The following is a 111,650-nucleotide window of genomic DNA, read 5'->3' as shown; positions in this document are numbered from 1 at the left end:
TGTGCCGGCAGGTCGGGAAACACATGGTGTTCCACCTGGTAACTCAGATGCCCGCTCAAAATATGCAGCCAGCGGCCCCCGGTAAAGTTTGAGGAGCCGGTTAGCTGGCGAAGGTACCAGTGACCCTTGCTCTCGCCTTCGCATTCCTCCTCGCTGAAGGTCTCGGCGTCCCGGGTAAAGTGGCCGCAGAAAATGACCGTTGATGACCAGAGATTGCGTATCAGGTTGGCGCCAACGTTTCCGGCCAGAACAATGGGGGCCACCGGGAAGGTGACCAACGGAAAGAACACATAGTCCTTGAACGCCTGCCGGCCACCTTTGCGGGCGAATTCTTTCAGGAACGGCAGCTTCTCGCGCCAGCTGATCTCCCTGCGCCGAAGCTTCTCGGTTTCGAGTTCGTGCAGGCCCACACCCCACTGGAAAAACACGCTGAGCAGAACGTAGTTGATGAACTGCAGGGCATGCCAGGGCTTCCAGGGCTCATCATTGCTCAGGCGAAGAACCGCGTACCCGTAGTCCCGGTCCTTGCCGATGATGTTGGTGTAGGTGTGGTGCTCATAGTTGTGGGTGCGGCGCCAGGAATCACCGGTACAGACGGTGTCCCATTCGTAGGTCTGGGAGTGCAGGCTCGGGTCGTTCATCCAGTCGTACTGGCCATGCATCACATTGTGGCCAATCTCCATATTTTCCAGAATCTTACCAGCCCCAAGAGTTGCGGTTGCTGCAACGAAGACCGGTGGGATGAAGCCGAGGGGCATCATCACCCGGCCTCCGACTTCCAGCATCCGGTGGAGGCGCACCATACGACGGATGTGTTGGGCGTCCCGCTCGCCGAGATCGGCAATCACCTCATCCCGGATGACGTTGAGATCCTGTTCGAGTTCCGAGAGCTGTGCTTCGGTCATGTGTTTCATGGTGTTACTCCTTGCGGAGCTTCAAGGCTCCGCGATGAAATCGGGTGTTGGTCATTAAATGTCGATGGAAACCGGACCCTTGGGCACCGAAATGCAAAGCTGGACGTTTTCTTCGCCGTGACCGGAGGCCTGACCGGTCAGACGATTGATTACGGTGCCGGCGGTTTTGCGGCAGCTGCATTGGTGGCAAATGCCCATCCGGCAGCCGTAGCGGGGTGACAGGCCGGCCGCCTCGGCTATTTCCAGCAGGGTGGCATCGCCCTCGGAGCCAACCCCCAGTTTGCTTTCGGAAAACCGGACCTGCCCTCCCAGTGGCTCGTTACCCGGATCGGCCTGTGGCACCGAAAAGAACGTGCTGTGGATGTCTGTGTCGGCAATGCCACGCTGGTGGAGTAGCTCCCGGGCCAGGTCCATCAGCCCTTTCGGGCCGCAAAGGTAAACCTGCCGTGCATTGATCCCGGGTATTGAGCCAAGATCCGCGTCGCACAGGTAGCGGGGTGTGTCTGTCTCGTGGGTTGTGATGATGTGCAGGGTCAGCGCGCCGTAGCGTGCTGCCAGGGCCTGAAGTTTTTCCCGGGCGATTACGTCGTCCTCTATGCGCACAAAATACAGCAACGTCACCGGCGCCCGGTAATTGGTGGCGGCCATGGTTTCAAGCTGGCTCAGCACCGGCGTGATCCCGCTGCCTCCCGCGATGAACAGCACCGGTCGAGCCGGTTCGGGAATCTGAAAGTCACCAAAGGCCTCCCCCATTCCGATCACCGTGCCGGTCTGGAGGTCATCGTGTATCCAGTTGGTCACCCGTCCGCCCGGCAGGCGTTTGATGGTCAGGGTTGCCCGCCCCTGTTCCTGCCAGAGAATCGGGGAGCTGGAGAGACTGAAGCTGCGATTACGGCGAATGCCACCCACATCAATACAGATGTTCACATGCTGACCGGCCCTGAATCCGGACCATCTTCGGGACGGCTGCAGTACCAGGGTTTTGGTGTCCGGGGTTTCCTGGATGATCTGTTCCACCCGTGCCGGTGTGTACTCTTGTACCCACATCGGATTGATGGGCTCAAGCAGCGGGTCGAAAAATGCAGCCGGGTCATTCCGGTTAAATAGCTGCCTGCCAAGCCAGTTCAGCGTTCGGCTCTGGGTCTGTTTGGCTAACATGGTGCTTGTCTCCCGTAAATATTCTGTTCCGATGTGCACACTTGTACACTAATGTGTACGAATGTACACAGGGTTGTGGAGGGAGGCAATGGGTGCCTGGGCATTGGCGCAAAATGACACGCTTTCTGTACTTTTATTTTTCGGGATGTGTACACTTGTCAGCCATTGATCAACGGCAGTCAGTACGGGCAGGCGATGGCGGAAAAACAACGAAGAAAGCCCGGTGAAACCCGCGAGAAACTGATGAATGCGGCGTTAACACTGGTGGGGAAGGGGCGGCATTTCGCCAGTCTGGGTATCCGGGAGGTAACGCGGCAGGCCGGGGTGGTTCCAACCTCGTTCTATCGCCACTTCCGCAATATGGATGACCTGGGCTTGCAGCTGGTGGATGAGCTGGGGCTGGTATTGCGCCGGATGATGCGTGAGGCCCGGGCTAATGTGTTACAGGCGGACAAGCTGATTGAAGAATCCGTGGCTATCTTCATCAGCCATGCCCAGGCCAACCGGAGCTTTTTTATGTTCATGGCCCAAGGGCTTGCCGGCGAGAGCCGGGCAGTGCAGGAGGGCATTCGCAGCGAAATGCGGTTCTTCGCCAGCGAGCTGGCCAACGACCTGCGCAGGTTGAGGCTGGTGGATCACCTTACCGACCAGGATCTGGATATGACCGCTGATCTGGTGGTGCGAAGCGTCGCCTTCAGCCTGACCGACCTGTTGGGTGTTTCACCGGATGATGATTACCAGATTGAGCAGATCCGGAAGCGGACTACCCGCTTCCTTCAGCTGATCTTCGTGGGCGCTGCTAACTGGAAAAGCCCGGGCTGAGTCAGGGCCCGGCCGGGGACACCTTCACTCTTTCGGTGCGGCCTTCTTTCGCGATGCCCGGGGTTTTGCTGCAGTTCCCGTTTTTTTTGTTGCGGCTTCAGGCTTCGACGGCGGCGGCAAAATCAGACTTTCCAGCTCATCCAGTGCCTCTCCGGTATACACCGCCAGTTTTTGCATGCTTGGCAGGGTATCCCGGCAACCGGTATAGCCGAAGTTCAGGGACCCCGCATAACTCAGGCAGGTAATGTTCAGTGCGCCGCCGTGGGTAATCAATGACACCGGGTACATGGCCTCCAGCCTGGCGCCCTCATAGTAGAGCGTTCTCTGGGGGCCGGGTACATTGGAGATGGTGACGTTGAACACCGGGCGCATTCGCCCGCCCAGCCCGGACATCAATTGGAGAATGTAGGGCGACATCAGCAACATGGTGTACTGGGTCAGTGCGCTCTTGGGCAGCTTCTGCAGGTGTTCTTTCGCGCGCCGGCTTGATGTCTTGATATTTTGCAGTCGCGTTAGCGGGTCCGGTTCGTCGGTCGCCAGGGAGGCGATTATAAAGCTGATCTGGGTGCCTGTGCCCTGGTCACCGGCTGGCCGGATATTAACCGGTATACCGGCCGTGAGGGGGGTGTCGGGTAACTCATCCTGCTCAAGCAGAAAGCGCCGGAGGGCGGTCCCGCAGAGGTACAGCACGATATCGTTCAGGGAGCCGCCCGATACCTGGGAGAGCGCTTTGATGCGTTCCAGCTGGTAATGCTGGGTGGCGAACCGGCGCTGGCCGGTTACCCGGTGATTGATCTTCGACACCGGCCCGGTGAAAGGCGCGGTGAGGCCATCCTCCGGGTGGCGGACCGAATGGACCAGCCGGTTCCCCGCCTGCCACAGCCGTGGTGCCATATCGGCCTGCAACTTCAGGGCATCCATGGCCTGTGAAAATGCAGCCGGTACGCTGGCTTCGGAATCGGTTTTGCTGCCCCGGCGGCGCTCTGGCCGAACCGACCAGGGGGGAGGCATGTCCTTTTTGTCCGGGTCTGTGGTCAGCACCCGTTGCATCAGGCGAACACCACTGATGCCATCAATCATTGAATGATGCATCTTGGTGTACAGGGCAAAGCGGTTGTTCTCCAGCCCTTCGATGACATGGCACTCCCAGAGCGGGCGGGCGAAATCGAGGGGGTTGGAGTGCAGCCGCGAAACCAGAATGCCCAGTTCACGTTCACCGCCAGGTCGGGGCAGGGCAGAGTGGCGGACATGGTAATCCAGGTCGATGTCCTTATCGGTTTTCCAGGCCGGTGCCAGTACCCGGCCCAGAAAGCCGGACCAGGCAAGCTTGTAGCACCACGGAGGCGCTACGTCGCCGGTTTCTTTCATGCGGGTGATCATGTCCCGAAGAAAGGTTTCAGGGGCGCCTTCGGGTAGCGAAAAGATCTGCAGATTGCCCACGTGCATCGGGGTGTCTTCGGATTCTACTGCCAGCCAAGAGGCATCCAGGGTTCCCAGGCGTTTCATTCCTTGAGTGTCTCCACGAGTGTCCAGGTATTTTAGTTATCTGTTGCAAGTATACTGATAACTGCTTCAGGACACGATCCTCCCGGCCAGAAAGTTCTCTGGTTTTCGTGGTTTCCCGGTTACAAGCGGTTGCTGTTGAATGCTCCCGCAAGTGAACAGTCTGTGCTACTTTTCACCGGTTGGCTGCGGTAAAAACAAAAACATCCGGAGGCACTGTGGAATCCAGTGCCATGTCCATACCGGCGGCGGTTTATGGGGTGCTGATGTTTCTGATCGGGGTGATTCTGGCCATGTATGGCTGGAGCATCATTCTCAAGGCGTCCATAACTTCGCCGTCGGCCCGACGACGTGTTTTGGGCGTGCCCTACCTGTAAAAGACGGTTACGCATCTTTGCAAGATTTGACTGGTCAGCCTCTCAATAAGCATTACTCTTTATGAATCAATTTTGGGCAAGGCTTAATGAAAGCCTTGTTCCCTGGATTGTAATAAAAAATAAAAACACATCCACCATGCGGCAATACCGGGCAAGCCACCCTGACAGATTCCGTTCGCTAGCCCGGGGTCTGGGGTTACGGTGCGCCTCCGCGGCTGGTGCGACCCGAGAGGCCACAACATGAAAGTCTTATTGCGACCCGGTACGGCACTGTTGAATAACCTGCGGTACCCCCAGAAGTTTCTCCTCATCTCACTCGTTTTCCTGATCCCCCTGTTCGGTCTTGGCTACCTTCTGCAAGCGGAGATGGCCTCTCAGATCCATTTTGTTGACAAAGAGCGGCAGGGGCTGTCGGATATTGACCTGGTCCGCAGGCCTCTGGCCCTCATTCAGCAACACCGTGGGCTTTCCGCTGGCTTTCATGGTGGAAACCGTGACTTTCTTAACGATATCAGAAGCAAAGCTGCAGAAGTGGATCAGACCCTGGAAAATCTGGATCGGCTGGCAAGCGCAGATGCCAGCTCAAAGGAAATTGCCGGGAAAGTGAAGATGATTCAGCGGGACTGGCAACGACTTTCAGGATCGGTCACCGGGATGACTGCTGCGCAGAGCTTTGAATCGCATACTGCCCTGATTGATAAACTGTTTGAGCTCACGGGGTTGCTGGCGGAGGCCTCAAATCTGATCCTGGATCCGGAGGTGGATACCTTCTATCTGATTGATCTTGTAGTCAATAAGTTTCCCTCTTTGACCGAGTCGATGGGGCAGGCCCGTGGGATCGGAGCAGGTGTGGCTGCAGCTGGCACACATCAGGGCCGTTCATGGGCGGATCTTGCAGTTCGTCAGGACAGGATTGTCCAGCAACTCAATGCATTTGAATACAATCTGGAGCGTGTATTTTCCTACAAGCCGGAGTTGGGTGCCAAACTTAAGGAGTTGGGGGATCAGACTAAAAGAAGTATTCGTAACCTCTCTGATTTGGTTCAGACCCAACTGCTTGATCCGGAGACACTGTCCGTGTCCGCAGGAGATGTTGTACGCGTAGGCACTCAGGCCATCAATCAGGTGTTCGATGTCTTTGATCAGACCCTGCCTGTGCTGGATGGGTTGATGGCGGCCAGGAAGGGCCGATTTGCACAGGTCAGAACCATCACTCTGGCGGTCATGGCCCTGGCTCTGCTGGTCGTGCTTTACCTGTTCCTGTCGTTCTATCGCGGTGTGATCGACAGCATTGAAGAGTTTCAGGAAACAACAGGCAAGCTTGGTGAAGGTGATCTGACTGCACGGTTTAACATCCGTGGAAAAGATGAACTGGCGGGTGTGGCCCAATCTCTGAATGTCATGGTCTCAGGTTTTGAGAAAGTGGTTAAGCACGTGATCCAATCGACGGAGCAAGTGGCCCAGGCTGCGGAAGAGCTGTCCGCCGTCACTGAGCAAACGGCCGCAGGCGTTTCTCAGCAGCGGGCTGAAACCCAACAGGTAGCCTCTGCCATGAGTGAACTCAGCGCTACCGTTCGTGAGGTGGCCTGCAATACGGTAGCGGCGGCAGAAGCTGCCAATCAGGCCAATAGCGAAGCCGGTGAAGGCCGGGGGGTGCTTCAGGAAATGGTCGCCAAAGTTAATGTGCTTGCGGAGGCTATGGAAGATGCCGGGCAAGTGATGACTCAGCTGCAGTCACAGAGCAGTGAAATCGGTACGGTACTTGAGGTGATTAACGGAATCGCGGAACAAACCAACCTGCTTGCCCTGAACGCTGCCATTGAAGCGGCCCGGGCGGGAGAAGGTGGCCGTGGATTTGCAGTTGTTGCGGATGAGGTTCGATCGCTAGCGGCCCGAACTCAGAGTTCCACCGAAGAGATCGACGCCACGATCGAAAAGTTGAGATGCGGTGCCGCTGACGCCGTCAAGGTAATCGAGTTAAGCAGGAAAAATACCGGAGAAAGCGTCGAGCTGGCCAAAGTAACCGGTCGCTCACTGGAGTCGATACTTGAACGGGTCGCGGTGATCAACGACATGAACACGCAGATCGCCAGTGCTGCCGAGCAGCAAACAACGGTTGCAGATGAAATGAATCTGAATGTCGAAAATATTGCGGGCGTGGCCGAGCAGGCTGCAACAGCATCCGGGCAAACGGCGGAGTCAAGCCAGAATCTTTCGCTCCTCTCTCAGGAACTGCTGCAGTCTGTGGTTCATTTCAAGGTTGCCTGATTAAGCTGGCGTGCATACCGGAGAAGTGGGGGAGGAGCGCTTCCCCTGCCGATTTGGGGCTTTCCTGGCAGGTCCTTCCTGCGTATGCTCAGATCATTGACGCCTTCAGTACTTAACGCGGCGCCAGTGCGGGTTGACGATGACCTGAGCGGAGTAAGAAATGACTTTTCTGAATGGTATTACCCTCCTTCTGGTGTATCAGTTAGTGGGCGAAATCACGGTTCGTCTGCTAGGCCTGCCCATTCCCGGGCCGGTGCTTGGCATGGTGATGCTATTCATAACCCTGATGATCCGGGGAAAGGCGCCAGAGTCAGTTGATCAGGCGTCTACCGCGTTGCTCAGCCACCTCTCGCTGCTGTTCGTGCCTGCTGGTGTGGGCATGATGGCGCATTTTGGCCGCATCGCCGACGAGTGGGTGCCGATCACTCTGGCTCTGCTTTTGAGTACCGTGATCACCATGGTGGCCACAGCCCTGATCATGCAGGTGACCACTCGCTGGTTTACCCGGCCCCTCGCCGGGAAAGGTGAGCATGATGAATGAGCCGGGTCTGAAAGATATCTGGGTTTACCTGTCGGCCTCTCCGCTGCTGGGGCTTACCATTACCCTGGTGGCGTATGGCCTGGCCTACCGGCTATACCTGAAAACCAACTCCAATCCGCTGGCTAATCCGGTCGTCACGTCGGTTGCGATGCTTATCATTCTGTTGCTGGCTACCGGCACTTCCTACAATGACTACTTTGAAGGTGGCCAGTTTGTTCATTTCCTGCTGGGGCCGGCCACAGTTGCCCTGGCTGTTCCCCTGTACCAACAATTTTCCAGACTGCGCCAACTCTGGTTGCCGGTAACGATCTCACTGTTCTGTGGCGTGGTGATTGCTGCCGGCAGCTCCATTGGTTTGGCCCGGCTGCTTGGCGGCTCCATGGAAATCCAGATGTCCCTGGCACCAAAATCGGCGACTGCGCCTGTGGCTATGGGCATCTCCGAGAAGATAGGCGGGCTTCCCTCGCTGACCGCCGTGCTGGTGGTGATCACCGGGATCACCGGCGCCGTGCTAGGCACCAAGCTGTTTGAGTGGATCCGGGTACGGGATGACACCGCCAAGGGCATTGCCATGGGCGTCGCGGCGCACGGCATCGGAACCGCCCGGGCCTTTCAGGTGAGCTCCCAGATGGGGGCCTTTTCCGGGCTGGCGATGGCGCTCTCGGCTTTTGCCACCGCCTTGCTGGTGCCGTGGCTGGTGGATATGCTTGCGTCCTGGCTGCCGGTCTAGTCAGAGACTTTGAGCCCGCAACCAACGTTCAATAATGAGCAAATCGAACATCAGGGAATTCAGAATCATGCAAACCAAGTTTCTTCTCCAAGAGAGCCAGATGCCGAAGTACTGGTACAACCTGCAGGCGGACTTTCCGGAACCGCTGCCGGCGGTGCTGCACCCGGGGACTCAGCAGCCAGTAGGACCGTCGGACCTTGAACCGCTGTTCCCGATGGCGCTGATCGAACAGGAAGTGACCACAGAGCGGGAAATCGAGATTCCCGAGCCGGTGCGTGACGTCTACAAACTCTGGCGCCCGGCCCCGTTATACCGGGCTCATCGGCTCGAGAAAGCGCTTGGTACACCGGCGAAGATTTTCTACAAATACGAAGGCGTGAGCCCGGCGGGCAGCCACAAGCCCAATACCGCCATTCCCCAGGCCTTTTACAACCGTGAAGCGGGCATTCGTACCCTCACCACGGAAACCGGCGCGGGTCAGTGGGGCACATCCCTGTCCTTCGCGGGTTCGCTGTTTGATATTGACGTTACCGTGTTTCAGGTGCGGGTCTCCTACAACCAGAAACCCTATCGCCGGGCGGTGATGGAAACCTACGGTGCCAGGTGTGTGGCCTCGCCCTCGGAGCTGACCGAATTCGGGCGCAAGGTGCTGGCGGACAACCCGGACCACACCGGCAGTCTGGGGATTGCCATTTCAGAGGCGGTGGAACTGGCGGTGCAGGATCCGAACACCAAGTACGCCCTGGGCTCGGTACTGAACCATGTGTTATTGCACCAGAGCATCATTGGTCTGGAAGCCATGCAGCAGATGGAAATGGCGGACTGCTGGCCGGATGTCATCGTGGGCTGCACCGGTGGTGGTTCCAACTTTGCCGGCATTGCCTTCCCGTTTATGGGCCATGCGCTACGGGGTGGTGAAAAATCCCGGATCGTTGCGGTGGAGCCCTCGGCCTGTCCGACCCTCACCCGCGGCAGGTACGCCTATGATTACGGCGATACTGCCCAGATGACGCCGCTGACCAAGATGCACACGCTGGGTTCTGGGTTTACGCCGCCGGGCTTCCATGCCGGTGGCCTGCGTTATCATGGCATGGCGCCGATGGTGTCCCACGCCAAGGAACTGGGCCTGTTTGATGCGGTGGCCTACACGCAACGTGAATGCTTCGAGGCTGGCGTGCTGTTTGCCCGTAACGAGGGCATCGTGCCCGCCCCGGAAGCCAACCACGCAGTCAAGGGCGCCATCGACGAAGCCCTGCGCTGCAAGCGAGAAGGCAAGGAAGAGGTGATTCTGTTCAACCTCTGTGGCCACGGTCACTTCGATATGGCGGCCTATACCTCCTATTTCGCCGGCGACCTGAGTGACCACGAATACGACGAGCAGGAACTGGCCATGGCCCTGTCCGGGCTCCCGTCCGTCAATGCCTGATCAGTCGTCTTTACGCTGCTGAAAGATGGTACCCCCGCCGCCAGCGTTCGGTTGCCGGATGGCGGTGGGTGCCAGATCAATCCTCCTCGAATTCCTGGGGTGGGCAATGGTATTGCTGGACGGTGGCGCCGTCGTCCACGCTCTCCAGGTGTACATCAAAGCCCCATAACCGGTGCGCGTGGCGCAGCACTTCTTCGGTCTCGTTGCCCAGGGGCACGCGATCTACCGGTACGTGCCGCAGGGTTAGCGAGCGGTCACCTCGCACATCCACGTTCCACACCTGAATGTTCGGCTCACGGTAACTGAGGTTGTACTGGCGGGCCAGTTTTTCTCGCAGTTCCCGGTAGCCGGGGTCGTCGTGAATGGCGGTTACCCGGTACACATCTTCCTGGTCGTCGTTCTGGATTGCGAACAGCTTCAGATCCCGCATCACCTTGGGCGAGAGGAACTGCTGGATAAAGCTCTCGTCCTTGAAGTTTTTCATCGCGAAATGCAGGGTTTCCAGCCAGTCACTGCCGGCGATGTCCGGGAACCAGTGGCGGTCTTCATCCGTCGGCTTCTCACAGATCCGGCGAAGGTCCGTGAAAATGGAAAAACCCAGGGTGTAGGGGTTGATGCCCGAGTACCAGGGGCTGTTAAACGGCGGCTGATAAACCACGGCCGAATGGCTCTGGAGGAATTCGAGCATGAAGCCGTCGTTCACCAGGCCCTTGTCGTACATGCGGTGCAACAGGGTATAGTGCCAGAAGGTGGCCCAGCCCTCGTTCATCACCTGGGTCTGGCGCTGCGGGTAGAAATACTGGGCCAGCTTGCGCACGATGCGGATGATTTCCCGCTGCCAGGTTTCCAGCAGCGGGGCGTTTTTCTCGATGAAATAGAGAATGTTCTCCTGCGGTTCCTCGGGGTAGCGCTGGCGCCGCTTCACCGGGTCGTCGTCCTCGTCCATCTTCGGGATGGTGCGCCACAGGTCGTTGATGCGCCGTTGCTGGTATTCCTCCCGCTCCTTCTGCCGCCGCATTTCCTCCGAGGCCGAGATGGGGGCCGGCCGCTTGTATCGGTCTACGCCATAGTTCATCATGGCATGGCAGGAATCCAGAATCTCCTCTACCGCGTCCACGCCGTAACGCTCCTCGCATTCCGCCACGTAATTCCGGGCGAACACCAGGTAGTCAATAATCGCGCTGGCGTCGGTCCAGGTGCGGAACAGGTAATTGCCCTTGAAGAAGGAATTGTGGCCATAGGAGGCGTGGGCAATCACCAGCGCCTGCATTGGCAGGGTATTCTCCTCCATCAGGTAAGCGATGCAGGGATTGGAGTTTATGACGATCTCGTAGGCCAGCCCCATCTGGCCGCGCTGGTATCCCTTTGAGGTACTGAGGAACTGTTTGCCGAAGGACCAGTGATGGTAGCCAACGGGCATGCCCACGGAGCTGTAGGCGTCCATCATCTGTTCAGCACTGATCACCTCAATCTGGTTGGGGTAGGTGTCCAGACCGAACTCAGCGGCGCATTTGGCGATCTCGTCGTCGTATTTCTGGACCAGCTCGAAGGTCCATTCAGAACCCGTTGAGATTGGCTCCCGGGCTCTGGGCTGGTTACTTCCCGGCGGGTTCGGGCGGCCCATGAGGTTGGTCATGCGGCTTTCCTCTCAAACAACTGGCGGAACACCGGATAGATCTCGCCGGGGTCGGCGATCTGCTGTAACGCAAAGCTCTGGGGGAAGCGTTCGTGGATCTTCTCGTATTCATACCAGAGCATCTGGTGATCCTGCGGCGTGATTTCCACATAGGCGAAGTACTGGACCAGCGGCAAAATACTGTCGGCCAGAATCTTGCTGCACACCGGGGAATCGTCATTCCAGTTATCGCCATCTGATGCCTGTGCCGCGTAGATATTCCACTCAGACGGAGAATAGCGGGATTCAACGATCTTGCGCATCAGTTTCAGGGCGCTGGAGACGATGGTGCCGCCGGTTTCCCGGGAATAGAAGAACTCCTCCTCGTCCACTTCCTTGGCGCTGGTGTGGTGGCGAATGAAGACCACTTCGATCTTCTTGTAGTTTTTCTTCAGGAACAGGTACAGCAGGATGAAAAAGCGCTTGGCGATGTCCTTGTGCATCTGGGTCATGGACCCGGACACATCCATCAGGCAGAACATCACAGCGCTGGTGGTCGGTTGCGGCTGCTTCAGGTGCTGGCGGTAGCGCAGGTCGATTTCATCAATGAACGGGATTCGCTTTACATTCGCTTTCAGCCGGGCAATTTCTTCCTCCAGAACCTGAATCTGGTCTTCATGGCTGAACGCCGGGTCCAGGTCGTCCGGCGCGGATTTCAGGGCTTCCAGTTGTTTTTCCAGATCCCGGATCTTTTTCTTGCGGGCACCGCCAAGGCCCAGGCGCCGGGCGTGGGCACCGCGCAGGGAGCGCACGACATCCAGCTTGGCCGGCACCCCCTGGGTGCTGAAACCGGAGCGGACGTATTTGAAGGCTTCGGTGTCTTTCAGTTTCTTGCGGGCCAGGTTGGGCAGTTCCAGATCGTCGAACAGGAAATCCAGGAACTCTTCCTGGGTGATCTGGAAGGCGAATTCGTCCATACCCTCTCCATCCGGGCTGGCCTGCCCCTGTCCGGAACCCTGGCCACCACCGCCTTCGGGCTTCGGGATGGTGTCCCCGGCCACAAACTCCTGGTTACCGGGGTGAACCACCTCCCGCCGGCCGCCCTGGCCGTGGTGGAAGATGGGTTCTTCAATGTCCCGGGACGGAATGCTGACTTTCTCGCCCCGCTCTATGTCTGTAATCGAGCGCTTCTGCACCGCATCCGCCACTGCACGTTTGATGTGGTGGCGGTAGCGGCGCAGGAACCGTTCCCGGTTCACCGCGCTCTTGTTCTTGCCGTTCAGTCGCCGGTCGACTATGTGGGTCATTCCCATGGCGTAACTCCAGTTCAGTGAGTGGTCACTGACTTAGTGAGACTTGCGAACCCGCAGGTACCATTCGGCCAGGAGCCGTACCTGCTTCTCCGTGTAGCCTCGATCGACCATACGCTCGACGAACTGCTTGTGCTTGTTCTGATCTTCCTGACTGGCTTTCGGGTTGAAGGAGATCACCGGCAACAGGTCTTCTGTGTTCGAGAACATCTTCTTCTCGATCACACTGCGCAGCTTTTCATAGCTGAGCCAGGACGGGTTGCGGCCCTGATTGTTGGCCCGTGCCCGCAGCACAAAATTGACCACCTCGTTCCGGAAATCCTTCGGGTTGCTGATGCCAGCCGGCTTCTCGATCTTCTCCAGCTCATCGTTGATGGACGAGCGGTCGAGGATCTCGCCGGTCTCCGGATCCCGGTATTCCTGGTCCTGAATCCAGAAATCGGCATAGGTGACATAGCGGTCGAACAGGTTCTGGCCATACTCGCTGTAGCTTTCCAGATACGCGGTCTGGATTTCCTTGCCGATGAACCGGACATAGTGCGGTGCCAGGAATTCCTTGATAAACCTGAGGTATTTCTCATGGGTTTCAGACTGGAACTGCTCCTGTTCAATCTGCTTTTCCAGAACATAGAGCAGGTGCACCGGGTTGGCGGCCACTTCGGTGGTGTCGAAGTTGAACACCTTGGACAGGATCTTGAAGGCGAACCGGGTCGAGAGGCCGTCCATGCCTTCCATCACGCCGGCGGCATCCCGGTACTCCTGGATGGATTTGGCTTTCGGGTCGGTATCCTTGATGTTCTGGCCGTCGTATACCCGCATCTTCGAGAAAATGCTGGAGTTTTCAGGCTCTTTAATTCGTGAGAGCACGGAGAACTGCGCGAGCATGTCCAGAGTGTCAGGTGCGCAGGGCGCGCCTTCCAGAGAGCTGTTGCTCAGCAGCTTCTTGTAGATTTCGATTTCTTCGGTCACCCGCACACAGTAAGGCACCTTGACGATGTAGACCCGGTCAAGGAAGGCTTCGTTGTGTTTGTTGTTGCGGAAGGTCTGCCATTCGGATTCGTTGGAGTGGGCCAGGATCACGCCGTCAAAGGGCACGGAACCCATACCTTCGGTGGTGTTGTAGTTGCCTTCCTGGGTGGCGGTCAGCAGTGGATGCAGCACCTTGATCGGTGCCTTGAACATCTCCACAAACTCCATCAGGCCCTGGTTGGCCTTACACAGGCCGCCGCTGAAGCTGTAGGCATCCGGATCATCCTGGGAAAAATCTTCCAGCATGCGGATGTTGACCTTGCCTACGAGGGCGGAAATGTCCTGGTTGTTGTCATCGCCGGGCTCGGTCTTGGACACGCCGATCTGGTCGAGTACTGAAGGGTATTTCTTGACCACCCGGAACTGGCTGATGTCGCCGCCATATTCGTGCAGGCGTTTGACGGCCCAGGGGGACATGATGGTTTTCAGGTAGCGGGCCGGGATGCCGTATTCCTCTTCCAGAATCTGGGCATCTTCAGCCGGGTCGAACAGGCCAAGCGGCGATTCGTTCACCGGCGAACCCTTTATGGCGTAGAAAGGCACCTTCTGCATCAGTGACTTGAGTTTTTCCGCCAGGGAGGATTTACCGCCGCCGACCGGGCCGAGCAGGTAAAGAATCTGTTTCTTCTCTTCCAGGCCCTGGGCCGCGTGGCGGAAGAAAGACACGATGTTTTCGACGGCATCTTCCATGCCGTAAAACTCGGAAAATTCCGGGTAACGCTTGATGACCTTGTTGGAAAAGATGCGTGACAGCCTCTGATCACGGGAGGTATCGACGAGTTCTGGTTCGCCGATGGCAATTAACATGCGCTCAGCGGCCGCGGCATAGGCCGTTGGGTCCTTTTTGCAGATCTCCAGGTATTCCTCCAGGCTGTATTCTTCTTCCTGGGTACTCTCATACCGGTCTTTGAAGTGCTGCAGTATGCTCATAGATCGCCCCTCGCTCGCTGTTCTTCAGCTTTCAGTTCACGCAATTTCCCCGTTGCAGTTGGCTCCGCCCGTCCGGGCGGTCTGTCTAGTTATGGGTGGAAGGAATGGATACTTACAAGCCGGTAAACGATCGGGTCGTGGTCGGCTTGCTTACTTTGAGCTTAGTTCACGCTCGCGGACTTGGACAGTGGGGGAGTGGTTAAGGTTCATTAAATTGTGTTGGGCGGGTGTGGTGTTTTTGTAGCTTTGGTTGGGCTTTGGGGCTTGTTCTGGGGGCTGGAGTGCACCGGGGGTCTTTTTAAAAACGAATTGGCAACTCGCTGCGCTCAGACATCAAATTCGTTTTTAAAAAGACCCCCGGTACACTCCGGTCAGGCCTCGTGGAGTCGCCCTGGCGCGCTACAGCTTGGTCAGGCGAAACACGCTTTCCGTCGCGCCTTCCAGGCCTTTTCGTTTGGTGAACGGGTGATCCCTGGCCAGGGTGTTGGTCAGGATGTGCTCTACCTTGTAGTCATCGGCGTACAGCGCTTTTACTTCGTCGTCGCTGACGTTGAACGGCGGGCCTTTTATTTCGGTGGCGTAGTCGAGGGTGATCAACAGGATTCGGGTGCCGTCCGGGATGATGGTGGTCAGGTGGTCTACATAGCCTTTACGCATGTTCGGGGGCAGGGCGATGAGGGCGGCGCGGTCGTAGACGAGGCGGACGTGCCTGAGATCATCAGGTGCCAGCTGGAAGAAGTCGCCGCACCAGAGTTGAAGATTATCGTGTCGGAAGGTGGTGAAGGGCTCTCCAGGGTGAACTTTGGCTTTTTCTCCGGCCTCTTCGAAGAAGTCCTTGCAGGCGATGTCGCTCAGTTCCACGCCGATGACGGGGTGGCCGCGGTCATGGAGCCACCACATGTCGTGGGCTTTGCCGCAGAGGGGGACGAAGACGGCGCCGGTGCCCCTGCCGGCGAGTTCGGGCCAGTGATCATAAAGATACTGATTGACGGTGCCTTCGTGAAAGCCGATTTCCTTCTTGGTCCAGCGTTCGTGCCAGAATTCGTGTTCCATGGTTTCCACCCTGTTCTTGGACATTTGGACGTTTGCTTCAGTCTAGCTTAATCTGTGGCTATCTGGATTCAGGAGAAAAGTATGAAAGCGGTGTTTCTTGACGCCAAGACGCTCGGCGATGATGTGGATCTGTCGCCTATCGAATCGGTGACCGGCAAGCTTGAAAAGTATGACCGGACTGCCCCGGAGCAGGTACTGGAGCGGATCCGGGGCTTTGATACGGTTCTGGTCAACAAGGTGGTGCTCAGCCGGGAGCATTTCGAGGCCTGCCCTGAGCTGACGACCATTGCGGTGGTGGCCACGGGCCTGAACAACATTGACCGGGCGGCGGCGAAGGATCACGGCATCAAGGTGATGAACGTGACCAATTACGGCCGTGCCACAGTGGCGCAGCACACTATGGCGCTGATGCTGGCACTGGCCACACGGTTGCTGGATTACAGCCGGGATGTGCAGGCCGGGCGCTGGGGCCGGAGCGACATGTTCTGCCTGATGGATCATCCGATCATGGAGCTGGAGGGTCGCACCCTCGGGATCGTCGGCTACGGTGACCTGGGCCAGGGGGTGGCAGAGCGTGCGGCTGCATTCGGGATGAAAGTTGTGTTGGGCGCACGGCCGGGCCAGGAAGCGGGAGTCGTGGATGATTACCCCCGGATCCCTCTGGAAGAACTGCTGCCGCAAGTGGATGTGCTGTCACTCCATTGCCTGCTCACGGATGAAACCCGTGATCTGATCGGTGCCCGTGAACTGAAACTGATGAAGCCCGATTCATTGCTGATCAACACCAGCCGGGGTGGTCTGGTGAACGAGCAGGCGTTGGCGGACGCCCTGAAGGCCGGCGAAATCGGCGGTGCCGGTTTTGACGTGCTGACCGAGGAGCCGCCCCGACATGGCAACCCCCTGCTGGCGGACGATATTCCGAACCTGATCATTACCCCGCACTCTGCCTGGGCCAGCCGGGAAGCGCGGCAGCGCATTGTCGGTATTACTGCCACCAACTTGGCGTCGGGGGGTTGAGTAAACCACTTCGGCGGCAGTGCACTCTCACTCTTGAATATATTGTGATCCAGACTCTCGCAAAAGGCCGTGAATCAGCCATACTAGGTCCCGACTGGATATCTGTCTGATAAACTGAATAAAACACGGAACGACAGGACCTATAGTGGCTTCATTCCAATTGAAAGAACGGCTCCAGGCTGCGGAGAGCTGGATTCTGGCCAACCCCAATCCGCCCCAGAGCTGGCCCTGGACCTGGTTGTACAAGGTCGGGCGCACGGTGTATGCAATGGCCCGGGATGTTCTCAGCGGGCAGCTGACGCTCCATGCCATGAGTCTGGTTTACACCACGTTGCTGAGTATTGTGCCGTTACTTGCCCTGAGCTTCTCGGTGCTGAAGGCGCTGGGTGTGCACCAGCGAATGGAGCCGTTCCTGTTCCAGTTTTTTCAGCCCCTTGGGCCACAGGGCATCGAACTTGCGGAACGGATTCTGGGATTTGTCGACAACATGAAAGTCGGGGTGCTGGGGTCCGTCGGACTTGCGTTGCTGGTTTACACGGTTGTTTCACTACTTCAGAAGATAGAACGTTCCTTCAACATGATCTGGCGGGTGCCGGACATGCGCTCCATGGCCCAGCGCTTCAGTAATTATCTCAGCGTCATCATGGTTGGCCCGCTTCTGATGGTGTCGGCCATTGGTGTCAGTGCCACCATTTTTTCCTCGACGATTGTCCAGAAACTGATCGAGATTGAGCCCTTTGGCTCTGTGATTCTTGTCGTCAGTCGTTTTACCCCGTTCTTCCTTGTGGTTGGTGCCTTTACCTTTGTTTATGTGTTCATGCCCAACACCCGGGTCCGGTTGCGCTATGCTGCGATTGGCGGCCTGATTGCCGGGGTTTCCTGGCAGGCGGCGGGGATGCTGTTCGCCTCGTTTGTCGCGGGATCGGCCAAATACGCGGCAATATACTCCAGTTTCGCCATTGGCATTATCCTGTTGATCTGGATCTACCTGAACTGGATGATTCTGCTGCTCGGTGCCAGCCTGGCGTTTTATCTGCAAAATCCGGGTACCGTGGCCAAGCGGCGTCAGGTGCAACTGGCGCCCGAGTTGCAGGAGAAGGTTGCACTGGCAACCATGTGGCTGGTGGCCAAACCCTTCAGTGAAGGCAGGCCGGCGCCGCAACAGGAAGCACTGGAGCAGGAACTGAAGGTGCCCGGCGAAGTGACCCGCGCCCTGAGCGACAAGCTTATCCGGGCAGGGCTTTTGACGCTGGCGGGGCGCCAGGGCGATCAGCTTGCGCCCGGGCGGGCACTGGATCTGATTACCGTGGGTGAAGTACTGAGGGTTGTCCGCAACGATGAAGACCGGGTCGTTGATCGGCTCCCGAATGTGATTCCCGCGGAGCTGGTGGGAACGCAAAGAGCCGATGAAACCCGGACATTTGCCGAGTTGTTGCGCGGCGAAGGAGACTCGCAAAAGACCAGCTCAAGGGCCGAGTCGGAGCCAGTCTCAGCCTCTGACGGTTGAGCGCCCGCCTTCCCGGAGCATGGTCTGAAGTGCCCTGCGGACGTTGCTGATCTGGTCGTCTGTCAGCCGGACGACCTTGGGCAGGTCCTCTTCGGCGAGGTTGCGTTGATGGGCGTGCCTGAGGACTTCCCGGGTACCGATCACCATGCCGTCGGTCAGGGGGGTATGTCTCTGCCTCGGGGCAGGGCGTTCCGCGGCCAGAAGGTAGGCGTGGTACTTGGGCGGCAGATTCCACTCATTGGCCAGCAACTGGCAGGTGGCCCATTGGTAGCGAGCCAGCGCATGGCGAACCAGTGCCGGCTCCGGCTCCGCAGAGGTTGTCCGGGACCGGCAGATCCGCTGGAGTTCCCGCCGGATGGTAATGTAGGCCAGCGAAGGCAGTAACCCGACCATGAAATGGGCGCTGGTGTCCTCGCCATGTATTCTCGCAATAAGTTCCGAGGCGCGTGCGCAGGTGAGGCCCCAGCGCCACGCCCGCTGACCGAAAAGCGCTTCACGGCTGTTCCTGGCGGCCATCATCGGGCGCATCACCGCAGCGGCGATGACATTCCGGATGCCATTGACTCCCAATACAAAGACTGCCTGATCCACCGACTCGATGGAATGGTCCCCAGGACGGAAATAGGGGCTGTTGGCAATCTGCAGGAGCTGATCGGTCAGTGAAGGATCCCCGAGAATGATGTCGGTGAGCTGCTGACGATCCGTGGATTCGTCGGATAGCGCCCGCATCAGCATTGGCAGGCTCATGGGCTGTCTGGGAAGTTCGTCCACCCGGTTATTGGAGAGGCGCTGGTGCAGTTCCTCCAGAACAGCTCCAGAGGACGAGAGATCGGCCTTCAGAGCAAGAGGCTCGGCGTCCAGCAGCCAGCAAAACAGGTGATCTTCCAGTTGCTGGGCGAGCTCGGGGCCAGTGTCCGGGGTGTCATTCGCCGGATTTTCCGGTGCCGGATTGAAAAGTCGCGCCTCCAGGGCCGGTGGTGCGGGTTGTGAGGTAGAGAATAATCCTGAAATCCAGGAGAGAAAACCTGGCATCCGTTGCCTCCGGGTCGAACCTGCTCGAAGTAGTGAACCTCCGTTTCTGTGAGTATAGAGGTACGACGCATCCTTGCACAGGTTAAGCCCGTGAATTGAAGCCGGAATTTACAGGAACGATTCCCCGAACACGAAGACCAGCTGGCAGATACCGGCGCCGAAGCCCAGGAAGGCGCCCACCAGGATCAGTTTGATTTCATCCTCCTGGAAGCAGGGCCGGAGCAGGTCCTGAAATTCCACGGAGGATAGGGCAATCATTCGCTCTACCATAATGGATTCGACGGCCCTTGCCCGATCTTTCTCGAATACGGGGTTGTTGAAGGACGTCTGGGATATTTCGATCGCCTTTTCGCCAACCTTGTTTTTCAGGGAGGCAAACCCGGTGGGGCCAAAGGCGACCTGGGTCAGCGCCTTACCCATGCCGGCGGTTTCATCCACCAGTGGCTTGATGTGTTTCTTAACCATATTGCGGGCGCGGTCGCCTTTAGGGCCGTCGAGAATCGCGTTAATGATGTTGCCAACGGTGAGGATTTCATGGGTAACGATGTGGCAGAAGGACTCCGCCACGGCCGGCTGTCGTTTGAGAAACAGGCCCTGCACCCGGAACGGCCCGATTTTTTTTGCATGTAACGGGCGGAAGATGACGTTGAGTGCAATCCAGTTGGTGGCCCAGCCAACCAGCAAGCCGAAGAATGGCAGCACCCACCAGCTCGGGTACACGTACCAGACAGCCATCTGAATCAGGCCGAACAGGAAGCCGAAGTAGAGACCGGAGTTGATGATAAAGCGGAACTCGACTTCGCCGCATTCAAGAAAGATCCGGTTCAGCAGTTCCTTGTCGCTCGCCAGTCGCTCGATCACCATGCCCTTGATGTCCAGCAGGTCTTCGATGTTACCGGAGACGTCTTCAACGAGGTTGTCGACCAGTTGAGGGGTGGATTTTCGAACCCGGTCGTAAACCATTTTCCGGGCTGAAGCCGGGAGGTTTTCCCAGAAGGTGGGGTATTCCTTCAGCATCATTTCGTCCACGTATTCTTCGATGCGAGGGTCTACGGAGTGAACGATGTGGGTGGCCAGTACCTTGGGGTCGATCTGCTGGAAGATTTCCCGAACGGTGCCGATTTTGGAGATGGTGGCGTCTACGCTGATGGCGGCCATTTTCCGGGCTTTTGAGGGGATGATGCCTTGCCAGCCCAGTAGCGGTGGCTTGCCGATGAATTCCAGGGGGTAGAAGGTCATTTTGATGGCGAGCCAGTTGGTGCTCCAGCCGATCAGGGCGGCAATCACCGGGATACTGAGGTATTGCCAGAATTCTTGGGTGTTTAGCAGGCTTGTCATCCTGGTACTCGCAGTCTCTTTAGTATTTTTGCTCTGAGTCTGAGCGGGCGCGGGCAGGCGCTTCTGAAACACGCTGTGAATACGTCCCTGTATGCTCGGCTCCGCCATCTATGGCTCCGCACGGTTTCAGAAGTGCCCACCCGCTGTCAATGACCTGGGCGCCAGCTTGCGACGGCGGCACGGTCGGGGGTTGATCAACCGCTGATATTGCCTCATAACCATTTCCGGGCAGGAAGTATGTGTTCAGTCTAGATTCAGCTTGATCACATAGACTGGACACTAACGGTTAGCAAGAGCCGAAAGCTACACGCTTTCACCTCGTCCTGTTCTGGCCCATGGGTCGAGCAGATTCCCGTATCGCGGTGAGAGATTGAAGTGCGGATTTTGGCAATGTCTTCCTCGGGGTGGCCCTCGGTTTCATACTGGGCAAAACAGTTGGGGGTGTTCATCTTCGCTTGGCTGGCAATCCGGCTGCGCCTCGCAGAACCAGCTTAACCAAACCATATCCTGACACTGAGAGCTAAAACGACTATGAATACCAAGCTAACGAGAGACAAGGGGCCCGACCCGATGGTCAGGTCTGACAAACAGGCCACCATCCAGAGCAACCCGGCGGCGGAACTGTTCGCCTACCAGACCGACCTGTGGCGGCGCTGGGTGCGCTACCTGGACACCCTGCGCGAGCGAGCCAATAACATGCTCGAGCATGAGCAGGCCGGCAAGCCACCGCTACTCGACTTCGACTATGAAATGATCCTGGACGGCCGCCGACTGGAGCGCCCCGCCAACTATGCCCTGCTACGTATCACCCGGGTCGGCGAGGACTGTCTGGAAGACTGCCTTGACGAGACCAAACCGCCGGTGATGATCGTCGATCCGCGCGCCGGTCATGGCCCCGGCATCGGCGGTTTCAAGCAAGATTCCGAAGTAGGCATGGCACTCCACGAGGGGCACCCGGTCTATTTCGCGATCTTCTTCCCCGAGCCCATGCCCGGGCAGACGCTGGAGGACGTGTTAAACGTACTGCGGCGCTTCGTCGAGACGCTGGCCGAGCGCCATCCCGGCATGCCGCCGGTGCTCTACGGCAACTGCCAGGCGGGATGGGCCATCGCACTGCTCTCGGCTGATTGTGAGGGCCTGGTCGGGCCGGCGGTGCTTAACGGCTCACCGCTGTCCTACTGGGCCGGCGAATCCGGCGTTAATCCCATGCGCCTCGCCGGTGGGCTGTTGGGCGGCGCCTGGATGACGCACCTGCTGGCGGACCTGGGGGGTGGGCGCTTTGATGGCGCCCATCTGGCGGCCAACTTCGAATCCCTTAAGCCGGCAAATACCTTGTGGCAGAAGGACTACCAGTTGTTAGCCGACATCGACGGCCAGCGCGAGCGATTCCTGGACTTTGAGCGCTGGTGGACCGGCTTCTATAGCCTGAGCAAGGAAGAGATTGTCGCCATCGTCGAGAATCTCTTCATCGGTAACAAGCTGGAACGTGGCGAGTTTGAAGTCCATCCCGGTTGCACCGTTGACCTCAAGCGCATCCGCAACCCGCTGGTGATCTTTGCCTCCAGTGGCGACAACATCACCCCACCGCACCAGGCGCTCAACTGGATCCCAGCGGTGTACCCGGACACCAAGGCACTCAAGGCCGCTGGCCAGCGAATCGTCTACCTGATCAACCCACACGTTGGCCATCTGGGAATCTTCGTTTCCGCCAAGGTCGCACGGCTGGAGCACCGGGCGATCCTCGAGAGCGTTGGCGATCTCAATGACCTTGCCCCCGGGCTCTACGAGATGAAGATAGACAACCCCACCGGCGACCCGGACTGTCACAAGCCCCAGTTCCAGGTGCGTTTCGAGGAACGTCAGGTGGAAGATCTGGAGTACCCGGACCAGGCACCGGAGTTCGAGCGCGTAAAAGCCCTCTCCAGGCGCAATGTGGCCCTCTATGAGACCTTTGTCGGGCCCTGGGTACGGCGGGTCACCACCCCCTGGTCGGCCGAGATGCTGCGCCAACTGCATCCGGCAAGAACCAGCCGCCTGATGTTCTCGGAGCGCTTCGCGCCCTGGATGGGCGGGGTCAAGTGGCTGGCCGAGAGGATGGAGACCAGGCCAACGCCGGTCAATAGCAGTAACCCCTATCGGCAATGGGAGACGTCAATGAGCGACTCCATCGCCTCGGCACTGACGCTTGCGGGCACGGCCCGCGACAGTGTCTTCGAGATGGCGTTTAAAAGGCTCTATGGCGGGTTATGGCCCGGCAAGGACAAAACAGATACGCGAGGTGATCAATCATGAAAGAATCCAACGTCGTTCTCTGCGCCCCGGTACGCACAGCCATCGGTACCTACGGTGGCACACTCAAGGCCATACCGGCACCCGACCTCGGTGCTACTGCCATCGCCGAGAGCCTGCGCCGCTCGGGCCTGACCCCCGACGATGTGCAGAGTGTGGTGCTGGGTCAGGTGGTTCAGGCCGGCGCCAGGATGAATCCGGCGCGCCAGGCTGCGATCCACGCCGGATTGCCGGTGTCGGTGCCGGCCATGACGGTCAACCGGGTCTGCGGCTCCGGCGCCCAGGCGGTGATTAACGCCGCGCAGGAGGTGATGCTCGGGCATCGTGACTGTGCTATCGCCGGCGGAATGGAGAACATGGATCTTGCGCCCTATCTGGATCTGCACGGGCGCTGGGGCCACCGCATGGGCAATGCCGAGATTTACGACAGCATGCTGCGCGACGGGCTCAATGATGCCTTCTCTGATCAGCACTCCGGGTGGCACACCGAAGACCTGGTCAGCCGCTTTGACATCAGCCGCGAGGACCAGGACCGTTGGGCGGCGCGCAGCCAGCAACGCTTCAGCGAGGCTCAGGCGGCAGGACGCTTCGACGCCGAGATCGTGCCGGTCGAAGTCACATCCCACAAGGGCACGGCGGCCTTCGGGCGCGATGAGCACAATCGCCCCGACGCCACCGCCGAGGGCCTCGGCAAACTCAGGCCGGCCTTCCGCAAGGACGGCACCATTACCGCCGGTAACGCCCCTGGGCTGAACACGGGTGCGGCAGCAATGATCGTCGCTGATCGCGCCTGGGCGGAACGCCGTGGCCTTGAGCCCATGGCGCGGCTGGTGAGTTACGGCATCGGCGCGGTGGAGCCCGGCTATTTCGGCCTGGGCCCGGTACCGGCGGTGCAACAGGCACTGGCACGTGCCGGTTGGAGCGTAGGTGATATCGAACGCATCGAGATCAACGAAGCCTTTGCTGCCATCGTCCTTGCCTTGACCCAGGAGCTCGGTCTGGCCGAGGATATCGTTAACGTGGAAGGCGGCGCGATTGCGCACGGCCATCCAATCGGAGCCACCGGCGCGGTGCTGACCACCCGGCTATTACACGCCATGGCCCGAGATGACGTGCGCCGTGGCGTGGTTACCCTGTGCATCGGTGGCGGCCAGGGGGTGGCACTGGCGTTGGAACGCCTGGCGTAATCACGAATCAACCCGCACGCGCAGCTCGATAAGCTCACCGATGCGGTGGTCTGTTAATGGAAAGGCGCAGCAAAATCTGCATTATTGTGAACTGTAAAAGAGAGAGGGCAACAATGAAACGCGGACGAGAAGAGCAAAAATCTTTCGAGGATCCGGTCTGTGGCATGCAGGTCAGCTACAAGACAGCCCCTGCGGAGTCCGAATACCAAGGTAAACACTATTACTTCTGTGCGACGGCTTGCCGCGAACAGTTCGACGCGGACCCCGAACGGTATGTTCGGGCGCACCGGCAGCATGGGTCAAGGCGTGGGTGAACCTGGCAGCATTCGTGACCGTGATCGGCAACGCCCTGGCTGTTGAGTGATGCCCGGCTTTGCTGCAGGCTGACAGGGATTCTGTCGCCGACCCCTCTATGTCGATGACGTGGGCGCCAGATCGAGACGGCGGCACGGTCGGGGTTGGTCAGCTGCCGATATCGCCCCACAGCCATTGGCAAAGCGCCATGGCCGCAACCGGTGCGGTTTCGGTTCTCAGTACCCGGGGGCCGAGGGCCACCGGCAGGAAACCTTCTTTTTCCGCCTGGGCGATTTCCTCGGGGGAAAGTCCGCCCTCGGGGCCAATCATCAGGGCGACGCGTTCGGGGGGGATAATGGCTTTGAGTGCGTGCTTGGTGCGGTGGTGAAGGACAAGACGCACCTCGCAGTCCCGGCTGTGTTCCAGCCACTCGGAAACGGTCATCACCGGCAGGATCTCGGGCACCCGGGCGCGGCCACATTGCTCGGCGGCGCTGATGGCGACGGATTGCCAGTGGCGCAGGCGCTTGTCTTCCCGGTCGCCCCTGAGTTTGACGTCACAACGTTCGGTGGTTAACGGCACGATGCGGGTGGCGCCCATTTCCACGGCTTTTTGCACGGCGTAGTCCATGCGGTCGCCTTTGGAAAGGGTCTGGCCAAGGACGATTTCCAGGGGGGACTCGGTGGCGTTGGCTTCCGGCGTGCCCACCTGTACTTCAACGTTTCTTTTGCTGGCACTGATAATCGTGGCGGGGTAGTCGTTGCCGTTACCGTTGAACAGCAGCAGTTCCTGCCCCGGCTGCATGCGCAATACCCGGCCCACGTGCTGGGCGGCATTGTCATCAAGATCAGCGGTTGCGCCCTCGCTGAGGGCGGAATCGGTGTAGATGCGGGGTATGCGCATGGATGGTTCTCTCAGGTTACGGGACGGTTCTCAGTCCCGAACCGCGATTTCTATGCCTTCCGTTGCGACCTGGGCGAGGTGCCGGATCTGTTCTTCGGTGATTACGTAAGGCGGCATGAAGTAAACCACATTACCCAGGGGGCGAAGCAAGGCCTGGCGGGTCAATGAATGCTGATACACCCGGATTCCCCGCCGTTCCTGCCAGGGGAACGGGGTTTTCGATGCCTTGTCTTTCACCATCTCTACGGCGAGGGTCATGCCGTGCTGGCGGATATCTCCCACGTTGGGGTGGTCCGCCAGGTGGGCAACAGATTCGGCCATGCAGGTGGAGAGCCTGCGATTGCTCTCGATAACGTTGTCGTCCCGGAAGATGTCCAGGGTGGCCAGTGCCACAGCGCAGCCAATTGGGTTGCCAGTGTAGCTGTGGCTGTGCAGGAAGGCCTTGAGGGTTTCATAGTCGTCGTAAAATGCGTTGTAGACATCATCGGTGGTCAGCACTACGGACAGCGGCAGGTAGCCAGCGGTCAGCCCCTTGGACAGACACATGAAATCCGGGGTGATGCCCGACTGCTCGCAGGCGAACAGGGTGCCGGTTCGGCCAAAGCCCACTGCAATCTCATCGGCAATCAGGTGCACGCCATAGCGGTCGCAGGCTTCTCTCAGCCTGGTGTGGTAAATCGGGTGGTGCATGCGCATGCCGCCGGCACACTGGATTAAAGGTTCCACCACCACGGCGCAGATTTCGTCGTGCTTTTCGGCCAGCAGTGTTTCCATGGCCTCAAACTGGCGCAGTGCGTAATCCTCATCGGTCTCACCCGGTTCTTTGTTAAACGCATCTGGGGAGGGCGCCGTCAGGACTTCCATCAACAAAGGCTGGTAGGTGTCCTTGTACAGAGATACATCGCCGAGGGCCAGTGCGCCCAGAGTTTCCCCATGGTAGCTGTTGCTCAGGTTCACGAAGTTTTTCTTGCCCGGTTTACCGTGGTTTTTCCAGTAGTGGAAGCTCATCTTGAGGGCGGCTTCGATCGCAGACGAGCCGTTGTCGGCGTAAAAGCATTTGTTGAGTCCTTCCGGAGTTGCCTCAATCAGGCGCTCGGACAGGTTGACCACGGGCTCATGGGTAAAGCCGGCCAGGATGACATGCTCAAGCTGGCCAATTTGTTCCTGGATCGCGGCGTTGATTCTCGGATTGGCATGGCCGAACAGGTTGACCCACCAGGAGCTCACGGCGTCGATGAACCGGTTGCCCTCGAAGTCTTCCAGCCAGACACCTTCGCCCCGCTTGATCGGGACCAGTGGCAGGGTTCCTTCATGGTCTTTCATCTGGGTGCAGGGATGCCACACGGATTTGAGGCCACGGGCGACGAGGTCAGCATTGCGCATGAGAATTCTCCATCAGACGGTCGTGTTCTGGATTGTCGGCGGTTAACCTGTGCGGATATTACCGTTAACAGCGGCGACTGGCCAATGCCGACAAACTTCCAGAGCCTCGGAATTCCTTAAGAAAGACTAAGGGGACGCTGATGGGACGGGGATTAAAAAATCCCAATAATTTACTGTAGCAGGATTTCAGGACGCAGGCCCATTGACCGGGCCTGCTTTCACTTGACCAAAATCACTGGAAAAGCGTCCGTAATCAGAAGCTTTTACTCCAGCCAAGCCAGAATTTCGGATCATCCGAGTTGACGGAGCCAAGGGCGCTGTCCGGGTCGATATCCGAATATTCCAGATTGATACTGACGGAGCCGAGCGTTCCCGCATCCTTGGTCACGTTGACGGCGGCGTGTCCATAGCTCGCCTCGCCCACGGACGGTTTTTTGTCGTCGGTAAAGTCGTAGTAGCCTAATGTAACACCTGCACTGAAATCATTTTCCAATGGCATGTGGGCGCTCAGGTAATAGAAGACATCACCTTCCACGAACAGCCCTGGTGTGCTGTTGTCACTGTTTACTGTATAGGCTAGCCCCGCGGATAAATACCCGTAACTCAGCTCCCCGTATATCTCCCCGAAATCAATAGAGGCGGGAGCGTCCGGGTAAGCATAATATATATACCCGACGTCATATCCGATATCGTTGATAGCGCCCGAGTAACCCGCATAGAGGTCAAACTCATAGCTGGTCCCGTCGCCAAAATCCACATTGGAACCCCATACACCGGCATACAAGCCGGACGCATGCTCGTAGTCGAGCCCACCCTGGACAGCAGCTGAATTGTCTGTTTGTGTCACGCCACGGAAGAGGTAATTGCTGGAGACGCCTACATTGGCGCTTACGTCAGCGCTGACCATTGAAGGAGTTGCCTGAAGAACTGCAAACAGACCAACACCGAGCAATCCGGATTTTCTGAGAACTTGCTTATCCATTATGTACACCTTTTTAAGTTGCGCTTTTCGCATTCCTCAGGAGCAAACAAGGTGCCAATCATTATAACTTGTTGTTTATTATAACTTTAATTCTAAAAAGCAGTAGCGAAGTCCGATTCATAAATCCGCAGCGCCCCAAAATGGAGCGATATCCATCGTTCGATCAGTGTGGCGCTCGATTTTAGTGCCAGCCTGGTCGCCCTTGACCTTTTTGCGCCCAAAGTCATCCGGCCAGCCCCGGCGCTGTACCGGAACAACGCCGGTCAACGCGCTGCGCGCCATGTCGGGCGCACCATAAAAAAGGGGCAGAAAAATCTGCCCCTGAAACCTGATTAACTCTTTATCTCGCCAGTATCAGCGCCAACGCGGACAGAACCCAAACCCAATAACCATCTTGCTGTTTATACAGCAATTTTACCATTTGGCTTGAGCCTTACATAAGCGGAACCGGGGATCATGCATGATCAAAACGCATACTGGAACCGCGCACGGACCTCATCTCCGCTTTCGCCGCTGGCTTGCTCGCCGTCCATGTAGCTCAAGCCGAGTCGGACATTCTTATTGGCGTAGTAGTTAACACCCAGCGTCGTTTGCTCGCCGTCGGTTGTGGCCAGCCCCACGTCACTGTATTTTCCATCACCCTCTTCAAAACGGGCGATTACTTCCCAGGCACCTCTGGGCGATGACGGCTTTACCCGCTTAAACACGCCCGCTTTGTAGGGGCGACTCTCTCCGGTAATGACCCAGCCGAGCTGCACGTAGTAGCCATCGACATCCAACTGCCCTTCCTCGGAATCGAAGTATTCGGCCTGAGCGTGGAAAGGCCCCATACGGCCAGCCAGTTCCAGATTGTAGGTATCGATTTCATCAGCCTGAACATCGGCCTCACGCGTGGTATAACCCGCGCCAAGATGAACAACGGCATCATTCGTTTGAATCGGCGCAAACGTACCCCGTGCCGTTATCGCCGTATTATTGAAGTCGTTGCTGCCGTCACCATCCGCTTCAAAATAACCGATACCGTAGGTCCAGTTACTTCCCTTCCCGCTCAGCTGAATACCGCCACTGCGTCCGGGAGCATAACGCTCGGTCATGGCGGAGCGCTCTAGCGCGGAAATGTCTTTCGAGCTTGTCAGTTCTTCCAGGCCGAAAGGCTCTTTCTGCTTACCGATGGTGACGCTTGCAACTGAGCCAAACCCCAGGTACCGAATGTAAAGGTCTTCGACGTCACCGCCGTCGGCACCCTCACTTTCCGCGACGTTAAACTGAGTCTTGTAGGCCCAGTCGCCATAATGGCCCTTGACGTATAAGCGTGCACGCCGCACATCAAAATCCTTGGTATCAACGCCGTTGTCATCCGACTGCGTTGCGTCGTAATCCCACTGGATACGGCCACCAAGCTGAAAGGATGCCAAATCATCAGACGTTTTGACCTCAATACCACTCTCGGTATTGATCACCAGGTCCTCACCGTCAGTCGTAACAGTACCGGCCTGTGCGGAAACAGCGGAAACCGCCAGCATCAAGCTCAAATATTTCTTAGCCATGGTTTTCTCTTACCTTGTCGGTTTGCTTGTGTATTTTGGAACACCGGGGTAAGTGTATTTGGCTAACATTGCGAAAAAGTTACAGAAAACCAATTAGTCGACCCTGAAAAAAGAAAAACCTGAAGAAAAGCCCCCGGAAGCAGGGGCTTTGTCTGGGCGGCTTAGCTCAGTGCGCGAGTACCCGTGACAGGAATGACTGGGTGCGCTCGTTCTGGGGGTTGTCGAAGACGTCTTCGGGTTTGCCTTGCTCGACAATCTGGCCCTCGTGGATGTAGATCACCCGGTCGGCCACTTCGCGGGCAAAGCCCATTTCGTGGGTGACGACCATCATGGTCATCCCTTCTTTGGCCAGCTCGCGCATGACGTCCAGCACTTCACCGATCATTTCCGGATCCAGGGCTGACGTTGGCTCGTCGAACAGCATCAGGCGCGGTTCCATGGCCAGGGCCCGGGCAATGGCAACGCGTTGTTGTTGGCCGCCCGACAGATGGCTTGGATACTTGTCTGCCTGATTTCCGATGCCAACCCGGCTCAGCAGTCGTTCAGCGGTGGCATCGGCAACTGTCGGTGATTCGCTCTTGACCTTCCGGGGTGCCAGCATGATGTTCTTCTTCACCGTGAGGTGCGGGAACAGGTTGAACTGCTGGAATACCATACCGACTTCCTTGCGGATCTCGGCCAGGGCTTTCGGATTACCGCTCTTTGGCGCAAGCTCGTGGCCATCCACCTTCAGATGACCGGATTCAAACTCTTCCAGGCCATTGACGCAACGGATCAGGGTGGACTTACCGGAGCCACTGGCGCCGATAATGACCACCACTTCGCCTTGTTCGACGGTTAAATCTATATCTTTCAGGACATGCAGGTTGCCGAAGTACTTGTTCATGCCCTTCATTTCTACAATATGAGTCATGGGTACCTTTCCTTCAGACAGAGACCAGTCCGCGCCGCTCGACGTAGCGGAGAATCAGGGACAGAGAGAGGGTAATGGCGAGATACAGGATCGCGACCACGAAATACACCTCAAACGCGGTGAAGGTGTTGGCAATGTAGATCTGGCCCTGGCGGACCAGCTCGCCCACACCAATGACCGAGAAAAGAGACGTGTCCTTGATGCTGACGATGGCCTGGTTGCCCAGCGGCGGAATCATCCGGCGGAATGCCTGGGGCCAGATGATGGACCAGAATGTCTGGGTTCTGGACAGGCCCAGGGAAAGGCCCGCTTCGCTCTGGCCTTTGGCAATGGACTGAACACCACCGCGAACCACTTCCGAAATATAGGCGCCGGAGTTCAGCGCAATGGCTGCGATACCGGCGGTCAGGGGATCGATCGGGCCGCCGATCAGGTCGGGCAGGCCGTAAAAGATAAACAGGACCTGGACCAGGATCGGAGTACCGCGAAAAATTTCGATGTAGGCGGTCGCCGGCCATTTCAGGAACCATCGCTTGTTGATGCTCAGCAGGCCGAAGAAAATGCCCAGGGCAAAACCAATGACCAGGCCACCGAAGGAAATCAGGAGGGTGTAGGGAATCCCTTCAAGCAGAAAAGGGATGGAGTCGATGGCAGCCTGCCAGTCGAACTGAAACTGGAATTCCACAGTGAGGATCTCCGCAGCGTTTTGGAGTCAGGAACGGCCGGAGTGAACACACCCCGGCGCAGGGAATCAGACCTTGCGGGTCCGGTCCTTACATGCCTTCTGGCATCGGGCCAAACCATTTTTCATAGATGGTTTTGTAGGTGCCATCTTCTTTCATGGCCGCGAGAGCCGCGTTGACATCATCGACCCACTCACTGCCATTCTTGAGGGCGATGCCGTATTGCTGGCCTTCGTAAAGCGGTCCAACCGTCTTGACCTTGCCTTCACCCTTGGTGCGGGCAAAGTAACCAACGTTCGGCGCATCGTAGAAGACCGCATCAATGGCACGGGACATCAGCGCCATGTACATGTCTGAGCTGCCGGGATACGGAGTGACACCATCGTCTTCTTCGAGGGTCTTTACCAGGTAGTCGTAACTGGTGCTGCCGATCTTGGTGCCAATTTTCTTGCCTTCCAGATCGTCTAACTCCGTTACGCCATCTTCGCCCTGGCGGACCAGAATACGCAGACCGGAATCGTAGTATGGATCAGAGAAATCAACGATCTCTTCGCGCTGGTCGGTAATGGTGATGCCCGCGATGGCGATGTCCACGTTCCCGGTTTGCAGTGCCGGGATGATGCCGTTGAAATCCATGGTGTTGAGATCAATCTCGAAACCGGCGCGGTCAGCAACCTCACGGATGATTTCCATATCGAAACCGATCATTTCACCGGTTTGCTGATCCATCATTTCAAACGGAACAAAACTCGGGTCAGTGACGACACGCAGGGTTTCTGCGCTGACGGTTCCTGCGGCAACGGTGAGTGCCAGGCTGGCGCTGACTGTCTTCAGCCATTTCGTGCTCATACCTTCTCCTTTTCTTTTTTATGAGGCCCCAATCGCCCGGTAAGGCAAGCCGGACCAACCACTGCTGTTGACGGCGATCTCCGGGGAGCGTTGATGGAACTGCATCACAACCACTTTAGACTATTACGCAGATGTGCACAGGAAATCAAATGCTTGGGGAGGGGAGAGTTAACGGTGTCGGGTCGAAAATGGGGTCAGATGAAAGCGTTCATCTGACCCCGAGTTCACTTCGTTGTGAAAGCGTTCATCTGACCCCGGATTCATGACCCCGGGATTCACTCAGAAGGCGATCTTTTCCCGATCACTGATGCCCAGGTTCTTCCAGATGCTGATGCTGGGTTCTGCCTGGTTGAGGGTATAAAAGTGCAGGCCTGGTGCGCCGGCCTTGAGAAGCTTTTCACACATCCCGGTAACCACTTCTTCGCCGAACTTGCGGATGGAGTCGCTGTCGTCGCCGTAGGCTTCGAGCTGCTTGCGAATCCAGCGCGGGACTTCCGCGCCGCACATGTCGGAGAAGCGGACCAGGCTGGAGAAATTGACGATGGGCATGATGCCCGGCACCACCGGAATGGTGACGCCCATTTGCTCCAGACGGTCAATGAAATAGAAGTAGCTGTCTGCATTGAAGAAGTACTGGGTAATGGCGCTGTTGGCGCCAGCCTTCACCTTACGGGCGAAGTTCTGCAGGTCTTCTTCGGCGTTACGGGCCTGGGGATGAAACTCAGGGTACGCCGCGACTTCCAGATTGAAGGTGTCACCGCTGTGCTCGCGGATAAACGCCACCAGCTCGTTGGCATGGCGCAGCTCACCGGCAGCCCCCATCCCGGAGGGCAGGTCGCCCCGAAGGGCGACAATCCGGTTGATCCCGTGCTCTTTATACAGATCCAGCAGCTCGCCGATTTCCTGGCGGGTGCCCCCGACACAGGAGAGGTGTGGTGCCGTGGAAATGCCCTGCCGGTGCAGGTTGAGCACGGTTTCAATGGTGCGGTCCCGGGTGGAACCGCCGGCGCCGAAGGTGACCGAGAAAAAGTCCGGATTTACCCCGGCCAGCTGGTTGCGCACGTTCTGCAGTTTCTCCTTGCCCTGGTCGGTCTTGGGCGGGAAAAACTCAAAGCTGAAACGGCGTCTGAACTGTTTCTGGGATTGCATCTTGATACCCGATCAGTACTTGTAGCTTTCCGGCTTGTACGGGCCTTCGACCGGTACACCGATGTATTTGGCCTGCTCCGGGGTCATCCTGGTGATCACGCCACCAAAACCTTCCACCATGGCCCGGGCCACTTCCTCGTCCAGGTGCTTCGGCAGGACCTGAACGTAAACGCCTTTTTCCCGGGCATCTTCCGGCAGGTCGGCGAACTTGCGCTCGAACAGGTGCATCTGGGCCAGAACCTGGTTGGCGAAGGAGCCGTCCATGATCCGTGACGGGTGGCCGGTGGCGTTACCCAGGTTCACCAGGCGGCCTTCGGAGAGCAGAATCAGGTGGTCGTTGGTGGCCTTGTCGCGGTACACAATGTGAACCTGCGGCTTCACCTCGTCCCATTCCCAGTTCTTGCGCATGTAGGCGGTATCGATTTCGTTGTCGAAGTGGCCGATGTTGCACACCACAGCCCCGGGCTTCAGGGCCTTGAGCATGTGCGCGTCACACACGTTCGTGTTGCCGGTAGTGGTTACCAGCAGGTCGGTGTTCTGCAGCAGGGCGCGGTTAACGCCAGCCTCAGTGCCGGTGTTCACGCCATCGATGTACGGAGACACCACTTCAAAACCGTCCATGCAGGCCTGCATGGCGCAGATGGGGTCGGCTTCGGTGATTTTCACAATCATGCCCTCCTGGCGCAGCGAAGCAGCAGAGCCTTTACCCACATCGCCATAACCGATAACCAGTGCTTTTTTGCCCGCCATCAAGTGGTCAGTGGCGCGTTTGATGGCGTCGTTCAGGCTGTGGCGACAACCGTACTTGTTGTCGTTCTTGGACTTGGTCACGGCATCGTTCACGTTGATGGCGGGAACCTTGAGGGTGCCTTCGCGCAGCATTTCCTGCAGGCGATGCACGCCGGTGGTGGTTTCTTCGGTCACACCGTGGCAGTTGGCCAGAACTTCCGGATACTTCTCGTGAAGCAGGGCCGTCAGGTCGCCGCCGTCGTCCAGGATCATGTTCGGTTCCCAGCCGTCGACATCGGCACCGACAGTGCGCTCAAGGCACCAGTCGTATTCTTCATCGGTCTCGCCTTTCCAGGCGAACACCGGAATGCCTTGTGCCGCGATGGCGGCTGCGGCCTGGTCCTGGGTGGAGAAGATGTTGCAGGAGGACCAGCGTACGTTGGCGCCCAGCTCCACCAGGGTTTCGATCAGCACGGCGGTCTGGATGGTCATGTGGATACAGCCCATGATGTTGGCGCCTTTCAGCGGCTGCTCGGCTTTGTATTTCTCGCGGAGCTTCATCAGGGCGGGCATTTCGCCTTCGGCGATGTTGATTTCCTTCCGGCCCCAGTCGGCCAGGGAAATATCGCGGACTTTGTAGTCGTCAAAGCTGTTCAGTTTTTCTGCGGGAGTGCTCATGGTGTTCTCCTGTCAGTCTGATTTGGCCGGGGTGTACGTAATTCCCTTGGCCTCTGATTTTGGGAGTTTCGGGGTGGGGATAACCTGCCGTGGAACCGCTACGAGCACGTCCATGTGCGCTTGTTTCCGGCCATCCTTGGCCTCCAACATTCCACGGCAGGTTATCCCCACCCCCCTCTGTTTAAACTCTTGGCGTATGCGGTCATGAATACGCTCGAAAACCTGATTGGGCCTTTCCTGTGTCGTATAGAAAGGCACTAGGCTTTTTGAACTGCCCTCACCACAATTCTGCGGCGGGGATGAGTGATCTCCTTCGGGGACTGTAGAGGGCCATGGACGGCCCGAAACAAGCGCACATGGGTCCAGCCGAGCGTTTATGAAGCGAAGCTTCATGCGACAGCTGGACGACCGCAATCTGCGATTGCGGGCTGGACCCGCTTGCGGGTGCTTGTAGCGTGTCCCCGAAGGAGATCACTCATCCCCGCCACCCCCCGAAAGGTGACGGGTTGAACCAAAGCGGGCCTAACTCCAATGTTCAGACCCGGAATCCTGGCCTCACAGACCCGCAGCATCCTTAAGAGCGGCCGCACGGTCGGTCTTCTCCCATGGGAACGCGGTGAAGGTCTTGCCACCGACGGTCATCTCATAGGGATCGCGGCCAAAGTGACCGTAGGCTGCGGTTGCCCGGTACATCGGGTGCAGCAGGTCGAGCATGTTGGTGATCGCGTAAGGGCGCAGGTCAAAGTTCTGGCGGATCAGGTCGATGATCTTGTCGTCGCTGATCCTGCCGGTGCCGAAGGTGTTCAGGGAGATCGAGGTTGGCTGTGCCACGCCGATGGCATAGGACACCTGGATCTCGCACTTGTCGGCCAGCCCGGCGGCGACGATGTTCTTGGCGACGTAACGGCTGGCGTAGGCGGCGGAACGGTCAACCTTGGATGGATCCTTGCCGGAGAAGGCGCCGCCACCGTGGCGGGCCATGCCGCCGTAGGTGTCCACGATGATCTTGCGGCCGGTCAGGCCACAGTCGCCCACCGGGCCGCCAATGACGAACTTGCCGGTCGGGTTGATGTGGAACTGGGTATCCTTGTGCAGAAGCTCTGCCGGCAGGGCATGCTTGACGATCAGTTCCATCACCGCTTCTTTCAGATCTTCCTGGGTAACGTCTTCATCGTGCTGGGTGGAAAGGACCACCGCGTCGATGCCGGCAACCCGGCCATTTTCATAGCGGCAGGTCACCTGGCTTTTCGCATCCGGGCGCAGCCACGGCAGCAGGCCGCTCTTGCGGGCCTCGGCCTGACGTTGGACCAGACGGTGCGAGAAGGTAATCGGCGCGGGCATCAGCACGTCGGTTTCGTTGCTGGCGTAGCCAAACATCAGGCCCTGGTCGCCGGCACCCTGGTCTTCCGGCTTCTGGCGGTTAACGCCCTGGGCGATGTCTACAGACTGCTTGCCGATGATGTTGATGATGCCGCAGGTGTCGCCGTCGTATCCGACTTTGGAGGAGGTGTAGCCGATGTCTTTGATCACGCCGCGCACCAGGTCTTCCAGGTCGACCCAGGCGCTGGTGGTGATCTCACCGCCGACAATGGCTACGCCGGTTTTTACCATGGTTTCACAGGCAACACGGGCGTGGGGGTCGTCGGTCAGGATCGCGTCCAGGATCGCGTCGGAGATCTGGTCGGCCAGTTTGTCCGGGTGGCCTTCAGAGACCGATTCGGAAGTGAAGATGTTGTAGTCAGACATAAAGCGTGCTCCTCTGTGAGCGTTTCAAATTCAGACCGGTAAGAGTCTTTCTTCAGCCTTTCTTGGGCCAATCTTAAAAGTGTCTTCCGGTTACCGGGTTGTTGGTCTGTGTAAGGATACGTAAAACTACGTATCTGTATATCAAAATTTATTGATATTGAGATGTCAGTCGTCAGATCTGTCCGCCGTTTTTCCAGAATTCCCGAACCTGTATCTGAAAGCCGTTGCGAAGGCCGATAAACAATTGTTCTCCGGCACTTAAACCCGCATCCGTGGCCCAGGCGGTCAGCTCTTCCGGTTCAAAACCCAGCCAGAGGTCACCGCAGTTCTCTTTGGCCCAGTCCTGGTCGTGGCTGCACAAATCACTGATGACCAGGCAGCCGCCGTTGTTCATCAGGGCCGATGCGTCCAGAAAAATGTCGGCCGGGCTGGGCACGTGGTGCAGCACCATGTTGGCGACCACCAGGTCAAACCCGTCACCCCGGGCGAGCAGTGTGTCGGTTACGCCCTCAATCAGATCAATATTGTTCAGCCGCTGGTCAATACAGGTGCGGGTGGCCTTGGCCAGCATGTCCCGGCTGTTGTCGAGGGCAACCACATGCCCGCAAAGCTCCGCCAGTACCGGCAGGAACGCGCCTTCGCCGGGCCCGATCTCCAGGGCAGTCTGCCACTGGTGTTTCCCGGACCGCTTGCGAATCAGCGCTGCCACAGGCTCGGCATACAGATCAAAGGCTGCAATCAGTTCCTGCTGTTCCCGGAACTGTTCGGCGTACCGTGCGAAAAACGCCTGGGACTGATCCGCCCGCTGGTTGCGGATCGCTTCAATTTTTTCCTGAAGGTTCGGCGGCAGAGGCACCCTGTCCACCGCTTCAAAAATCTGGCGGATGGTCTGGTCCGTTGGCTTGTCAGTGTCCAGGTGCAGGGGGCGGCGGTAGAAAATCGCGTTGCCTTCCCGCTGGGGCTCGAGCAAGCCGGCCTTGTTCATCACCTTCAGGTGATGGCTCATGCCGGACTGGCGCATATCGAACAGCTGGCTGAGTTCCAGCACTCCAAAGGTATCCCGTCTCAGCACACGCAGGATCTCCAGGCGCAAAGGGTCCCCGCTTGCCTTGAAGATCGGAGCCAGTGCGTCAACGGAGGACATTTCGTTTGCGTGTGCGTTCAGGGATGTCATGGCTGAGAAGTTTAGGGGGGTTTGGGTGGTCAATCAACAGGAATATCAAAAAATTTTGATATAGGTTTGTGATTCTTTGGAATCAGCCCGTTTCGGTAATCCACAGGCAAACAATCGTGAAAGAGGTCTATGCCGATTTGCCCCGGCACACAGTAATCGGCGAAAATACGCGCCTCTTTTTTAAGCAGTCCGAATTCTTTCCCGATAAACACTGGAGAAACGTCAATGCCGTCTCGTAAAGATCTCGCCAACGCCATTCGCGCGCTGAGCATGGATGCGGTTCAGAAAGCCAAGTCCGGCCACCCGGGTGCGCCCATGGGTATGGCGGATATCGCCGAGGTACTGTGGAACGATTATCTGAGCCACAACCCGGCTAACCCTCAGTGGGCCAACCGGGACCGCTTCGTGCTGTCCAACGGTCACGGCTCCATGCTGCAGTACTCCCTGCTGCACCTGAGCGGTTACGACGTTTCCATTGACGACCTGAAGAATTTTCGTCAGTTGCACTCGAAAACACCGGGCCACCCGGAATACGGTTATACCCCGGGCGTTGAAACCACCACCGGTCCTCTCGGGCAGGGTTTTGCCAATTCCGTGGGTTTCGCCCTGGCGGAAAAGGCGCTGGCAGCGCAGTTCAACCGTCCCGGCCACGACATTGTGGATCACTACACCTACACCTTCCTCGGTGACGGCTGCCTGATGGAGGGAATCTCCCACGAAGTGGCCTCCCTGGCCGGCACCCTGGGCCTGGGCAAGCTGATCTGCTTCTACGACGACAACGGCATTTCCATTGATGGTGAAGTGGAAGGCTGGTTCACCGACGACACCCCGAAGCGTTTCGAAGCCTACGGCTGGCAGGTGATTCCGGCGGTGGACGGCCACGATGCCGACGCCGTGCGCGCTGCCATTGAGGCTGCCCGCGCCAACACCGATCAGCCCACCATGATCTGTTGCAAGACCATCATCGGATTCGGCTCTCCCAACAAGCAGGGCAAGGAAGACAGCCACGGTGCGCCGCTCGGTGACGACGAAATCACGCTGACCCGCGAGCAACTGGGCTGGCAATACGGCCCGTTTGAGGTTCCGTCCGAAATCGCAGCCGCCTGGAACGCACGTGAAAAAGGCGCAGCGGCTCAGTCAGAGTGGGAGCAGGCGTTCGCCGCATACGAAAAGGCCGAGCCAGAGCTGGCCGCGGAATTCAAGCGCCGCATGGCCGGTGATCTGCCTTCAGATTTTGCCGGCAAGGCCCAGGCCTACATTCAGGAATGCCAGGACAAGGGCGAAACGGTTGCCTCCCGCAAGGCCTCCCAGAACACCCTGAACGCCTACGGTCCCCTGTTGCCGGAACTGATGGGTGGTTCGGCCGACCTGGCCGGTTCCAACCTGACCATCTGGGGCGGCAGCAAGGGACTGACCAGGGAAGACGCCAGCGGCAACTACATCCACTACGGCGTGCGCGAGTTCGGCATGGTCGCGATCATGAACGGCATCGCCCTGCACGGCGGCTTCGTGCCCTACGGCGCCACCTTCCTGATCTTCATGGAATACTGCCGCAACGCGGTTCGGATGGCCGCGCTGATGAAGCAGCGTTCAATCTTTGTGTTCACCCATGACTCCATCGGCCTGGGCGAGGATGGTCCCACTCACCAGCCAGTTGAGCAGATGGCCAGCCTGCGCACCACGCCGAATATGAGCATGTGGCGCCCGGCCGACACGGTGGAAACCGCCGTGGCCTGGAAAGCGGCCCTCGAGCGCACCGACGGCCCGACTGCCCTGGTCTTCTCCCGTCAGGGACTACCGCACCAGGACCGCGATGCCCGGCAGCTCGCGGATGTGGCCAAGGGTGCTTACATCCTGTCTGACAGCGAAGGCGCACCGGAACTGATCCTGATCGCTACCGGCTCCGAAGTGGGCCTGGCCCAGGACGCCGCTACCAAATTGCGTGCGCAGGGTAGCAAGGTGCGTGTGGTTTCCATGCCGTCAACCGATACCTTCGATGCCCAGAGCGCCGAGTACAAGCAGCAGATTCTGCCGCTGGACGTGACCAACCGCATTGCTATCGAAGCCGGCATTGCCGACTACTGGTACAAGTACGTGGGCCTGGACGGCCGTATTATCGGCATGACCACCTTTGGTGAGTCCGCGCCTGCCGGTGAGCTGTTCAAGGAATTCGGCTTTACCGTCGACAATGTTCTGGAAGTGGCCGCTGAATTGCTGGACGCCTGATGACAGACTCCGCGCCTTTTCGCATTGCCATCAACGGGTACGGCCGAATCGGCCAGTGCGTGTTGCGTGCGCTTTATGAAAACGGCTTCCGCGACCACCTGCAGGTGGTCGCCATTAATGAGCTGTCGGATATCGACACCATTGCCCACCTGACCCGCTACGATTCCACCCATGGCCGGTTCCAGGGTGAGATTTCCGTAGCGGGCCAGGACCTGATGGTCAATGGTGACGCCATCAGGGTCCTGCGCCATTCCGAACCGGCGGAGCTGCCCTGGGATCTCCTGAAAGTTGACCTGGTGCTTGAGTGTTCCGGCGCCTATTCCGATCGCGCCACCGCAGAACGCCATATCCAGGCCGGTGCCAAACGTCTGCTGTTTTCCCAGCCGGCGGAATCGGATGTGGACCGCACCGTGGTCTACGGCATCAACGACCGCGATCTCTGCCCGGAGGACGTCATCGTCGCCGCCGCCTCCTGCACCACCAATTGCCTGGTGCCTGTAATCAAGGTACTGGACGAAGCCTTCGATGTGGAGCAGGGCAGTACCACCACCATTCACGCGGCGATGAACGACCAGCCGGTGATCGATGCCTATCATCACCAGGACCTGCGCCGCACCCGCAGCGCTTTGCACAACATCGTCCCGGTGGAAACCGGGCTCGCCAAAGGCATCGAGCGCCTGCTGCCTCACATGGTGGGTAAGTTCAGTTCGGTGGCCATGCGGGTGCCCACCATGAACGTGTCTGCCATCGACATGGTCGTTAATGTGGGCAAGTCCACGGATGTGGCAACGGTGAACAAACTGTTAGAAGAGGCCGCCAACGGCCCGTTGATGCGCATTCTCGGTTACACCGACGAACTGCTGGCCAGCTCCGATTTTAACCACGACGCCCATTCCGGCATCGTGGACGGCGGTCAGACCCGGGTAACCGGGGGCACCATGGTGAAAGTGCTGTGCTGGTTCGACAATGAGTGGGGGTTCGCGAACCGGATGCTCGATGTCAGCCGCTGTTGGCTGGAAAAGACTGAAAAAGGGGTCTGACCCCGTATGGGGGCAGACCCATGTTCACGTGTTCACACAGACTTAGGGAAGAACGTTATGGCCATCAAGAAAATGACCGACCTCAACCTCGCCGGCAAGCGGGTGCTGATCCGCGAAGACCTGAACGTGCCGGTCAAGGATGGCAAGGTCTCCAGCGACGCCCGCATCCGCGCGTCACTACCGACCATCAAGGCCGCCAAAGACGCCGGCGCCAGGGTCATGCTGATGTCACACCTGGGGCGCCCGGAAGAAGGCGTGTACGACGAAGCCTCCTCCATGAAGCCCGTCGCTGACCATCTCTCCAGGGTGCTGGGCCAGGAAGTGCGCCTGATCAAGGACTACCTGGACGGCGTTGAAGTCGCCGATGGCGAAGTGGTCCTGTTTGAAAACGTCCGCTTCAACAAAGGCGAAAAGAAAGACAACGAAGACCTCGCAAAGAAGTACGCCGCCCTGTGCGACGTCTACGTAATGGACGCCTTCGGCACCGCCCACCGCGCCCAGGCCTCCACCCACGGTGTGGCAAGATTCGCCCCCGAAGCCTGCGCCGGCCCGCTGTTGGCCGCTGAACTGGATGCCCTCGGCAAAGCCCTGGACAACCCGGCCAAGCCCGTCGTTGCCATCGTTGGCGGCTCCAAGGTCTCCACCAAGCTGGATGTACTCAACGCCCTGGAAAAAGTCTGCGACCAGATCATCGTTGGCGGCGGCATCGCCAATACCTTCCTGGCCGCAGCGGGTCACCCGGTCGGTAAATCCTTGTGCGAGCACGACCTGATCGACACCGCCAAGGACATTGCCTCCCGCGTTGAAATCCCTCTGCCGGTCGACGTAGTGGTAGCCAGCGAATTCGCCGAAACCGCCACCGCCACCACCAAGAACATCTCCGACGTCAGCGACGACGACATGATCCTCGACGTCGGCCCGGAAACCGCTGGCAAGTTCGCCGACGTACTGAAAAACGCCAAAACCATCCTCTGGAACGGCCCGGTCGGCGTTTTCGAATTTGACCAGTTCGGCAATGGCACCAAAGCACTCGCTCTGGCCATCGCCGAAAGCAACGCCTTCTCCCTGGCCGGCGGTGGAGACACCGTCGCCGCCGTTGACAAGTACGGCGTTGCTGACAGAATCTCCTACATCTCCACCGGCGGTGGCGCCTTCCTCGAGTTCGTCGAAGGCAAAACACTGCCGGCGGTAGCGGTACTGGAAGAGCGCGGAGAGTGAACAAATAGATGCGGTTCTGACTGAGGCTAGCAATAAGGTCAGAATCGCAAGGCAGGTGGGGGACCGCTTTCCGGGACTGTCTGCAGCATGGATGCTGCAGTCAAGCGTACACGGACGTATTCACAGCGTGTCCCGGAAAGCGGTCCCCACCTGCCGCAGCAGACTCCAACGTCTGACGACCAAAGTCTGCACCAAAACAGAATTCAAACATCCAAAGTCCAAATGAAGGAGACGACCCATGGCCCTGATTTCGATGCGGCAAATGCTGGATCACGCCGCCGAGCATGGTTACGGTGTGCCAGCCTTTAACGTCAACAACCTGGAACAGATGCGCGCCATCATGGAAGCCGCCGACAAAACCGACTCCCCGGTGATTGTCCAGGCCTCTGCCGGTGCCCGCAAATACGCCGGCGCCCCCTTCCTGCGCCACCTGATCCTCGCGGCCATCGAAGAATTCCCGCACATCCCGGTGGTCATGCACCAGGACCACGGCACCAGCCCCTCCGTGTGCCAGCGCTCCATCCAACTGGGCTTCAGCTCCGTGATGATGGACGGCTCCCTCGGTGAAGACGGCAAAACCCCGACCGACTACGACTACAACGTTGACGTCACCCGCCGCACCGTTGAAATGGCCCACGCCTGTGGCGTCTCCGTAGAAGGCGAACTGGGCTGCCTCGGCTCCCTGGAAACCGGCCAGGCCGGTGAAGAAGACGGCATCGGCGCCGAAGGCACCCTGGACCACAGCCAGATGTTGACCGACCCGGAAGAAGCCGCGGATTTCGTCAAGAAGACCCACGTGGACGCCCTGGCCATCGCCATCGGTACCAGCCACGGCGCCTACAAGTTTACCCGTCCGCCCACAGGCGACATCCTGGCTATCGACCAGATCAAAGCCATCCACGCCCGTATCCCGGACACCCATCTGGTCATGCACGGCTCCAGCTCCGTACCCCAGGAGTGGCTGAAGATCATCAACGAATACGGCGGCGAGATCCCGGAAACCTACGGTGTCCCGGTTGAAGAAATCGTGGAAGGTATCAAGCACGGCGTGCGCAAGGTCAACATCGACACCGACCTGCGCCTGGCAAGCACCGGTGCCGTCCGTCGCTTCCTGAGCGAAAACCCGGCGGAGTTTGACCCGCGCAAATTCCTCAAGGAAACCATGAAGGCCATGACCGACGTGTGCATCGCACGCTACGAAGCCTTCGGTTGTGCCGGCAACGCCAGCAAGATCAAACCGGTCAACCTGGAGCGCATGTTTGAGCGGTATGCCTCCGGTGAGCTGGATCCGAAGGTCAAGTAAGCCCTTGGAGTGCGCCGTCTTGTAGCCTGATGGCTTCAGGGTGGCGCCCAGGTGGTCTGGCTCTGCCAACCTCCAGTGTCCACCCCAAACCCTGATCCACCTCAAGTAAGAACAACCCCACCCTTGTAATTTCCCGAACCTCATCAAATATAGTGGTTAGTATACGAGCAATTCGCTCAGCAGATTAACCAGCGGTGAGGACCAGAATGGACTTCAAAGACTATTACGCCGTGCTCGGTGTGAGCGAGTCTGCCTCCTCCGAGGAGATCAAAAAGGCTTACCGGAAGCTGGCCCGGAAGTATCATCCGGATGTCAGCAAGGAAAAGGACGCCGACACCAGGTTCAAGGATCTTGGTGAGGCCTACGAAGTATTGAAAGACCCAGAGAAGCGGGCGGAATACGATCAGCTGCGCAAGTACGGCGCCAAGGCTGATGGTTCTTTCGAGCCGCCACCCGGATGGCAGAGCGCATCCGGTTTTGGCGGCGGTGGCTATACTGAGGCCGATGCCCGCCAGTTCAGCGATTTCTTCGAGGAGATCTTCGGAGGCCGTCGCCGGGGTGGGTTCTCCGGTGGTTCTGATAGTGGAGGTTTCCGCCAGAACATGAAAATGCGCGGTGAAGATGTCCATGCCAGGATCGCCCTGTTCCTGGAAGAAGCCTTCCATGGCTGCGACAAGCAGGTGTCGTTTACCGTGCACGAAGCCGACCCGCATGGCCGGGTTATTCCGAGGCAGAAAACCCTGAAAGTGAAGATCCCCGCCGGCATGCGCGAGGGGCAGCATATCCGCCTGAAAGGTCAGGGTGCTCCGGGTATTGGCGGCGGTGAGCCTGGCGATCTGTTCATCGAGGTGGAGTTCGCGCCGCATCCGCATTTCACCATTGAAGGCCGCGATGTCATGGTTACCGTGCCCGTGGCGCCCTGGGAGGCGGCTCTGGGTGCAACGGTGACTGTGCCAACGGTTGGCTCCAAGGTGAATGTCAAAGTCCCGAAGGGCTCCACCAGCGGCCGTAAGCTCAGGCTCAAGGGCAAAGGCTTCCCGGGCAAACATCCGGGCGACCAGATCGTCGTTCTTCAGGTGGCCATGCCTGAGAAACACAGCCCGGAGGCTGAAAAGCTCTATGCCCAGTTGGCCGAGGCAGAGAAAAACTTCAATCCACGCAGCAGGCTTCACGTGTGAGCGGGAGTAAGGGATGAACAAGCAAGACCATATTCTGACGGTAGAGGTGTTCGACCAGGATGGCAGCACCTTCACCCTGCGTGAAATCTGCGAACGCGGCGAATGCCATGCCGAGTTTGTTATCAAACTGGTTGACTACGGCATCATTGCGCCACTGGAGGACTCCCCGGAGGCCCGGCAATGGCAGTTCGATGTCGCGGCCCTAAACCGGTTGCGCAAAGCCCAAAGACTGCAACGGGATCTGAAAATGAATCTGCCCGGCCTCGCGATGTCTCTGGAGTTGCTCGATGAGGTTGAGGAAATGCGCCGGGAAGTGGCGCGGCTCAACCATCGGATCAGGCAGTTGATGGGGGAGTAAAGGCTCCCCCGGCTATTTCTTCTCCTCCAGCGCCTGAATCTCGGCGTAGATTTCCTCTGCTCGATTCAAATGCCGTAACTATGCCGTAACTATGGCGCAAAAACGCAATGCGTGATTGACGGCGGACACTAGATGCCCTAAAGTTAGGCTATCTGAGTACCAATGAGGGCCTCTGTATGAAGCCATCTACCGCATATCAACAGCACCGTGATGCCATACGGCAGATCGTGGAGCGGCATCATGCCAAAAACCCGCGTATCTTCGGTTCCGTCCTCCACGGACAGGATACGGATGCAAGCGATCTGGACATCCTCATCGACACCACGGAGGAAACCTCCCTCTTCGATGTTGGTGCTATTCGCACAGAGCTGACTGAACTCCTCGGAGTAGAGGTTGATGTACTGACTCCCGCTGCGCTGCCTGACAGGTGGAAAATGGAAGTGCTCAATGAGGCTCGGGCTGTATGAGTCGTCGGGATGAACTCGCCCTGAGAGACTACCTTGGGCACATCCAGCAGGCTATCGGTCGTATTCAGCGCTATCTCCAGGACATTGATCAAGTCGGGTTCCTTGTTAATGAAGAGAAACAGGATGCAGTGATCCGCAACCTGGAGATCATCGGTGAGGCGGCAGGTAGTATCCAACGTCATTTCCCTGACTTTGCGATAAAGCATCCAGATTTTCCCCTCAAAGCGGCTTACGGCACGCGAAATGCCTTGGCGCATGGGTACTTCAAAGTCGATCTGGATGTGGTCTGGAGGACTGTCGAGAGAGATTTGCCGGAATTGGAAGTGCAGGTTGGGGAGGTAATTCAATCCCTCAATTATCCGGGGGCATCTCCATCCCCATGAGTATCGCCGACAAACAAAGCCAAGCCGTTTCTCCGCCTCGCCAAAAATGGCATCCAAGTAAGAGCCAGAGCGTCACCTGCTATCGCTCAACCTGCAAACGCTACCGCACACGTTCACGCATTGACGGCACCTGCCCGTTTTGTGGTTTCAACTTCAACAGGGTTGCACAGCGGTAAACAGCATGGAAACCGTCGATCTGGAGTTGTTCACTGGGTTCGAGGATACCAACGGGAACGACCTCTATGAGCACGATACCATCATGATTGATCAAGAACCGCATTCAATTGTTTGGTCAACGGCGAAAGGTATGTGGGTTGCAGAAACGGACAATAGTGAAGTGCCGTTCTTTGAAGTTGCCACCAAAAGCACGAATGCCATAGAGATACACGCAGCAGATTGCCGGTGTTTTGAATGCGTGGAGAGTCTGCTGTGACCCACGAATAACATGCCTCGCAATATTCTGAATCTTCCCTCCTACACTATCGCCAGCATCGAGGAAGACGACCACGACTACCACATCTGGGCCGGGGCAACGAAGCACCCATCCGCCTGCCAGCATTGCGGCCACAGAGAGATTGTCGGGTTCGGACGCCGTGAGCAGTTGATCCGCGACCTGCCCATGCACGGAAAACGTGTCGGTATCTATGTCGATACCAGGCGCTATCGCTGCCGCCAGTGCGGAAAGACCTTCTACGAGCGTCTACCGGATGTCGATGAGAAGCGACTGATGACCGCACGCCTGGTCGATTGGGTGGGCAAGCAGGCCATCAAACGCCCCTTCGCGCACCTGGCCGATGAGGTGGGATTGGCTGAGAACACCGTCAAAAACGTCTTCCGCGACTACATCAACGAGCTGGAGCGCACGGTTTGCTTCGAGGTGCCGAAGTGGATGGGCATTGACGAAATCCACATCATCAAGAAACCCCGCTGCATTATCTCCAACATTGAGCACAACACGGCGGTCGAGGTTCTGCGCGACCGCACCAAGAAGACGGTCATGGGCCACTTCCAGACCATGCAGGGGCGCGAGAAGGTGCAATATGTGGCGATGGATATGTGGAACCCTTACCGAGAGGCGGTGGAGGCTCTGATGCCACAGGCGACCATCGTGATCGACAAGTTTCATGTGGTCAGGATGGCGAATGAGGCCCTGGATACGATCCGCAAGGCCCAGCGTGCCGAACTCACCACCAAAGAACGCCGGGGACTGATGCACGACCGCTTCGTGCTGCTCAAGCGCCGTAACGAACTCACCGACAAGGAATACCTCAAGCTCTCGGGCTGGACGGCCAACTACCCGATGCTGGAGGCTGCCTACGATGCCAAAGAGGCGTTCTACGGTATCTGGGACATGGATACCCGTGCCGATGCAGAGCGAGCCTATGCCATCTGGAGGGACAACCTGGTGCCGGAGGTGCGCGAGGCGTTTTACCCACTGGTCAGGGCGATGGATAACTGGCATCCGCACATTTTCGCCTACTTCGATCACGCCATTACCAATGCCTACACTGAGAGCCTGAACAACCTCATTCGGGTGATGAATCGCCTGGGTCGTGGCTATAGCTTTGAGGCCTTGAGAGTCAAAATCCTTTTCTCGGAGGGGGCTCACAAGGTCAAGCGCCCGAACTTCAAGCGCAAGCGTCAGCCGCCACAGGATACCGGATTTGGTGGGGTGATGATGAGGAAGAGTATCAGCTTCACAAGGCCGGAACCGGAGGAGAAGGGGGTCAACTACGGGGCCGATCTATCAACACTGGTGAAGCTGATCGAGGATGGGGCCATCTGACCCCGGATCAATCACGAAATGCAGATACCCTGAATTTGAAGGCGAACTCATAGCTCCCAACAGTATTCATGCCCTGACAATAAATCGTGATGATTTCCGTCGCCATCAGAGGGCCGGGGGAGATGACACTAGCCAGGCCCGGGCGTTTTGGTATTCCTCGCTCAGTCGTTTCACCAGATCCGCGACACTCAGCACGTCGTGGATCTGGCTGACGCCCTGGCCAGCAGACCAGACGGTTTTCCAGGCCATGGCTTCATCGTCAATGGGTTTGAGCTTTTCTCCGTAATTGATGTCGCCCGCCTGGTTCAGCTTGTCCATGGGGAATCCGGCGGCCTCCAGGCTCTGCCGCATAAAGCTGGCGGGCACACCGGACACCGCCGGTGTGTGGATAATGTCACCGGAAACCGCTTCAATGATCATGCTCCGGTAAGCCTCTTCCGCCTGGGATTCAGTGGTATTGATAAACCGGGTACCCATGTAGGCCAGGTCTGCACCCAGGGCCTTTACAGCCAGCAGGTCTTCGCCATGAGACAGCCCGCCGGCCAGCAGGATGGTGCCATCAAACACCTCACGGATTTCGTGCACCAGTACAAACGGGTTAATGGTGCCGGCATGGCCGCCGGCGCCGGCCGCTACCGCAATGATGCCATCGACGCCGGCTTGCGCCGCTTTCCGTGCGTGTTTCTGGTTGGTCACATCGTGGAATACCACGCCGCCGTAGCCGTGCACCGCTTCGACCACCTGGCTGGCCGCGCCCAGTGACGTGATAATGATCGGCACCCGGTGTTTCACGCACAGCTCAAGATCTGCCTGCCAGCGTGGATTGGTCCGGTGCACAATCAGGTTCACCGCATACGGCGCTGTCTTGTGATCCGGATGTAATGTCCGGAAGGCGTCCAGCTGTTCATTCATCTGGATCAGCCAGCCCTCAAAACCCTCACTGGTGCGCTGGTTCAGGGCCGGAAAACTTCCCACAATGCCCTGTTTGCAACAGGCCAGCGCCAGTTCCGGGCCGGAAATCAGAAACATGGGTGCGGCAACCAGCGGCAGAGTGAGCATGTCTTGCAGGGATTCGGGTAGTGGCATGAGGATTCCTTAGTTTTTGTTGGAACTTTTGTAGGATATAAAGGATCTTAGCGTGCCACGCTGGCTCTGAAAACGGTCGCCAGCTAATTAATTCCGGAAAATCAGAAACACAAAAAGGAGCCCCATCATGGGTGAAGCAAAACGTCGCAAGGAAACCGGTGCACCGCCTCCCCGAAAAGGAAAATCCAACAAGCCGCTTTATATTGGTATCGGAGTGCTCGTGGTCGCCGCGGTGGCTTTCGGGTTAGTGTTCCTGACCGCCGCACCGGAGCCAACCTCCGACGAACTGCCTGTGGCTTCCGCCAATGCCGAGGCATTCCCGGCGCAGCTGGACCAGTTCGGGGTTTCAGTGGGCCCGGAGGATGCTCCTGTCGTGGTGCGGGAGTTTGCAGACTATCAGTGTCCGGCCTGCGGCAACTTCTCCTCGGCGAGCAAGCGCCTGAAGCAGGAGTACGTGGACGAGGGCAAGGTCCGGTTCGTCTATTTTGACCTGCCCCTGCAGCAGCACCAGAACGCCATGCCCGCGGCCCAGGCTGCCCGCTGTGCAGGTGATCAGGGCACCTACTGGGCCATGCACGATCGCCTCTACGATTCCCAGACCGAGTGGAGTGGCTCTAACGACCCGGTGGCAACCTTCACCCGGTACGCCGGCGACCTCGGCCTTGAAGAACGGCGCTTCCGCCGCTGTATGACCACCGAATTGCATCGCGAGGCCGTAGAACAAAGCCGCCGCGTTGCCATGCAGCTTCGGGTAACCAGCACACCCACCGTTCTGGTGGATAATATCCGCCTGACGCGGCCGGGCTGGGGGCAGCTTTCCGCTGTTGTGGAGCGCGAGCTTGCCAGCAAGGCCAGGTAGCGCTGCAAAACCTGCACTTGATCGTGAGCCTGAGTTGGTTAGAATCTGCGCCCTCTCAGGCTTCGGCCTTTGAATAACCCCGAACCCATGCTCCGGATTTACGATCCGGCCCGCAGGAGAAAATGATGAGCAACAACGTTGTTGTCTGCGCACTGTATAAGTTCGCAGTCCTGAACGATTACAAGTCCCTCCGCCAGCCGCTGCTGGACCTGATGCTGGAGCAAGACGTCCACGGCACCCTGCTGCTGGCAAGGGAAGGTATCAACGGTACCATCGCCGGCAGCCGAGAAGGCATTGATGCCGTGAAAGCCTGGATTACCGGCGATGAGCGTTTTGATGGTATTGACTACAAGGAATCCTTTGTTGATATCCAGCCCTTCAAACGCACCAAGGTGAAGCTCAAGAAGGAAATTGTCACCATGGGCGTGGAAGGGATTGATCCGAAGCGCATTGTCGGTACGTATGTGGACCCGAAAGCATGGAACAATCTGATCTCCGATCCGGACGTGGTTCTTGTCGATACCCGTAATCAATACGAAGTCGAGATTGGCACTTTTAAAAATGCCGTCAATCCGGCCACCGAGACCTTCCGCGAATTCCCGGAATACGTGAAGCGGAATCTCGATCCATCGAAGCACAGGAAAGTGGCCATGTTCTGCACCGGCGGTATCCGTTGCGAGAAATCCACCGCATACCTGAAGGAACAGGGCTTTGAAGAGGTCTATCACCTTAAGGGCGGTATCCTGAAATACCTCGAAGAGGTACCCGAAGAGCAGAGCCTGTGGCGCGGAGAATGCTTCGTGTTTGATGACCGGGTAACCGTCAACCACAGGCTGGAGCGTGGCGAGTACGATCAGTGCCACGCCTGCCGCAGGCCGATTACCGAGGAAGACAAAGCTCGCCCGGAGTACGAGCCGGGTGTCAGCTGTCACCAGTGCATCGACTCGCTGACCGAAGAGCAGAAGGCCCGGTTCGCCGAGCGTGAACGTCAGATGCGTCTGGCAGAGCAGCGTGGCGAGGCCCACGTGGGCGGTGAAGCCGCCCGTATCATTGCCGAGCGCAAGACGCAGAAAAAGGCAGAAAGAGAGCATCAGGCCCGGAAAAGCCTGGCCGGTGAAAAAGCCAGGAAAACCGAGGGAGCCTGACCAACACCAATAGGAGACTTCATGGAGTTACGACAGGCAGTAGCCATCACCGCAGTTGTTATCGCGCCGTTTGCCAATGGGCAGGAGGCGGATAACTGGAAGGGCGAAACCGAACTTGGTGTGCTGGTTACCACCGGCAACACCGAGGAGACCAACATCAAGGGCCGTCTCGGTCTGATTCGTGAAGTGGAAACCTGGCGCCATACCGGGGACTTCAGCACCAATTACTCCGAAGCGGAGGACGAAACCACGGCCGAGGAGTACCTGGCCGCTCTGGAAACCGACTACAAGTTCGACAAAAAACAGTATTGGTTTCTTCGCGGCTCCTGGGAGAACGACCGCTTCTCTGGCTACGATTTCGAATCCTCAGTGACCACTGGTTACGGAAACCGGCTCTGGCGGTCGGGTGATCGGTCTTTTTTCGATCTCTCAGCGGGTGCGGGTTACCGCTACAACAAGCTGGACAGGGTTAACGCGCAGGGAGAAGATTCTGAAAAAGAGGCCATCGTCCGCCTTGCCGGCCAGGTTGATTATGCCCTGTCTGCGAACGCACTGTTCCGCCAGAAGCTCAGCACCGAAATCGGGCTGGATGAGAACAACACGATAAGCCAGTCAGAGACCTCCCTGCAGGCCAATGTGGCGGGCAACCTTTCGATGAAGGCGGCGCTCCGGGTGAAGCATGTATCCGACGCCCCGGCCGGCTCTGAAAACACCGACACCGAGACGTCACTCTCGCTTCTCTATGGCTTCTGATTAACGGCGTGAAAAAGGGGTCAGATGAAAAAGGGGTCAGATGAAAAGTTCATCTGACCCCTTTTTCATCTGACCCCATCTTCAGGCTTCAAACGTTGTTTCTCAGGCCAAGCTCGTCCGGATAGGGCGTAAGGTATTGCTGGGCGTGCAGGTAATCCACCGGCTCCCGGCGCTGGGCCATACGCAGCAGGGTCATGGGCACCACCAACGGCACCTCACCCCGGCGGTAGGCCGCCATCTGCTCCATCAACACCTTACGGTCTTCGTCGCCCATGGAGTCTCTCAGGTAGCCCATCAGGTGTTGCATGGCATTCAGGTGGGAGCCCCGGCTGACTTTCTGGCTCATGGCCTCCATGAACTGGTTGATGTAACGGCTGGAGATGGTTTCCAGTGGCTTCGATTTCAGGTCCCCCAGCATGGGGCCGAGCTGGCGGTAGATCTTCTCGGAGTGGGCCAGAAGCTGGAACTTGTGGCGGGTGTGGAATTCGATCAGCGCCCTGGCCGAAAGATTATCGCCCGCGACATTCTGCATCCAGTCGTCGTAGGCAAAGACCCGCTCGATAAAGTTTTCCCGAAGCATGTCGTCGTTGAGGCGGCCTTCCTCCTCCACCGGCATCAGCGGATAGGCTTTCAACAGAGCTTCGGCGAACATGCCCCGGCCGTCCCTGCGGGTCACCTGGCCATTCTCGTTGTGCACCTTGATGCGCTCCATGCCACAGCTGGGCGATTTGGCCATCAGGATGTAACCCCGAAGGTCTGCCAGGGTGGGCATGATCTGGTCGATAACGCCCTGCATGGCGCCGGTGTGATCCGCCGTGCCCCTGGTTTCGATCAGCCGAAGGCCATCGCTGTATTCACGCAGGTGAATGGCCGGGCGGGGCACGCCCAGGCCTGCTTCCAGCTCCGGGCAGATGGAACGAAACTCAAAGTGCTTTGACAGCACCTGGGTGCAGTAACGGGAATGTTTGTGGCCGCCATCATGGCGAACTTCCCTGCCCAGCAGGCAGGTGCTGATTCCGACGGGGATGCCGCTCACTTAGACTCTCCGATGGTTAAAACGACTTTTATAATACGTGAACTCAGTCTGGACCGATCAGGGTGCACGGGAAAACCATAACCCTGACTATTCCTGATTGCTTGCTGAGCGTTTCCGTTTCTTGGCGAACAGGGCCAGGGTGGTGGCGTAAATTGTGCGAACGTCAGTGGCAAATTGCTCGACGGAATAGTCCTTCGCAAAATCCAGAGCCTGTGAGGCAAGTTTGCTGCGCAGTTCGTCGTCTTCCAGCAGTTTCCTGACCTGCGCCCGCCACTGGTCCTGCTTCTCCGGCGTCTTGAAGCCATTGAAACCGTGCCGCACCACATCCTCGATGCCGCTGGAGCGCACGGCCACCACCGGCAGCCCCGCCGCCATGGCCTCCAGGATCACCATGCCCTGGGTTTCGGATTTCGAGGCAAACAGGAAGGCGTCACCCAGCCGGTACCAGGTGGCCATGTCTTCCGGGGGGATGGCACCCACCAGAGTGAAATGTTGCCGGAGGTCAAGGTCTTCTATCTTCTTCTGCAACCGGTCTTTCTGGTGGCCATCGCCAATCATAAGGAACCGGAACGGCACATCGGTTTCCCGCCTCAGGGCATCAATCGCTTCAATCATGAAGTCGATGTTTTTCTCATTGGATAACCGCGAGACGCTGACGAAAACCTTCTCGTCTCCAAGGTTCAGCTGATTACGCAACTGGTCAATATCTTCCCGGCGAACGTCCCGGAAACGCTGGTATTCAATGCCCGTGGGCTGCACAAAGGTCGGCGTTTTTACCCCGATCATCCGAAGGTATTCCTCGGTGGAGTAGGTTGGCACAATCACGCCGTCACACTTGTTGGAAAAGCGCTTGATCAGGGTATGGGAGATCAGGTTGCGGAACAGCCTCCCCGGCAGGGGCACAAAGTGGGCGTAGTGTTCCAGGCGGGTATGGTAAGTGTAAATCGCTGGTACCTTCAGCCGCCGCGCTACGAACAGCCCCAACGAGCCCAGCCAGAACGGGTGGTGCAGATGGATGATGTCCGGCGCGAAGGCGCGAACCCGCTTGCGGATCCGGCCGAGGAAAATATTGGCCAGCCGGAATTCCCGTTTCTCCCCCATGGCCAGCAGTGAGGGCACCCGCAGCACGTGGGCTTCCGCCTCCGGCTGGTTCTTGTACCGTGGCGCCACGATCAGCAGCTTGTCTCCCAGCTTTTCCAGCCCCCGTCGCAGCCGCTCGATCGAAATCGGAACACCGCCGATGAACGGCAGGTAGTTGTTGGTAAACATGGCCACTCGCAACGGGCGCTCAAGCCAGGGGGCCGGGTCCAGATCGTAATCCGGGTAGTAATCCTTGCCGATGAAAATCGCGCCGTACAATTTGATCGCAATGGCCGCGAACACCGCGACAATCAACAGGAAATTGATGTAGCCCGTGTAGAACAGGGAATAGATAAAAAACCAGAGGCTTTCCAGGCGCTTCAGAACCGGGTGCTGACCCACCTCCAGGCGTTGCAGTGTGTGGCTGACCTGCCCCTCTGCGTTCACATCCACTCGTACATAGTGATAGAAACTGATGTCGTTGTTCACCACCAGACCACCGGCGCCACCGGTGGTTATGAACATGGTATCCCCCATTTGCTTTTCCGAGTAAAGAGACAGGTTGGCGGAGAACACCCGGTCAATGTCGTGCTCATCCACCGCCCGGAGTAACGCGTCCCTGAATTCGGGCGGTGCGAGGTAGTCATCCTGTCTGTCGAACGGGGCATTTTCTTCCGGGTGCAGCGGTGGGTGGCCAATAAAAAGGATCCGCGCCTTTGATTCGTCCCTGGCAAGCAGTTCGTGCAGCCAGCGGATCTGCCAGCGCCAGGGTGTTTTACCGGTGCTGTCCAGGAAAATCAGCCGGCTGTTGCCTGCCTGGATGCTGAAGAAGTGTGGTCCGAAATGGTCATAAAATCGGAAACTGCCAAAGTCTTCGTATTCGTGGGCGCCGAAGGTGAGCAGATATGGGATCTCCAGGTGGCTCAGGGAGCCGTAGAGGGCGCGGTACTTGTCTTCACCGCCACCACTGACGGCATTACCCGCCGATACCATGAAATCGAGGTTGGATCGGTTCAGCTCCGGGATGATCCTGTCCTCGAAGATCCCCACGGAATTGTTGATATTACCCACCACCGCAAAACTGAAGGATTCACCCGGCTGGACCGTGCCCTGGATTCGTTCAACCTGCTCGGTGTGTACCCCTTCAAAATCCTCGGTGAACAGGTTCAGGTAGGCCTTATAGCCAACCAGCAGAAGTACCACCAGCAGGCACAGGTAGAACAGAAGCTTGAGTGGGTTTCGGAAAATCATCCGGTTCTCCCGCGGTTGGCAACAAGTTCCTTCTGCAAGACGATCAAGCCGATAATCATTCCCAGGTAGATGGTCAGCAGGCGCCAGAAGACAATCACCAGAATCAGGTGATTGCCGGAGAGGATGTCCCGGAAGAAGCTGCCAAAAACACCCTCGGAAATACCAGAGGCGCCGGGGGTGGGTGAAAAATACATGATGAAGGTGGTTACCACCAGCAGCCCCAGCGACACCAGGTAATCCACATCATAGTCCAGGCTGGCCATCAGCAGTGCCGGAAAACTGAACAGGCTGAGCAGGAAAACCGCGGTAAACAGAATCGACAAAACCACGAACAGGGGGCGGCCACGCAGATAGTCACTGAAGCTGCGGGAGAACCGCAGCATCTCCCGGCGGGCCTTGAACTGCCACCTCTGGTGCCGACGCTCGCTTATCAGATGAATCCGGCGGGCCGCTCTGAGGAGCTTGCTGAGGGGGCCGATCAGCCAGTGCGTGCGGAACAACAGAACGGCGAAGAAGCCCAGGTAAATCAGGATAAAAATCGCCAGGGCCGTACCAATGTCGCCGGCAATGGTACGGCCATCCAGCGCCTTGAGCGTCAACAGGAAAACCGGCGTCAGGGAAAAGATAAATACCACCGCCAGCACCGTCCGGATGGTGGTGGCGGCCGTGGCCCTGCCAACCGGAACGCCGTGGTTATGCAGATACCAGATCTGCGCGAAGCCGCCACCGGTGGCCATAGGCGTGATATTGGAGAAAAACAGGTTAATGAACACCAGCCGGAACATGGCCGGCAGAGGTAACCGATGGCCAAGCGCCCTGAGCGTGTAGTAGAGCCGAAGGCCGTCAGAAATGAAATAGACCAGTAACAAACCAGCCACCGACAACAGGGTTTCCGGAGTGATCAGTCTGGAATCAAAGGTAATGCTGCGCCCGGCAAACTGATCGTAAACGGCATACAGCCCGGCGGCGGTAAGCCCGACAAACAGCAGGCTGAAAATCGCCAGCCGCCGCCCGGAGGCACGCTTTGAATAATTGATGTCAGTGGAGTCAGTCATGGGCTGCCCGTCAAGAGTTAGACGGGCAGTTTACAGGGTAGGGAGTGGTTGGTGTCCAGGCTAGCGACCATAAACCATCATGGTGGAGTTGGTGATGGCGAAGTCCGTGAACTGAACGCTGCCGATGCTTGTGCCACCCACCTTGAACACGGGCATGTCGATATCCGCCCGGAACTCAACCTCATGGATGGACAGGCCTTCCTTGCCAGAGGCGGCACTGGTTCCCCGGGAGAGTTTTGCCGTCGCACTGGCCATGCCGAAATGCCCCAGCGTATCGTCGCCCCGGCGGTTATGAATCTGCAGCCCCTCGATACCCACGGCGGCAAAGTTGAACAGCAGAATCACATCTGCGGCATCCCAGTTCAGGCTGCCGTTGGTAATCTCGAAATGAGTATCCAGCTGCAGCTCAGAGCCGGACACCTCATTGCCATTGGCCAGAGTGCGGGTGGAACTGCCTCCGTTACGAATCACCAGATCCGTCGGCCCAATATACCCTTGCAGCAGGATGTTCGAGAACAGAGTGGCCGTCCCCCCGGTACCGGTGCTGGTCACACTGTCCGCCGCCAGTTCAAAGTCGACCGCCCGCAGGTAGTCGTCCAGACTGGACGGGTCGCCATAGTCCGTCGCACCCAGGTGCATCACCAGATCACCGCTATTGAACTGCTTGCCAAAAGAGCCCGCGACAGAATACTTCGCCAGAGCATCGGCCACATCCGGATTGCCCGGGGCCAGCAACCCGGCATTGGCGCGACGGGCAATCTCCGAAAACCCGTGCTCCAGCACCTCCCCATCGCCGGCAATATCGATGGTCAGCTTCATGTTGTCCAGCACCGTATCGTTCTGCCCGGACAAGCGCAGACCGTTCACATTCAGCGAACCCTCATCAATCCAGCTGAACCGGTCAATGCTGAGCTTGGTTTCCAGCTCAATCGTCACCCCCGCCTGGCCGGTAACGCCAGACAGCGCACCATCCCCCATCGGCCTGAACTCCGCCAACGCAGGCAGCGGAAGAGCCAGGGCGAGCACCCAGAGCGAGAGTGTGGAAGACGTGGTACTTCGACAACAGGCAAGTGACAGAGTCATGGTGGCCCCAAAAGACTGGTTTATTGTTTTTGGCGGAGAGCGTTAAAGCACTCCCCGGGCCGCAGGGGGACAGCACAACCAATGCAGCAAAAGTTTTGGTTTGTTACAGACTGTTACGATAGGCGTGGAAAGCTGAAAGGTCTGTGAGACTGTTCACAACAAAGAGCGGAAAATATCTGAAGAGTTGCGGGCGATGCGGGTAGGAGCACCTTCCAGAACACGCTGTGAATACATCCCTGTACGCTCGGCTCCGCCCTTTGGCGCTTATTGCTCCTGCGTCGCGCCAAAGGTCCGGGGCAAGCCCTCCATGGCTTGCCCGTGAAGTGCTTCGCACTCCACCCATGGCTCCGCACGGTTCTGGAAGGTGCTCCTACCCGCATCGTCTCCACCCAAGTCAGGAAGCCAAGGCCTGCTGAATCAAAGACTTCTGATGCTCCGCAAACTCCCGGATTAAAGCCTGCGCCTTAACCGAATCCCGCGTCAGAACCGCCTGCGGAAGATTGGCAAAAAACTCACTGGTCTGGGCAAGACCTCTGCGGTAGCGATCAGCACTGAGGTAATAAGCACGGCTAACCGCCGGTTTGAAGTTTGACAGAGCCTCCGTGAGATAGGGATTATCGACCACCTCGCAGCAGACCTCCATTACATTAAAGCTCGCCTCCACCACCGCCGTAATATCGGTAGACGGGCGCTTCATCTGCGCTATAACCTTGCTCACCGCCTCCAGCATCCCGGGCTTATCGCCCTCCTGCCAGCGCTCACACAGCCGGGTGGCCAGCATCATCAGCAAATGCATATATACATCGTACAGCTCGGAGGCGTGGGTGGCGTCCAGCCGGGTTGCCGAGGCGCCTTTGCGGGGCGTGATCTCCACCAGATGCCAGCGTTCAAGGGCATACAGGGCTTCCTTCACCGAGGCCCGGCTCACCTTCAGCTCGCCGGCGAGGGTGACCTCCTGAATCCGCTCACCCGGGCGAATCTGCCCGGTCATGATCCGCTCTGCCAGGTAATTGGCAATCTGCTCGGCCAGGGTGTTGGGCGCCTGAAAATCCATAAAGGTTCTCTGAACAGGTCGTAAAAACCGGTTGGTCCCTGAGGTTGTCGGGCCGGCGTGGGAGTCTGTGTGCATGAGTTTATCACAGCCTCTGAATCCGGTAGCGACAACACTTTGATCCGGCAGGGAGCATCAGTTGGTTTCGTAAGTCCCGGTTCTTTTTTCCGAACTTGAAATCCCCCTGAAACGCAATCAGGTATAATGGTTAAATCCTGCGAAAAAAGGGAAAACCAAAATGCCCAAGCATTTCGAACAGGCCCCCGGCCTATACGACGCCCCCGTTCCCGAAACCGAAGGTTATATATTCAACCAGACCATGATGCGCATCAAGGAACCCGAGCGCTCCATGGACTTCTACACCCGGGTGATGGGCATGCGCCTGGTGCGCAAGCTGGACTTCCCGGAAATGAAGTTCACCCTGTATTTCCTCGGTTACCTGGACGACCGCCATGCCGCCCTGGTGCCACACGACGACGCCTACCGCACCACCTATACCTTCGGCCGTGAAGCCATGCTCGAGCTGACCCACAACTGGGGCACCGAAGACGACAACGGTTTTGCCTACCACAATGGCAACGACGAGCCCCAGGGCTTCGGCCATATCGGCGTTGCCGTTCCGGATGTGTACGCCGCCTGTGATCGCTTCGAAAAGCTCGGTGTCGAATTCGTGAAAAAGCCGGACGACGGCAAGATGAAAGGCCTGGCCTTTATCAAGGACCCGGACGGCTACTGGATCGAAATCCTGCAGCCGGACATGCTCGAAAAGCAGCGCAAGGAAGATTGATGCGCCTCAGTCCGCGCCGGCCTTCTGGCCGGCGGCGGGCTTGCTGCCATACCGGGATGCGACAATCACCGCCGCGGTCAGGATCAGCGCGCCGGTAACGCCGATAGGCCCCAGTATCTCCTCCAGGAACACCCAGGCCAGCAGGGCCACGAACAGGGGTTCCAGGGTCACAATGATACTGGAAAGCGTCGCCGGTGTGGTTTTCATGCCGCTGAAGAAACTTACATAGCCAATGCATGTCGGCACCACGCCGATGTAGCCCACCATCAGCCAGTGCCTGAGTTCCAGGCTTGCCAGTCCCTCGAATCCGCCACTGATTGCCACCACCGGCAACAGGATCAACGCTGCGGTAAAGAAACAGATAAACGCAGTGGTAAATACCGGGGTGCCGGCCGAGCTGTAACGGCTGGTCAGGGTAAAGCCGGTGTACACCACGGCAGCCAGCAGCGCCATCAGAATGCCGGCAAGGCGAAGTGTGCCACTGGTGTCCATATCACTGAGCACCAGCATGGCGGTACCCGCAATAGCGGCAATCAGGGACAATACCGTCAGTAGCCCGGGTTTTTCGCCCAGCAGTGGTGCCGCCAGAAGGGCGATCAGTACCGGCGGAAGGCAGAGTGCAATCAGAGTGGCAATGCCGGCACCGGTGAGGTCGACAGCAAGCAGGTAGCTGCCCTGGTAGAAAGCCTGGAACAGCCCCAGCGCCGCCAACGGCAGCAACGTTCCGGGAGGCAGGCTTCGCAGCGAACCGCCGGCCACCCTCGCGCCGGGATTGGCTTTCTCAAGCCGTGTCTGCTCCCGCCGCATCAGCAGCCAGAAAAACGGCAACGCCACCGCCAGCCTCAGAAAGCCCAGGGTGATGGCCTGAAGGTCAGTGCCGGTAAACAGGAATTTCGCAACAATGCCCGTGGTCGCCCAGAGCAGGGCGGCCAGGGCGATCAGCAGGGCGCCTCGGATCATTCAATAATCAACACAATCAGCTCTTTGGGACCGTGAACACCGTAAGCAAGGGTTTGCTCAATGTCGGCGGTTTTCGAGGGGCCAGAGATTAACAGGGCATTGGTCGGCATGCCAGAGGACCAGTTCTGGGCCTTCATCGCTTCGTGGAAGGTTGTGTAGAGTTCCGGGGCTTTGAGGATGGCAATGTGTACCGGCGCGACCAGGCTCATCAGCCGTGGCTCGTCCACCGTTGGCCACAGGATCAGCGAGCCGGTCTCGGCAATGCCGCCGCGGGTGGAAGTAATGCTCGCATCCACTTCATAGAACAGATGCGCCTGCCAGCTTTCGATGGGCTCGTCATAGATCAGCAGTTCCGGCAGATCGTTACGGCCGGCGCTGCGCAAGGACTGGCCAATCTCATGGGCTTTAGCAACCAGCAGGTTGCGGGCGCCCCGGGAGGCCAGGATTTCAGCAAGGCGATCCATCCAGCTGTCTTCGGTGCAATGGTGAACCTCGCCATGCACCGATTCGATCATCTTCTCGAACCGCTCGACACGCTCCGTGGTGGACCAGTCCGGCCTCTCGAGTACCGAAAAATCGCACTCCGGCACCGTCAGCGCGCCGCCGGTCCGGTTGCGCAGGCGTTGCAGAATCGTTTCCCGGGAACTCATTGGCCACGCTCCTTCATCCGTTGGTGCAGGGTTTTGGCAGCCAGCTTTGGCGCCGTCCGGCAGTTGGTCCAGGCGCCGGCACTGGCAGGCTGCAACGCCCGCAGCTTGCTGGCGGCGGCGGTGCCAAGCCGGTAAACGCCCGGGCTGGCGTGCATCCAGGCCCAGCCTTTCCAGATCATTGCTTCTATGGCGCTGCGTTTTGCGCCATGGCCACGCACCTTGGCCGGGTGCAGCTTGTCGCCATCCACGGATTCCTGGCGCAGGCGCACCAGCAGGTCCGGAATGGGGATTTTGACCGGGCAGACTTCGCCACAGGCACCACACAGGCTGGAGGCGCTGGGCAGGTGACGGCCCTCGTCCAGGCCAATCAGGTGTGGCATCAGAATCTTGCCGATAGGGCCCGGGTAAGTGGTGCCGTAGGCGTGGCCGCCAATGCGGGTATACACCGGGCAGTGATTCATACAGGCGCCGCAGCGGATGCAGCGCAGGGTGTCCAGCAGCTCGTCATCCTGGTAGATGGACGACCGGCCATTATCCACCAGCACCAGATGAACTTCCTCGGGGCCGTCCAGCTCTTCTGCCTTGCGCGGGCCGGAGATCATGTTGAAGTAGGTGGTGATGTGCTGGCCCGTGGCAGAGCGTGTCAGCAGGGCGAGCAGGGCCGAGACGTCTTCCATGCTCGGTACCACTTTTTCAATGCCGGTTACCGCAATGTGGCAGGGCGGGACGGTGGTGGTCATCCGGCCGTTGCCTTCGTTCTCCACCAGGCACAGGGTGCCGGTTTCCGCCACCGCAAAGTTGACGCCAGACACCCCCACATCCGCGTTCATGAACTTTTTCCGCAGCTGCTGGCGGGCGCTGGCGGTGAGGTATTCCACATCGTTGGAGAGATCCGTGCCGGTCTTTTCGTGCATCAGCTCGGAGATCTCGCCGGTGTTCTTGTGAATGGCTGGCATGATGATGTGCGAGGGCGTCTCTCCGGCCAGCTGCACAATGTATTCGCCCAGATCCGATTCCAGGGCTTCGATACCCTGTTCCTCCAGGTAATGGTTCAGTTCCATTTCCTCGGAGACCATGGACTTACCCTTGATCACCGTCCTGGCATCCCGGGCCTTGCAGATATCCCGCACAATCCGGCAGGCCTCGTCGCCGTCCACCGCCCAGTGAACCCTGATGCCGTTTTCTGTCAGCTTTTTCTCAAGCTGTTCCAGCAGGTCCGGCAGGTTGGCCAGGGCCCGCAGGCGAACATTGGCACCGAGATCCCGAAGGGTTTCCAGATCCCAGCCTTCGAACGCCGCTTTGCGTTTGGCCATCAGCCCGTCCATGGCGCTGCGGAAGTTCTTGCGGATCTTGGGGTTGTGGATGGCCGCCTGAGCGCGGGGGTGGAACTGTTTTGCATCGATGTGATGGTCAGTGTGTTCGGCTGTTTCGCTCATGACTATTGCTCCCCTTTGCCCTGGGTACGCGCCCACAGGAAACTGAGAATGTGCTGGCCTTCAACCGGCTTGTGGTTCTTCTCGGCGTAGCCGGCAATGTTCACCAGGCAACCGCAATCGGTGGTCACGAACTGTTTGGTGCCGGTTTCTACCAGCGCATCCACCTTCTCGCTGACCATGGCCCCGGAAATTTCCGGGTGGCGGATTGCAAAGGTGCCACCGAACCCGCAACACTCCTCCGGCCGCACCTGTTCCACCAGATTCACGTTCTTCAGCTGGCCCAGCAGTTTTGGCCCCACTTCCGCCACGCCCATTTCACGGCGGGCCGAGCAGGAGGTGTGCATGGCCACGGTGGTGGGCTCGCCCAGGTCTTCCAGCTTGATGTGGCACACGTTCAGCAGAAAATCGGTCAGCTCCCAGACCCGCCCGGCAATACCGGCGGCCTTGACCTCATCGGTGGTGTCCTTGAACAGGGCCGGGTAATGCTTGTGCATCATGCCGCCGCAGGAACCGGAGGGCACCACGATGGGCCAGTCCTCGGGAAACAGGTCCAGCTGTGCCTTGGCGACGGCACGGGCTTCGTCGTGGTAGCCGGACGTATAGGCGGGCTGGCCGCAGCAGGTCTGGTTTTGCGGAAACAGCACCTGAATGCCTTCCCGCTCCAGCAGCTCCACACCGGCAACGCCTGCATCCGGGTAGAACATGTCCACCAGGCAGGTGCCGTAGAAATAGACTTTGGCAGGTTTTGACGGGTAAACCTTGATGGGATCACTCATGTTCCGACGCTCAACCGTTTGGAATTGTTATCCAGTAATAATAGGGTGGCGCGTGCGGTCTTGCCAGACGACTTTAGGGGCAGGATTGCAATGGCGGGGCAGAGTGGTCGGGCAGCGGCAGAAAACCCCTGCCCGAGGGGATTATTTGACGGTCAAACGCTCTGCGTTCTTTTCAACCGTGCGTTCGCCAATGCCTTTTACCTTGGCGAGGTCAGCGGTTACGGCGAAAGGGCCATTGGCTTCCCGGTAGGCAACGATGGCTTCGGCCTTGCCCTGGCCAATGCCGTTCAGGCTGGCGAGTGCGGCCACGTCTGCGGTGTTGATGTTGATGGTGGCTTCTTCCGCGTAAGCAAAGCCGGTAACAAGGCTGAACAGCAGAACGAGGGTGGCGAAAAGCGGTGTGCGTTTCATGGGTATGAGCTCCTGAGGCTAACTTGCGTTATTGGTGTTGTGCCAGGGAGCGAAGCAGCAGAAACGAAATGTAAGAAGAGAAGCAGAAATGTCCGGTAGGCAGAAAAGTGCACGGACGGGACCACGTTCCCTGTGACCCCCGATTCCGTGGCTGACCCCTGCCTGTTCCTTCAGGCGTGCGCATCATCCTGACTGAGCGCGTCTTCCTTGTGGTCATCCCTGCAAGCCCTGATCCCTCGGGCAACCCCTCATCCGTGGAGTTGTCATCCTTGAGCCAACATTCCTTGCTGGCTTGTCCTCCCTGACACTGACCATTCTACCGGGACTGGAATTTGTACCTATCGGAGAATCGCTCCGAAGATTGTGCGACATGTCTTACAGTTTTGTAAGCAAATATGGGGTCAGATGAAAATGGGGTCAGATGAACTTTCATCTGACCCCATTTTCATCTGACCCCAAGTTCAACGGGTTTCTGCCGGTGCGCCTCGGCCGCCTCCCGGATTCGCTCCATGGTGATTTCCCGAACCGCCTTCTGGCTGATGCGGATATGCCGGGTTAGCCGGTCCGCGGCCTCACTGGCCATGCCATTCCGCAAGGCCTCCAGAATCGAGGCGTGCTCGATATAAGTGGCATCCACCCGATCATCCCGGGTAAAGTCCAGCCGCCGGATAATCCGCAGCCGGTCGGTAATCTCCCGGTGAATCCGCGTCATCTCCCGGTTGCCGGCAGCGGCCACCAGATCACAATGAAAACTCTCATCCAAAGCCCGAACGGTACTGCCTACCGCCCGTTCGGAGGGGTGGTCCGGGTTCCAGATCGCGGTTAATGTCCGCAGCGCCGGCGGCTCCTCATCCAGGCCGCAGATCTTGTGCATGGCCGCCCGTTCCAGGGTAATCCGCAGGTCATACAGTTCCTCCACCTGCCGGAAATCAAACGGCTTCACCTGCCAGCCACTGCGAAACAACACTTCCACGTAGCCTTCCTGCTGCAACCGGTAAAGCGCCTCCCGAACCGGGGTCCGGCTGGCATCCAGGCGCGTTCCCACATCGCCCTCGCTGAATTTGTCACCGGGGATCAGGCGGAACTCAAAGATGTCGTCCTTCAGGGCTTGGTAAACCCTGTCTGCCATGGACTCTTTTCTTTTGGTGTTAGTTGCCATTTTCTTTCCCTTATTTGCGGGAGGCTTCTGTTTTTGGTGTTCGTCGCTGGGCCGGATGGTGGGGTGCGGGTTTCAAAAAGACGCCGTGAACCCATCCATGGGGGCTTGATCGCAGCATCCCTGCTGCTCACACTTTTTGAAACCCGCACCCCACCACCGGCTGTACTCCAGAACAAGAGGCCAGAGAGGCAAAACTCCGAGGCCCCTATTAAGCCTAGATCTTGATGCTCAACAAAGGCTCCCCGGGAGTCACGGCCTTGCCGGGCTGCACGTGCATGGCACTGATCTCCCCGGCAAGGGTCGCATTCACCTCGAACTCCATTTTCATCGCCTCGACAATCATCAGCGGATCACCTTCAGCCACCGTATCCCCGGGTTTGACCAGACACTTCCAGATATTACCGGCAATCTCCGCACTCACCAGCTCGCCGAATTTCTCCAGGCCGGAGAGATCCGCTTTCGGCGGCGCTTTGGCCAGTCTATCCAGTTCGTCGGTTTCGTTGTCCTTCCAGCGGGCGATTTCTTTAGCGTAGGCCGCCTGCTGCATCTTCCGGAAGTCGGCGATGGAACCGGCGTTGGCGTCGAGGAAGGCCTGGTGGGATTTCAGGTCGAAGGTTTCTTCCTCGATTTTCACCGTCAGCTGGCCGGCGCGGAACTGGTCTCGCATTTCGTCCAGCTCGGCTTCGGTAACCGGGTAGTAGCACACCTGGTCAAAGAACCTCAGCAGCCAGGGGGTGCCCAGGTAAACGTCGCCAAGGCCGAGCACCAGGTATCGGGCCGAAAACAGAATGTCGCGGACGGCCTCGCGGCTCGGCAGGCCATTGATGCGTTGCATGAAGTCGACGTTGTTGGGCAGCCAGGGTGCGGTATCGCGCACGGACTGGCGGTATTTGTCCACCGCTTCGAGAGTCGCGCTGTCTTCGAAGGCCATGGGCAGGTGGATAACCCGGCTGCGGACTTTCAGTTCGTCTGTGGGCGGCAGGGTGGCTTCCAGGTCCAGCAGGTATTCCATCAGCGCATGCTGCGGCAGGATACGAGCGTCGTACCTCAGCTGCAGGGAGCGCACACCGGGGGAGAGTTCCAGCAGGCCGGCCGGCTGCACGTCGGCGATGGCTTCCATCAGGGCGTGGATGCGCAGGCGGAAGCCCAGGTCCATCACGTTGGGGCCGTATTCCAGCAGGATGTACTGGTCGCCGGCCTGGCGGTAGGAGACTTCCGGGCGGCCGTCGGTTTCTTCCAGGTGGGCAAGGATGGTGGCGGAAAGGCCGTTCAGCGGTGCCAGGTCTGGCTTGGCCAGATCCACCGCCGGCGGCGCCATCAGACTCTTGATCGCCAGTTCCTGGCGTTCGGAGAGTTTCACGGCGGTGTCGTTTTCTATTGAGACAAAACGGATAGTATCGCCGGGTTTTACCTGGCCGACTTTCCACAGCTCCGCCTTGGCGATGGTCACCGGGCACACAAAACCACCCAGGCTTGGGCCGTCCTTGGTCAGGATCACGGGCATGTCGCCGGTGAAGTTGATGGAGCCGATGGCGTATTCACAGTCGTGGATGTTGGAGGGGTGCAGGCCCGCTTCGCCGCCGTCGGCGCGGGTGAACTCCGGCTTGGGACCGTTCAGGCGGATGCCCAGGCGGTTGGAGTTGTAGTGCACCTCCCAGTCCTGCTCGAAGAACTTCTCGATGGACGCTTCGGTGAAGAAATCCGGGGCGCCGTGGGGGCCATAGAGCACGCCGATTTCCCAGTGGTCCGGGTAGTCCGGGATCAGGTCCGGGTCCGCCGGGGCCGCCGGGGCCGGGTCGTGTGTGGGTGCGGTGGTGGTGCAGGCGGGCAGGTTGACCTGGCCGGCTTTCACGGTGATGGGTTTCCAGAACTCCACCGGCTTGTTGTCCAGGGTGGCACTCATCCCGGTCGGCGTCGTAGATGTATTCCACGGTGCCAGCGGAGCGGTAATTCACCGACTGGCCGAGGGCGACGGCGGCATCCAGCATCTTCTGGCGGGTGGCCGCCGGCAGGTTCGGGGCCGGGGTTTCCTCCACCACTTTCTGGTTGCGGCGCTGCAGGGAACAATCCCGTTCGCCCAGGGCAACCACATTGCCTTCGCCATCCCCGAATATCTGGACTTCCACATGGCGGGCCCGGGCGATGAAGCGCTCCAGGAACACGCCGCTGTCGTTGAAGAAGCTCTGGCCCTGGCGGCGCACGGTTTCAAAGGCATCCCGCAGTTCGCTCTCGCTGTTGCAGCGGGTCAGGCCGATGCCGCCACCGCCGGCGGTTTCCGCCAGTTCCCGGGCCCGGTGCTTCAGGCCGAATTCACGCATCTGGTCCGGGGTGGGGCCGACAAAGGCAATGCCGTCGGCCTCGCAGGCCTCCGCGAAGTCGGCATTCTCGGAGAGAAAACCATAACCCGGAATAATTGCTTCAGCGCCGGTGTGCTTGGCGGCCGACAGAATCTGGGCCTTGTCCAGATAGGTTTCACTGGCGCCGTTGCCGGTCAGGGCAACCGATTCATCGGCCAGGGTCACGTGCAGGCTGTGGCGGTCCTGATGGGAATAGACGGCAACACTGCCAACACCCATGACCTTGAAGGTGCAAATGGTGCGGACCGCGATTTCGCCTCGGTTGGCGATCAGTACTTTGGTAAACATAGAGGTTTCTCCCCTTGTGAACGTGGGGTCAGATGAAAACGGGGTCAGATGAAATGTTCATCTGACCCCGTTTTCATCTGACCCCATTTTCAGCCGTCACAAACGCGCGCCAGCCGCCGAATTCGGTGACATCCCGGGCGCCGTCGAAGCCGTAGCCTTCACAGATAAAGCCGTTCACCCAGCGGCCATCGGCCAGTTCCACATTGCCGATGCCCAGCGGTGCCGGGATCAGATCCACAAAGGAGCCGAAGGCCGAGGCGGGCATTTCCCAGACTTCCACGATGATTTCCTCGCCTTTTCCGTCACCCCCGCCAGCGGGCACCCGCTTCAGTCCGGGCTTGGGCGGGGTGGTGTTGGGCAGGGCGTACAGCCGGTAGTTGGCGGAGGTGGTGGTTTGCTCCAGAAGTACCGAGAAGCGCTCGGTCAGTTGGGTGTTCAGGGGCATGCCGCTGAGGTGAGCGCCGACTACGGCCACCTGCACGGTGGGGGTGGAAATGGCGGCGCCGGGCGTTTCTTCGGGGCGGTCTTTATCGGTGGCGCCCAGAGTTGTGGGGTGGGCATTCAGCCACTGGCAGGCCAGGCGTTGCAGTTCGGTGTCTTTCCAGGCGCCTGAAATAAGCGTGACGCCGAAGGGCAGGCCGTCGTCGCGGAAGCCGGCGGGAATGGCCAGGGCACTCATGTCCGCCAGGTTCACGAAATTGGTGTAGGTGCCCAACTGGCTGTTCAGGGTGACCGGGTCTGCGTTCACCGCCTCAATGGTGGGCGCCGTGGGGGCGGTGGGCACCAGCAGGGCGTCCACATCGGCCAGCAGTTCATCAATCTGGCGTTCCAGCTCTTCTTTCCGGTATTGGGCCTTGAAAGTATCCGTGGCGCTGAACTTGCCGGCGTTACTGATGATGTCTTTGACCACCGGGTTCATGTCATCGGCGTGGCTGGCCATGAACGCTTCCACGGCGGCGTGGCGCTCGGCCACCCAGGGGCCCTCATAGAGCAGCGCCGCCAGTTCTAGCATGGGGCTGAAATCCATGGGAACCAGCTCCACATCCAGCCCGCGCCACCGGCTGATGGCGGTATTCCAGGCCGCTTCGGCCTGCTGGTCACCGAACCATTCGGGATGCTCCGGAATGGCCAGTTTCCTGATGGGCCCGGGCCGGCGAAGGGCGGGTCCGTCCAGGGGCAGGGCGTAAGGTGCCTTGCGGGAGAAAGCATCACCGGCGTCAAAACCGGCCATGGCATCAGCCACCAGCCCGGCATCGTTCACCGTGAGTGTAAAAATGGATACGCAATCCAGGGATCGACAGGCCGGCACTACACCGCGAATGCTGAACAGGCCCTTGGTCGGCTTCAGACCTACCAGATTGTTCAGCCCCGCAGGGACCCGGCCGGAGCCTGCGGTGTCGGTGCCCAGCGCAAACGGCACCAGGCCGCGAGCCACCACCGAGGCGGAGCCGGAGCTGGAACCGCCGCTCACTACTTCCGGTTTGAAGCTGTTTGGCACTGCGCCATAGGGAGAGCGGGTGCCCACCAATCCGGTCGCGAACTGGTCCAGGTTGGTCTTGCCGATCACCACCGCGCCGGCGGCCTTCAGGCGGGCAATGGTGCTGGCGTCGTCTTCCGGGTTGTAGGCAAAGGCGGGGCACGCGGCCGTCGTCTCAAAGCCCCTGGCATCGATATTGTCTTTCGCGGCGAACGGAACGCCATAAAGCGGCAGTGCGTTCCTGTCGCCACCGGCGGCTTCCAGGGTCTGTTCCAGTTCCGTCAGGGCCGTGGCCAGGCCGTTGCCATCCAGCAGGGAAATCCAGGCGACATCCGTGGTATCCAGCCCGGTCAGCAGCTCACCCAGCAGTGAGGCCGGCGTAGCGCCTTCGCTATAGGCGTTCTGCCAGTCCTTTATGGTCCATCCGAGAGTTGCAGGCATTGGTCGTCCTCATGTGCGTTATCAACTTGTATACATGTGGAATGGCAATGCCTGTGCCATTTGCGGGAATTTCTTGATAATCCAATAAAAACAGATGGTTAGTATTTATTGGCTGGAAAGAGCTCAACCCATGCCCGCCCAACGGCGGTGCGGGCGCACCAAAACTGAACCGGAAAACAGGGTTTGGAGGGTGGCCGAAGAATACCTGGCGGCGCTATTGCGACTTGTATACTAGATAACTGATTGTTTTAGATGGATACGCAGGGAATGTGGAACAGCAGATGCAAAGGCCGTGGTGCGTTTCAAGGCGAACTGCACCCTCGAATTCAAGACCCAACTAAAGAAAAGGACGCACAACATGAGCCTCAAAAAACACGTGAAACTGGGCCTCTCCGCACTCGCACTTTCCATTTCCTTTAATTCCGTGGCGGCGGACGATCCCATCAAGGTGGGCATTCTGCACTCGCTCTCCGGCACCATGGCGATCAGTGAAACCGTTCTGAAAGACACCGTTGAAATGCTGATCGAGCAACAGAACGCCAAGGGCGGTGTGCTTGGTCGCCAGCTCGAAGCCGTTGTGGTGGACCCTGCCTCCAACTGGCCGCTGTTCGCTGAAAAAGCCCGCGAACTGCTGGCCCAGGAAAAAGTCGATGTGATCTTCGGTAACTGGACCTCGGTGTCCCGTAAATCCGTACTGCCGGTGGTGGAAGAGCTGAACGGCCTTCTGTTTTACCCGGTGCAGTACGAGGGTGAGGAATCCTCCGAAAACGTCTTCTACACCGGCGCTGCGCCCAACCAGCAGGCGATTCCTGCGGTGAACTACCTGATGAACGAAATCGGCGTGGAGCGCTGGGTACTGGCGGGCACCGATTACGTCTACCCGCGTACCACCAACAAGATCCTTGAAACCTACCTGATGGATATGGGGGTGGCCAAGGAAGACATCATGATCAACTACACGCCCTTCGGTCACTCCGACTGGCAGAACATTGTGTCTGACATCAAACGCTTCGGTTCCGCCGGCAAGAAGACCGCCGTGGTTTCCACCATCAACGGTGACGCCAACGTGCCCTTCTACCGTGAGCTGGGCAACCAGGGCATCTCTGCCTCCGACATCCCGGTAGTCGCCTTCTCCGTGGGTGAGCAGGAGCTTTCCGGTATCGACACCGCGCCGCTGGTGGGCCACCTGGCCGCCTGGAACTATTTCATGAGCGTGGACAGCGACGCCAACTACGACTTTATCGACGCCTGGGTGGAATACACCGGCAAGGAAAATGCCGTTACCAACGACCCGATGGAAGCCCACTACATCGGCTTCAATATGTACATCGAAGCGGTCAAGAAAGCCGGCACCACCGACGTGGACGCGGTGAAAGACGCCATCATCGGCGTGACCGTGCCCAACCTCACCGGCGGTTACGCCGCCATGATGCCCAACCACCACATCACCAAGCCGGTGCTGATTGGCGAGATCCAGGACAACGGCCAGTTCTCCGTGGTCTGGGAAACCCCGTCTACCGTGGCCGGCGATGCCTGGTCTGACTACCTGCCGGGTTCACGGGACCTGATCGCCGACTGGCGCAAGCCGATGTTCTGCGGAACCTTCAACACCGCAACCGGCACTTGTGGCGCGTCTGCCGGCGAAATGGCGGCTGAAGCCGAGTAAGGCAGAATCGGTATGGCACCAGGGGCAATCGGGGGTGACTAAGCTGCCCCCCGGTTGTTGGCCCGCAACTCGCTTTCAACAGACAGGACACACTCATGGGCATCTTCCGATCGCTCACATTGCTGCTTTTTGCCCTGGTTGCCGTTATCACCCCGTTGTCGCTGCCCGCAGCGGCACAGGATAACGACCCCGGCAGAGACCTGCTAATCAACCTTGCCGAGGTGCCAGCCAGCAAGGTGGAAGAGGCGGTTAACGCCATCGTCAGCAGCGGTGACGAAAGAGCCAGGGGCTGGCTCGAAGCCTACGGAAACAACCGCCTGAGCCGGGTAAAAGACACAGGCGAGGTGGTACTGGTATTGAACAACCGGGGCCGGGACTGGGAAATCGCCAACCCGCTGACCGGAGAGAACATGGGCGAAATGTCCCGCCGTGAGCTGGACAGAGTCGCTATCAACAACCGAATTCGGGGCCAGCTTGAAGGCATACTCGCCATGCTGGACCTGAATGCCCCGGACCCGGACGTGCGTGAAGCCTCCGCACAGGAGATGATGGGCAAAGTGGATGCCTCACTGGTCGAGCCGCTGGAAGCACAGCTGGCGAAGGAAGAAAACGCCGCCGTGCGCAACCGCATTGAGGAGGCCCTGGCCATCTACCGGGTAGGCGAGGGCAACCTGGAGGCCGTGGAAGTGCTCGCCGGCAGCCTGCATCCCCGGGCCCGCGCCGCTTTGAACGAAGCCGTTCGCGGTGACAACGAGGCGCTGGCTCAACGTGCCGCCAAGGCCCTCGAAAGCATCGAACAGAAACTCAAACTGAACCGCGCCGCCGAGACCCTGTATTTCGGCCTGTCCCTCGGCTCGGTTCTGGTTCTGGCCGCCATCGGCCTGGCCATCACCTTCGGCGTGATGGGCGTGATCAACATGGCCCACGGTGAACTGATCATGCTGGGTGCCTACACCACCTGGGGCATGCAGCAACTCTTTCCCGGCCAGCCCGGCCTGGCACTGATCCTCTCGATTCCCGCCGGCTTCGTGGTGGCTGCCACCGCCGGCATCATCATCGAGCGCAGCGTCATCCAGTACCTGAAGGGGCGCCCCCTGGAAACCCTGCTGGCCACCTTCGGCATCAGCCTGATCCTGCAGCAGCTGGTGCGCACCGTGATCTCCCCCCAGAACCGCACCGTGGTCACTCCGGACTGGATGAGCGGTTCCCTGGTGATCAACGATGCACTCTCGCTGACCCTCAACCGCCTGTACGTACTGGCGTTTGCGCTGATTGTCTTCGCGGCACTGATGCTGATCATGCGCAAGACCCGCCTGGGCCTGGAAGTGCGCGCCGTTACCCAGAACCGCGCCATGGCCCGCTCCATGGGCATCCGGGCCACCCGGGTAGACATCATGACCTTTGCCCTGGGCTCCGGCGTTGCCGGCCTGGCCGGGGTGGCGCTGTCCCAGCTCACCAACGTGGGCCCGAACCTGGGCCAGAACTACATCATCGATTCCTTCATGGTCGTGGTGTTCGGCGGCGTCGGTAACCTCTGGGGCACGCTCATTGCCGGGCTCTCCCTGGGCACCATCAACCAGTTGCTTGAACCCTGGGCCGGTGCCGTACTCGCCAAGATCATTGTGCTGGTGTTCATCATCCTGTTTATCCAGAAACGCCCCCGCGGACTGTTCCCGCAAAAGGGCCGTGCAGCAGAAGGCTAAGGTATGTGGCTGACTAGACCTCTACGAGAGCGATCCACGCAAGTGTTTCTTGGGGTGCTGTTTGCGGCCCTGATGTTAGTGACCCTCCTCCACCTGTTCATGCCCCAGGACAGCGCCCTGCACGTGAGCGCCTACACGGTGACGCTGCTGGGCAAATACCTGTGCTACGCCCTGCTGGCGGTGGCGGTGGACCTGGTGTGGGGTTACCTCGGTATCCTCAGCCTGGGCCACGGCGCCTTCTTTGCCCTCGGTGGCTACGCCATGGGCATGTACCTGATGCGCCAGATTGGCGACCGGGGCGTCTATGGCGACCCGATCCTGCCGGACTTCATGGTGTTCCTGAACTGGCAGGAGCTGCCCTGGTTCTGGCAGGGTTTCGACATGGCCTGGTTTGCCTTCCTCATGGTGCTGCTGGCCCCTGGCCTGCTGGCACTGGTGTTCGGCTTCCTGGCCTTCCGCTCACGGGTAACCGGGGTGTACCTCTCCATCATCACCCAGGCGCTCACCTTTGCCCTCATGCTGGCCTTCTTCCGCAACGAAATGGGCTTCGGCGGCAACAACGGCCTGACCGACTTCAAGGACATTCTCGGCTTCAACCTGCGCACGGACGCCACCCGCCTCGGGCTGTTCATCGCCACCGGCATCGCCCTGGCCATTGGCTACGTGATCTGCCGGGGCATCGTGACCAGCAAGCTGGGCCGGGTGAGTGTGGCCTGCCGGGATGCCGAGGCCCGCACCCGCTTCCTGGGCTACCGGGTGGAACGGGTGCAGCTGTTCGTATTCGTGGTGTCCGCCATGCTGGCGGGCGTGGCCGGTGCGCTGTACGTGCCGCAAGTGGGTATTATCAACCCCAGCGAATTCTCGCCGCTGTTCTCCATCGAGATTGTGGTGTGGGTGGCTTTGGGCGGACGGGCTACACTCTATGGAGCCGTGATCGGCGCCATTCTGGTGAACTACGCCAAGACCGTATTCACCGGCGTAATGCCAGATGCCTGGCTATTCGCCCTGGGTGGTCTGTTCGTGCTGGTCACCGTGTTCCTGCCCAAAGGCATCGCCGGCTTGCTGTTCCGCAAAAAGAAAGCCGATGACAGCAGCAACACCCCCGCCGCGCAGGAGGCCACGGTATGAGCATTATTCAGGAACTGACCGACCGGGAACACGTCTTCGAATTCCTCACCCAGGTGAAGTCACCGGTGGACGTGCGCCACGGCCCCATCCTGTACCTGGAAGACGTAAACGTGAGCTTTGATGGCTTCAAGGCCATCAACAACCTCAACCTCACCATCGACGACGGCGAGCTGCGCTGCATCATCGGCCCCAATGGCGCGGGCAAGACCACCATGATGGACATCATCACGGGGAAAACCCGCCCGGACACCGGCTCGGTGTGGTTCGGCAGCCGCCACAACCTGCTCACCATGAACGAGCCGGACATCGCCTCCCTCGGCATCGGCCGCAAGTTCCAGAAACCCACGGTATTTGAAGCCCTCACCGTGTTCGAAAACCTGGAGCTGGCTATGGCGACGGACAAGCGGGTATTCCCCACACTGACCGCTGTGATGAAAGCCGAATACCGGGATCGCATCGGCGAAGTGCTGGAGATGATCGGCCTGGAGGCGCTGCGTGACAGGCTCGCCGGCATCCTCTCCCATGGCCAGAAGCAGTGGCTGGAAATCGGCATGCTGCTGATGCAGAAGCCGCGCCTGCTGCTGGTGGACGAACCCGTAGCCGGCATGACCGAACAGGAAATGGAACGCACCGCCGAACTGCTCACCAGCCTCGCCGGCAAGCAGTCGGTTGTGGTGGTGGAGCACGACATGGGCTTCGTGCGCTCCATCGCCCGCAAGGTCACCGTGCTGCACCAGGGCAGCGTGCTGGCGGAAGGTTCCATGGATCAGGTCTCCAACGACCCGGAAGTGGTCAAGGTGTATCTCGGGGAGGAGGCGTAATGCTGAAGATTGAAAAACTCAACCAGTACTACGGCGAGAGCCATACCCTCTGGGATCTGGATCTGGACGTGCCCCAGAGCCAGTGCACCTGCGTGATGGGCCGCAACGGCGTGGGCAAGACCACGCTGATGAAATGCATCATGGGGGAGGAAACCACCAAGAGCGGCCGCATTGAATTTGCTGGCGACGTGGAACTCACCAAAAAGAAAGTCGAAGACCGTTCTCGCCTTGGCATCGGCTACGTGCCCCAGGGCCGGCAGATCTTCCCGCTGCTGACCGTGGAAGAAAACCTGCGCACCGGCCTTGCCGTGCGCAAGGACGGCAGCAAGAAAATTCCCGAGCGGGTGTACGAGCTGTTCCCGGTGTTGAAAGAAATGCGCCACCGCCGGGGCGGTGACCTCTCCGGCGGCCAGCAACAGCAACTGGCCATCGGCCGCGCCCTGGTGATCGAGCCGCGCCTGCTGATCCTCGATGAACCGGGCGAGGGTATCCAGCCCAACATCGTCGCCCAGATTGGCGAGGTTATTCAGAGGCTGATCAAAGAAGACGGCCTGACCGTGCTTTTGGTCGAACAGAAACTCCCGTTCGCCCGCAAATACGCGGACCGCTTCGCCATCCTGGATCGCGGCCGCCGGGTGGCGGAAGGCGAGATTGCCGGGCTCACCGATGAACTCATCAAGAAGCACCTGACGGTATGACGGTCTTTCAGCACATCGAAGCCGCGAACGACTCCGGCCACCGCTTCGACGAGGGCCGGCGCTGGGCGGCATCGATCTCGCTGGGCTTCGACGTCCGCCCGGATGGCGACACCACCGCCACCCGCATGACCCACGTGCGTCATAACGGCCCGCTGAGAGTCCAACGTCCGTTCTACCCGGAAGGCCGCAACGGCTGCTGCCACGTGTACCTGCTGCACCCACCGGGCGGACTGGTCAGCGGCGATGCCCTGAGCATAGAAGCCCGGGTCGGCGAGGGCGCTCACACCCTGCTCACCACCCCGGCCGCCGCCAAACTCTACAAGGCCGACAGCCACGGCGTCGCCTGGGCCCAGCACACCAGTCTGAAAGTGGAGAAGGGCGGCACCCTCGAATACCTGCCCCAGGAAACCCTGGCCTTCGACGGCTCCCGGGGTGAACAGAGCACCACCATCGAACTGGCAGCCGGCGCTAAATGCATCGGCTGGGAAATCCTCGCCCTCGGCCGCCCGGCCAGCAAACTGCCGTTCATCTCCGGCCATCTGGAGCAGAAATTCCGCCTGCTGATGGATGGCCGCCCCCTGTGGCTGGAACGCCAGCCCATGGACCCGAACCACCCCAGATTCAAAGGCCACTGGGGCCAGGGTGGCGCCACGGTGCAGGCCACCCTCTGGATAGTTGGCCTGGACGACGAAGCCGGTGCCATCGAGGCAATACGCGAGCAATTATCCGAATCAAAAAACTGGGCCGTGACCAAGCGACGGGGAGTGGTGTTGCTGCGGTATCTGGGAAACGAAAGAAACGAAGCCTGGGGCATTTGTCAGCAAGCCTGGGAAGTGGTCCGGCCAATGCTGACTGGTCAATCTGCGGTGGTGCCCCGGATATGGCTGACCTGAATTTTTGTGCGGGAACAGGGCGGGGCAAACCGTCCGGGGCACGCTGTGAATACGTCCGTGTACGCTTGACGAAAACATCCGTGTTTTCGACATCCCCGGACGGTTTGCCCCGCCCTGTTCAGGAAATTATCAAGATAGCGCCGATGAACTCCATAGAAAGCGGAGAACAACAATGGAATTAACGCCCAGAGACAAAGACAAACTGCTGCTGTTCACCGCAGCCCTGCTGGCCGAGCGCCGCAAAGCCAAGGGCCTGAAACTCAACTACCCTGAAGCAGTAGCCCTGATCAGCGCCGAAATCATGGAAGGCGCCCGGGAAGGCCGCACCGTGGCTGAACTAATGACCGCCGGCACCGAAATCCTCACCCGAGACGACGTGATGGACGGCATCGCCGAAATGGTCGACGAAGTGCAAGTGGAAGCTACGTTCCCAGATGGAACGAAACTCGTCACCGTTCACAACCCCATCGTGTAAGGAGCGCGCCATGATCCCCGGTGAATACCAGCTCAAAGACGGCGACATCGAACTCTGCGAAGGCCGCGAACGCATCACCATCGAAGTGGCCAACACCGGCGACCGCCCGGTCCAGATCGGCTCCCACTACCACTTCGCCGAAGCCAACCCGGCGCTGGATTTCGACCGAGCCAAGGCGAGGGGGTACCGATTAGACGTAGCCGCCGGCACCGCGATCCGCTTCGAACCCGGCCAAAGCCGGGAAGTGACGTTAATCCCGTTTGCGGGTAGCCGAGAAATCTACGGTTTCCGAGCCGAAGTCATGGGAAATCTCGACTCCACGAAATGATCAGCAGGGCCGGTCGGGTAATCCCTTCCGGGAATGTGCGGAGCCATGGATGGCGGAGCCCAAGCGCCACATGGATGTGCCGCAAGGAGCGTTTCCCGGAAGGGATTGCCCGACTGGCCCAGGCACCCAAGTTAAAACGAGGGACAAGATGAAGATAACAAGACAAGCCTACGCCGACATGTACGGCCCAACCACCGGCGACCGCGTCAGACTCGGCGACACCGACCTGTGGGTCGAAGTGGAAAGCGACAGCACCCACTACGGCGACGAAGTAAAATTCGGCGGCGGCAAAGTCATCCGGGACGGCATGGGCCAGAGCCAGCGCGCCGACGACAGCGTGATGGACACCGTCATCACCAACGCCCTGATTCTCGATTGGTGGGGAATCGTCAAAGCCGACGTCGGCATCCAGAAAGGCAGAATCGCCGCCATCGGCAAAGCCGGCAACCCAGACATCCAGCCAGACGTAACCATCGTCATTGGCCCCGGCACCGAAATTATCGCCGGTGAAGGCAAAATCCTCACCGCCGGCGGCATTGACGCCCACATCCACTTCATCTGCCCCCAGCAGATCGAAGAAGCCCTGATGAGCGGCATCACCACCATGCTCGGCGGCGGTACGGGCCCGGCTACGGGCACCAACGCCACCACCTGCACACCGGGCCCGTGGCACATTGGCAAGATGCTCCAGGCGGTGGATTCCCTGCCCATGAACATCGGCTTCCTGGGCAAGGGCAACGCCTCCCTGCCGGAATCCCTGGAGCTGCAAATCCAGGCCGGCGCCATGGGCCTGAAACTCCATGAGGACTGGGGCACCACCCCGGCCAGCATCGACAACTGCCTCACCGTGGCGGACAAATACGACGTACAGGTGGCGATCCACACCGACACCCTGAACGAATCCGGCTTTGTGGAAGACACCCTGGCCGCGTTCAAGGAACGCTGCATCCACACCTACCACACCGAAGGCGCCGGCGGCGGCCACGCACCGGACATCATCACCGCCTGCTCCAAGGATTACGTGCTGCCGTCGTCCACCAACCCGACACGGCCCTACACCGTGAACACCATCGACGAACACCTCGACATGCTGATGGTGTGCCACCACCTGGACCCGAACATCCCGGAAGACGTCGCCTTCGCCGACTCCCGCATCCGCCGCGAGACCATCGCCGCAGAAGACATCCTGCACGACATGGGCGTGATCTCCATGATTGCCTCCGATTCCCAGGCCATGGGCCGGGTGGGCGAAGTGGTGTGCCGCACCTGGCAGACCGCCCACAAGATGAAGCAGCAGCGCGGCCTGCTGCCGGAAGACGAAGACCTGGGCGCCGACAACCTGCGGGCCAAGCGTTACATCGCCAAGTACACCATTAACCCCGCCATCACCCACGGCATCGCCCATGAAGTGGGCTCCGTGGAAGTGGGCAAGCTGGCAGACCTGGTGCTGTGGAGCCCGGCATTCTTCGGCGTGAAGCCCGCCACCATCCTCAAGGGCGGCATGATTGCAGCCGCACCCATGGGCGATGCCAACGCCTCCATACCCACACCACAGCCAGTGCACTACCGCCCCATGTTCGGCGCCTTCGGCAAAGCCGCCAGTGCCACCCGCCTGAGCTTTGTGAGTCAGGCTGCCATTGATGCCGGTATTGGCAAAGAGCTTGGCCTGGATAGCCCATTATCCGCCTGCAAAGGCGTGCGTGACGTGCGCAAGGGCGACATGAAATTGAACGACGCGTGTCCGCACATCACCGTGGACCCGCAAACCTACGAAGTGCATGCCGATGGCGAACTGCTCACCTGTGAGCCCGCCACCGAGCTGCCCCTGGCCCAGCGTTACCATCTCTTTTAGTCAATACAGCTCAAGGCTGCTCTGAGAGGAACAAACAGATGTTGGAACTGATTGAACGCATCGGCGACGTGAAATCCACCGGGATCGACACCAGCGAAATCCTGGACAACCTGATCCTGCCCTACGAGCTGCGCATTCGCGGCCGGCTGCGGGCCACCACCGAAACCAAAGTGGACGTGGGCCTGTTCCTCGATCGTGGCCCGGTATTGCGGGACGGCGACCTGCTGCAGGCCCGAACCGGCGAGATCGTGCGCATCCGCGCCGCCGCAGAGCAGGTAGTGACGGCCCGCATCGAATCCGGCCAGCCGCTGGCCCGCCTGTGCTACCACCTGGGCAACCGCCACGTTTCCCTCCAGATTGGCTCCGGCGGTGCCATCGGCGAAGACGAGCTTGGTAGTTGGGTGCGCTTCCCGCCGGATCACGTGCTGGAAGAACTGGCCGAACGCCTGGGCGCCACCGTGGTGCACCACACCGCCCCGTTTGATCCGGAGCCTGGCGCCTATTCCCAGGCCGGGCATTCTCATGGTCACAGTCACAGTCACGGCCACGGCCACAGTCATTCACACGATCACGACCACGGGCACAGCCATGGCCACAGTAAGAAACACACCCACTGAGGCCGCCACCCCGCAGGTGGACGACCTGGCCCTGCTGGGCCTGATGCAACTGGTCAGCCCCGCACTGCCCATCGGCGCCTTCGCCTGGTCACAGGGGCTGGAAAGCGCCTTCGAACTGGGCTGGGTCACCAACGAAGAACAACTCGGGGCGTGGCTGGAAGGCGTGCTGGAAGACGGCCTCAGCCGCTGCGAGCTGCCCCTGCTGGTGCGCCTGCAAAAGGCCTGGGCCGAAGGCGATGCCATTGCGCTGGCAAAGTGGAACGATTGGCTGCACGCCACCCGGGAAACCGCCGAACTGAGCGACGAAGACACCCGCCTTGGCGGCGCCCTCGTTACCCTGCTGCGCAACCTGGAACTGCTGCCCGAGCCACACCTGATTCCGGAAGAGCCCGGCTACATCACCATGTTCGCCTGGGCCGCCCATAAACGCTTTGTGCCGGTTCGCCAGACGCTGCTCGGCTTTGCCTGGGCCTGGCTGGAAAACCAGCTTGCCGTGGCCTGCAAGGCACTGCCCCTGGGCCACACCGCCGCCCAGCGCATTATCGAACGGCTGCGGCCGCAGCTGGCGGTGGCGGTAGACATCGCCCTGGAACGAAACGATCACGAACTCGGGCCCATCCTGCCGGGACTGGCGCTCGGAAGTGCCCTACATGAAACCCAGTATTCACGGCTTTTCAGAAGCTGAATAACAATTGAGGAGATCTGCCATGACACATTGTCTGAGAGTTGGCGTCGGTGGCCCGGTTGGTTCCGGTAAAACCGCCCTGTTGCGCCAGTTGTGCAAAGCCCTGCGGGACCACTACGACATCGCCGTGGTGACCAACGACATCTACACCCGGGAAGACGCCGACTTCCTCCTGCGCCACGAAGCCCTGGCCGCAGACCGAATCCTCGGCGTGGAAACCGGCGGTTGCCCCCATACCGCTATCCGCGAAGACGCCTCCATGAACCTGGCGGCCATCGACGACCTCCAGCGCCGCCATCCGGACCTGGAACTGGTACTGGTGGAATCCGGCGGCGACAACCTCTCCGCCACCTTCAGCCCGGAACTGAGCGACCTCACCCTATACGTGATCGACGTTTCCGCAGGCGACAAGATCCCCCGCAAAGGCGGCCCCGGCATCACCAAATCCGACCTGCTGATCATCAACAAGATCGACATCGCCGAACAGGTGCACGCCTCCCTCGATGTGATGGAACGGGACAGCAAGAAAATGCGCGGCGAACGCCCCTTCGTGTTCACCAACCTGTACGACGGGGTAGGGCTGGAGACGATCATCAGCTTCATTCTGGAGCGGGGGATGCTGCCGGAGCGGCGCCCTGAAAAACTGGCGGAAACCGCCTGAGCCAACCGACTTCGAACGACTTGAGAACCATCAGGAGAAAACCATGAAACTCACAGCCAAACTCCTCACCGCTGCCGCGCTGCTGACTGCCTCCGCCACTGCCATGGCCCATTCCGGCCACGCCGAAGGCGGCTTCACCAGCGGCCTGCTGCACCCCATGCTGGGCCTGGACCACCTGCTGGCCATGGCCGCCATCGGCTTCTGGAGTGTGCGCCAGAGCAAGCACATGAAAAACGCCACCCCCGCCTTCGTGATCGGCGGCATGATTCTTGGCGCCACCCTCGCCTGGGGCGGCCTGAGCCTGCCGGGCGTGGAAACAGGGATTACCTTCTCCGTACTGGTCGCGGGCATCCTGATTGCCACACTGGCAAAACTGCCGACGGCTGTGGGTGGCACTCTGGTTGGTGCGTTTATGCTGTTTCACGGTTTTGCGCATGGTGCTGAAATGCCCGCAGGTGCGACACTTGCCGCTTACTTGGCTGGTTTTTCAATCGCTACGCTCGGCATCACCCTTATTGGGCGTGGGCTGGGTAGCGTGATGCTGAAGGCGGATAGCCGGTTTAGCCGTGGTGTTGGTGGTGTGTTCGCGATTGCTGGGGCATTCCTGGCAGCTGCTTGATACGCACTTAGAAACTACCAAAAAACAGGAAAGCTGCTTGAGAAACCGAGCGGCTTTTTAATTAGCCATTTCAAAAGTAAATCTGACCCTTTTTCGGCAGAACCGGTAGATGTTCGCAGTGCCTGTTGTGGAAGAAGATCTTCGCAATGCGAAGCAGTGCCGAAGGACTGCAGCAATTGAATTCCCGAGCGGGTTTTTATGAGCTGTTCCATGTATTGAAGGAAATGCGGCCCCGCAGGGCGGCAACCTCTCGGGTGGCCAGCAACAGCAGTTAGACATTTGAAGAACGCTTGTGATCGAGCCTCAGCGACTAATTATGGATAGACTCGGGGAGGGGCCAGACAAATATTGTTGCGCAGATTGGGGAGGTGATTCTCCGCCTCATCGAAGAAGGCAGGCTTACGGTGTTGCTGGTTGCATAAAAGTTGTCGTTTGCAATGAAGCTGGGGGATCGGTTTGCGAATTTGGAGTTGATCAAGCAGCGTCTCTCGGTGTAATCAACTAACGCCCATCATTAGATCCGTATTGGTTTCATTTCCTTGGAGAAAATCTCCACAGCGACTATTCAGAGCACGCTACTCGCTGGCGGTAATACTGGTACAAGCCAGAATTACCTAATTTATCCACAAATGAGACGAAGCAGTTGGTAACCTGGTAGTATTGCGGGCAAATTCGATGGCAGGTAAAAAACGACACATGCTCACTTTTGCTGATCTTTTCTGTGGAGGAGGCTTTGGGGCTAGAGGCGCTGTGGCCGCAGGTGCCCAGCCAATCCTGGCGGTGGATGCTTGGGAGATTGCCACGGAAACATACAAAAGCAACTTCCCCACTGCAAAGGTTCTCTGCTCACCAATTGAAGATATTGCTCCTCAGGAACTTGCAGCGAACTATCGTCCTGATGTTCTGCTTACCTCTCCCGAGTGTACATCCCATTCGATTGCACGCGGCGCCAAACCCGGATGTGAGCAGAGCAAAGAAACTGCCATCGGGATCATCCCCTGGATTGATGCAATGAAGTCTCGCTGGTTGATAGTTGAGAACGTTAACCGTATGAAGAAATGGGGGCGCCACAAAGAACTGATAAGTGCTATTCAGTCCCATGGCTATCAGGTAAACGATCTGGTTCTAAATGCTGCAGACTTCGGTGTGCCTCAATCACGGAAACGCATGTTTTTGGTATGTGATCGAGAGGGCTCGATAATTTCCCGAGAAGACCTATTAGCGATGCACAAACGGCCCGTCCGGTCCGCCCGATCGATAGTCGATTGGTCAGGTACCTACAAAAGCCGTCCCCTCTATACTGAGAAGAGAGCTCAAGCCACGATTGTTAGGGCTGAGCGCGCTATCAAAGAGTTGGGTCCCGGCAAAGACTTCATCATTGTGTATTACGGTTCGGACTATGCTGGAGGGTGGCAATCATTGGATGCTCCTCTGCGGACTGTAACAACTCTCGATCGGTTTGGTTTGGTCACTTGGCAAGGTGGAGTTCCTTATTTAAGAATGCTGCAGCCGCCCGAGTTGCTAAAAGCTATGGGTGCTGGCTCTAAGCACGAACTCCCCCATGGCAGTCGAAGGGACAAGATCAAATTGTGCGGTAACGGCGTCTGCTCTCCCGTAATGGAGATCATTTTCAGGAAAATTGCACAGATTGAAGATGAAGAGCTTGGGCTGGCTTCCTGAATGAGCTTGTCTGATACAGACTTAATCGTCGACCATGTTTATGGCGGCTCACGCAAGGGAAACGCCTAAGACGACCCTCTGCCGCAGCTGCTTGGTGTCGATAGTGGCGCGGGTTTCCGCCACCTGGGAAAGCGGCCTAGTATTGATACCCTTAAATTACTAGCATTGATAACTAACTTTAATGATCCTGACTGGCCGGATCATTTGGATACGGAAAGTGGGCTGTTCACCTACTACGGCGACAACAAGACAGCCCGCGGGATACACGATACCCTCAGACAGGGAAACCAGATTCTTCGGAATCTATTCGATGCCCGTCATTCTCCGGTCTCCCTTGATCACTTCCCTGTTGTCCTGCTTTTTGGTGGCTCCGGACAGTATCGGGATATGCGTTTCCTAGGGCTTGCTGTGCCAGGAGCCCAGAATCTTGGGCCAGATGACGATTTGGTGGCGATTTGGCGATCGAAGGGGCCTGATAACTTCAGATTTCAGAACTACAAGTCGATATTCACGATACTCGATGTGCCCGTCATCAGCCGTAAATGGCTGAACGACGTAAAAGCCGGAAACGCCGTATCGTCCAGTCATGCTCCAAGACTCTGGCTTGAATGGGTGTCTGGACGGCGATATTCACCCCTGTATGCACCGCACAGTATCGACATTCGAAACAAAGAACAGCAACTCCCCAAGACTGCTGAGGACTACAATATCCTCTCGCTACTCCATGAAAAATATCAGGATAACCCGATTGGGTTCGAAGCTGCTGCAGTGGAGATTTCGAGGCTTTTTATGCCGGATATCGGCCACTGTGAGATAACACGCCCATGGCGTGACGGCGGTAGGGATGCAGTTGGTGCGTATAGAATAGGATTGGGTAGGAGCGCAATTGAGGTTGAGTTCGCGCTGGAAGCAAAATGTTATGCACCAAATGGGAAGGGTGTCGGGGTACGAGAGCTATCCAGGCTGCTGTCACGCCTGAGGCACAGACAGTTCGGTGTTCTTGTAACGACTTCCTATCTTGCGACTCAGGCCTACAGGGAGTTGAAAGAGGATCAGCATCCCGTAGTCATTATCTCTGGGATAGACATTGTTACCACTCTGAAGAAACGCGTAGGGTCGCTAGACCAGATCAAGCGATGGCTCGAAAGTCTTTGAATCACTGATTATTCTTCTGTTCATTCAGGACTTGAACCACCCGGCCAACACTCTCTTCCAAAGAAGACTTAAGTTCATGCTCCCATATTCGGATTACCCGCCACCCCTGCGACCTAAGGATTTGGTTGTTTTTTTGATCTCTTTTGACATTGGCATCAATTTTATTCTGCCAGAATCTGGCTCTGGTTTTAGGTGCCGTAAAGTGATCAGGGCATTTGTGCCAGAAACAACCGTCGACAAAAACAACGACCTTATAAGTCGTGAATAATAGATCTGGATTTCCCGGAAGCTTGCTCTTGAGGCGATATCGATAGCCACAATGCCATAACGCTCTACGTAGAATTATTTCTGGTTTTGTGTTCCTTCCTTTAATTTGGGACATGCAATAGGAGCGTTGTTTAGCTGTCAAAATATCAGAGCGCATGACTAGTCCGTCACGAACGATTGTTCGACCTTTTCCCAGACATACTCTTTTTTGTAATCGGGCGTACCAATTCGACCATAATAATTAGAAAAAAGTTGCATATATTCCTCTCGGTAGGGGTTGTCTAGAGAGCATACAACTTCATATTTTTCTGAATCGGAATTTGGCAAATGAACCAAATCCTGAAAATCTACAACACAATCGGGTAAGAAAAATGTGCCAGGAAGGAACCTGTACCGGGCCTTGTACCTGTTATTTACAAGATTCTTTACGCGGTTTTTTGCCGCGCTTACGCGAGCTTCGCTTTTTCTACCTTTTTGGGCTGCAGGGAGCTCTTTAAATGTTTTTGCCTCGGCTTGCCAATCCTTATAAAGATGGTGCTCTGGTAAGGCATAAATTCTTGCTAAAAGTACGTTTTCTGCATTATCTTGTTCAAAGTCGCAGGCCGGAGTAAGAACCATCCATAATGTTCCATCTTTCTTTTTCTTAAATATATCTGCAGGATTGCAGGTATCTCCTCGATGTGGATATAAATACATCTCTAGGGGGGTGATATGATCGAGATCCGAACCGAGTAAGCTTTTAACGCTTGTCTGAGAAAGATTGTTAGCCAAGTTTCGGGCTGCAAGAAGCGCGATATCTTTAGAAATATTATCAACAGGCAAATTTTTGAGAGGCTCTTCAAGGCAGTCCCAGATATAAGCCCTGCTCTGTTCTTCAATGTGCCGAGTTAGGAGCGGTAAACCAGTCTCAAGAATAGCTGAAACAGCAGTACGCACCTCCGCTGGGGGCGCACCTTTGTCGACGACTTTCACGACGTGACTCTCAAGATGCTTAACTTTAGAAGGGAAACCAGTATAAAAAATAACAGGAACAAAACGAATAGATTTAAGAGAATCCAGCAGTTCCTCTCCGCGCTGATCTTCTTTCTCAAAATTTTCGGACGGATCAGGATCATGCCTATCTTCATGTACGTCCAAAAAGATCAAGTCAAACCTATGACTTCCAATCAACGAGAGTCCTTCATCGAAAGAAGTCACAGAAGTAAACTCAAAATCTTGGCCGTTCATCCTGCTGGATAGTATCCTCTCAAGATCTTTATGCATATCTGCATCGTCATCTACGGAAAGAACTCTCCAATTCGGCATCGTCATCATTAAACCCTTTTATTAATAATTATACGGAATGCAGTACCACCAGAACTCCCAGTATCCAATAGTTCAACGGTTCCGTTATAGTAATCATGAACAATTTCTCCAACCAAACATAAGCCTAGCCCGTGGCCGTCTGGTTTTCGGGAAAAATAAGGCTCGAATATCAAATCCTTGTATTTCTGATCTATACCTGGGCCAGTATCAGAAAAAATGATTTCCAATGAGCTGTCCTTTCTGCGCTCGATCATCACATGAATACGTCGGGATTCTTTAGGGACAGACTTCAGCCAGTAAATGCTGTTCGTTATTAGATTGGTAAATATCTCCGAAAGTTCTGTGGTGTCGATGCTTACCAATGTTTGCGTGGATGGAATGTCAGCAATTATAGAAGCATCATCAAATTCTTTTGAATATAAAGAGAAGATTTCATTTACAAGGTCTTCGATATAATATTTTTTTGGCCTGCCACGTTTGCGGCCGCCGAATGGCTCCGCTCTGCGGAAGACATCTCTAAGAATAGACGATTGACTTACTATCTTGAAAAAACTCTTCTCAAGCTCTTTTAATTGAGCAGATTCAGGTATTTCTGAGACAAGATCTTCAGCAATCTCCTGTCCTAAACCTGCCTCGGTTTGGATTTTTGCTAAAGGTTGACGTCCATCGTGGAGGATCTTATCAACGATACCGCCGAGGGTGGCTAGAGCGTGATACTGGGACAATACGCCTTGTAGCTTTTTGATCTGCTTCTTCCAGTCATCTTCGGCTTTATTTATTAGTTTTAATGTGGACTCTTTATTTATATCGTCTCCGCTTACAGCTTTGGCTAGCTCACTAAAGTCAGGAGAATCGAAAAGCCCTTTTTGTTCACCATTATTTTTTTCGTTCGGTTTTTTTCGTTTGAACGAATACCTAAGATTTTCGGTCTCGTTCAAAATAAACTTCATTATATCTTGGAGGTCGAAATATGCCTGATTGTTGTCGAGACCCTCCCGATTGCTGCGGTCATGGAGCTGTGGGTTTTTATCCGCCGTTATAGCAATGTAACCTGTTATTTGGTTGTTAGACAGTCTTTTTGTAGGGGACTGCACGCGCCTTAGGTCAAGTCTGAGCCAGTCATTGTCCGGTTCTCCATATGGAAGTACTCGAAATCCATCTCTATAGATATTTATTCCTGCTATCGCATTTAAATCTTTTCTGATACTCCTGACGCCGCCACCCACTTTTTGGTCTACGTTCTCTAACTCGTCCCGGTCCCATATACGGAGCTCAAAGTCGAAAGGGCCACATTCAACAGACCTCTCTTTCTGGTTCTCGATGGTAAGCTCAAATTCTTGGCTAGATGTATGTAGCATCCACTCTCCTCTTGAGAAGGTTTTATAGAGGAACCCGGAAAAATTGTGATCTTTACCTTCCTCCTGGATACGTACAGAAAATGAATACTCACCGGAGCCCTTTATTTTTCCTTGGACAATGTAATGAGGATAATTAATTATCTCAGGCGGTGAAATCCGTGAGCTAAATTCGCTGTGCTCTTCTGGCAACTCCATAAATATATTGAAGTCGCTTTCTGAGTAAAATGGTGAAAGAAGCCTAGATAGACCCCGCTGCAAGTTCTCTAGATCGCTCTTTTCCCAGGTATGTTTCAATCTGTTCATTGTTAAAATTGTTCCATGATATGGAACTTCATAGGCTTCGTCAGCGAAATTCTCCAATCGCCAACCAGGAACTATGGCATTAGCTTCTTGCTCATCTGCTAGAAAGAGAATATCGTCTAAAAAGAGGTCGTCATTTTCGAACTGTGTCCAGTCGAAAACAGCATATGACTCAGTTGTAGGTTGGTCTGCTGTTCTGGTAACTAATTCAAGCTCTTGTGCAATTCTCGCTGTGGCAAACCTACCAATCCCTTTTTCACCTAAAACTCGTCTTTTTCCGCTTTTGCTTATCTTATTGTTTTTTTTGGTGGAAGTCGCAATCACCATCCAAGAATTACGGATGGTTTTCATATCCATTCCGTGTCCGTCGTCCATTACTCTAATGAATCCTCTTCCCTCCATCAGGCCCTCTGAAAAGGATATAAGGACGTTCTGAGCGTCTGCATCGTATGCGTTTTTGACGAGTTCAATTAGCGCCACAGTCTCACTGCTGATCAATTCTTCACCCAAGGTCTTCAGAATGCGTGCTTTTGGGCGAAGGGAAACCGCACCATCATCCTCAGATGACATTTGTTCTTGGTCTGTCACTACGTTTCATCCTGTCTCAGCGGCATCGGAGATCGGTAATTCGGTTGGCTGTATATCGAAATATCGAATTAGAGCCCGAACTATCGATAGAGCTTGTTTTCAAATAAGAAGCATGGCCTAGTACCTGTGCTTGGAAGTTTTCGTCCACTCATCGCTTTGTCAGCAACAGGCGTGATTTTGCCCTTATCTGGTTGAACGTTACTATAGCGTGTATTGATTAGCAGCCCTGGTCTACAGTCAGTCTGGTTTACTTTCCTTTGAAAAATCAACAGCGTTTTAGTGCCGCTATGTGTACTTCCTACTCTACTACTGACAGTCATGCGCATGAAAGCAATGAGGCTATCGGAAAACCGGGACAGATCGATTTTTTCGTCTTCGCTGATGGCCCAGCGCTAAAGTAAGTCCCTAACAACCTCCAGCGTGCTTTGGTTAAGATCGGCGTTCAGCGCAGAAAGGATTCCGTGTTTCAACAGCGAGGAGGAGTTAATGCCAAGGCAGGCCGGGGTGATTGTGCCCGGTCCTCCAGACAAATCGGAGCCCGAAGTGAGAAAACCCAGTTGTTACAGTTGCCGAAAAAAGTTTGAGCCATCTGAGCTCCGGGTCTCTTACTCGAAAAACTACTGTGAGCGCTGTGGTGTTGGGCTGTTTGGTGCGGATTATTTCAGCTTCAACGCTAAGCCCGCCCCAACTATCCGGAAGAACCTGGCTGTCCATTTCGCAGTGCTTCTTTTCGGGGTTGCTGGCTTGTTGTTATGGCTTTTGACTGGCCGGTCGTGACCGCTCAGAATCGGGACAGGCCTATTTTCTGAAAGCGTTCGACATAACCATGCACAGCAGCAGCCTGCGAGGCAGCGATTTCAAAATCACCCAGGATGGCGAGGCCATTCCGCACTCGGACTTGTTTTCGTCGTTTCAGGATACGGATCGCCTTGGCATCGTTGTCCCTCGTCGGTTTGAGGGCATTGGTGCAATGACCCTCATCATGGCCTACGTCACCGCGTTCTATGACCGCTATCGCGAGCGGGGGCCAGAGTTCTATGCCTACCCGGATTTCTTTACGTTTCAGCGAGAGGGCCCCTGTGCCGACTATGGCATGTTCGACATCTGGCCAAACCACAAGAATGTCCACGTTCCACACGACGCGCAGCAGACCACCGAAGCCATTACCGGGCGGGGCGTGAACGTTTTACTGGTTCCCGACAACGACGCGCGGGAGGTTGCGATCTCACCGGTTGAACGGGAAAGCGCCAGGCGCAATGTCCAGCGCTGCTTTGCCTACTCCGGGTCCGGTACTGCGGCGTCGTCCGATCTTGTCATCGAGTGCCGGAGTGAGCTGCTCCGGGATTATGCATTGTCCGTTCTCGACTCCCTGGCTGCCGACGAATCGATGCTGGAACAGCGCAGGCAATGGGAGGCGCGACTGGCCAGCGACACGTTGCGCCAAACGTTTCGCAAGTTGGACCTTGATGATGCTTTGCGGAGGATCTGACTTGAACAGTGGCCGACGGTTTTCGGAAAACCGGGGCAGACCTATTTTGGATGGGGTTAAGGGCATAGAATTGGCGAATGGTATCGACTGGGTGCGGATGTGCACTCAGATAACAACCGCAGCGACAGGCCCTCACTATGAATGTGGATAAAGCAAAAAAGCGTATCGCAAAGCAAGTCAAGAAGGGCTTTCACGGCTATCCGTTGGTTTCGCTAGAGTACTTTGGTAAAGCGCACTTTGGTAAAACGCCCGATTCAGCCAGCGAGGTTGTGATTTCATATACCGAGGAAGAGGGTGCGGATCCCCAGAAGCAAACGTTTGTAAGCGGCGGTGATGCCAGGGAAGACGAAACCATTCAATCCACTCTCCTCAAAATCATTGAGCGGGCGGATGCCAAAACAGTAACCGAGGTAGACGGCATTTCCACCCTCAGTGAAAGCTGAAGCTTAAAAAGAACGGGGGCAAGAAGCGGGCGCCAATGCTGGCGGGAAAACCGGGACAGATCTATCCTTTGGGCAACCTGGCGCGCTTTTCTGGCGTCATTTCCCGTTCCCACTCAGCTTCATCTCCCGGCGCAGGCAAAAACCGGCCAAACTCGATCATCTGAGTGGCTGGAATGTCCTGCAGATAGATCCAGACGTCCTCAGCGGTTACGCCTGCAATCCGGACTATCTCTTCAAGCATCTGGCTCATCAGGGCTTGCTTGACCTCCGTAGCGCGGCCTTGCCTTACCAGGCCGTGCACATACACTTGGGGCGCCGTGTTTACCTTGCCACCGACAAAGTGCTCGCCCTCATTGGTGGAAGAAAACAAAACCTGGGCAAAAAAGCGGGGCGCACCAGTTTGCGCGTGATGTGCGGTTGTTATCGCTTCCGCTATCTCGGATTTCTGCGTCTGTGAGAGGGGCAGATTGGCAACCGTAACGGTATAGGTGGGCATGGCGACATCCTGGGGAGAGTGACCTGTTCGGACTTGTTTTGGCGCGGATTGGGAATCCGGTGGTCTTGTTTCACTATAGCAATGCCTGCACATTGTCACCACGAGCCAGCTCACCCCCTTCAACCACCCGCGTAGTAATGCCTCCATGCCCACGCATGGCGTTGTACCCACCCGGCCCGAGGGCGGTCTCCATCTTGCTGCAGGGGTGGCACAGGCCCGTGTATTCCAGCACCACACCACCGATCCGGAACCTTTTGCCTTTCAGAGCCAGCAGGTTCAGGCCAGAGACGACGATGTTGCGCCGGAAAACGTCTGGTTCAATGGCTTCCCGCTGCAGGCACGAGGCAATGGCATGCAGGTGTTCTTTCTGGATCAGGGTCACCTGTCGTTTGCTGGTGTCGCGGCCTTTGAATCGATCCCCGTCCAGCCCTTTGCCCGGGGTGACCGTCACTCTCTCGAGCACCTGCATGGGCTCACCGCGTGCAGGGCGGATTCCAATCCACTCAACGCGGCCGCATTGAGGAAGTGTGTCCAGCAGGGTTTGAAGTGGGGTCGATTCAGGCATGGGCTTTACAAAACTCCTTAGGCGATGAGTTGGGGACAACAATTGTGCTTTGGTTGGTCGAAGGCTTTCCGGGTGCCTGCGTCCGCTTCCAGTGCGTGGCGGCTCAGGACAGAACCTGGCCGCCGTCCACCACCAGCGTCTGGCCGGTCATCCACCGGGCCAGATCGGAGGCCAGGAATAACGCCACGTCGGCGACTTCCTCCGGTGTGCCCAGGCGCCCGAAGGGAATCCCCCCGCGAATATGCTCGTAGAGTTCCGGATTGTGCTGACGGGCCTGGTCCCAGACGCCGCCCGGAAACTCGATCGAGCCCGGGGCAATGCCATTAACCCGCACTTTATGCGGGGCCATGGCTACCGCGAGGCTGCCGGTATAGTGAGCGACGGCGGCTTTTATGGCTGCGTAAGGGGCGGTGCGTGTCGAGGCGTGCAGGGCGGCGATGGAGGCAATGTTGATGATCGTGCCCCCGGTTTCCTTGAGCGCTGGCAGGCAGGTATGGCCGGCGCGAACCGTGCCCATCAGATCCACCTCAATGCTGCTCAGCCAGCCTTCTTCGTTGTCCTCTCGCCCGAACGCAGAGGCGCAATTGACGAGCACGTCCAGGCCACCCAGCTCGTCCATGGCGCTCTGCAGATAGGTCTCCAACGCGGTCTTGTCGCCGATGTCGCAGGGGGCCACATGCAGCGCCGCCAACCCCTCGCCTGCCACCTTTTCCGCCAGTGCGTCCAGGGACGCCTGCCCGCGTGCGCACACAGAGACGCTTGCGCCGGCTCGGGCAAACCCCAACGCGATGGCCCGGCCAATACCCTTGCTGCCACCAGCGACGATGACGCGCCGGCCGTGGAAATCAAACGTCATTGAAGGCTCCTGTTTTCCCATAAGGTTTGGTCTCGCCCTCGGGCACCGCGAACTATTTTGTCTAGGTTCTCTTTTTAAATTTCACTTTGCAATTGCCACTCAGAGCTCGGGTGCCCACGCAAGTTGACAGTATTGGCTATCATTAGGGGTATCTTGCATGATCAAAGGAAAGGAAAAAGACTCGCCAGATGAAACCGCTCCTTCTGATCGTTGCTTACCTTGTCGCTGTCACCCTGCCGTTGCTCCTGTCCGCATGGGTAGGAGGTCCACCACGCCAGTTCCACCAGGAGCTGGCCTCCGGCCTTGGCATTCTTGCCTTTTCGATGATCCTCGTGGAATTCATTCTGTCCGGACGTTTCAGGGCCATTTCAAATGACGTCGGCATGGATGTGACCATGCGGTTTCACCAGGTCATGGCTCGCACCGCACTGGCTTTTGCTCTGCTGCACCCGTTTCTTTACCAGGGGACGCCGACAGGGGGCGAGCGCCCATGGGACCCCACGCGCCAGTTGACGCTCACGACGGATTTTTCCGATCTGGCGACAGGCATTATCGCCTGGCTTCTGCTTGCCGGCCTTGTTGTCATGGCCATCGGGCGTACCCAGCTGGGCTACCGATACGAGATATGGCGCCTGTTACACGGGCTCGGCGCGCTGCTGATCGCGGTACTTCTGTTGCACCATACCGTGTATGGCGGGCGTTATGGATCTCAGCCGGTGATGACCTGGGTGTGGCTGGCCATGACGGGTGTGGCGGTTGGGTCATTGCTGATGGTGTACTTGGTGGTTCCCTGGCTGCAGAAGGCTCGCCCCTGGCGCGTGACGTCCGTCGCCCGGTTGACGCCAAAGCAATGGGAAGTGACCGTGACCCCCAACGGTCACCGTGGTCTGGATTACCAGGCCGGGCAATTCGCCTGGCTGAAGGTGGGGCATAGCCCCTTCTCGATGAAGGAAAACCCTTTCTCCATTTCCGCAGCGCCGGCGGCCGGGCCGGACGTCTCCTTCATGATCAAGGAGCTTGGCGACTTCACTCGTACTATTGGCGAGATAAAGCCTGACACCGTCGCCTATTTGGATGGCCCTTATGGCAACCTTACGGTTGATGGTCGCGAGGAACCCGGGGTCGCGCTCATCGCCGGTGGCGTTGGCCTCACGCCGTTGCTGGGCATACTCCGGCAAATGCGCCTGACCGGCGATTCGCGCAAGGTGAAGGTGGTCTATGGCAACCGGATCGTCGAGCAGATCGCCTATCAGGAAGAGTTGGGTGATGAGGGTGTGGTCTATGTGCTGTCAGAGCCGCCGGAAGACTGGCAGGGAGAGACCGGCTTCATTGATGGAGCGCTGATGGATCGTGTCTTTTCAGAGCAAGAGTTCCGTGACTGGGTGTTTGTAATGTGCGGGCCGGCGGTCATGATGGACGTTGTTGAAGATCACCTGATCCAGCGGGGCACACCCGCTCACCGGATTCTCTCGGAGCGGTTCAGCTATGACTAATCCAATCCAGCGGTTGACTCAGCGGCGGCGGCTTTCTTTGGTCATCTGGGGGCTGAATATTACCTTGGTCCTGATCCTGCTGGTTTTTGTGTTGCGCTGATGCCAAGACAGGCCAGGGGTATGATCAGGTGAGCCCAAATTCTCGTATCGTCTTGAGCTAACGATTACGGGAACAAAGACATGAGCTTCAATATAGTCGCCACCACAAGGCAAGCCACTCTGACGGTGGTGCTTTCGCTTATCACACTGACGACTCACGGGGCTGATATGAACAGGCTGAACGACTACCAGTGGAAAAACCGGCTTATTCTGGTGCAAGCCGCCAGTGAGAATGGCGGTGAGATCGAAACGCTCAGGAGTGCCCGAGCCGAAGTTGATGACCGGGATATTATCTGGTTTGTGAACACTGGGGCGGATGTGGTTTCAAATCAGAAGGCGGTTTCGGGCAGCCTCGAGAGCGATATCAAGGCCGTTCTTGATGAGTCCCGTTCGTATGGCAGAGTCCTGTTGATCGGCAAAGACGGCGGTATCAAAAGCCGCGAGTCCAGTCTCGACCTCGACGCTATTTTCCGCCGTATCGACGGCATGCCGATGCGCATTCGGGAGATGCGAACCAATCGAAGTAGCGTCAGCGATTAGGGACGTTAGACGACCTCTGTTAATCCCCTTTTTTGAACTTTGCTTTGCAGTTGCCGCTCATGCACATGGTGCAGTAGTGCTCACGGTCCTCGTGTTTGGTGCCCTCTGTGATTTTGATGCCGCAGCCGTTGCAGAACAGAACAGCAACGTCTCCTTCAAATTTTACAATGGCGTGCTGGTAATCCATGAGGCGGTTCGCGAGAACCCCATCCTTCGAGGCGGGGCGGGATAGCTTGTCGGCGAAAACCGACCCTTCTCTCACACTCCTTTTCACTGAGCTATCAATTATTAATGTAAGCGCTGTCGGTGTTCCATGTTAACGCAACAAGGCAAAATACGCGGCCAAAACAAGGTCAGATTGCCGCTAAGCTGAACGGATACCCAGCTCTGAAAAAATAGATCTGTTCCGGATTACGCTGGATGGATTAGTGGTACCAGAAAGTGACGCGAGGGACTATGATTTTAATGTGTGTCCAGCTAGATGGCTTTAGGCTGGGAGACAGGGTTATATTTTTGGCCAGGAGGCATCTCGATGCACGGTCGCGGCGGCTTTACGTGTGGACTGTTTGGTTTCTCACTTCTGATACTGTTGATGCCCACCATAGGTGCGGCTAACGAAGCAGGGAAAAAACTGGCGCAACAGGGCGGTGAAGGGGTGCAAGCCTGTTCTTCCTGTCACGGCGCGCAGGGTGGTGGGAATGCAGCCGCCGGATGGCCGCGCTTGGCGGGGTTGAATGCCGATTATATGGCCCAGCAACTCACAGCAATGGCTAACGGCACTCGGAGTAACCCGATTATGGCCCCCATCGCCTCTGCGCTTTCAGAACAGCAGCGTGGGGATGTCGCGGAATACTTCGCCAGCCTGAAACCTCCGACCATGGCACCCGGTGGGGAAGTGGATCAGAAAACCCTGCATCGGGGGGAGACGCTCGCTCAGCGTGGAGACTGGCAACAGGGTATTCCCGCTTGTACCTCCTGCCACGGCCTCCAGGGTCAAGGCGTGGGTGTCGCTTTCCCATCGATTGCGGGGCAACCGGCAACGTACCTCCAAAACCAGATCAAGGCCTGGCAGTCCGGCAGCCGCCACAACGACCCCAATGGTTTGATGGCATCGGTTGCAAAACGCCTCAGCGACGAAGATAGCCAGGCGGTGACCGCCTGGTTCGCCTCGTTGCCCGCCCAGCCTTCCAATAACGTTCAATAATCCGACCTGAGAGGCCGCCATGACAGCAAAGGACATCAAACACCCCCTTCGTGGCATCCGGAGTCCGCTGTTGCCAGCGGTCCTGGCGCTCTTTGCACTTTCAGTGAATGCCCAGGTTGATGAGACGCTCACTAAGCAGGTGGAACTTGAACCGGCTCCAGAAGCCGGTGCGGAGGGGTACCATCAGCCCCCAAGCCTCGACGATATTCCCGAGGGGCCGTTCGGTGACAGCGTGCGCAGCGGTTGGGAGGCATTCGTGAATACGCGCCAGCACCCGGAAGCCAAGCGCTTTGTGGGCAACAAGCAGAATTGCGGCAATTGTCATCTGGCCGGCGGTCTCGCCGCTAACTCCGCTCCCATGTGGGGTGCGTGGGGTATTTATCCCAAATACCGGGGCAAGAATGACCACGTCAATACCATGGATGAACGCATTCGCGGTTGCTTCACCTACTCGATGAATGCGAACAGTTCGGAGGCCGGTGGACCGCCCGAGCCCGATAGCCAGGTGCTCAAGGATCTGCAGGCGTTCTTTTTCTGGTCGGCCGAGGGGGCACCAATTGGCAAGAATCTGCCTGGGCGCGGTTACGCGGCTGTTCCCGAACCCCAGAACGGAAGCAGCGTGAGCCGTGGTGAGGAGGTGTACCAGAATCAATGCAGCATTTGCCATGGCAGTGACGGCAGTGGAAAATTCGCGGACGATGGCCGTCAGATTTTCCCGCCACTATGGGGTGCCGGAGCCTACAACTGGGGGGCTGGAATGCACCGGGTCAACACAGCGGCTGCCTTCATCAAATACAACATGCCTCTTGGAAAAGCCAGTCCTGTGGAGAAGGAAGCCGTTCTCACGGACCAGCAAGCCTGGGATGTGGCTGCCTTCATCAACAGTCACGAACGGCCTCAGGATCCCCGGTGGGAAGGCAGCAAGGCTAGCACGGACGAGAAATGGCACACGCACCAATGCCTCTACAACGAGACCGTTAGAGGACATACGTTGGGCGACGGCGCGGGTTAGCGACACCTATTAACCAGCCAGTGTGGATACCAGTGCTCGGCGCTGCATCACATTTCTTCATGAACCTGGGCGTAGGCCAGCATCGCGAACAGACCTGTACCACCGATAATGTTGCCGATGAGTACCGGGGAAATATGATAGATCAGGGCGTTGAAGACGCTCATTTCCCCACTGAGCACTAGCGTGAAAATCTCGTTTGACCCGGCAATCACATGGGTAAAGTCACCCGCCGCAATCAGCCAGGTAAACATGACGATAACCAGCATTTCGGATCTCTTCGCCGAAGGCAGCATCCACACAATAGCCGCTATGAAAAAGCCGGATGGAATACCCCGCAAAAGTGTCTCGGCCGGAGTCAGTGTTGCCAGGTGGCGCGACATCTCCACCATCGCGGCCAGGGTATCGACGGGAAGGATGCCCCCGTGGACGCCGATGGCGGCGGTAATAAACGTGCCACACAGATTGGCCACAAGCACAATTCCCCAAAGGCGGGCGGTACAATAGAACCGGTTGCGCGTCGGCTGGGCCAGAACCGGCAGCACGACGGTGATGGTGTTCTCGGTGAACAGTTGAAGCCGGCACAGGATCACGAGGACAAATCCGAACGAGTAGCCCAGGCTTTCAATCAACGTCAGGTAGGGGTGATCTGAGCCCAGATTGGAGCGGATAATCCCCTCGACGAGGACCGAGGTCGAAATCCCGAGACCTGCTGCCACGCCGGACCACCAGAGCGAGCTTTTCGGGCGTTCAAGCTCCTTTTCGCCCTCGCGCAGAATGATAGAGTAGACAGTCAGCGACGATAGATTGCTATGTTCGGCTACGGTCTCACGCTCTTTCGGAGTCAGCGACTTTTCGCTCGGCGTCGGTGTCCGTTCGCGGGATTCACGATCCTGGGCCTTGACGCGAGACCCCTGCTCGTCCGCAGCCTCCTTGGCTTCCCTGTCACTCATTCAACTGTTCCTTTGCTATCCAGAAACGCAAGTGTTGCTGCAAGATTGAGCCCGCCGAAAAGTTGTCTTTGGTATCTATGATAGCTTAGATGCTTTAATCGAACACCGCGCAGGTCGGAGTACGGGTAAATCTCTCATAGGACAGAAACCGGGACAGATTTATTTTCCGGCTTCTGTGCCTCGAGGCTAATTTGAGCCCCTATTAACCGGCTCTGTAGTTCGGTTAACATCGACCTTCAATGCACAGAATGGATTCTGTGATTCAAAAGCAAGGAGACGCTGATGCCAAGACAGGCCAGGGTGATTGTGCCCGGTTTTCCCCACCATATTGTTCAACGCGGTCATAACCGCCAACCAGTGTTCGTCGAACACCGTGATTTTGAGTACTACCTGGCGAACCTCCAGAACGGAAAATAGATCTGTCCCGGTTTTCCCGGTTGTGCCGAATGATGCTGTGCACTGGCATCTATGTACTTATTTAGGTACACTGGTTTGCGCCAAGGAAGGGGTTGTATGACAAGGAAAACGGTTAACGTCGTATTTTACAGAAGTGACAGTGGTCGAGAGCCGGTCAAAGAATGGTTGCTGAAGCTTGATAAAGAGGATCGTTCAGTGATCGGGACCGACCTGAAGACGGTGGAATATGGATGGCCACTGGGCATGCCCCTGGTAAGGGGCTTCTCTGGCAAAGCCAATTCAGACTTGTGGGAAGTCCGCAGTGATCTCTCGAACGGTCGGATTGCACGAGTCATATTCACGATGTTTCGCGGCGATATGGTGTTGCTGAACGGCTTTATCAAAAAGACTCAGAAAACACCGGATCAAGAGTTGGCGAAGGCGAGAGATCGAAAGAAGAATCTTGTCTGAATGGGAGCAATAAAATGACACAGCATAAGCACGTTGGCAGCTCTCTCGATGATCTGCTCGAATCCGATGGTACGCTTGAGCAGGTAGAAGCTGAGGCGCTGAAGCGGGTAATTGTCTGGCAGATTCAGCAGGCTATGGGGCACGCCGGCGTAAACAAGTCTCAGCTTGCCCAGAAAATGCATACCAGCCGGACTGTGGTTAACCGCCTTCTAGATGAGAAGGATACCGGTGTAACCATCACAACGCTTGTCAAAGCGGGGCGCGCTTTGGGTATGACCTGGACTTTGCAGGCTGGTGAGGATAACGGATCTGATCGCGCGGCTTGAACGAGGCTGGGAGCTTGGAAACCCGGGACAGATCTATTTTTTGGCTCCTATACTGTAAACAGACTGAATGCTGCCAAGTGCGGCCAGTTACTGAATGCTCGTTACTCGGGAGTTGTCGATGGTGGAATACTGGCAGGATTTGCTGGTGGCCATGCAGGAAATAAGTTTGCTGGATGTCATCCCGCAGGCCGCGGTTCTGGTGTTTGCGGGGGTGGCTGCGTTCTATTTGCATCATCTCATTGCCCGGCATACCGCTGCCGATTCCCAGGGCGTGCGACACTTTACGCAACGCACCATCCAGCGCCTTGCCTTTCCAATCTCGATGCTGGTGGTGGTTATGCTGGGTCGCGCGTCACTCGCCGCGCTGAATCAGGCCTATTGGGCGCTGGATCTGGCTGTCCCGCTGCTGATCTCGTTCGCCCTGATCCGCATCCTGGTTTACATGTTGCGCAAGGGGATGCGAAGCGGCCCCTTGGTCAAGGCTTCGGAAAATGTCATCAGTACCCTCATTTGGCTGGTGGTGGGCCTGCATCTCGTGGGCTTGCTGCCCGGATTGCTTGAGGCCATGGATAGCCTGGCCTTCACCGTGGGCGACCTGCGCATATCCCTGTTGGCGGTCATCAAGCTACTCCTGCTGATGGGCCTTGTGTTAGTGGTTGCCATATGGCTCTCGGGCATTATCGATCGGCGACTGTCCCAGTTGCCGTATCTGAGCCCCGGTGCGGCCGTGGGTTTCTCCAAAGTCAGCAAGCTGGTGCTGATTACCGTTGCTGGACTGTCCGTTCTTAATCTGGTCGGTATTGATCTCACGGCGCTCGCGGTGTTCGGCGGTGCCCTGGGTGTTGGCCTTGGCTTCGGCCTGCAGCGTATTGCCAGCAATTTCATCAGCGGTTTTATTCTTGTGTTCGACCGCTCGATTCGCCCCGGTGATGTGGTCAGCGTCGGTGAGAAGTTCGGCTGGGTGGTCGCACTGCATGCCCGCTATGTGGTGGTGCGCAATCGCGACGGCGTGGAGACGCTCATTCCCAACGAAAACCTGATTACCACCGAGGTGATTAACTGGTCTTATTCGGACCCCAACGTACGCCTGAAGATCCCGGTTTCGGTGAGCTACAGTGATGACGTGGAGCGTGCCATGGCCATCATGCTGGAGATTGCACGGGAGCACCCCCGCGTGATTTCGGAGCCGGAGCCGGTGTGCCGGTTAACACAGTTCGGCGACAACGGTATTCATCTGGAAGCCCGGGTCTGGGTTGCAGACCCGCAAGCAGGTTTCGGTAGCGTAAGCTCTGACATCAATCTGGAGATCTGGCGCCGATTCAAGCAAGAAGGCATCACCATCCCGTTCCCGCAACAAGACCTGTACATCAAGGAAGTGCCACCGAAATAATCATGGGAAACCCGTGGCAGATTTATTTTCCCGGAATGGTAATGCCGCAGTTGCCAAGGCAGGGTGAGGAGCACGGATGATGTGCGGGAGGCGCATAATCTCTAATTGCCGGTACACACCTTTCAGGTTCAACGACCGTGCAGCTGTCCTACATAGGCGGTGGTAAAGGCCGCTTCCTGAAAGGCCTTCAACCCCGTATCGGCAAAAGCAATTGGCAGCGGGTTGACTGCCAGGGTGGATTTGATCAGTGCCGGGGGCAGCAGGGTCACGGTAAACTCAGTACCGGTGGTCAGTTGAATGGCCGCTTCCATTTTAAAGCTGATGGCATCACCGGCAAATTTGCCTTTTGGCATCCGCTCTTTGATCGCGACACGGGTGACCCCGTACTCGGCCATTAACTCCGCGAAGGCCGCCTGGAACCGCTTCAGATCTTCACGGCTATGGTTTTTCGGCAGTGACAGTTTGCGCACCTTGCACTCCGGCAGGTTGAACTGCCCCCTGTCCATATTCAGCAAACACACCACCGCATCGCTGCCAGTCAGCTCAACCCCGCAAACAATCATAGCCATTGCCCTCTATACCCCGGTTGTCGTCAGCCACAGCACTTCTTGAATTTGATGCCACTACCGCAGTTGCAGAAGTCGTTGCGGGAGGGCGATTTTACCGTGGTGACCGTCTCTCCTTTATTCAGGATAGCGGTGAGCTCAGTGATGGATTCAGCGGCGCCCTCGCGGGTATCAACCGAAATATTCGCGTGCAGCTTCGCCTTCGCCACCTGTGCCTCAACCTCCTGTTTGCGCGCCTCACTGGTAACCACCAGCGTGAGCGGATACTTCCTGCTGCCACTCTTCTGGCTGGCGTTGGTCTGAAAGCCGCCGTAAGCGGTGTGGTGCTGGCGTGCGTCCTGCCGGCCCTTGAAGAAAAATTTATCTGACATGCTGATATCCTGATGAGGAAAGTACCCAGCCTACTGCTGTGAGGAATCTTTTAGCATGCTTGCGGAAACGGTGATATAGGCAGATATAATTTCCTGAGTCGGACCGGGGAACAGGAAAACGGAGAACAGGGTCAGGTCTTCTATTGTGCCTTGGCTACGGCTGGCTAATGGGTGTCTTGGTTTCCGCGGTTTCCGGCGGCTCTACATATCCCCTAACATCCGTCGGAAGCCATCAGAATCGAGAAAGTCAGATTCCAACTTGATCAGGTTACCATTGTTGGACTGAAAGAAGACAAACGAGGAACCCTGATCAGGCAGGAAGTAGTAGTAAGCTCTATCTGCGGCTTTCCAGATGCCCGCATCCGCACCTTGAAAAAATACGCTCTTGAAAGACTCTACGCTAGCCTGATCACAACTGTGGGCTTCTTTTTCCGATAGCGTTGCCTCGAAAAAATCAGACCATCCGCAGCCTCCCGTTTCGAGTGTGTTTTCGGTACCGAAACTGATGTATCGCTTGCCGACGGTATCGGAATACTTGATCAACAGAATGTCGTGGTTTGCACCAATTGACCCAACGATGACGGGTGATCCGGGTACCTGGAACTTCATGCCAGAATAGGCTGCTGTGATGTATGGATCGGTTTGGGCGCATGCCGAGAGAGAGGCAAAGGCCAAACCTGTTAGCAAGGCGGTTTTTTTCATATCACAATCCTTGTTTTGCCATTTCCATTTGGTTTCGAAAGTTGATCGCAACACGCTTCCGGCAGGTTTCGTAGATCTGGGTGTCGCCAGAGGCAATTCATTTTCCAATCTTTGCGACTTGTTTAATGATGCACTTGCCGCCTGGGCGGCCAGAGATTGGGCGAGGGACAAAATCCATCGCTGCTGAGCAGCTTTGTGCTTCTTCCAGTGCCTCGTAGGCGATGATCGCCATACCTTGGTTTACAGATTCAGGTGAGGTTGCTCCTTCGCCCCAGAAATAATTGATGACTGCGGATATGTGTTCGCGTTGATCAGATTCCATTGTTTCGTTCCTTGTAAACATGGCCCTTCCTGGGCGAGGAATCCGAAGATACAACGATGGTTGGGTGCCGACAAGGATGATGATGAAAAACGAAAACCAGGAAGTGCTATCCGTTAGCTCAGAGAATTCGCTCAATTGGCCACCAATGACAAGTACATTCAATTACTACAGCCCCAATTTCCACCGCTGGACTCACGATGCTCGAGATCTGGTGGAGAAGGCCAAGCGCAAATGGTTGGCACCGGTTATGAAAAAGGCCTCCTGATTGACGCTGATACCAGGGCAGGCCAGGGTGATGGTGCCCGCTTCTCCCCACCGTATTGAAGAAAAATAGATCTGTCCCGCTTTTATATCTGGTAGTTCGCGCCGGCTTGGAAACAGGATAGAAACCGTCTAACCCACAGTTTCTATTTCGGAAACTTTTTGCTATGGTTTCAAAAAAAGAAACAGGGAAAGTTCGTGCACATTATTTCAAGAAAGCCGTTCAGTGATGCGGCTAGGCAGTTTCCCAATGACCGGGAGGCTCTGGTAAATACCTACACCACGTTGCGTTATGGACGGTTTGAAACACCTGATCAGCTGCGCCAGGTGTTCCCGTCCCTGAACAATTTCAAATACCGGGACAAATGGTGGGTTATCGACATTGGCGGCAACAATTTACGGCTGATCGCCTTCATTGAGTTTCGTGATAATCGCATGTATGTGAAACACATTTGCAGCCACGCCGAATACGACCGGCTGACTGACAAATACCGTCGCAATAGGGAGTGAGGCTTATGTTATCGCCTGCTTTTGTTGAGATCAGAGAAGCGCTGGCTCGGGTGCCTTATGTGGCCCACATTGAGACCCAGGATGACTATGAGCGAGCGTTGGAGCTGATGGATCAACTGGTGGACGACTACGACGCCAATAAACTGTTAATTGAGATTCTGGCTGTCAGTATTGAGCGCTGGGAGGACCAGGCTGCAGAGTTTTCCGACTTCAATGCCGCTGTTGCAGAAACGGACAGGGGGATTGCTGTACTGAAAACCCTGATGGCTCAACACGGTCTTGGGGTTGCTGATCTGCCCGAGTTGGGCTCAAAGGGCAATGTGAGCAAGATTCTCAATGGTGCTGAAGGTAAAAAACTGACCCGCAAACACATGGAAGCCCTCGGCAAGCGGTTTGGGGTGTCTCCGGTACTGTTTTTCTAGGATGATTCAGTGTTTTGGCCCGCCCTTCAAGCTCCGGCCCTACCAGCAGGAGGCGGTCGATGCCACGCTGAATCATTTCCGCCAATCCGATGAGTCCGCCGTTATTGTGCTGCCAACCGGTGCAGGCAAAAGCCTGGTCATTGCCGAGCTGGCCCGTCTTGCCCGGCGCAGGATTCTGGTGCTGACCCACGTAAAAGAGCTGGTGGAGCAGAATCACGCCAAATACCAGAGCTATGGGTTAACGGGCGGCGTCTTCTCCGCCGGGCTGCAGCGTAAGGAAATCCGGCATCAGGTGACCTTCGCCAGTGTGCAGTCGGTATCGGCGAATCTGGATCAGTTCCGGGGTGAATACTCGCTGGTCATCATCGATGAGTGCCACCGGGTCAGCGGTGAGGATACCAGTCAGTATCAACGGATCATCGAGCTGCTGCGGCAACAGAATGACGCCCTGAAAGTGCTTGGGCTCACCGCCACACCCTATCGATTGGCCATGGGCTGGATCTATCGCTATCACTACCGGGGCTTTGTTCGCGGTTCCAGTGAAGAACAGGATAAGCCCTTTCAGCATTGCATTTATGAGCTGCCGTTGAGCTACATGATCAATCGGGGGTATCTCACGAAGCCTGAGTTGGTGAACGCGGCGGTGGCGCAATACGATTTCTCCGCGCTGGCTCAGGACCGCTTTGGCGAAGTCGCCGAGAAGGACGTTAACCAGCTGCTGAGCAAACATCAGCGTGTGACCCGTGCCATCATTGAGCAGGTGATGGAGCTGGCCGTTGAGCGCAAGGGGGTGATGATCTTTGCGGCAACGGTGGATCATGCGCGGGAGATCACCGGCTATCTGCCGGAACACCAAACCGCCCTGGTGACCGGCGCGACCGATCTGAATGAACGGGCGTTGCTGATTCAGCGCTTCAAACAGCGGCAGTTGAAGTATCTGGTGAATGTGTCCGTGCTCACCACGGGCTTTGACGCGCCCCACGTGGACTTTATCGCCATTCTTCGGCCCACCCAGTCGGTCAGCCTGTATCAGCAGATCGTGGGCCGCGGACTTCGTCTGGACGAGGGCAAACAGGATTGTCTGGTGATCGATTACGCGGGCAACCATGTGAATCTGCATCATCCGGAGGTGGGGGAGCCGAAACCGAACCCCGACAGTGAACCGGTGCAGGTGTTCTGCCCAGGCTGTGGTTTTGCCAATATCTTCTGGGGCAAGACAGACAGCGAAGGCCGTGTTATCGAGCACTACGGGCGCCGTTGTCAGGGCCTGCTGGAGCCTGCGGAAGGGGATGAAGATGCCGGGCAGAACGGGCGCCCTGAACAGTGCGATTACCGTTTTCGTTTCAAGGAGTGCCCCCACTGCGGTGGCGAGAATGATATTGCGGCCCGTAACTGCGGGCAGTGTCAAAAAGCCATTATCGACCCGGATGATCAGCTGAGAGATGCCCTGAAACTCAAGGATGCCATGGTGATCCGTTGCGCCGGGATCACGTTAAGCGCTCTTAATAGCAAAACCGGGAGCAAACTGAGGATCACCTATCACGGTGAAGATGGGGAAGAACTCAGCGAGTTTTTTGATTTCGGCAAGCCGGCGCAGCGTACCGTCTTTAACACGCTGTTTGGGCGTCGTTTCGCGAATAGCCAGGCCCCGAAAACGTTCAGCAGGACGGATGAGGTGCTTGAGATGCAGGCCTTGTTGACTGCGCCGGATTTTGTCATTGCCCGCAAGCAGAAACGCTATTGGCAGGTGCAGGAACGGATTTTTGATTATCAGGGGCAGTATCGTAAGGCGAATGAAGGGTAAGCATGCAAATCGGAGTCATCGCAGACACCCACAGCAAAATGCGTCCTGAAGCCTGTGTGGCCGGTGAAATCATCGAACTTCCGGTTTGATCAATTCGGCCCGCCGCTTCAGTACAGTTCTAATCCCGGTTTTTTGGCGACCTGGATAGAAGCCCGAAGGTTCTATCCAGGTCGTCGGTAACGGTGTCCGCTTGACGGACTCCGACACGGCTACTGAAATGCCGAGGACTCTGCGGGCAGACCGAGGGTTTGACGATCAAAGTATTCTCGGGTCAGTTTAAAGACAACGGGGCTCAGTGCCGCAATGGCGATCAGGTTCGGTAATGCCATGAGCGCATTCAGCGTATCCGCCACCAGCCATACGAAGTCAAGATTGAGTACGGCTCCCAAAGGTACCGCCAGTATCCATAGAATGCGAAATGGCCTGATCGCCTTGACGCCAAACAGGAACTCGACACAGCGTTCACCATAGAATGACCAGCCGAGGATGGTACTAAAGGCAAAGATAGCCAGGGAAATTGCCACCACGTAGTTACCAACGCCGGGTAACGCAGTGGCGAACGCCGATGACGTCAGAGCTGCGCCGGACTCACCCGACGTCCACACGCCCGAGCTGACAATGACCAGGCCGGTGATGGAGCACACAATGAGGGTGTCCAAAAAGGTTCCCAACATGGCGATCAAACCTTGGCGAACCGGGTCTTTGGTCTGTGCGGCAGCGTGTGCGATGGGCGCAGACCCCAATCCTGCCTCATTGGAGAACACGCCTCGAGCCACGCCGAAGCGGATAGCCGCCCATACCGCAGCACCGGCAAAGCCACCCTGGGCCGCGTGTCCGGTAAACGCGCTGTCGAAAATCAGTGCGATGGAAGCGCCAAGCTGATCGGCGTTGATGGCCAGCACCACCAGTCCCGCAACTATGTAGGCCACTGCCATGAACGGCACCAGAGTGCCGGCAACTGAGCCAATTCGCCGGATGCCACCAATCAGCACGGCGCCGACCAGCACCATGGCCACCACGCCCGTGGCCAGAGCGGGCACGGCGAAGTTGGCTTCAATCACCTGGGCAATCGAATTGGACTGTACGGTGTTACCGATGCCAAAACCGGCCACGGCACCAAAAATGGCGAAGGCGGTACCCAGCCAGCGCCAGCGTTTGCCCATGCCGTTCTTTATGTAGTACATCGGGCCACCGACATGGTTGCCCTGTTCGTCCACTTCACGGAACCTGACGGCCAGCACGGCTTCCGAGTATTTGGTGGCCATGCCCACCAGGGCAGTTATCCACATCCAGAACAGCGCCCCGGGGCCTCCCAGGAAGACGGCGGTCGCAACGCCGGCGATATTGCCGGTACCGACGGTGGCCGCCATGGCTGTCATCAGGGCTTGATAGGGAGAAACCTCGCCGTCGCTTTCTTCACCCTTTCTGGTGTGAACACCGCCAGCCAGCAGTTTAAAGCCGGTGCCGATTTTGAGTATGGGCATCAATTTCAGCCCCAGACTCATAAAAAAGCCGACGCCCAGAATAAGGATGAGCATGGGCCAGCCCCACACGACTCCGTTGATCGCTTCGAAGGCAGAACTCAGCGTTTCCATCTTATATACACCTCTCTTGTCTTGTTGTTAACTGGAAGTTTTTGTTGCTGTTTCAGAATATTGCTGGCGGATCGCCGTAAACAACGACCGCAGGATCAGGCCATAAGCTCCAGGCCCTGCTCCGGGGTGATGGCGTCGATACCTTGGGCGACACCGACGGATGGACAGGTCAGTGTTCCGTTAACCACGTTCAGGCCCTGGCGCAGATGGCTGTTGTCTGCCAGCGCCTGGCGCGGACCTTTGTCGGCTATCTGCAGGACGTAGGGCAGGGTGGCGTTGTTCAGGGCGTAAGTGGAGGTTCGCGCGACCGCACCAGGCATGTTGGCAACACAGTAGTGGACCACCCCATCAACGAGATAAGTGGGTTCCGCGTGCGTGGTAGGCCTGGAGGTTTCGAAGCAGCCGCCCTGGTCGATGGCAACGTCCACCACCGCCGCTCCCTGTGGCATTCTTGAGATCAGGTCACGGGTTACCAGTTTTGGTGCCGCCGCGCCGGGGATCAGTACCCCGCCAATCACCAGATCGGCTTGCAGCACCGATTGCTCAACGGTCTTGGCGCAGGAAAACAGTGTCTGGACCTTGTTGCCGAACAGCGCATCGAAACGCCGCAACACGGCCATGGACTTATCGAGTACCAGTACGCGGGCGCCCATGCCCACCGCCATTTGCGTGGCCGCAAACCCGACGACACCGCCACCGATGATGACGACCGTCGCTGCTTCGACACCAGGTACACCGCCGAGCAGCACCCCGCGGCCAGCCTGGGACTTTTCCAGACACCGGGCGCCCGCCTGGATGCTCATGCGCCCGGCGACTTCCGACATGGGGGCCAATAGTGGCAGCCCGCCGTTGGCATCGGTGACCGTCTCATAAGCGATGCAGGTAGCGCCGCCTTCAAGCAGTTCCTTGGTTTGCGCGACATCCGGAGCCAGGTGCAGGTAGGTAAACAGCGTGTGGTGGGGGCGCAACAATGCCCGTTCGCTGCTCTGGGGTTCTTTTACTTTGACGATCAGTTCCGCCTGCTCGAATACCTCTTCCGCCGATGCCGCAAGGCGGGCGCCTGCCGCCAGGTACTGCTCATCGGTAAAACCGACACCCGCGCCGGCGTCGGCCTGCACCACAACCTGATGGCCATGGGCCACCAGTTCGTGTACCGCCTCTGGCCCCAGGCCAACGCGGAATTCGTTGTTTTTAATCTCCGTTGGTACGCCAACAATCATACTCACTCTCCTGTTCAGGCAACGTTTGTCCATGACCTTCCGTCGTCAGTCACGGTGAAGTTGAAAATTGTATAAGGACGTGACAGGATAAAGTGCTGAATAAATAATTTATAAAAATATAATCATCTGCAATTTTTATAAATTAAGTATAAATAACTGCTTTCTGGAAATTTACAGGTAGGGGTCGGCTGTTTATGAAAAGACTGGACCGTATTGATTTGGCTATTCTGGAAGAACTGCAGAGTAATGCCCGGGTCACCAACCATGAACTGTCCAACCGGGTCAATCTGAGCCCCACCCCTTGCCTGGAAAGGGTCCGAAAGCTTGAGCGGGATGGCTACATTAAGCATTACCGAGCGATTCTCCATGCCCGCAAGTTGGGCGTGGGGCTCGCCGTTTTTGTGGAAATCAGCTTGACCCGGACTGGTCCGGATGTGTTTGCCAGGTTTAAAGAAGCCGCCATTAGCGTGCCCCAAGTGCAGGAGTGTCATTTGGTGTCCGGTAACTTCGATTACCTGATTAAGGCCCGGGTCGCCGATGTCGAGCAGTACCGGGCGTTACTCGGTGAAACCATTCTGGCGTTGCCGGGGGTAAAGGACTCCCGCAGCTACATTGTGATGGAAACGGTCAAAGAAGGTCAGGAGCTGGACATGAAGACGCTGGCAGAGCGGGTGGTCAGTTAGGGAGGTCAGATGGCAACCGTGTGAATCTGCATCACCCGGAGGTGTGGGAAAACCGGGACAGAAAACCGGGACGACAGGGGAAAACCGGGACAGATTTATTTTAGCGCGTATTCCGCTCTACCTGATGCATAAGTTGGCGGTGGATGCCGGTGTTCCTTTGGATGTTATTGATCCAAAAGATTCATCGGTCTCCCTGCCTGATGAACTAATAACTGTTGCCAGAAATCTTGCCGCCCACGTCTGGCATGGCAGCAACTTGCTGATGACTCCAGAATCCAGAGCGTTGCTGAAGCAACGATACATTCACCATTCGTATCATTACTTGAAGCTTGGGCCGCTTTATCCCTTTAAACCAGCCAAATATGGCAAACGGGCCGTCCATCCGAACAAAGGGCCGTGGATTGAAGGGGAGTATCATGAGTATTAAAAATCTCGCCGTCAGCGTCTGTGCTCTGGTGCTTCTGGGATGCTCAGATCATAGTGAATCAGAAGGGCCAACGTATGGCCCCGACTCCACCTACCGAAGCATCTCCGTTGTTGTGCCCCAACATTACGATGCGTGGGTCGAGACCTTTATCCTGGAATCTGTGTCGGGGGAAATCGGTTGGCGGGCACCCATTGGCATCGTCTCCTGTTGCTGGAAAGCGCCCTCTGGAGGGAATGCGGAATGGCAGGCAATGCCGGGATTAGTCCTCATCAAGTGGTTTTCGTTCGCCGAGCAGCAATCATACCGAGCGTTGATCAAACTGGAGAATGCCCGGGAAATCGAAGAGAAAATGAAGGAAGTCGCCCCACTTGAGCGATATGGCAAGACCTTTGAAATGCCTCGTAACGACCTTACGTTTGGTCTGGCACCGGGCGGCACGGTGGTTGTGTGGATTATGAACGGGGCGGAGAATGCGATCGAGGTAGGGCGATACCAAGCAAAACCCTACGATCACAAAAAGGAAGGAGAGGACTATACTCGCCGTACGGAAAGTTACCTCGAAAGGGAGGGAGATTTTCTTCAGCAAAATGGAATACGGTACGACGGTTGGTAAATCGGTGCGTTTGACCTATGAAACAGGCACCACAGTATCAAAGCCATGCACCGGATGCCAAACCCTCCGCTTCGCTCTGGTTTTGTCACCGGTGATGGCGGGCGTTGGGCGACAAGAAGTGGAGCATTGATTCGACGCAAGGGAATGGTATGATATTGTCATACTTCTGTTGTGTTAGGAACACTAGCTATGAGCATGCACCGGAAAACCATCACGCTGACTGAACAACAAGACGACTGGGTGAAAGGTCAAATTGAAAGCGGTCACTTTGGCAATGATAGTGAGTATATCCGCGATCTCATCCGAAGGGATCAGCAGGCCAAAGAACGTCTTGCCATGCTGAGGCAGGCCCTCGCTGAGGGTGAGTCAAGCGGGAAACCCAAGCCGCTTGATATATCCGCCATCAAGGCGGCTGGCCGTAAGCGAATGAAGGCGGCTAATTAGTGCTCAAGCTGAACATCACACCGAAGGCGGAATCAGACCTCATCAGAATTTGGATATATACCTGCGAAGAATGGGATGTTGATCAGGCGGATAAATACCTGGATCAGTTGGAGACAGGAATGAAACAGCTGATCAATCATCCGTCACTTGGCACGAACTATGCTCATGTTCTCCCTGGGTATCGTAGATTGCAGGTCGAGCATCACGCTGTTTTTTATCAAGTGCTTGAGCCGGACGTGCTCGTTGTTCGTGTGTTGCACGAGGACATGGATGCACCCGAAAGGCTTCTGGATTAGTGGTGGCTATTCTTTCGTCATTGCCCGCAATCAAAAGCACTATTGGCAGGGGAAAACCGGCACAGTAGATCAGCCTTAAGTCCGACAGGCTGCTATAAGGCTCTAAAGGCGATAGTGAATTGAATCAGAAAGGGTTACTCACTGCATGGAATGACGCCACGGGGTTTGGTTTCATTACTCCGGAGGGCGGTGGTGAACGGGTCTTTGCTCATATCAGCAGTTATGCAGGCCGGGGCCGGCCGGTTTCTAATCGCAAGGTGGCTTACAGCATCACGAGGGATGGTCAGGGCCGGCTGAGGGCAGGGCGGTTCCAGTACCGTTAATCACTGCGGCGACCAAACTTCCCCGTGCTGCATTACCCGAAATTCCGACTCACTCATGCCTTGCCTCTCCAACGCCAGCCGCAGTCGCCGGGGTGGCTCGTCCATGGGTTCGTCGGTCAGCACGAAGGTGCCCCAATGCATGGCTACAGACTGACGGGCGCCAATATCCTGGTGAATCTTGACTGCCTCTTCCGGTGCCACGTGCACCGGGGCCATGAACCAGCGCGGGTCGTAGGCGCCGATGGGTAGCAGAGCCAGATCAATGGGCGCAAGCAGTTCGCCAATGTTGTGAAACACCCGACCATAACCGGTATCACCGCCGAAATAGAACCGAAAGCCGTCCAGTTCGAGGAGCCAGCTACACCAGAGCGAGGTGTTGGTATCGGTGGCGGTTCGTCCGCTGAAGTGCTGGGCTGGCAGGCAGAACACTTCGTTTTTGCCGGCCAGGGGCGTCGATTGCCACCAGTCCAGTTCCACCAGATTGTGGATGCCGCGCTTCTCGAACCAGCGTCGAAGTCCCATTGGAATACAGAAGCACAGGTCAGCTCCGAAACGTCGGTGCAACTGGCGCACCGTTGCTTCGTCGAGATGGTCGTAGTGATTGTGGGAAATCAGTACCAGGTGGATCGGCGGCATTTCCGCCACCGTCAGAGCGGGTGGCGTGAACCGTTTCGGCCCGACCAATCGGAAAGGGCTGGCACGGTCCGACAACACTGGGTCTGTCAGTACGTTCAGGCCCCGGTACTGGAACAGGAAAGATGCATGCCCCAGCCAGGCCAGTTGTGGCTCTGCTGGCGGGTTCATCAGCAAGTGGCCATCCGGACGCAGCAGCGTGTAGCGTTTACCCTGCGGGAAACGTCGGCCGGGGGCCAGCTGCCAGCGCAGGAAATCCCCCAGGCCATGGCGGGGCACGGACTCCAGGTTTCGATACCTGCCCCGGTGAAAGTGGGGTTCCGCGGCAAGGGCGGCGAGGCGTTCACGGTCGATGGTCATGGATTGGGCTCACTAGCGACTGGTCTATTCGGTTATAGCCGTTTTTATCGATTTTTACACCCGGTCAAAGATCTCACATGACGTATCCAGCCTGCTCTCTACAGAAACACCGTTGAACTGATGGCAGGGACCTACGATCCTCGAAACAAACAAGCATTGGGTATTTTGGCACTGCGAGCCCGACGCCCAGACAAGTTCCTGGTAGGCGTTGACGAGGGCGTTCTGATGTTGAAAACCGGGACAGAGTTGTTTTTCGGATACAGGAAGCTCGTTATTTGCAGCGCTGGCTTTCGCGTAGGGCTGCCGCGCTTTCTTCGAGCCGTTGTTGTTCCCGGCCAAGCAGGATGCTGACCTGTTTCAGTTCCCGAATCCTGTTCTCCACGGCCGCTTTTTTTTCTGCCATCAGCGAAAACCAAAACCGGGACAGATTTATTTTTTAGCCCTGCCAAACAGGGCTCTCAACTCATCCTTCGCCCTCTCCAGGCGGTCTTGTTGCTCATCGGAGAGTTGCTTCCCCGCACGATTGATATAAAACGTCAGCATGGACATGGCGGACCGGTAGGGGTCCGATTTGCGCCGAGTGCTTTCTTCAGCAGACTTTTTCAGGGACAGGGCGATCTCTCTCGGATCTTCGAGGGAGAATACGCCCTGCTCCAGCGTCAGGGCATCGCTGGATTCGGTCACCTTTTGTGACCAGCGGTCGGATTTCGCCAAATTATGCCTCCAGAAGTTTCTCGAGCTGTCTCAAACCGTATCAAAGAATCGAAGAAAACCCATTCAATTGAAGAAGCGTAAGCGTATCTTGTTGGTCAGCCAAGGTTTTGAGGAGTAACTATGTTCCGCATTCACGTTGAGCGGGTTCTTGCCAAGGACATCGACACGATCTTTGAGGCCCTCTCCGATCACGCCCGCTACGATCGGTTTCCCGGAGTCGACAAGTCTCTGTTGGTTGAGGAGGGCAAAGACGAAAAGAATGGCACTGGCGCCCTGAGGATTATCGGAGCAGGCCGGCTTGAACTGACCGAGCGCATCACGCAGTTCGCGAGGCCAAGCAGGATGGACTATCGCATCGAGAGATCGAGTCCGTTCTCCGTTCAACACACGAAGGGAGAGGTTGTTTTGCAGCCTGAGGGGGAGCGAACGAGGGTCACCTGGATTTCCGAGGGGCACGTGCAGGTGCCGTTGCTTGGCCGGGTGATGGATCGATTGGCTGAGCGCAGCTTTTCGAAAGCGTTCAGTTCACTGCTCAAGGGAAAGACAAGCTCTGGTCGAGGGGGAGTTATCGGCTGGGGTAATTATGGTTCAGCCGGTCAGGTCAATGCTTTTCGTACTGGGACTAATGAAACGTTAACGCACTATGGTTGGAGCGGGGAGTACGATATCGACTTCGCTC

112 protein-coding genes and 1 pseudogene (2 of these 113 only partly in view) are annotated in these 111,650 nt (G+C 57.5%); 60 read left to right on the top strand and 53 right to left on the bottom strand.

What is annotated here, in order from left to right; genetic code table 11:
• Both NLK58_RS08910 and NLK58_RS08905 read right to left on the bottom strand, forming a co-directional pair.
• On the bottom strand, window positions 1-914 hold the 5' portion of the coding sequence (locus NLK58_RS08910) for an acyl-CoA desaturase (protein WP_341582555.1). Its footprint begins 163 nt before the window's first position; only the first 914 of its 1,077 coding nucleotides appear in the window; the start codon lies at window positions 912-914; the stop codon falls past the left edge of the window.
• A 54-nt stretch (window positions 915-968) separates the two neighbouring features.
• On the bottom strand, window positions 969-2,072 hold the full coding sequence (locus NLK58_RS08905) for an FAD-binding oxidoreductase (protein ID WP_341582554.1): 1,104 nt from the start codon (window positions 2,070-2,072) through the stop codon (window positions 969-971).
• Window positions 2,073-2,267: 195 nt separating this feature from the next.
• Here NLK58_RS08905 and NLK58_RS08900 point away from each other — a divergent pair, with 195 nt between their 5' ends.
• Window positions 2,268-2,894, top strand: a complete 627-nt coding sequence (locus NLK58_RS08900) for a TetR family transcriptional regulator (RefSeq protein WP_117618170.1) — start codon at window positions 2,268-2,270, stop codon at window positions 2,892-2,894.
• A 24-nt stretch (window positions 2,895-2,918) separates the two neighbouring features.
• Here the strand turns inward: NLK58_RS08900 and NLK58_RS08895 are convergent, their stop codons facing one another.
• Window positions 2,919-4,400 carry a wax ester/triacylglycerol synthase family O-acyltransferase gene (locus NLK58_RS08895; protein WP_117618169.1) on the bottom strand — a complete coding sequence of 494 codons (1,482 nt, stop codon included), beginning with the start codon at window positions 4,398-4,400 and terminating at the stop codon, window positions 2,919-2,921.
• Between the two features lie 215 nt (window positions 4,401-4,615).
• On the opposite strand from NLK58_RS08895, the gene NLK58_RS08890 reads away from it, so the two are divergent.
• The 5 genes from NLK58_RS08890 (at window position 4,616) to NLK58_RS08870 (ending at window position 9,739) form a co-directional block, all read left to right on the top strand.
• Entirely contained in the window at window positions 4,616-4,774 is a 159-nt protein-coding gene (locus NLK58_RS08890; RefSeq protein ID WP_341582552.1) for a hypothetical protein, read from the top strand.
• Between the two features lie 240 nt (window positions 4,775-5,014).
• Window positions 5,015-7,042 carry a methyl-accepting chemotaxis protein gene (locus NLK58_RS08885; protein WP_341582550.1) on the top strand — a complete coding sequence of 676 codons (2,028 nt, stop codon included), beginning with the start codon at window positions 5,015-5,017 and terminating at the stop codon, window positions 7,040-7,042.
• Between the two features lie 160 nt (window positions 7,043-7,202).
• Window positions 7,203-7,583 (top strand): CidA/LrgA family protein, encoded by a 381-nt coding sequence (locus tag NLK58_RS08880; protein WP_117618167.1) that lies wholly within the window; start codon window positions 7,203-7,205, stop codon window positions 7,581-7,583.
• Window positions 7,576-8,313 (top strand): LrgB family protein, encoded by a 738-nt coding sequence (locus NLK58_RS08875; protein WP_117618166.1) that lies wholly within the window; start codon window positions 7,576-7,578, stop codon window positions 8,311-8,313. Before NLK58_RS08880 ends, NLK58_RS08875 begins: the two co-directional genes overlap by 8 nt.
• A 67-nt stretch (window positions 8,314-8,380) precedes the next feature.
• Window positions 8,381-9,739, top strand: a complete 1,359-nt coding sequence (locus tag NLK58_RS08870) for a TrpB-like pyridoxal phosphate-dependent enzyme (protein ID WP_117618165.1) — start codon at window positions 8,381-8,383, stop codon at window positions 9,737-9,739.
• A 76-nt stretch (window positions 9,740-9,815) separates the two neighbouring features.
• Here the strand turns inward: NLK58_RS08870 and NLK58_RS08865 are convergent, their stop codons facing one another.
• The 4 genes from NLK58_RS08865 to tmpT form a co-directional block, all read right to left on the bottom strand.
• Window positions 9,816-11,375, bottom strand: a complete 1,560-nt coding sequence (locus NLK58_RS08865; protein ID WP_117618164.1) for a SpoVR family protein — start codon at window positions 11,373-11,375, stop codon at window positions 9,816-9,818.
• On the bottom strand, window positions 11,372-12,667 hold the full coding sequence (locus tag NLK58_RS08860; protein WP_341582549.1) for a YeaH/YhbH family protein: 1,296 nt from the start codon (window positions 12,665-12,667) through the stop codon (window positions 11,372-11,374). Before NLK58_RS08860 ends, NLK58_RS08865 begins: the two co-directional genes overlap by 4 nt.
• 33 nt (window positions 12,668-12,700) lie before the next feature.
• Window positions 12,701-14,623, bottom strand: coding sequence for a PrkA family serine protein kinase (locus NLK58_RS08855; RefSeq protein WP_341582548.1), 1,923 nt, complete (start codon window positions 14,621-14,623; stop codon window positions 12,701-12,703).
• 399 nt (window positions 14,624-15,022) lie between these two features.
• Window positions 15,023-15,676: a thiopurine S-methyltransferase gene (tmpT, locus tag NLK58_RS08850; RefSeq protein WP_117620326.1), complete on the bottom strand. Its 654-nt coding sequence runs from the start codon at window positions 15,674-15,676 to the stop codon at window positions 15,023-15,025.
• Between the two features lie 81 nt (window positions 15,677-15,757).
• On the opposite strand from tmpT, the gene NLK58_RS08845 reads away from it, so the two are divergent.
• Both NLK58_RS08845 and NLK58_RS08840 read left to right on the top strand, forming a co-directional pair.
• Window positions 15,758-16,693 carry a D-2-hydroxyacid dehydrogenase gene (locus tag NLK58_RS08845; protein ID WP_341582546.1) on the top strand — a complete coding sequence of 312 codons (936 nt, stop codon included), beginning with the start codon at window positions 15,758-15,760 and terminating at the stop codon, window positions 16,691-16,693.
• A gap of 145 nt (window positions 16,694-16,838) precedes the next feature.
• The gene (locus NLK58_RS08840; protein WP_341582545.1) at window positions 16,839-18,200 is read left to right on the top strand and encodes a YihY/virulence factor BrkB family protein; all 1,362 of its coding nucleotides are present in this window, start codon (window positions 16,839-16,841) and stop codon (window positions 18,198-18,200) included.
• Here the strand turns inward: NLK58_RS08840 and NLK58_RS08835 are convergent.
• Window positions 18,183-19,232, bottom strand: a complete 1,050-nt coding sequence (locus tag NLK58_RS08835) for an HDOD domain-containing protein (RefSeq protein ID WP_341582544.1) — start codon at window positions 19,230-19,232, stop codon at window positions 18,183-18,185. The two genes, NLK58_RS08840 and NLK58_RS08835, sit on opposite strands and share 18 nt — an antisense overlap.
• A gap of 108 nt (window positions 19,233-19,340) precedes the next feature.
• Entirely contained in the window at window positions 19,341-20,570 is a 1,230-nt protein-coding gene (locus NLK58_RS08830) for a hypothetical protein (protein WP_341582543.1), read from the bottom strand.
• 531 nt (window positions 20,571-21,101) lie between these two features.
• On the opposite strand from NLK58_RS08830, the gene NLK58_RS08825 reads away from it, so the two are divergent.
• Genes NLK58_RS08825 through NLK58_RS08815 form a run of 3 tightly spaced genes read left to right on the top strand, consistent with a single transcriptional unit; the run spans window position 21,102 to window position 24,360 of the window.
• On the top strand, window positions 21,102-22,862 hold the full coding sequence (locus tag NLK58_RS08825) for a DUF3141 domain-containing protein (protein ID WP_341582542.1): 1,761 nt from the start codon (window positions 21,102-21,104) through the stop codon (window positions 22,860-22,862).
• Entirely contained in the window at window positions 22,859-24,046 is a 1,188-nt protein-coding gene (locus NLK58_RS08820) for an acetyl-CoA C-acetyltransferase (protein WP_341582541.1), read from the top strand. Before NLK58_RS08825 ends, NLK58_RS08820 begins: the two co-directional genes overlap by 4 nt.
• Before the next feature lie 56 nt (window positions 24,047-24,102).
• A complete protein-coding gene (locus tag NLK58_RS08815; protein WP_341582540.1) occupies window positions 24,103-24,360 on the top strand; it encodes a YHS domain-containing protein in 258 nt (85 codons plus the stop codon).
• A gap of 148 nt (window positions 24,361-24,508) precedes the next feature.
• Here the strand turns inward: NLK58_RS08815 and NLK58_RS08810 are convergent, their stop codons facing one another.
• The 12 genes from NLK58_RS08810 to NLK58_RS08755 all read right to left on the bottom strand — a co-directional run bounded on the left by NLK58_RS08810 (window position 24,509) and on the right by NLK58_RS08755 (window position 37,076).
• Window positions 24,509-25,243: a 16S rRNA (uracil(1498)-N(3))-methyltransferase gene (locus NLK58_RS08810; protein WP_341582539.1), complete on the bottom strand. Its 735-nt coding sequence runs from the start codon at window positions 25,241-25,243 to the stop codon at window positions 24,509-24,511.
• 30 nt (window positions 25,244-25,273) lie between these two features.
• A complete protein-coding gene (locus NLK58_RS08805) occupies window positions 25,274-26,626 on the bottom strand; it encodes an adenosylmethionine--8-amino-7-oxononanoate transaminase (RefSeq protein WP_341582538.1) in 1,353 nt (450 codons plus the stop codon).
• A gap of 253 nt (window positions 26,627-26,879) precedes the next feature.
• On the bottom strand, window positions 26,880-27,608 hold the full coding sequence (locus NLK58_RS08800; protein ID WP_008175315.1) for a TorF family putative porin: 729 nt from the start codon (window positions 27,606-27,608) through the stop codon (window positions 26,880-26,882).
• Window positions 27,609-27,725: 117 nt separating this feature from the next.
• Entirely contained in the window at window positions 27,726-27,890 is a 165-nt protein-coding gene (locus tag NLK58_RS08795; protein WP_162893701.1) for a hypothetical protein, read from the bottom strand.
• 182 nt (window positions 27,891-28,072) lie between these two features.
• Complete coding sequence (locus tag NLK58_RS08790) at window positions 28,073-29,155, bottom strand: OprO/OprP family phosphate-selective porin (protein WP_117618155.1); 1,083 nt, start codon at window positions 29,153-29,155, stop codon at window positions 28,073-28,075.
• Between the two features lie 166 nt (window positions 29,156-29,321).
• Window positions 29,322-30,068 carry an amino acid ABC transporter ATP-binding protein gene (locus tag NLK58_RS08785; protein ID WP_341582537.1) on the bottom strand — a complete coding sequence of 249 codons (747 nt, stop codon included), beginning with the start codon at window positions 30,066-30,068 and terminating at the stop codon, window positions 29,322-29,324.
• Window positions 30,069-30,081: 13 nt separating this feature from the next.
• The gene (locus NLK58_RS08780; protein ID WP_117618153.1) at window positions 30,082-30,753 is read right to left on the bottom strand and encodes an amino acid ABC transporter permease; all 672 of its coding nucleotides are present in this window, start codon (window positions 30,751-30,753) and stop codon (window positions 30,082-30,084) included.
• A gap of 88 nt (window positions 30,754-30,841) precedes the next feature.
• Window positions 30,842-31,600 (bottom strand): transporter substrate-binding domain-containing protein, encoded by a 759-nt coding sequence (locus NLK58_RS08775; RefSeq protein ID WP_341582536.1) that lies wholly within the window; start codon window positions 31,598-31,600, stop codon window positions 30,842-30,844.
• Window positions 31,601-31,879: 279 nt separating this feature from the next.
• Window positions 31,880-32,749 carry a methylenetetrahydrofolate reductase [NAD(P)H] gene (gene metF / locus NLK58_RS08770; RefSeq protein ID WP_117618151.1) on the bottom strand — a complete coding sequence of 290 codons (870 nt, stop codon included), beginning with the start codon at window positions 32,747-32,749 and terminating at the stop codon, window positions 31,880-31,882.
• Window positions 32,750-32,761: 12 nt separating this feature from the next.
• Window positions 32,762-34,156: an adenosylhomocysteinase gene (ahcY, locus tag NLK58_RS08765; protein ID WP_117618150.1), complete on the bottom strand. Its 1,395-nt coding sequence runs from the start codon at window positions 34,154-34,156 to the stop codon at window positions 32,762-32,764.
• Window positions 34,157-34,711: 555 nt separating this feature from the next.
• Entirely contained in the window at window positions 34,712-35,902 is a 1,191-nt protein-coding gene (gene metK / locus NLK58_RS08760; RefSeq protein ID WP_117618149.1) for a methionine adenosyltransferase, read from the bottom strand.
• 172 nt (window positions 35,903-36,074) lie between these two features.
• Entirely contained in the window at window positions 36,075-37,076 is a 1,002-nt protein-coding gene (locus NLK58_RS08755; protein WP_341582535.1) for a metalloregulator ArsR/SmtB family transcription factor, read from the bottom strand.
• A 225-nt stretch (window positions 37,077-37,301) separates the two neighbouring features.
• Here NLK58_RS08755 and tkt point away from each other — a divergent pair, with 225 nt between their 5' ends.
• The 10 genes from tkt (at window position 37,302) to NLK58_RS08705 (ending at window position 47,035) form a co-directional block, all read left to right on the top strand.
• Window positions 37,302-39,302, top strand: a complete 2,001-nt coding sequence (tkt, locus tag NLK58_RS08750; RefSeq protein ID WP_341582534.1) for a transketolase — start codon at window positions 37,302-37,304, stop codon at window positions 39,300-39,302.
• Window positions 39,302-40,342 carry a type I glyceraldehyde-3-phosphate dehydrogenase gene (gene gap / locus NLK58_RS08745; protein ID WP_341582533.1) on the top strand — a complete coding sequence of 347 codons (1,041 nt, stop codon included), beginning with the start codon at window positions 39,302-39,304 and terminating at the stop codon, window positions 40,340-40,342. The genes tkt and gap overlap by 1 nt, the downstream gene beginning before the upstream one ends.
• Before the next feature lie 57 nt (window positions 40,343-40,399).
• Window positions 40,400-41,560, top strand: coding sequence for a phosphoglycerate kinase (locus tag NLK58_RS08740; protein WP_117618145.1), 1,161 nt, complete (start codon window positions 40,400-40,402; stop codon window positions 41,558-41,560).
• 238 nt (window positions 41,561-41,798) lie between these two features.
• Window positions 41,799-42,863, top strand: coding sequence for a class II fructose-bisphosphate aldolase (gene fba, locus NLK58_RS08735; protein WP_117618144.1), 1,065 nt, complete (start codon window positions 41,799-41,801; stop codon window positions 42,861-42,863).
• Window positions 42,864-43,069: 206 nt separating this feature from the next.
• Complete coding sequence (locus NLK58_RS08730; RefSeq protein WP_117618143.1) at window positions 43,070-44,041, top strand: DnaJ C-terminal domain-containing protein; 972 nt, start codon at window positions 43,070-43,072, stop codon at window positions 44,039-44,041.
• Between the two features lie 13 nt (window positions 44,042-44,054).
• Window positions 44,055-44,399, top strand: a complete 345-nt coding sequence (locus tag NLK58_RS08725) for a chaperone modulator CbpM (RefSeq protein ID WP_117618142.1) — start codon at window positions 44,055-44,057, stop codon at window positions 44,397-44,399.
• Window positions 44,400-44,575: 176 nt separating this feature from the next.
• Window positions 44,576-44,866: a nucleotidyltransferase family protein gene (locus tag NLK58_RS08720; protein ID WP_117618141.1), complete on the top strand. Its 291-nt coding sequence runs from the start codon at window positions 44,576-44,578 to the stop codon at window positions 44,864-44,866.
• Window positions 44,863-45,249 (top strand): DUF86 domain-containing protein, encoded by a 387-nt coding sequence (locus tag NLK58_RS08715; protein ID WP_341582532.1) that lies wholly within the window; start codon window positions 44,863-44,865, stop codon window positions 45,247-45,249. The genes NLK58_RS08720 and NLK58_RS08715 overlap by 4 nt, the downstream gene beginning before the upstream one ends.
• Window positions 45,250-45,430: 181 nt before the next feature.
• Window positions 45,431-45,682, top strand: a complete 252-nt coding sequence (locus tag NLK58_RS08710; protein ID WP_117618139.1) for a hypothetical protein — start codon at window positions 45,431-45,433, stop codon at window positions 45,680-45,682.
• A gap of 12 nt (window positions 45,683-45,694) precedes the next feature.
• Window positions 45,695-47,035, top strand: a complete 1,341-nt coding sequence (locus tag NLK58_RS08705; protein ID WP_117618138.1) for an ISL3 family transposase — start codon at window positions 45,695-45,697, stop codon at window positions 47,033-47,035.
• A gap of 105 nt (window positions 47,036-47,140) precedes the next feature.
• Here the strand turns inward: NLK58_RS08705 and NLK58_RS08700 are convergent, their stop codons facing one another.
• Window positions 47,141-48,121, bottom strand: coding sequence for a nitronate monooxygenase family protein (locus tag NLK58_RS08700; RefSeq protein WP_341582531.1), 981 nt, complete (start codon window positions 48,119-48,121; stop codon window positions 47,141-47,143).
• A gap of 127 nt (window positions 48,122-48,248) precedes the next feature.
• On the opposite strand from NLK58_RS08700, the gene NLK58_RS08695 reads away from it, so the two are divergent.
• From NLK58_RS08695 to NLK58_RS08685, 3 genes are all read left to right on the top strand, one after another.
• Entirely contained in the window at window positions 48,249-48,980 is a 732-nt protein-coding gene (locus tag NLK58_RS08695; protein ID WP_341582530.1) for a thioredoxin domain-containing protein, read from the top strand.
• A 125-nt stretch (window positions 48,981-49,105) separates the two neighbouring features.
• Complete coding sequence (locus NLK58_RS08690) at window positions 49,106-50,125, top strand: rhodanese-related sulfurtransferase (RefSeq protein ID WP_341582785.1); 1,020 nt, start codon at window positions 49,106-49,108, stop codon at window positions 50,123-50,125.
• Between the two features lie 21 nt (window positions 50,126-50,146).
• Window positions 50,147-50,878, top strand: coding sequence for a DUF481 domain-containing protein (locus NLK58_RS08685; RefSeq protein ID WP_341582529.1), 732 nt, complete (start codon window positions 50,147-50,149; stop codon window positions 50,876-50,878).
• An 88-nt stretch (window positions 50,879-50,966) separates the two neighbouring features.
• On the opposite strand, the gene NLK58_RS08680 is transcribed toward NLK58_RS08685, so the two are convergent.
• From NLK58_RS08680 to NLK58_RS08660, 5 genes are all read right to left on the bottom strand, one after another.
• Window positions 50,967-51,914 (bottom strand): DUF523 and DUF1722 domain-containing protein, encoded by a 948-nt coding sequence (locus NLK58_RS08680; protein WP_341582528.1) that lies wholly within the window; start codon window positions 51,912-51,914, stop codon window positions 50,967-50,969.
• 87 nt (window positions 51,915-52,001) lie between these two features.
• Entirely contained in the window at window positions 52,002-54,245 is a 2,244-nt protein-coding gene (locus tag NLK58_RS08675; protein ID WP_341582527.1) for a glycosyltransferase, read from the bottom strand.
• Complete coding sequence (locus NLK58_RS08670; RefSeq protein WP_117618131.1) at window positions 54,242-55,300, bottom strand: lysylphosphatidylglycerol synthase transmembrane domain-containing protein; 1,059 nt, start codon at window positions 55,298-55,300, stop codon at window positions 54,242-54,244. Before NLK58_RS08670 ends, NLK58_RS08675 begins: the two co-directional genes overlap by 4 nt.
• Before the next feature lie 60 nt (window positions 55,301-55,360).
• Window positions 55,361-56,383: a DUF6160 family protein gene (locus tag NLK58_RS08665; protein WP_341582526.1), complete on the bottom strand. Its 1,023-nt coding sequence runs from the start codon at window positions 56,381-56,383 to the stop codon at window positions 55,361-55,363.
• A 394-nt stretch (window positions 56,384-56,777) separates the two neighbouring features.
• Window positions 56,778-57,437 (bottom strand): GntR family transcriptional regulator, encoded by a 660-nt coding sequence (locus NLK58_RS08660; protein WP_117618129.1) that lies wholly within the window; start codon window positions 57,435-57,437, stop codon window positions 56,778-56,780.
• A 235-nt stretch (window positions 57,438-57,672) separates the two neighbouring features.
• Here NLK58_RS08660 and gloA point away from each other — a divergent pair, with 235 nt between their 5' ends.
• Window positions 57,673-58,221 (top strand): lactoylglutathione lyase, encoded by a 549-nt coding sequence (gloA, locus tag NLK58_RS08655; RefSeq protein WP_341582525.1) that lies wholly within the window; start codon window positions 57,673-57,675, stop codon window positions 58,219-58,221.
• A gap of 6 nt (window positions 58,222-58,227) precedes the next feature.
• Here gloA and NLK58_RS08650 read toward each other — a convergent pair whose 3' ends face one another.
• The 9 genes and pseudogenes from NLK58_RS08650 to atzF all read right to left on the bottom strand — a co-directional run bounded on the left by NLK58_RS08650 (window position 58,228) and on the right by atzF (window position 68,176).
• A complete protein-coding gene (locus tag NLK58_RS08650) occupies window positions 58,228-59,181 on the bottom strand; it encodes an EamA family transporter (RefSeq protein WP_341582524.1) in 954 nt (317 codons plus the stop codon).
• Complete coding sequence (locus tag NLK58_RS08645; RefSeq protein WP_341582523.1) at window positions 59,178-59,831, bottom strand: lactate utilization protein; 654 nt, start codon at window positions 59,829-59,831, stop codon at window positions 59,178-59,180. The genes NLK58_RS08650 and NLK58_RS08645 overlap by 4 nt, the downstream gene beginning before the upstream one ends.
• Window positions 59,828-61,267, bottom strand: coding sequence for a LutB/LldF family L-lactate oxidation iron-sulfur protein (locus NLK58_RS08640; protein WP_341582522.1), 1,440 nt, complete (start codon window positions 61,265-61,267; stop codon window positions 59,828-59,830). The genes NLK58_RS08645 and NLK58_RS08640 overlap by 4 nt, the downstream gene beginning before the upstream one ends.
• Before the next feature lie 2 nt (window positions 61,268-61,269).
• Window positions 61,270-62,043 (bottom strand): (Fe-S)-binding protein, encoded by a 774-nt coding sequence (locus tag NLK58_RS08635; RefSeq protein ID WP_117618125.1) that lies wholly within the window; start codon window positions 62,041-62,043, stop codon window positions 61,270-61,272.
• Between the two features lie 141 nt (window positions 62,044-62,184).
• The gene (locus NLK58_RS08630) at window positions 62,185-62,454 is read right to left on the bottom strand and encodes a ComEA family DNA-binding protein (protein WP_341582521.1); all 270 of its coding nucleotides are present in this window, start codon (window positions 62,452-62,454) and stop codon (window positions 62,185-62,187) included.
• 445 nt (window positions 62,455-62,899) lie between these two features.
• Window positions 62,900-63,613: a GntR family transcriptional regulator gene (locus NLK58_RS08625; protein ID WP_117618123.1), complete on the bottom strand. Its 714-nt coding sequence runs from the start codon at window positions 63,611-63,613 to the stop codon at window positions 62,900-62,902.
• 214 nt (window positions 63,614-63,827) lie between these two features.
• A complete protein-coding gene (locus NLK58_RS08620; protein ID WP_341582520.1) occupies window positions 63,828-65,516 on the bottom strand; it encodes a biotin/lipoyl-containing protein in 1,689 nt (562 codons plus the stop codon).
• A gap of 58 nt (window positions 65,517-65,574) precedes the next feature.
• Window positions 65,575-66,258, bottom strand: a pseudogene (locus NLK58_RS08615) (biotin carboxylase N-terminal domain-containing protein); the annotation flags it as partial.
• A 73-nt stretch (window positions 66,259-66,331) separates the two neighbouring features.
• Window positions 66,332-68,176 (bottom strand): allophanate hydrolase, encoded by a 1,845-nt coding sequence (gene atzF / locus NLK58_RS08610; protein WP_341582519.1) that lies wholly within the window; start codon window positions 68,174-68,176, stop codon window positions 66,332-66,334.
• A gap of 358 nt (window positions 68,177-68,534) precedes the next feature.
• Between atzF and urtA the strand changes: the two genes are divergently transcribed.
• From urtA to NLK58_RS08535, 15 genes are all read left to right on the top strand, one after another.
• The gene (urtA, locus tag NLK58_RS08605) at window positions 68,535-69,842 is read left to right on the top strand and encodes an urea ABC transporter substrate-binding protein (protein WP_117618120.1); all 1,308 of its coding nucleotides are present in this window, start codon (window positions 68,535-68,537) and stop codon (window positions 69,840-69,842) included.
• Between the two features lie 95 nt (window positions 69,843-69,937).
• Window positions 69,938-71,545 (top strand): urea ABC transporter permease subunit UrtB, encoded by a 1,608-nt coding sequence (gene urtB, locus NLK58_RS08600; RefSeq protein ID WP_341582518.1) that lies wholly within the window; start codon window positions 69,938-69,940, stop codon window positions 71,543-71,545.
• A 3-nt stretch (window positions 71,546-71,548) separates the two neighbouring features.
• Entirely contained in the window at window positions 71,549-72,673 is a 1,125-nt protein-coding gene (gene urtC / locus NLK58_RS08595) for an urea ABC transporter permease subunit UrtC (RefSeq protein WP_341582517.1), read from the top strand.
• Window positions 72,670-73,494 carry an urea ABC transporter ATP-binding protein UrtD gene (gene urtD / locus NLK58_RS08590; RefSeq protein ID WP_117618117.1) on the top strand — a complete coding sequence of 275 codons (825 nt, stop codon included), beginning with the start codon at window positions 72,670-72,672 and terminating at the stop codon, window positions 73,492-73,494. The genes urtC and urtD overlap by 4 nt, the downstream gene beginning before the upstream one ends.
• Window positions 73,494-74,192, top strand: coding sequence for an urea ABC transporter ATP-binding subunit UrtE (gene urtE / locus NLK58_RS08585; RefSeq protein ID WP_341582516.1), 699 nt, complete (start codon window positions 73,494-73,496; stop codon window positions 74,190-74,192). Before urtD ends, urtE begins: the two co-directional genes overlap by 1 nt.
• Window positions 74,189-75,085 carry an urease accessory protein UreD gene (locus tag NLK58_RS08580; protein ID WP_341582515.1) on the top strand — a complete coding sequence of 299 codons (897 nt, stop codon included), beginning with the start codon at window positions 74,189-74,191 and terminating at the stop codon, window positions 75,083-75,085. The genes urtE and NLK58_RS08580 overlap by 4 nt, the downstream gene beginning before the upstream one ends.
• A 172-nt stretch (window positions 75,086-75,257) precedes the next feature.
• Window positions 75,258-75,560 (top strand): urease subunit gamma, encoded by a 303-nt coding sequence (gene ureA / locus NLK58_RS08575; RefSeq protein ID WP_070964506.1) that lies wholly within the window; start codon window positions 75,258-75,260, stop codon window positions 75,558-75,560.
• 10 nt (window positions 75,561-75,570) lie between these two features.
• A complete protein-coding gene (locus NLK58_RS08570) occupies window positions 75,571-75,888 on the top strand; it encodes an urease subunit beta (RefSeq protein ID WP_117618114.1) in 318 nt (105 codons plus the stop codon).
• A gap of 148 nt (window positions 75,889-76,036) precedes the next feature.
• The gene (gene ureC / locus NLK58_RS08565; RefSeq protein ID WP_341582514.1) at window positions 76,037-77,740 is read left to right on the top strand and encodes an urease subunit alpha; all 1,704 of its coding nucleotides are present in this window, start codon (window positions 76,037-76,039) and stop codon (window positions 77,738-77,740) included.
• 38 nt (window positions 77,741-77,778) lie between these two features.
• Window positions 77,779-78,357, top strand: a complete 579-nt coding sequence (ureE, locus tag NLK58_RS08560; protein WP_341582513.1) for an urease accessory protein UreE — start codon at window positions 77,779-77,781, stop codon at window positions 78,355-78,357.
• Window positions 78,329-79,042: an urease accessory UreF family protein gene (locus NLK58_RS08555; protein WP_341582512.1), complete on the top strand. Its 714-nt coding sequence runs from the start codon at window positions 78,329-78,331 to the stop codon at window positions 79,040-79,042. The genes ureE and NLK58_RS08555 overlap by 29 nt, the downstream gene beginning before the upstream one ends.
• 22 nt (window positions 79,043-79,064) lie before the next feature.
• Entirely contained in the window at window positions 79,065-79,703 is a 639-nt protein-coding gene (gene ureG, locus NLK58_RS08550) for an urease accessory protein UreG (RefSeq protein WP_117618110.1), read from the top strand.
• A 43-nt stretch (window positions 79,704-79,746) separates the two neighbouring features.
• Window positions 79,747-80,322: a HupE/UreJ family protein gene (locus NLK58_RS08545; RefSeq protein WP_341582511.1), complete on the top strand. Its 576-nt coding sequence runs from the start codon at window positions 79,747-79,749 to the stop codon at window positions 80,320-80,322.
• A gap of 675 nt (window positions 80,323-80,997) precedes the next feature.
• The gene (locus NLK58_RS08540; RefSeq protein WP_227539484.1) at window positions 80,998-82,002 is read left to right on the top strand and encodes a DNA cytosine methyltransferase; all 1,005 of its coding nucleotides are present in this window, start codon (window positions 80,998-81,000) and stop codon (window positions 82,000-82,002) included.
• A gap of 78 nt (window positions 82,003-82,080) precedes the next feature.
• A complete protein-coding gene (locus tag NLK58_RS08535; protein ID WP_227539523.1) occupies window positions 82,081-83,157 on the top strand; it encodes a restriction endonuclease in 1,077 nt (358 codons plus the stop codon).
• 1 nt (window position 83,158) lies between these two features.
• Here NLK58_RS08535 and NLK58_RS08530 read toward each other — a convergent pair whose 3' ends face one another.
• The 3 genes from NLK58_RS08530 to NLK58_RS08520 are packed head-to-tail and all read right to left on the bottom strand — an operon-like array spanning window position 83,159 to window position 86,975.
• Window positions 83,159-83,539, bottom strand: coding sequence for a very short patch repair endonuclease (locus NLK58_RS08530; protein ID WP_341582784.1), 381 nt, complete (start codon window positions 83,537-83,539; stop codon window positions 83,159-83,161).
• A gap of 44 nt (window positions 83,540-83,583) precedes the next feature.
• Window positions 83,584-84,738, bottom strand: a complete 1,155-nt coding sequence (locus tag NLK58_RS08525) for a response regulator (RefSeq protein ID WP_341582510.1) — start codon at window positions 84,736-84,738, stop codon at window positions 83,584-83,586.
• Window positions 84,738-86,975: an ATP-binding protein gene (locus tag NLK58_RS08520; protein ID WP_117618105.1), complete on the bottom strand. Its 2,238-nt coding sequence runs from the start codon at window positions 86,973-86,975 to the stop codon at window positions 84,738-84,740. Before NLK58_RS08520 ends, NLK58_RS08525 begins: the two co-directional genes overlap by 1 nt.
• Before the next feature lie 826 nt (window positions 86,976-87,801).
• On the opposite strand from NLK58_RS08520, the gene NLK58_RS08515 reads away from it, so the two are divergent.
• Window positions 87,802-88,464 carry a hypothetical protein gene (locus NLK58_RS08515; RefSeq protein WP_117618104.1) on the top strand — a complete coding sequence of 221 codons (663 nt, stop codon included), beginning with the start codon at window positions 87,802-87,804 and terminating at the stop codon, window positions 88,462-88,464.
• 137 nt (window positions 88,465-88,601) lie between these two features.
• On the top strand, window positions 88,602-88,907 hold the full coding sequence (locus tag NLK58_RS08510; RefSeq protein WP_117618103.1) for a hypothetical protein: 306 nt from the start codon (window positions 88,602-88,604) through the stop codon (window positions 88,905-88,907).
• Window positions 88,908-88,968: 61 nt separating this feature from the next.
• Here NLK58_RS08510 and NLK58_RS08505 read toward each other — a convergent pair whose 3' ends face one another.
• The 3 genes from NLK58_RS08505 to NLK58_RS08495 all read right to left on the bottom strand — a co-directional run bounded on the left by NLK58_RS08505 (window position 88,969) and on the right by NLK58_RS08495 (window position 90,824).
• The gene (locus tag NLK58_RS08505; protein ID WP_117618102.1) at window positions 88,969-89,403 is read right to left on the bottom strand and encodes a tautomerase family protein; all 435 of its coding nucleotides are present in this window, start codon (window positions 89,401-89,403) and stop codon (window positions 88,969-88,971) included.
• A 73-nt stretch (window positions 89,404-89,476) separates the two neighbouring features.
• On the bottom strand, window positions 89,477-89,968 hold the full coding sequence (locus NLK58_RS08500) for an MOSC domain-containing protein (RefSeq protein ID WP_341582509.1): 492 nt from the start codon (window positions 89,966-89,968) through the stop codon (window positions 89,477-89,479).
• Between the two features lie 103 nt (window positions 89,969-90,071).
• On the bottom strand, window positions 90,072-90,824 hold the full coding sequence (locus NLK58_RS08495) for an SDR family NAD(P)-dependent oxidoreductase (RefSeq protein WP_341582508.1): 753 nt from the start codon (window positions 90,822-90,824) through the stop codon (window positions 90,072-90,074).
• A gap of 188 nt (window positions 90,825-91,012) precedes the next feature.
• On the opposite strand from NLK58_RS08495, the gene NLK58_RS08490 reads away from it, so the two are divergent.
• A complete protein-coding gene (locus NLK58_RS08490; RefSeq protein ID WP_341582507.1) occupies window positions 91,013-92,317 on the top strand; it encodes a ferredoxin reductase family protein in 1,305 nt (434 codons plus the stop codon).
• Window positions 92,318-92,497: 180 nt separating this feature from the next.
• A complete protein-coding gene (locus NLK58_RS08485) occupies window positions 92,498-92,956 on the top strand; it encodes a DUF4174 domain-containing protein (protein ID WP_341582506.1) in 459 nt (152 codons plus the stop codon).
• Window positions 92,957-92,975: 19 nt separating this feature from the next.
• Here NLK58_RS08485 and NLK58_RS08480 read toward each other — a convergent pair whose 3' ends face one another.
• On the bottom strand, window positions 92,976-93,143 hold the full coding sequence (locus NLK58_RS08480; protein ID WP_341582505.1) for a hypothetical protein: 168 nt from the start codon (window positions 93,141-93,143) through the stop codon (window positions 92,976-92,978).
• A 405-nt stretch (window positions 93,144-93,548) separates the two neighbouring features.
• Here NLK58_RS08480 and NLK58_RS08475 point away from each other — a divergent pair, with 405 nt between their 5' ends.
• Window positions 93,549-94,160, top strand: a complete 612-nt coding sequence (locus NLK58_RS08475; protein WP_162893699.1) for a c-type cytochrome — start codon at window positions 93,549-93,551, stop codon at window positions 94,158-94,160.
• A gap of 19 nt (window positions 94,161-94,179) precedes the next feature.
• Complete coding sequence (locus tag NLK58_RS08470; RefSeq protein WP_117618099.1) at window positions 94,180-95,172, top strand: c-type cytochrome; 993 nt, start codon at window positions 94,180-94,182, stop codon at window positions 95,170-95,172.
• A gap of 47 nt (window positions 95,173-95,219) precedes the next feature.
• Here the strand turns inward: NLK58_RS08470 and NLK58_RS08465 are convergent, their stop codons facing one another.
• Window positions 95,220-96,122 (bottom strand): formate/nitrite transporter family protein, encoded by a 903-nt coding sequence (locus NLK58_RS08465; RefSeq protein WP_341582504.1) that lies wholly within the window; start codon window positions 96,120-96,122, stop codon window positions 95,220-95,222.
• 282 nt (window positions 96,123-96,404) lie between these two features.
• Here NLK58_RS08465 and NLK58_RS08460 point away from each other — a divergent pair, with 282 nt between their 5' ends.
• From NLK58_RS08460 to NLK58_RS08445, 4 genes are all read left to right on the top strand, one after another.
• Entirely contained in the window at window positions 96,405-96,539 is a 135-nt protein-coding gene (locus tag NLK58_RS08460; protein ID WP_341582503.1) for a hypothetical protein, read from the top strand.
• A 96-nt stretch (window positions 96,540-96,635) separates the two neighbouring features.
• Window positions 96,636-96,989, top strand: coding sequence for a type II toxin-antitoxin system RelE/ParE family toxin (locus NLK58_RS08455; RefSeq protein WP_117618097.1), 354 nt, complete (start codon window positions 96,636-96,638; stop codon window positions 96,987-96,989).
• A 14-nt stretch (window positions 96,990-97,003) separates the two neighbouring features.
• Window positions 97,004-97,315, top strand: coding sequence for a helix-turn-helix transcriptional regulator (locus NLK58_RS08450; RefSeq protein ID WP_117618096.1), 312 nt, complete (start codon window positions 97,004-97,006; stop codon window positions 97,313-97,315).
• Between the two features lie 94 nt (window positions 97,316-97,409).
• The gene (locus NLK58_RS08445) at window positions 97,410-98,705 is read left to right on the top strand and encodes a mechanosensitive ion channel domain-containing protein (protein WP_341582502.1); all 1,296 of its coding nucleotides are present in this window, start codon (window positions 97,410-97,412) and stop codon (window positions 98,703-98,705) included.
• A 128-nt stretch (window positions 98,706-98,833) separates the two neighbouring features.
• On the opposite strand, the gene NLK58_RS08440 is transcribed toward NLK58_RS08445, so the two are convergent.
• The 4 genes from NLK58_RS08440 to NLK58_RS08425 form a co-directional block, all read right to left on the bottom strand.
• Window positions 98,834-99,268: a DUF3010 family protein gene (locus tag NLK58_RS08440; RefSeq protein ID WP_341582783.1), complete on the bottom strand. Its 435-nt coding sequence runs from the start codon at window positions 99,266-99,268 to the stop codon at window positions 98,834-98,836.
• 29 nt (window positions 99,269-99,297) lie between these two features.
• Window positions 99,298-99,642, bottom strand: coding sequence for a PBPRA1643 family SWIM/SEC-C metal-binding motif protein (locus NLK58_RS08435; RefSeq protein WP_117618094.1), 345 nt, complete (start codon window positions 99,640-99,642; stop codon window positions 99,298-99,300).
• Window positions 99,643-99,843: 201 nt separating this feature from the next.
• Window positions 99,844-100,344, bottom strand: a complete 501-nt coding sequence (locus NLK58_RS08430) for a hypothetical protein (RefSeq protein WP_341582501.1) — start codon at window positions 100,342-100,344, stop codon at window positions 99,844-99,846.
• Between the two features lie 97 nt (window positions 100,345-100,441).
• Window positions 100,442-100,666, bottom strand: a complete 225-nt coding sequence (locus NLK58_RS08425) for a hypothetical protein (RefSeq protein ID WP_341582500.1) — start codon at window positions 100,664-100,666, stop codon at window positions 100,442-100,444.
• Window positions 100,667-101,125: 459 nt separating this feature from the next.
• Between NLK58_RS08425 and NLK58_RS08420 the strand changes: the two genes are divergently transcribed.
• From NLK58_RS08420 to NLK58_RS08410, 3 genes are read left to right on the top strand one after another with little or no spacing between them, the layout of a single operon-like run.
• Window positions 101,126-101,437, top strand: coding sequence for a type II toxin-antitoxin system HigB family toxin (locus tag NLK58_RS08420; RefSeq protein ID WP_341582499.1), 312 nt, complete (start codon window positions 101,126-101,128; stop codon window positions 101,435-101,437).
• Between the two features lie 5 nt (window positions 101,438-101,442).
• Complete coding sequence (locus tag NLK58_RS08415; protein WP_117618092.1) at window positions 101,443-101,859, top strand: type II toxin-antitoxin system HigA family antitoxin; 417 nt, start codon at window positions 101,443-101,445, stop codon at window positions 101,857-101,859.
• Window position 101,860: 1 nt separating this feature from the next.
• Window positions 101,861-103,663, top strand: a complete 1,803-nt coding sequence (locus NLK58_RS08410; RefSeq protein ID WP_117618091.1) for a DEAD/DEAH box helicase — start codon at window positions 101,861-101,863, stop codon at window positions 103,661-103,663.
• A 209-nt stretch (window positions 103,664-103,872) separates the two neighbouring features.
• Here the strand turns inward: NLK58_RS08410 and NLK58_RS08405 are convergent, their stop codons facing one another.
• Both NLK58_RS08405 and ald read right to left on the bottom strand, forming a co-directional pair.
• A complete protein-coding gene (locus NLK58_RS08405; protein WP_117618090.1) occupies window positions 103,873-105,258 on the bottom strand; it encodes a sodium:alanine symporter family protein in 1,386 nt (461 codons plus the stop codon).
• Between the two features lie 95 nt (window positions 105,259-105,353).
• Entirely contained in the window at window positions 105,354-106,478 is a 1,125-nt protein-coding gene (gene ald, locus NLK58_RS08400; protein WP_117618089.1) for an alanine dehydrogenase, read from the bottom strand.
• 194 nt (window positions 106,479-106,672) lie between these two features.
• Between ald and NLK58_RS08395 the strand changes: the two genes are divergently transcribed.
• The 6 genes from NLK58_RS08395 to NLK58_RS08370 all read left to right on the top strand — a co-directional run bounded on the left by NLK58_RS08395 (window position 106,673) and on the right by NLK58_RS08370 (window position 109,264).
• Window positions 106,673-107,161, top strand: a complete 489-nt coding sequence (locus tag NLK58_RS08395) for an Lrp/AsnC ligand binding domain-containing protein (protein WP_117618088.1) — start codon at window positions 106,673-106,675, stop codon at window positions 107,159-107,161.
• 43 nt (window positions 107,162-107,204) lie between these two features.
• On the top strand, window positions 107,205-107,588 hold the full coding sequence (locus NLK58_RS08390; protein WP_341582498.1) for a hypothetical protein: 384 nt from the start codon (window positions 107,205-107,207) through the stop codon (window positions 107,586-107,588).
• Entirely contained in the window at window positions 107,578-108,201 is a 624-nt protein-coding gene (locus NLK58_RS08385) for a DUF2931 family protein (protein WP_162893697.1), read from the top strand. The genes NLK58_RS08390 and NLK58_RS08385 overlap by 11 nt, the downstream gene beginning before the upstream one ends.
• Before the next feature lie 189 nt (window positions 108,202-108,390).
• Entirely contained in the window at window positions 108,391-108,645 is a 255-nt protein-coding gene (locus tag NLK58_RS08380; protein WP_117618086.1) for a type II toxin-antitoxin system ParD family antitoxin, read from the top strand.
• On the top strand, window positions 108,645-108,941 hold the full coding sequence (locus NLK58_RS08375; RefSeq protein ID WP_117618085.1) for a type II toxin-antitoxin system RelE/ParE family toxin: 297 nt from the start codon (window positions 108,645-108,647) through the stop codon (window positions 108,939-108,941). Before NLK58_RS08380 ends, NLK58_RS08375 begins: the two co-directional genes overlap by 1 nt.
• A 119-nt stretch (window positions 108,942-109,060) precedes the next feature.
• A complete protein-coding gene (locus tag NLK58_RS08370; protein WP_227539482.1) occupies window positions 109,061-109,264 on the top strand; it encodes a cold shock domain-containing protein in 204 nt (67 codons plus the stop codon).
• Here the strand turns inward: NLK58_RS08370 and NLK58_RS08365 are convergent, their stop codons facing one another.
• The 3 genes from NLK58_RS08365 to NLK58_RS08355 all read right to left on the bottom strand — a co-directional run bounded on the left by NLK58_RS08365 (window position 109,265) and on the right by NLK58_RS08355 (window position 110,971).
• On the bottom strand, window positions 109,265-110,257 hold the full coding sequence (locus tag NLK58_RS08365; RefSeq protein ID WP_117618084.1) for an MBL fold metallo-hydrolase: 993 nt from the start codon (window positions 110,255-110,257) through the stop codon (window positions 109,265-109,267).
• Between the two features lie 271 nt (window positions 110,258-110,528).
• The gene (locus tag NLK58_RS08360; RefSeq protein WP_264756471.1) at window positions 110,529-110,660 is read right to left on the bottom strand and encodes a hypothetical protein; all 132 of its coding nucleotides are present in this window, start codon (window positions 110,658-110,660) and stop codon (window positions 110,529-110,531) included.
• A 26-nt stretch (window positions 110,661-110,686) separates the two neighbouring features.
• Window positions 110,687-110,971, bottom strand: a complete 285-nt coding sequence (locus tag NLK58_RS08355; protein ID WP_117618083.1) for a DUF3175 domain-containing protein — start codon at window positions 110,969-110,971, stop codon at window positions 110,687-110,689.
• 120 nt (window positions 110,972-111,091) lie between these two features.
• On the opposite strand from NLK58_RS08355, the gene NLK58_RS08350 reads away from it, so the two are divergent.
• On the top strand, window positions 111,092-111,650 hold the 5' portion of the coding sequence (locus tag NLK58_RS08350) for a LamG-like jellyroll fold domain-containing protein (RefSeq protein ID WP_341582497.1). It continues 338 nt past the right edge of the window; 559 of the gene's 897 nt are visible here — the first part of the coding sequence; the start codon lies at window positions 111,092-111,094; the stop codon falls past the right edge of the window.

Source organism: Marinobacter metalliresistant (assembly GCF_038098645.1).
Classification (GTDB): Bacteria; Pseudomonadota; Gammaproteobacteria; order Pseudomonadales; family Oleiphilaceae; genus Marinobacter; species Marinobacter metalliresistant.
Note: the sequence above shows the minus strand (reverse complement) of the source record. Positions and strands in the feature narration are given on the sequence as shown.

What these genes read in the sequence shown, in the direction of transcription:
- NLK58_RS08905 (WP_341582554.1), bottom strand. Translation starts at nt 2,072, where the DNA reads ATGTTAGCCAAACAGACCCAGAGCCGAACGCTGAACTGGCTTGGCAGG.
- NLK58_RS08900 (WP_117618170.1), top strand. Translation starts at nt 2,268, where the DNA reads ATGGCGGAAAAACAACGAAGAAAGCCCGGTGAAACCCGCGAGAAACTG.
- NLK58_RS08895 (WP_117618169.1), bottom strand. Translation starts at nt 4,400, where the DNA reads ATGAAACGCCTGGGAACCCTGGATGCCTCTTGGCTGGCAGTAGAATCC.
- NLK58_RS08885 (WP_341582550.1), top strand. Translation starts at nt 5,015, where the DNA reads ATGAAAGTCTTATTGCGACCCGGTACGGCACTGTTGAATAACCTGCGG.
- NLK58_RS08880 (WP_117618167.1), top strand. Translation starts at nt 7,203, where the DNA reads ATGACTTTTCTGAATGGTATTACCCTCCTTCTGGTGTATCAGTTAGTG.
- NLK58_RS08875 (WP_117618166.1), top strand. Translation starts at nt 7,576, where the DNA reads ATGAATGAGCCGGGTCTGAAAGATATCTGGGTTTACCTGTCGGCCTCT.
- NLK58_RS08870 (WP_117618165.1), top strand. Translation starts at nt 8,381, where the DNA reads ATGCAAACCAAGTTTCTTCTCCAAGAGAGCCAGATGCCGAAGTACTGG.
- NLK58_RS08865 (WP_117618164.1), bottom strand. Translation starts at nt 11,375, where the DNA reads ATGACCAACCTCATGGGCCGCCCGAACCCGCCGGGAAGTAACCAGCCC.
- NLK58_RS08860 (WP_341582549.1), bottom strand. Translation starts at nt 12,667, where the DNA reads ATGGGAATGACCCACATAGTCGACCGGCGACTGAACGGCAAGAACAAG.
- NLK58_RS08855 (WP_341582548.1), bottom strand. Translation starts at nt 14,623, where the DNA reads ATGAGCATACTGCAGCACTTCAAAGACCGGTATGAGAGTACCCAGGAA.
- tmpT (WP_117620326.1), bottom strand. Translation starts at nt 15,676, where the DNA reads ATGGAACACGAATTCTGGCACGAACGCTGGACCAAGAAGGAAATCGGC.
- NLK58_RS08845 (WP_341582546.1), top strand. Translation starts at nt 15,758, where the DNA reads ATGAAAGCGGTGTTTCTTGACGCCAAGACGCTCGGCGATGATGTGGAT.
- NLK58_RS08835 (WP_341582544.1), bottom strand. Translation starts at nt 19,232, where the DNA reads ATGCCAGGTTTTCTCTCCTGGATTTCAGGATTATTCTCTACCTCACAA.
- NLK58_RS08830 (WP_341582543.1), bottom strand. Translation starts at nt 20,570, where the DNA reads ATGACAAGCCTGCTAAACACCCAAGAATTCTGGCAATACCTCAGTATC.
- NLK58_RS08825 (WP_341582542.1), top strand. Translation starts at nt 21,102, where the DNA reads ATGAATACCAAGCTAACGAGAGACAAGGGGCCCGACCCGATGGTCAGG.
- NLK58_RS08820 (WP_341582541.1), top strand. Translation starts at nt 22,859, where the DNA reads ATGAAAGAATCCAACGTCGTTCTCTGCGCCCCGGTACGCACAGCCATC.
- NLK58_RS08815 (WP_341582540.1), top strand. Translation starts at nt 24,103, where the DNA reads ATGGAAAGGCGCAGCAAAATCTGCATTATTGTGAACTGTAAAAGAGAG.
- NLK58_RS08810 (WP_341582539.1), bottom strand. Translation starts at nt 25,243, where the DNA reads ATGCGCATACCCCGCATCTACACCGATTCCGCCCTCAGCGAGGGCGCA.
- NLK58_RS08805 (WP_341582538.1), bottom strand. Translation starts at nt 26,626, where the DNA reads ATGCGCAATGCTGACCTCGTCGCCCGTGGCCTCAAATCCGTGTGGCAT.
- NLK58_RS08800 (WP_008175315.1), bottom strand. Translation starts at nt 27,608, where the DNA reads ATGGATAAGCAAGTTCTCAGAAAATCCGGATTGCTCGGTGTTGGTCTG.
- NLK58_RS08795 (WP_162893701.1), bottom strand. Translation starts at nt 27,890, where the DNA reads ATGGCGCGCAGCGCGTTGACCGGCGTTGTTCCGGTACAGCGCCGGGGC.
- NLK58_RS08790 (WP_117618155.1), bottom strand. Translation starts at nt 29,155, where the DNA reads ATGGCTAAGAAATATTTGAGCTTGATGCTGGCGGTTTCCGCTGTTTCC.
- NLK58_RS08785 (WP_341582537.1), bottom strand. Translation starts at nt 30,068, where the DNA reads ATGACTCATATTGTAGAAATGAAGGGCATGAACAAGTACTTCGGCAAC.
- NLK58_RS08775 (WP_341582536.1), bottom strand. Translation starts at nt 31,600, where the DNA reads ATGAGCACGAAATGGCTGAAGACAGTCAGCGCCAGCCTGGCACTCACC.
- metF (WP_117618151.1), bottom strand. Translation starts at nt 32,749, where the DNA reads ATGCAATCCCAGAAACAGTTCAGACGCCGTTTCAGCTTTGAGTTTTTC.
- ahcY (WP_117618150.1), bottom strand. Translation starts at nt 34,156, where the DNA reads ATGAGCACTCCCGCAGAAAAACTGAACAGCTTTGACGACTACAAAGTC.
- metK (WP_117618149.1), bottom strand. Translation starts at nt 35,902, where the DNA reads ATGTCTGACTACAACATCTTCACTTCCGAATCGGTCTCTGAAGGCCAC.
- NLK58_RS08755 (WP_341582535.1), bottom strand. Translation starts at nt 37,076, where the DNA reads ATGACATCCCTGAACGCACACGCAAACGAAATGTCCTCCGTTGACGCA.
- tkt (WP_341582534.1), top strand. Translation starts at nt 37,302, where the DNA reads ATGCCGTCTCGTAAAGATCTCGCCAACGCCATTCGCGCGCTGAGCATG.
- gap (WP_341582533.1), top strand. Translation starts at nt 39,302, where the DNA reads ATGACAGACTCCGCGCCTTTTCGCATTGCCATCAACGGGTACGGCCGA.
- NLK58_RS08740 (WP_117618145.1), top strand. Translation starts at nt 40,400, where the DNA reads ATGGCCATCAAGAAAATGACCGACCTCAACCTCGCCGGCAAGCGGGTG.
- fba (WP_117618144.1), top strand. Translation starts at nt 41,799, where the DNA reads ATGGCCCTGATTTCGATGCGGCAAATGCTGGATCACGCCGCCGAGCAT.
- NLK58_RS08730 (WP_117618143.1), top strand. Translation starts at nt 43,070, where the DNA reads ATGGACTTCAAAGACTATTACGCCGTGCTCGGTGTGAGCGAGTCTGCC.
- NLK58_RS08725 (WP_117618142.1), top strand. Translation starts at nt 44,055, where the DNA reads ATGAACAAGCAAGACCATATTCTGACGGTAGAGGTGTTCGACCAGGAT.
- NLK58_RS08720 (WP_117618141.1), top strand. Translation starts at nt 44,576, where the DNA reads ATGAAGCCATCTACCGCATATCAACAGCACCGTGATGCCATACGGCAG.
- NLK58_RS08715 (WP_341582532.1), top strand. Translation starts at nt 44,863, where the DNA reads ATGAGTCGTCGGGATGAACTCGCCCTGAGAGACTACCTTGGGCACATC.
- NLK58_RS08710 (WP_117618139.1), top strand. Translation starts at nt 45,431, where the DNA reads ATGGAAACCGTCGATCTGGAGTTGTTCACTGGGTTCGAGGATACCAAC.
- NLK58_RS08705 (WP_117618138.1), top strand. Translation starts at nt 45,695, where the DNA reads ATGCCTCGCAATATTCTGAATCTTCCCTCCTACACTATCGCCAGCATC.
- NLK58_RS08700 (WP_341582531.1), bottom strand. Translation starts at nt 48,121, where the DNA reads ATGCCACTACCCGAATCCCTGCAAGACATGCTCACTCTGCCGCTGGTT.
- NLK58_RS08695 (WP_341582530.1), top strand. Translation starts at nt 48,249, where the DNA reads ATGGGTGAAGCAAAACGTCGCAAGGAAACCGGTGCACCGCCTCCCCGA.
- NLK58_RS08690 (WP_341582785.1), top strand. Translation starts at nt 49,106, where the DNA reads ATGAGCAACAACGTTGTTGTCTGCGCACTGTATAAGTTCGCAGTCCTG.
- NLK58_RS08685 (WP_341582529.1), top strand. Translation starts at nt 50,147, where the DNA reads ATGGAGTTACGACAGGCAGTAGCCATCACCGCAGTTGTTATCGCGCCG.
- NLK58_RS08675 (WP_341582527.1), bottom strand. Translation starts at nt 54,245, where the DNA reads ATGATTTTCCGAAACCCACTCAAGCTTCTGTTCTACCTGTGCCTGCTG.
- NLK58_RS08670 (WP_117618131.1), bottom strand. Translation starts at nt 55,300, where the DNA reads ATGACTGACTCCACTGACATCAATTATTCAAAGCGTGCCTCCGGGCGG.
- NLK58_RS08665 (WP_341582526.1), bottom strand. Translation starts at nt 56,383, where the DNA reads ATGACTCTGTCACTTGCCTGTTGTCGAAGTACCACGTCTTCCACACTC.
- NLK58_RS08660 (WP_117618129.1), bottom strand. Translation starts at nt 57,437, where the DNA reads ATGGATTTTCAGGCGCCCAACACCCTGGCCGAGCAGATTGCCAATTAC.
- gloA (WP_341582525.1), top strand. Translation starts at nt 57,673, where the DNA reads ATGCCCAAGCATTTCGAACAGGCCCCCGGCCTATACGACGCCCCCGTT.
- NLK58_RS08650 (WP_341582524.1), bottom strand. Translation starts at nt 59,181, where the DNA reads ATGATCCGAGGCGCCCTGCTGATCGCCCTGGCCGCCCTGCTCTGGGCG.
- NLK58_RS08645 (WP_341582523.1), bottom strand. Translation starts at nt 59,831, where the DNA reads ATGAGTTCCCGGGAAACGATTCTGCAACGCCTGCGCAACCGGACCGGC.
- NLK58_RS08640 (WP_341582522.1), bottom strand. Translation starts at nt 61,267, where the DNA reads ATGAGCGAAACAGCCGAACACACTGACCATCACATCGATGCAAAACAG.
- NLK58_RS08635 (WP_117618125.1), bottom strand. Translation starts at nt 62,043, where the DNA reads ATGAGTGATCCCATCAAGGTTTACCCGTCAAAACCTGCCAAAGTCTAT.
- NLK58_RS08630 (WP_341582521.1), bottom strand. Translation starts at nt 62,454, where the DNA reads ATGAAACGCACACCGCTTTTCGCCACCCTCGTTCTGCTGTTCAGCCTT.
- NLK58_RS08625 (WP_117618123.1), bottom strand. Translation starts at nt 63,613, where the DNA reads ATGGCAACTAACACCAAAAGAAAAGAGTCCATGGCAGACAGGGTTTAC.
- NLK58_RS08620 (WP_341582520.1), bottom strand. Translation starts at nt 65,516, where the DNA reads ATGAGTGCCACCCTGGACAACAAGCCGGTGGAGTTCTGGAAACCCATC.
- atzF (WP_341582519.1), bottom strand. Translation starts at nt 68,176, where the DNA reads ATGCCTGCAACTCTCGGATGGACCATAAAGGACTGGCAGAACGCCTAT.
- urtA (WP_117618120.1), top strand. Translation starts at nt 68,535, where the DNA reads ATGAGCCTCAAAAAACACGTGAAACTGGGCCTCTCCGCACTCGCACTT.
- urtB (WP_341582518.1), top strand. Translation starts at nt 69,938, where the DNA reads ATGGGCATCTTCCGATCGCTCACATTGCTGCTTTTTGCCCTGGTTGCC.
- urtC (WP_341582517.1), top strand. Translation starts at nt 71,549, where the DNA reads ATGTGGCTGACTAGACCTCTACGAGAGCGATCCACGCAAGTGTTTCTT.
- urtD (WP_117618117.1), top strand. Translation starts at nt 72,670, where the DNA reads ATGAGCATTATTCAGGAACTGACCGACCGGGAACACGTCTTCGAATTC.
- urtE (WP_341582516.1), top strand. Translation starts at nt 73,494, where the DNA reads ATGCTGAAGATTGAAAAACTCAACCAGTACTACGGCGAGAGCCATACC.
- NLK58_RS08580 (WP_341582515.1), top strand. Translation starts at nt 74,189, where the DNA reads ATGACGGTCTTTCAGCACATCGAAGCCGCGAACGACTCCGGCCACCGC.
- ureA (WP_070964506.1), top strand. Translation starts at nt 75,258, where the DNA reads ATGGAATTAACGCCCAGAGACAAAGACAAACTGCTGCTGTTCACCGCA.
- NLK58_RS08570 (WP_117618114.1), top strand. Translation starts at nt 75,571, where the DNA reads ATGATCCCCGGTGAATACCAGCTCAAAGACGGCGACATCGAACTCTGC.
- ureC (WP_341582514.1), top strand. Translation starts at nt 76,037, where the DNA reads ATGAAGATAACAAGACAAGCCTACGCCGACATGTACGGCCCAACCACC.
- ureE (WP_341582513.1), top strand. Translation starts at nt 77,779, where the DNA reads ATGTTGGAACTGATTGAACGCATCGGCGACGTGAAATCCACCGGGATC.
- NLK58_RS08555 (WP_341582512.1), top strand. Translation starts at nt 78,329, where the DNA reads ATGGCCACAGTAAGAAACACACCCACTGAGGCCGCCACCCCGCAGGTG.
- ureG (WP_117618110.1), top strand. Translation starts at nt 79,065, where the DNA reads ATGACACATTGTCTGAGAGTTGGCGTCGGTGGCCCGGTTGGTTCCGGT.
- NLK58_RS08545 (WP_341582511.1), top strand. Translation starts at nt 79,747, where the DNA reads ATGAAACTCACAGCCAAACTCCTCACCGCTGCCGCGCTGCTGACTGCC.
- NLK58_RS08540 (WP_227539484.1), top strand. Translation starts at nt 80,998, where the DNA reads ATGGCAGGTAAAAAACGACACATGCTCACTTTTGCTGATCTTTTCTGT.
- NLK58_RS08530 (WP_341582784.1), bottom strand. Translation starts at nt 83,539, where the DNA reads ATGTCCCAAATTAAAGGAAGGAACACAAAACCAGAAATAATTCTACGT.
- NLK58_RS08525 (WP_341582510.1), bottom strand. Translation starts at nt 84,738, where the DNA reads ATGATGACGATGCCGAATTGGAGAGTTCTTTCCGTAGATGACGATGCA.
- NLK58_RS08515 (WP_117618104.1), top strand. Translation starts at nt 87,802, where the DNA reads ATGCACAGCAGCAGCCTGCGAGGCAGCGATTTCAAAATCACCCAGGAT.
- NLK58_RS08510 (WP_117618103.1), top strand. Translation starts at nt 88,602, where the DNA reads ATGAATGTGGATAAAGCAAAAAAGCGTATCGCAAAGCAAGTCAAGAAG.
- NLK58_RS08505 (WP_117618102.1), bottom strand. Translation starts at nt 89,403, where the DNA reads ATGCCCACCTATACCGTTACGGTTGCCAATCTGCCCCTCTCACAGACG.
- NLK58_RS08500 (WP_341582509.1), bottom strand. Translation starts at nt 89,968, where the DNA reads ATGCCTGAATCGACCCCACTTCAAACCCTGCTGGACACACTTCCTCAA.
- NLK58_RS08495 (WP_341582508.1), bottom strand. Translation starts at nt 90,824, where the DNA reads ATGACGTTTGATTTCCACGGCCGGCGCGTCATCGTCGCTGGTGGCAGC.
- NLK58_RS08490 (WP_341582507.1), top strand. Translation starts at nt 91,013, where the DNA reads ATGAAACCGCTCCTTCTGATCGTTGCTTACCTTGTCGCTGTCACCCTG.
- NLK58_RS08485 (WP_341582506.1), top strand. Translation starts at nt 92,498, where the DNA reads ATGAGCTTCAATATAGTCGCCACCACAAGGCAAGCCACTCTGACGGTG.
- NLK58_RS08480 (WP_341582505.1), bottom strand. Translation starts at nt 93,143, where the DNA reads ATGGATTACCAGCACGCCATTGTAAAATTTGAAGGAGACGTTGCTGTT.
- NLK58_RS08475 (WP_162893699.1), top strand. Translation starts at nt 93,549, where the DNA reads ATGCCCACCATAGGTGCGGCTAACGAAGCAGGGAAAAAACTGGCGCAA.
- NLK58_RS08470 (WP_117618099.1), top strand. Translation starts at nt 94,180, where the DNA reads ATGACAGCAAAGGACATCAAACACCCCCTTCGTGGCATCCGGAGTCCG.
- NLK58_RS08465 (WP_341582504.1), bottom strand. Translation starts at nt 96,122, where the DNA reads ATGAGTGACAGGGAAGCCAAGGAGGCTGCGGACGAGCAGGGGTCTCGC.
- NLK58_RS08460 (WP_341582503.1), top strand. Translation starts at nt 96,405, where the DNA reads ATGCCAAGACAGGCCAGGGTGATTGTGCCCGGTTTTCCCCACCATATT.
- NLK58_RS08455 (WP_117618097.1), top strand. Translation starts at nt 96,636, where the DNA reads ATGACAAGGAAAACGGTTAACGTCGTATTTTACAGAAGTGACAGTGGT.
- NLK58_RS08450 (WP_117618096.1), top strand. Translation starts at nt 97,004, where the DNA reads ATGACACAGCATAAGCACGTTGGCAGCTCTCTCGATGATCTGCTCGAA.
- NLK58_RS08445 (WP_341582502.1), top strand. Translation starts at nt 97,410, where the DNA reads ATGCTCGTTACTCGGGAGTTGTCGATGGTGGAATACTGGCAGGATTTG.
- NLK58_RS08440 (WP_341582783.1), bottom strand. Translation starts at nt 99,268, where the DNA reads ATGATTGTTTGCGGGGTTGAGCTGACTGGCAGCGATGCGGTGGTGTGT.
- NLK58_RS08435 (WP_117618094.1), bottom strand. Translation starts at nt 99,642, where the DNA reads ATGTCAGATAAATTTTTCTTCAAGGGCCGGCAGGACGCACGCCAGCAC.
- NLK58_RS08430 (WP_341582501.1), bottom strand. Translation starts at nt 100,344, where the DNA reads ATGAAAAAAACCGCCTTGCTAACAGGTTTGGCCTTTGCCTCTCTCTCG.
- NLK58_RS08425 (WP_341582500.1), bottom strand. Translation starts at nt 100,666, where the DNA reads ATGGAATCTGATCAACGCGAACACATATCCGCAGTCATCAATTATTTC.
- NLK58_RS08415 (WP_117618092.1), top strand. Translation starts at nt 101,443, where the DNA reads ATGTTATCGCCTGCTTTTGTTGAGATCAGAGAAGCGCTGGCTCGGGTG.
- NLK58_RS08410 (WP_117618091.1), top strand. Translation starts at nt 101,861, where the DNA reads ATGATTCAGTGTTTTGGCCCGCCCTTCAAGCTCCGGCCCTACCAGCAG.
- NLK58_RS08405 (WP_117618090.1), bottom strand. Translation starts at nt 105,258, where the DNA reads ATGGAAACGCTGAGTTCTGCCTTCGAAGCGATCAACGGAGTCGTGTGG.
- ald (WP_117618089.1), bottom strand. Translation starts at nt 106,478, where the DNA reads ATGATTGTTGGCGTACCAACGGAGATTAAAAACAACGAATTCCGCGTT.
- NLK58_RS08395 (WP_117618088.1), top strand. Translation starts at nt 106,673, where the DNA reads ATGAAAAGACTGGACCGTATTGATTTGGCTATTCTGGAAGAACTGCAG.
- NLK58_RS08385 (WP_162893697.1), top strand. Translation starts at nt 107,578, where the DNA reads ATGAGTATTAAAAATCTCGCCGTCAGCGTCTGTGCTCTGGTGCTTCTG.
- NLK58_RS08380 (WP_117618086.1), top strand. Translation starts at nt 108,391, where the DNA reads ATGAGCATGCACCGGAAAACCATCACGCTGACTGAACAACAAGACGAC.
- NLK58_RS08365 (WP_117618084.1), bottom strand. Translation starts at nt 110,257, where the DNA reads ATGACCATCGACCGTGAACGCCTCGCCGCCCTTGCCGCGGAACCCCAC.
- NLK58_RS08360 (WP_264756471.1), bottom strand. Translation starts at nt 110,660, where the DNA reads ATGGCAGAAAAAAAAGCGGCCGTGGAGAACAGGATTCGGGAACTGAAA.